Annotated in this window: 104 protein-coding genes and 2 tRNA genes (2 of these 106 cut by a window edge); 61 read left to right on the top strand and 45 right to left on the bottom strand. The window is 72.1% G+C overall.

Features of this window, described 5'->3' with window-relative positions:
* From ACN26Z_RS26720 to nudC, 7 genes are all read left to right on the top strand, one after another.
* Window positions 1-2,983, top strand: partial view of a PD-(D/E)XK nuclease family protein gene (locus ACN26Z_RS26720; protein WP_421463908.1) — the 3' portion only. It extends 647 nt beyond the left edge of the window; 2,983 of the gene's 3,630 nt are visible here — the last part of the coding sequence; its start codon lies beyond the left edge, outside the window; its stop codon occupies window positions 2,981-2,983.
* The gene (locus ACN26Z_RS26715; RefSeq protein WP_421463906.1) at window positions 2,980-6,336 is read left to right on the top strand and encodes an ATP-dependent helicase; all 3,357 of its coding nucleotides are present in this window, start codon (window positions 2,980-2,982) and stop codon (window positions 6,334-6,336) included. Before ACN26Z_RS26720 ends, ACN26Z_RS26715 begins: the two co-directional genes overlap by 4 nt.
* Window positions 6,337-6,567: 231 nt before the next feature.
* Complete coding sequence (locus ACN26Z_RS26710) at window positions 6,568-6,771, top strand: cold-shock protein (protein WP_013735772.1); 204 nt, start codon at window positions 6,568-6,570, stop codon at window positions 6,769-6,771.
* A 274-nt stretch (window positions 6,772-7,045) separates the two neighbouring features.
* Window positions 7,046-7,228 carry a hypothetical protein gene (locus ACN26Z_RS26705; RefSeq protein WP_093405125.1) on the top strand — a complete coding sequence of 61 codons (183 nt, stop codon included), beginning with the start codon at window positions 7,046-7,048 and terminating at the stop codon, window positions 7,226-7,228.
* A 102-nt stretch (window positions 7,229-7,330) separates the two neighbouring features.
* Complete coding sequence (locus ACN26Z_RS26700; protein ID WP_093405128.1) at window positions 7,331-8,644, top strand: M16 family metallopeptidase; 1,314 nt, start codon at window positions 7,331-7,333, stop codon at window positions 8,642-8,644.
* A 58-nt stretch (window positions 8,645-8,702) separates the two neighbouring features.
* On the top strand, window positions 8,703-10,037 hold the full coding sequence (locus ACN26Z_RS26695; RefSeq protein ID WP_421463903.1) for a M16 family metallopeptidase: 1,335 nt from the start codon (window positions 8,703-8,705) through the stop codon (window positions 10,035-10,037).
* A 106-nt stretch (window positions 10,038-10,143) separates the two neighbouring features.
* The gene (gene nudC, locus ACN26Z_RS26690; protein WP_421463901.1) at window positions 10,144-11,094 is read left to right on the top strand and encodes an NAD(+) diphosphatase; all 951 of its coding nucleotides are present in this window, start codon (window positions 10,144-10,146) and stop codon (window positions 11,092-11,094) included.
* A 137-nt stretch (window positions 11,095-11,231) separates the two neighbouring features.
* Here the strand turns inward: nudC and ACN26Z_RS26685 are convergent, their stop codons facing one another.
* The 3 genes from ACN26Z_RS26685 to ACN26Z_RS26675 form a co-directional block, all read right to left on the bottom strand.
* Window positions 11,232-11,504, bottom strand: a complete 273-nt coding sequence (locus ACN26Z_RS26685) for a hypothetical protein (protein WP_093405137.1) — start codon at window positions 11,502-11,504, stop codon at window positions 11,232-11,234.
* A 210-nt stretch (window positions 11,505-11,714) separates the two neighbouring features.
* Window positions 11,715-11,951 carry a DUF397 domain-containing protein gene (locus tag ACN26Z_RS26680; protein WP_093405140.1) on the bottom strand — a complete coding sequence of 79 codons (237 nt, stop codon included), beginning with the start codon at window positions 11,949-11,951 and terminating at the stop codon, window positions 11,715-11,717.
* Between the two features lie 68 nt (window positions 11,952-12,019).
* Window positions 12,020-13,000 carry a helix-turn-helix domain-containing protein gene (locus ACN26Z_RS26675; RefSeq protein WP_093405143.1) on the bottom strand — a complete coding sequence of 327 codons (981 nt, stop codon included), beginning with the start codon at window positions 12,998-13,000 and terminating at the stop codon, window positions 12,020-12,022.
* A 217-nt stretch (window positions 13,001-13,217) separates the two neighbouring features.
* On the opposite strand from ACN26Z_RS26675, the gene ACN26Z_RS26670 reads away from it, so the two are divergent.
* Entirely contained in the window at window positions 13,218-14,588 is a 1,371-nt protein-coding gene (locus tag ACN26Z_RS26670; protein WP_421463898.1) for an MFS transporter, read from the top strand.
* Between the two features lie 85 nt (window positions 14,589-14,673).
* Here ACN26Z_RS26670 and ACN26Z_RS26665 read toward each other — a convergent pair whose 3' ends face one another.
* Window positions 14,674-14,916, bottom strand: a complete 243-nt coding sequence (locus ACN26Z_RS26665) for a mycoredoxin (RefSeq protein ID WP_093405499.1) — start codon at window positions 14,914-14,916, stop codon at window positions 14,674-14,676.
* Between the two features lie 92 nt (window positions 14,917-15,008).
* Between ACN26Z_RS26665 and ACN26Z_RS26660 the strand changes: the two genes are divergently transcribed.
* From ACN26Z_RS26660 to ACN26Z_RS26650, 3 genes are all read left to right on the top strand, one after another.
* Window positions 15,009-17,162: an ATP-dependent DNA helicase UvrD2 gene (locus ACN26Z_RS26660; RefSeq protein WP_421463896.1), complete on the top strand. Its 2,154-nt coding sequence runs from the start codon at window positions 15,009-15,011 to the stop codon at window positions 17,160-17,162.
* A 139-nt stretch (window positions 17,163-17,301) separates the two neighbouring features.
* Window positions 17,302-17,586: a hypothetical protein gene (locus tag ACN26Z_RS26655; RefSeq protein WP_093405502.1), complete on the top strand. Its 285-nt coding sequence runs from the start codon at window positions 17,302-17,304 to the stop codon at window positions 17,584-17,586.
* 131 nt (window positions 17,587-17,717) lie between these two features.
* Window positions 17,718-18,083, top strand: a complete 366-nt coding sequence (locus ACN26Z_RS26650; RefSeq protein ID WP_093405152.1) for a WhiB family transcriptional regulator — start codon at window positions 17,718-17,720, stop codon at window positions 18,081-18,083.
* Between the two features lie 294 nt (window positions 18,084-18,377).
* Here ACN26Z_RS26650 and ACN26Z_RS26645 read toward each other — a convergent pair whose 3' ends face one another.
* From ACN26Z_RS26645 to ACN26Z_RS26635, 3 genes are all read right to left on the bottom strand, one after another.
* Window positions 18,378-19,706: an ABC1 kinase family protein gene (locus ACN26Z_RS26645; RefSeq protein ID WP_421463893.1), complete on the bottom strand. Its 1,329-nt coding sequence runs from the start codon at window positions 19,704-19,706 to the stop codon at window positions 18,378-18,380.
* A gap of 70 nt (window positions 19,707-19,776) precedes the next feature.
* A complete protein-coding gene (locus ACN26Z_RS26640) occupies window positions 19,777-20,823 on the bottom strand; it encodes a hypothetical protein (RefSeq protein ID WP_093405161.1) in 1,047 nt (348 codons plus the stop codon).
* 193 nt (window positions 20,824-21,016) lie between these two features.
* Window positions 21,017-21,184 carry a DUF5679 domain-containing protein gene (locus ACN26Z_RS26635; protein ID WP_012014940.1) on the bottom strand — a complete coding sequence of 56 codons (168 nt, stop codon included), beginning with the start codon at window positions 21,182-21,184 and terminating at the stop codon, window positions 21,017-21,019.
* Between the two features lie 536 nt (window positions 21,185-21,720).
* On the opposite strand from ACN26Z_RS26635, the gene ACN26Z_RS26630 reads away from it, so the two are divergent.
* Together ACN26Z_RS26630 and ACN26Z_RS26625 are read left to right on the top strand one after the other, a co-directional pair.
* Complete coding sequence (locus ACN26Z_RS26630) at window positions 21,721-22,242, top strand: M48 family metallopeptidase (RefSeq protein WP_093405162.1); 522 nt, start codon at window positions 21,721-21,723, stop codon at window positions 22,240-22,242.
* A gap of 41 nt (window positions 22,243-22,283) precedes the next feature.
* Complete coding sequence (locus ACN26Z_RS26625; protein ID WP_421463890.1) at window positions 22,284-22,967, top strand: hypothetical protein; 684 nt, start codon at window positions 22,284-22,286, stop codon at window positions 22,965-22,967.
* 33 nt (window positions 22,968-23,000) lie between these two features.
* On the opposite strand, the gene ACN26Z_RS26620 is transcribed toward ACN26Z_RS26625, so the two are convergent.
* Window positions 23,001-24,299, bottom strand: coding sequence for a zinc-dependent metalloprotease (locus tag ACN26Z_RS26620; RefSeq protein WP_421463888.1), 1,299 nt, complete (start codon window positions 24,297-24,299; stop codon window positions 23,001-23,003).
* Window positions 24,300-24,414: 115 nt separating this feature from the next.
* Between ACN26Z_RS26620 and ACN26Z_RS26615 the strand changes: the two genes are divergently transcribed.
* The 6 genes from ACN26Z_RS26615 (at window position 24,415) to ACN26Z_RS26590 (ending at window position 30,306) form a co-directional block, all read left to right on the top strand.
* Window positions 24,415-25,428, top strand: a complete 1,014-nt coding sequence (locus ACN26Z_RS26615; protein ID WP_093405169.1) for a YlbL family protein — start codon at window positions 24,415-24,417, stop codon at window positions 25,426-25,428.
* Window positions 25,429-25,529: 101 nt separating this feature from the next.
* Window positions 25,530-28,553 (top strand): UPF0182 family protein, encoded by a 3,024-nt coding sequence (locus ACN26Z_RS26610; protein ID WP_170863443.1) that lies wholly within the window; start codon window positions 25,530-25,532, stop codon window positions 28,551-28,553.
* Between the two features lie 182 nt (window positions 28,554-28,735).
* A tRNA-Met gene (locus tag ACN26Z_RS26605) sits at window positions 28,736-28,809 on the top strand.
* 149 nt (window positions 28,810-28,958) lie between these two features.
* Window positions 28,959-29,032 (top strand) — tRNA-Met (locus ACN26Z_RS26600).
* Between the two features lie 116 nt (window positions 29,033-29,148).
* Window positions 29,149-29,388 carry a hypothetical protein gene (locus ACN26Z_RS26595; protein ID WP_139233146.1) on the top strand — a complete coding sequence of 80 codons (240 nt, stop codon included), beginning with the start codon at window positions 29,149-29,151 and terminating at the stop codon, window positions 29,386-29,388.
* Window positions 29,389-29,475: 87 nt separating this feature from the next.
* The gene (locus ACN26Z_RS26590; RefSeq protein WP_421463885.1) at window positions 29,476-30,306 is read left to right on the top strand and encodes a phosphoribosylaminoimidazolesuccinocarboxamide synthase; all 831 of its coding nucleotides are present in this window, start codon (window positions 29,476-29,478) and stop codon (window positions 30,304-30,306) included.
* Window positions 30,307-30,343: 37 nt separating this feature from the next.
* Here the strand turns inward: ACN26Z_RS26590 and ACN26Z_RS26585 are convergent, their stop codons facing one another.
* Window positions 30,344-30,817 carry an ATP-binding protein gene (locus ACN26Z_RS26585; protein WP_421463883.1) on the bottom strand — a complete coding sequence of 158 codons (474 nt, stop codon included), beginning with the start codon at window positions 30,815-30,817 and terminating at the stop codon, window positions 30,344-30,346.
* A 116-nt stretch (window positions 30,818-30,933) separates the two neighbouring features.
* Between ACN26Z_RS26585 and macS the strand changes: the two genes are divergently transcribed.
* Window positions 30,934-32,058, top strand: coding sequence for a MacS family sensor histidine kinase (macS, locus tag ACN26Z_RS26580; RefSeq protein ID WP_421463881.1), 1,125 nt, complete (start codon window positions 30,934-30,936; stop codon window positions 32,056-32,058).
* Window positions 32,055-32,717 (top strand): response regulator, encoded by a 663-nt coding sequence (locus tag ACN26Z_RS26575; RefSeq protein ID WP_282236943.1) that lies wholly within the window; start codon window positions 32,055-32,057, stop codon window positions 32,715-32,717. Before macS ends, ACN26Z_RS26575 begins: the two co-directional genes overlap by 4 nt.
* On the opposite strand, the gene ACN26Z_RS26570 is transcribed toward ACN26Z_RS26575, so the two are convergent.
* Window positions 32,714-33,286 carry a DUF5709 domain-containing protein gene (locus ACN26Z_RS26570; RefSeq protein WP_093405184.1) on the bottom strand — a complete coding sequence of 191 codons (573 nt, stop codon included), beginning with the start codon at window positions 33,284-33,286 and terminating at the stop codon, window positions 32,714-32,716. The two genes, ACN26Z_RS26575 and ACN26Z_RS26570, sit on opposite strands and share 4 nt — an antisense overlap.
* A gap of 87 nt (window positions 33,287-33,373) precedes the next feature.
* Window positions 33,374-34,366, bottom strand: a complete 993-nt coding sequence (locus ACN26Z_RS26565) for an SDR family oxidoreductase (protein WP_282236944.1) — start codon at window positions 34,364-34,366, stop codon at window positions 33,374-33,376.
* A gap of 135 nt (window positions 34,367-34,501) precedes the next feature.
* Between ACN26Z_RS26565 and ACN26Z_RS26560 the strand changes: the two genes are divergently transcribed.
* Window positions 34,502-35,704 carry a glycosyltransferase gene (locus ACN26Z_RS26560; protein WP_421463878.1) on the top strand — a complete coding sequence of 401 codons (1,203 nt, stop codon included), beginning with the start codon at window positions 34,502-34,504 and terminating at the stop codon, window positions 35,702-35,704.
* Here the strand turns inward: ACN26Z_RS26560 and ACN26Z_RS26555 are convergent.
* The 4 genes from ACN26Z_RS26555 to aroA all read right to left on the bottom strand — a co-directional run bounded on the left by ACN26Z_RS26555 (window position 35,659) and on the right by aroA (window position 39,970).
* Window positions 35,659-36,603 (bottom strand): hypothetical protein, encoded by a 945-nt coding sequence (locus ACN26Z_RS26555; protein ID WP_282240697.1) that lies wholly within the window; start codon window positions 36,601-36,603, stop codon window positions 35,659-35,661. The genes ACN26Z_RS26560 and ACN26Z_RS26555 overlap by 46 nt on opposite strands.
* Before the next feature lie 49 nt (window positions 36,604-36,652).
* Window positions 36,653-37,465 (bottom strand): histidinol-phosphatase, encoded by an 813-nt coding sequence (hisN, locus tag ACN26Z_RS26550; RefSeq protein ID WP_421463876.1) that lies wholly within the window; start codon window positions 37,463-37,465, stop codon window positions 36,653-36,655.
* Window positions 37,466-37,574: 109 nt separating this feature from the next.
* Window positions 37,575-38,696, bottom strand: a complete 1,122-nt coding sequence (gene rsgA, locus ACN26Z_RS26545; RefSeq protein ID WP_421463874.1) for a ribosome small subunit-dependent GTPase A — start codon at window positions 38,694-38,696, stop codon at window positions 37,575-37,577.
* Complete coding sequence (aroA, locus tag ACN26Z_RS26540; protein ID WP_093405199.1) at window positions 38,666-39,970, bottom strand: 3-phosphoshikimate 1-carboxyvinyltransferase; 1,305 nt, start codon at window positions 39,968-39,970, stop codon at window positions 38,666-38,668. Before aroA ends, rsgA begins: the two co-directional genes overlap by 31 nt.
* 102 nt (window positions 39,971-40,072) lie before the next feature.
* Between aroA and ACN26Z_RS26535 the strand changes: the two genes are divergently transcribed.
* From ACN26Z_RS26535 to rsrA, 5 genes are all read left to right on the top strand, one after another.
* Window positions 40,073-40,783, top strand: coding sequence for an SOS response-associated peptidase (locus tag ACN26Z_RS26535; protein ID WP_282236948.1), 711 nt, complete (start codon window positions 40,073-40,075; stop codon window positions 40,781-40,783).
* A gap of 196 nt (window positions 40,784-40,979) precedes the next feature.
* A complete protein-coding gene (locus ACN26Z_RS26530) occupies window positions 40,980-41,372 on the top strand; it encodes a WhiB family transcriptional regulator (RefSeq protein ID WP_093405204.1) in 393 nt (130 codons plus the stop codon).
* 42 nt (window positions 41,373-41,414) lie between these two features.
* Window positions 41,415-42,026 (top strand): alpha/beta family hydrolase, encoded by a 612-nt coding sequence (locus ACN26Z_RS26525; RefSeq protein WP_421463871.1) that lies wholly within the window; start codon window positions 41,415-41,417, stop codon window positions 42,024-42,026.
* A 246-nt stretch (window positions 42,027-42,272) separates the two neighbouring features.
* Window positions 42,273-43,088: a sigma-70 family RNA polymerase sigma factor gene (locus ACN26Z_RS26520; RefSeq protein ID WP_170863445.1), complete on the top strand. Its 816-nt coding sequence runs from the start codon at window positions 42,273-42,275 to the stop codon at window positions 43,086-43,088.
* Window position 43,089: 1 nt separating this feature from the next.
* Complete coding sequence (gene rsrA / locus ACN26Z_RS26515) at window positions 43,090-43,377, top strand: mycothiol system anti-sigma-R factor (protein ID WP_093405211.1); 288 nt, start codon at window positions 43,090-43,092, stop codon at window positions 43,375-43,377.
* Between the two features lie 81 nt (window positions 43,378-43,458).
* Here rsrA and ACN26Z_RS26510 read toward each other — a convergent pair whose 3' ends face one another.
* Window positions 43,459-43,533: a 50S ribosomal protein bL37 gene (locus ACN26Z_RS26510; RefSeq protein ID WP_370461611.1), complete on the bottom strand. Its 75-nt coding sequence runs from the start codon at window positions 43,531-43,533 to the stop codon at window positions 43,459-43,461.
* Window positions 43,534-43,735: 202 nt separating this feature from the next.
* On the opposite strand from ACN26Z_RS26510, the gene ACN26Z_RS26505 reads away from it, so the two are divergent.
* Together ACN26Z_RS26505 and ACN26Z_RS26500 are read left to right on the top strand one after the other, a co-directional pair.
* The gene (locus tag ACN26Z_RS26505) at window positions 43,736-43,951 is read left to right on the top strand and encodes a biotin/lipoyl-binding carrier protein (RefSeq protein WP_093405215.1); all 216 of its coding nucleotides are present in this window, start codon (window positions 43,736-43,738) and stop codon (window positions 43,949-43,951) included.
* Window positions 43,948-44,466 (top strand): GNAT family N-acetyltransferase, encoded by a 519-nt coding sequence (locus tag ACN26Z_RS26500; RefSeq protein ID WP_421463868.1) that lies wholly within the window; start codon window positions 43,948-43,950, stop codon window positions 44,464-44,466. Before ACN26Z_RS26505 ends, ACN26Z_RS26500 begins: the two co-directional genes overlap by 4 nt.
* Window positions 44,467-44,472: 6 nt before the next feature.
* Here ACN26Z_RS26500 and ACN26Z_RS26495 read toward each other — a convergent pair whose 3' ends face one another.
* Window positions 44,473-45,090 carry a TetR/AcrR family transcriptional regulator gene (locus ACN26Z_RS26495; protein WP_421463866.1) on the bottom strand — a complete coding sequence of 206 codons (618 nt, stop codon included), beginning with the start codon at window positions 45,088-45,090 and terminating at the stop codon, window positions 44,473-44,475.
* Between the two features lie 114 nt (window positions 45,091-45,204).
* Here ACN26Z_RS26495 and ACN26Z_RS26490 point away from each other — a divergent pair, with 114 nt between their 5' ends.
* Complete coding sequence (locus tag ACN26Z_RS26490; protein ID WP_421463864.1) at window positions 45,205-46,791, top strand: MDR family MFS transporter; 1,587 nt, start codon at window positions 45,205-45,207, stop codon at window positions 46,789-46,791.
* Between the two features lie 15 nt (window positions 46,792-46,806).
* Here the strand turns inward: ACN26Z_RS26490 and ACN26Z_RS26485 are convergent, their stop codons facing one another.
* Entirely contained in the window at window positions 46,807-48,477 is a 1,671-nt protein-coding gene (locus tag ACN26Z_RS26485; RefSeq protein WP_282236952.1) for a tetratricopeptide repeat protein, read from the bottom strand.
* Between the two features lie 194 nt (window positions 48,478-48,671).
* Between ACN26Z_RS26485 and ACN26Z_RS26480 the strand changes: the two genes are divergently transcribed.
* Together ACN26Z_RS26480 and ACN26Z_RS26475 are read left to right on the top strand one after the other, a co-directional pair.
* Window positions 48,672-49,703 (top strand): SIS domain-containing protein, encoded by a 1,032-nt coding sequence (locus ACN26Z_RS26480; protein WP_421464729.1) that lies wholly within the window; start codon window positions 48,672-48,674, stop codon window positions 49,701-49,703.
* A gap of 25 nt (window positions 49,704-49,728) precedes the next feature.
* Window positions 49,729-51,279: a sensor histidine kinase gene (locus ACN26Z_RS26475; RefSeq protein ID WP_282236953.1), complete on the top strand. Its 1,551-nt coding sequence runs from the start codon at window positions 49,729-49,731 to the stop codon at window positions 51,277-51,279.
* Between the two features lie 33 nt (window positions 51,280-51,312).
* Here the strand turns inward: ACN26Z_RS26475 and ACN26Z_RS26470 are convergent, their stop codons facing one another.
* A complete protein-coding gene (locus ACN26Z_RS26470; RefSeq protein WP_421464728.1) occupies window positions 51,313-52,812 on the bottom strand; it encodes a glycosyltransferase family 39 protein in 1,500 nt (499 codons plus the stop codon).
* A gap of 389 nt (window positions 52,813-53,201) precedes the next feature.
* Between ACN26Z_RS26470 and ACN26Z_RS26465 the strand changes: the two genes are divergently transcribed.
* The 4 genes from ACN26Z_RS26465 to ACN26Z_RS26450 are packed head-to-tail and all read left to right on the top strand — an operon-like array spanning window position 53,202 to window position 56,582.
* Window positions 53,202-54,893 (top strand): nitrite/sulfite reductase, encoded by a 1,692-nt coding sequence (locus ACN26Z_RS26465; RefSeq protein WP_421463862.1) that lies wholly within the window; start codon window positions 53,202-53,204, stop codon window positions 54,891-54,893.
* A complete protein-coding gene (locus ACN26Z_RS26460) occupies window positions 54,890-55,051 on the top strand; it encodes a hypothetical protein (protein WP_396884715.1) in 162 nt (53 codons plus the stop codon). The genes ACN26Z_RS26465 and ACN26Z_RS26460 overlap by 4 nt, the downstream gene beginning before the upstream one ends.
* Complete coding sequence (locus ACN26Z_RS26455; protein WP_396884714.1) at window positions 55,048-55,812, top strand: phosphoadenylyl-sulfate reductase; 765 nt, start codon at window positions 55,048-55,050, stop codon at window positions 55,810-55,812. Before ACN26Z_RS26460 ends, ACN26Z_RS26455 begins: the two co-directional genes overlap by 4 nt.
* Entirely contained in the window at window positions 55,794-56,582 is a 789-nt protein-coding gene (locus ACN26Z_RS26450) for a sirohydrochlorin chelatase (protein WP_421463860.1), read from the top strand. Before ACN26Z_RS26455 ends, ACN26Z_RS26450 begins: the two co-directional genes overlap by 19 nt.
* A gap of 177 nt (window positions 56,583-56,759) precedes the next feature.
* On the opposite strand, the gene ACN26Z_RS26445 is transcribed toward ACN26Z_RS26450, so the two are convergent.
* A complete protein-coding gene (locus ACN26Z_RS26445) occupies window positions 56,760-57,017 on the bottom strand; it encodes a WhiB family transcriptional regulator (RefSeq protein WP_007072794.1) in 258 nt (85 codons plus the stop codon).
* Between the two features lie 444 nt (window positions 57,018-57,461).
* Complete coding sequence (locus tag ACN26Z_RS26440; RefSeq protein ID WP_421463858.1) at window positions 57,462-58,406, bottom strand: diacylglycerol/lipid kinase family protein; 945 nt, start codon at window positions 58,404-58,406, stop codon at window positions 57,462-57,464.
* A 42-nt stretch (window positions 58,407-58,448) separates the two neighbouring features.
* Between ACN26Z_RS26440 and ACN26Z_RS26435 the strand changes: the two genes are divergently transcribed.
* Complete coding sequence (locus ACN26Z_RS26435) at window positions 58,449-58,838, top strand: hypothetical protein (RefSeq protein ID WP_282236957.1); 390 nt, start codon at window positions 58,449-58,451, stop codon at window positions 58,836-58,838.
* Between the two features lie 18 nt (window positions 58,839-58,856).
* On the opposite strand, the gene ACN26Z_RS26430 is transcribed toward ACN26Z_RS26435, so the two are convergent.
* Together ACN26Z_RS26430 and sodN are read right to left on the bottom strand one after the other, a co-directional pair.
* On the bottom strand, window positions 58,857-59,264 hold the full coding sequence (locus ACN26Z_RS26430; protein ID WP_093405509.1) for an anti-sigma regulatory factor: 408 nt from the start codon (window positions 59,262-59,264) through the stop codon (window positions 58,857-58,859).
* Window positions 59,265-59,482: 218 nt separating this feature from the next.
* On the bottom strand, window positions 59,483-59,887 hold the full coding sequence (gene sodN, locus ACN26Z_RS26425; protein ID WP_093405250.1) for a superoxide dismutase, Ni: 405 nt from the start codon (window positions 59,885-59,887) through the stop codon (window positions 59,483-59,485).
* Between the two features lie 25 nt (window positions 59,888-59,912).
* Between sodN and ACN26Z_RS26420 the strand changes: the two genes are divergently transcribed.
* From ACN26Z_RS26420 to ACN26Z_RS26410, 3 genes are all read left to right on the top strand, one after another.
* Window positions 59,913-60,305: a S24/S26 family peptidase gene (locus tag ACN26Z_RS26420; RefSeq protein WP_093405253.1), complete on the top strand. Its 393-nt coding sequence runs from the start codon at window positions 59,913-59,915 to the stop codon at window positions 60,303-60,305.
* A 135-nt stretch (window positions 60,306-60,440) separates the two neighbouring features.
* Window positions 60,441-61,619: an NAD(P)-dependent malic enzyme gene (locus ACN26Z_RS26415; protein ID WP_421463855.1), complete on the top strand. Its 1,179-nt coding sequence runs from the start codon at window positions 60,441-60,443 to the stop codon at window positions 61,617-61,619.
* A 65-nt stretch (window positions 61,620-61,684) separates the two neighbouring features.
* Window positions 61,685-62,647 (top strand): zinc-binding dehydrogenase, encoded by a 963-nt coding sequence (locus ACN26Z_RS26410; protein ID WP_421463853.1) that lies wholly within the window; start codon window positions 61,685-61,687, stop codon window positions 62,645-62,647.
* Between the two features lie 109 nt (window positions 62,648-62,756).
* Here ACN26Z_RS26410 and ACN26Z_RS26405 read toward each other — a convergent pair whose 3' ends face one another.
* A complete protein-coding gene (locus ACN26Z_RS26405) occupies window positions 62,757-63,740 on the bottom strand; it encodes an alpha/beta hydrolase family protein (protein ID WP_421463851.1) in 984 nt (327 codons plus the stop codon).
* Window positions 63,741-63,824: 84 nt separating this feature from the next.
* Between ACN26Z_RS26405 and ACN26Z_RS26400 the strand changes: the two genes are divergently transcribed.
* Entirely contained in the window at window positions 63,825-63,992 is a 168-nt protein-coding gene (locus ACN26Z_RS26400; protein WP_421463849.1) for a hypothetical protein, read from the top strand.
* 11 nt (window positions 63,993-64,003) lie between these two features.
* Here the strand turns inward: ACN26Z_RS26400 and ACN26Z_RS26395 are convergent, their stop codons facing one another.
* The 7 genes from ACN26Z_RS26395 to ACN26Z_RS26365 form a co-directional block, all read right to left on the bottom strand.
* The gene (locus ACN26Z_RS26395) at window positions 64,004-65,122 is read right to left on the bottom strand and encodes an acetate/propionate family kinase (RefSeq protein ID WP_421463847.1); all 1,119 of its coding nucleotides are present in this window, start codon (window positions 65,120-65,122) and stop codon (window positions 64,004-64,006) included.
* The gene (gene pta, locus ACN26Z_RS26390; RefSeq protein ID WP_421463845.1) at window positions 65,119-67,203 is read right to left on the bottom strand and encodes a phosphate acetyltransferase; all 2,085 of its coding nucleotides are present in this window, start codon (window positions 67,201-67,203) and stop codon (window positions 65,119-65,121) included. The genes ACN26Z_RS26395 and pta overlap by 4 nt, the downstream gene beginning before the upstream one ends.
* Before the next feature lie 76 nt (window positions 67,204-67,279).
* A complete protein-coding gene (locus tag ACN26Z_RS26385; RefSeq protein ID WP_093405266.1) occupies window positions 67,280-67,459 on the bottom strand; it encodes a DUF6104 family protein in 180 nt (59 codons plus the stop codon).
* Window positions 67,460-67,545: 86 nt separating this feature from the next.
* On the bottom strand, window positions 67,546-71,337 hold the full coding sequence (locus ACN26Z_RS26380; protein WP_421463843.1) for a multifunctional oxoglutarate decarboxylase/oxoglutarate dehydrogenase thiamine pyrophosphate-binding subunit/dihydrolipoyllysine-residue succinyltransferase subunit: 3,792 nt from the start codon (window positions 71,335-71,337) through the stop codon (window positions 67,546-67,548).
* 273 nt (window positions 71,338-71,610) lie between these two features.
* Entirely contained in the window at window positions 71,611-72,426 is an 816-nt protein-coding gene (locus ACN26Z_RS26375) for an ABC transporter permease (protein ID WP_093405272.1), read from the bottom strand.
* Window positions 72,423-73,358, bottom strand: coding sequence for an ABC transporter ATP-binding protein (locus ACN26Z_RS26370; RefSeq protein WP_282236963.1), 936 nt, complete (start codon window positions 73,356-73,358; stop codon window positions 72,423-72,425). Before ACN26Z_RS26370 ends, ACN26Z_RS26375 begins: the two co-directional genes overlap by 4 nt.
* Window positions 73,359-73,507: 149 nt before the next feature.
* Window positions 73,508-74,155 carry a PaaI family thioesterase gene (locus ACN26Z_RS26365; RefSeq protein ID WP_282236964.1) on the bottom strand — a complete coding sequence of 216 codons (648 nt, stop codon included), beginning with the start codon at window positions 74,153-74,155 and terminating at the stop codon, window positions 73,508-73,510.
* Window positions 74,156-74,320: 165 nt separating this feature from the next.
* Between ACN26Z_RS26365 and ACN26Z_RS26360 the strand changes: the two genes are divergently transcribed.
* From ACN26Z_RS26360 to ACN26Z_RS26330, 7 genes are all read left to right on the top strand, one after another.
* Complete coding sequence (locus ACN26Z_RS26360) at window positions 74,321-75,085, top strand: GNAT family N-acetyltransferase (protein WP_421463840.1); 765 nt, start codon at window positions 74,321-74,323, stop codon at window positions 75,083-75,085.
* Window positions 75,082-76,047: a lysophospholipid acyltransferase family protein gene (locus ACN26Z_RS26355; RefSeq protein ID WP_282236966.1), complete on the top strand. Its 966-nt coding sequence runs from the start codon at window positions 75,082-75,084 to the stop codon at window positions 76,045-76,047. Before ACN26Z_RS26360 ends, ACN26Z_RS26355 begins: the two co-directional genes overlap by 4 nt.
* A 113-nt stretch (window positions 76,048-76,160) precedes the next feature.
* Window positions 76,161-76,862 (top strand): response regulator transcription factor, encoded by a 702-nt coding sequence (locus ACN26Z_RS26350; protein WP_093405284.1) that lies wholly within the window; start codon window positions 76,161-76,163, stop codon window positions 76,860-76,862.
* Window positions 76,859-78,409: a HAMP domain-containing sensor histidine kinase gene (locus ACN26Z_RS26345; RefSeq protein WP_421463837.1), complete on the top strand. Its 1,551-nt coding sequence runs from the start codon at window positions 76,859-76,861 to the stop codon at window positions 78,407-78,409. The genes ACN26Z_RS26350 and ACN26Z_RS26345 overlap by 4 nt, the downstream gene beginning before the upstream one ends.
* Window positions 78,410-78,474: 65 nt before the next feature.
* Window positions 78,475-80,028 (top strand): trypsin-like peptidase domain-containing protein, encoded by a 1,554-nt coding sequence (locus tag ACN26Z_RS26340; protein WP_421463835.1) that lies wholly within the window; start codon window positions 78,475-78,477, stop codon window positions 80,026-80,028.
* A 175-nt stretch (window positions 80,029-80,203) separates the two neighbouring features.
* Complete coding sequence (locus ACN26Z_RS26335) at window positions 80,204-80,875, top strand: BON domain-containing protein (RefSeq protein WP_093405292.1); 672 nt, start codon at window positions 80,204-80,206, stop codon at window positions 80,873-80,875.
* A 151-nt stretch (window positions 80,876-81,026) separates the two neighbouring features.
* Complete coding sequence (locus ACN26Z_RS26330) at window positions 81,027-82,088, top strand: glycosyltransferase family 4 protein (RefSeq protein WP_421464727.1); 1,062 nt, start codon at window positions 81,027-81,029, stop codon at window positions 82,086-82,088.
* 10 nt (window positions 82,089-82,098) lie between these two features.
* Here ACN26Z_RS26330 and ACN26Z_RS26325 read toward each other — a convergent pair whose 3' ends face one another.
* Window positions 82,099-83,799, bottom strand: coding sequence for a protein kinase domain-containing protein (locus ACN26Z_RS26325; RefSeq protein WP_421463832.1), 1,701 nt, complete (start codon window positions 83,797-83,799; stop codon window positions 82,099-82,101).
* Window positions 83,800-83,985: 186 nt separating this feature from the next.
* Here ACN26Z_RS26325 and ACN26Z_RS26320 point away from each other — a divergent pair, with 186 nt between their 5' ends.
* The 6 genes from ACN26Z_RS26320 to ACN26Z_RS26295 all read left to right on the top strand — a co-directional run bounded on the left by ACN26Z_RS26320 (window position 83,986) and on the right by ACN26Z_RS26295 (window position 91,566).
* A complete protein-coding gene (locus ACN26Z_RS26320; RefSeq protein ID WP_093405517.1) occupies window positions 83,986-84,816 on the top strand; it encodes a patatin-like phospholipase family protein in 831 nt (276 codons plus the stop codon).
* Window positions 84,816-85,832, top strand: coding sequence for a 1-acyl-sn-glycerol-3-phosphate acyltransferase (locus ACN26Z_RS26315; protein ID WP_421463830.1), 1,017 nt, complete (start codon window positions 84,816-84,818; stop codon window positions 85,830-85,832). Before ACN26Z_RS26320 ends, ACN26Z_RS26315 begins: the two co-directional genes overlap by 1 nt.
* Window positions 85,833-85,841: 9 nt before the next feature.
* The gene (cutA, locus tag ACN26Z_RS26310; RefSeq protein ID WP_093405300.1) at window positions 85,842-86,162 is read left to right on the top strand and encodes a divalent-cation tolerance protein CutA; all 321 of its coding nucleotides are present in this window, start codon (window positions 85,842-85,844) and stop codon (window positions 86,160-86,162) included.
* A 48-nt stretch (window positions 86,163-86,210) separates the two neighbouring features.
* Window positions 86,211-89,903, top strand: a complete 3,693-nt coding sequence (locus tag ACN26Z_RS26305; RefSeq protein ID WP_421463827.1) for an SCO7613 C-terminal domain-containing membrane protein — start codon at window positions 86,211-86,213, stop codon at window positions 89,901-89,903.
* Window positions 89,904-90,127: 224 nt separating this feature from the next.
* Window positions 90,128-90,421: a 4a-hydroxytetrahydrobiopterin dehydratase gene (locus tag ACN26Z_RS26300; protein WP_210941120.1), complete on the top strand. Its 294-nt coding sequence runs from the start codon at window positions 90,128-90,130 to the stop codon at window positions 90,419-90,421.
* Complete coding sequence (locus ACN26Z_RS26295; RefSeq protein WP_210941121.1) at window positions 90,418-91,566, top strand: FHA domain-containing protein; 1,149 nt, start codon at window positions 90,418-90,420, stop codon at window positions 91,564-91,566. Before ACN26Z_RS26300 ends, ACN26Z_RS26295 begins: the two co-directional genes overlap by 4 nt.
* Window positions 91,567-91,619: 53 nt before the next feature.
* On the opposite strand, the gene rocD is transcribed toward ACN26Z_RS26295, so the two are convergent.
* From rocD to ACN26Z_RS26275, 4 genes are all read right to left on the bottom strand, one after another.
* Window positions 91,620-92,834: an ornithine--oxo-acid transaminase gene (gene rocD / locus ACN26Z_RS26290; protein WP_421463825.1), complete on the bottom strand. Its 1,215-nt coding sequence runs from the start codon at window positions 92,832-92,834 to the stop codon at window positions 91,620-91,622.
* A complete protein-coding gene (ddaH, locus tag ACN26Z_RS26285) occupies window positions 92,831-93,646 on the bottom strand; it encodes a dimethylargininase (protein WP_282236974.1) in 816 nt (271 codons plus the stop codon). The genes rocD and ddaH overlap by 4 nt, the downstream gene beginning before the upstream one ends.
* A 369-nt stretch (window positions 93,647-94,015) precedes the next feature.
* On the bottom strand, window positions 94,016-94,870 hold the full coding sequence (locus tag ACN26Z_RS26280) for a thrombospondin (RefSeq protein WP_421463823.1): 855 nt from the start codon (window positions 94,868-94,870) through the stop codon (window positions 94,016-94,018).
* A 196-nt stretch (window positions 94,871-95,066) separates the two neighbouring features.
* Window positions 95,067-95,756: an SDR family NAD(P)-dependent oxidoreductase gene (locus tag ACN26Z_RS26275; protein ID WP_282236976.1), complete on the bottom strand. Its 690-nt coding sequence runs from the start codon at window positions 95,754-95,756 to the stop codon at window positions 95,067-95,069.
* A 217-nt stretch (window positions 95,757-95,973) separates the two neighbouring features.
* Between ACN26Z_RS26275 and ACN26Z_RS26270 the strand changes: the two genes are divergently transcribed.
* Complete coding sequence (locus ACN26Z_RS26270; protein WP_421463820.1) at window positions 95,974-96,780, top strand: Fpg/Nei family DNA glycosylase; 807 nt, start codon at window positions 95,974-95,976, stop codon at window positions 96,778-96,780.
* 76 nt (window positions 96,781-96,856) lie between these two features.
* Here the strand turns inward: ACN26Z_RS26270 and ACN26Z_RS26265 are convergent, their stop codons facing one another.
* The 4 genes from ACN26Z_RS26265 to ACN26Z_RS26250 form a co-directional block, all read right to left on the bottom strand.
* A complete protein-coding gene (locus tag ACN26Z_RS26265) occupies window positions 96,857-97,729 on the bottom strand; it encodes an aminoglycoside phosphotransferase family protein (RefSeq protein WP_421463818.1) in 873 nt (290 codons plus the stop codon).
* Window positions 97,730-97,771: 42 nt separating this feature from the next.
* Complete coding sequence (locus ACN26Z_RS26260) at window positions 97,772-99,196, bottom strand: WGR domain-containing protein (RefSeq protein ID WP_093405318.1); 1,425 nt, start codon at window positions 99,194-99,196, stop codon at window positions 97,772-97,774.
* A 90-nt stretch (window positions 99,197-99,286) separates the two neighbouring features.
* Entirely contained in the window at window positions 99,287-100,657 is a 1,371-nt protein-coding gene (locus ACN26Z_RS26255; RefSeq protein ID WP_093405320.1) for an FAD-dependent oxidoreductase, read from the bottom strand.
* A gap of 16 nt (window positions 100,658-100,673) precedes the next feature.
* Window positions 100,674-101,822 carry a carboxylate-amine ligase gene (locus tag ACN26Z_RS26250; protein ID WP_282236979.1) on the bottom strand — a complete coding sequence of 383 codons (1,149 nt, stop codon included), beginning with the start codon at window positions 101,820-101,822 and terminating at the stop codon, window positions 100,674-100,676.
* 212 nt (window positions 101,823-102,034) lie between these two features.
* On the opposite strand from ACN26Z_RS26250, the gene ACN26Z_RS26245 reads away from it, so the two are divergent.
* Window positions 102,035-103,459 carry a carbohydrate-binding protein gene (locus ACN26Z_RS26245; RefSeq protein ID WP_093405326.1) on the top strand — a complete coding sequence of 475 codons (1,425 nt, stop codon included), beginning with the start codon at window positions 102,035-102,037 and terminating at the stop codon, window positions 103,457-103,459.
* 150 nt (window positions 103,460-103,609) lie between these two features.
* Entirely contained in the window at window positions 103,610-105,001 is a 1,392-nt protein-coding gene (locus tag ACN26Z_RS26240; protein ID WP_421463815.1) for a chitinase, read from the top strand.
* 112 nt (window positions 105,002-105,113) lie between these two features.
* Here the strand turns inward: ACN26Z_RS26240 and ACN26Z_RS26235 are convergent, their stop codons facing one another.
* Both ACN26Z_RS26235 and ACN26Z_RS26230 read right to left on the bottom strand, forming a co-directional pair.
* Window positions 105,114-105,764 carry a DedA family protein gene (locus tag ACN26Z_RS26235; RefSeq protein ID WP_421463813.1) on the bottom strand — a complete coding sequence of 217 codons (651 nt, stop codon included), beginning with the start codon at window positions 105,762-105,764 and terminating at the stop codon, window positions 105,114-105,116.
* A gap of 77 nt (window positions 105,765-105,841) precedes the next feature.
* The gene (locus ACN26Z_RS26230) at window positions 105,842-106,432 is read right to left on the bottom strand and encodes a DUF1349 domain-containing protein (RefSeq protein ID WP_282236983.1); all 591 of its coding nucleotides are present in this window, start codon (window positions 106,430-106,432) and stop codon (window positions 105,842-105,844) included.
* 58 nt (window positions 106,433-106,490) lie between these two features.
* On the opposite strand from ACN26Z_RS26230, the gene ACN26Z_RS26225 reads away from it, so the two are divergent.
* Window positions 106,491-108,143: an alpha-amylase family protein gene (locus ACN26Z_RS26225; protein WP_421463810.1), complete on the top strand. Its 1,653-nt coding sequence runs from the start codon at window positions 106,491-106,493 to the stop codon at window positions 108,141-108,143.
* A 140-nt stretch (window positions 108,144-108,283) separates the two neighbouring features.
* Complete coding sequence (gene fabG / locus ACN26Z_RS26220; protein WP_282236985.1) at window positions 108,284-109,042, top strand: 3-oxoacyl-ACP reductase FabG; 759 nt, start codon at window positions 108,284-108,286, stop codon at window positions 109,040-109,042.
* 38 nt (window positions 109,043-109,080) lie between these two features.
* Here fabG and ACN26Z_RS26215 read toward each other — a convergent pair whose 3' ends face one another.
* Both ACN26Z_RS26215 and ACN26Z_RS26210 read right to left on the bottom strand, forming a co-directional pair.
* Entirely contained in the window at window positions 109,081-109,509 is a 429-nt protein-coding gene (locus ACN26Z_RS26215; RefSeq protein WP_421463809.1) for a hypothetical protein, read from the bottom strand.
* Window positions 109,502-109,900: a hypothetical protein gene (locus ACN26Z_RS26210; RefSeq protein ID WP_093405343.1), complete on the bottom strand. Its 399-nt coding sequence runs from the start codon at window positions 109,898-109,900 to the stop codon at window positions 109,502-109,504. Before ACN26Z_RS26210 ends, ACN26Z_RS26215 begins: the two co-directional genes overlap by 8 nt.
* Window positions 109,901-110,162: 262 nt before the next feature.
* Between ACN26Z_RS26210 and ACN26Z_RS26205 the strand changes: the two genes are divergently transcribed.
* Window positions 110,163-111,065, top strand: a complete 903-nt coding sequence (locus ACN26Z_RS26205) for a Gfo/Idh/MocA family protein (RefSeq protein WP_282236987.1) — start codon at window positions 110,163-110,165, stop codon at window positions 111,063-111,065.
* A 327-nt stretch (window positions 111,066-111,392) separates the two neighbouring features.
* Window positions 111,393-112,190 (top strand): ErmE/ErmH/ErmO/ErmR family 23S rRNA (adenine(2058)-N(6))-methyltransferase, encoded by a 798-nt coding sequence (erm, locus tag ACN26Z_RS26200; RefSeq protein WP_421463806.1) that lies wholly within the window; start codon window positions 111,393-111,395, stop codon window positions 112,188-112,190.
* Between the two features lie 4 nt (window positions 112,191-112,194).
* Here erm and ACN26Z_RS26195 read toward each other — a convergent pair whose 3' ends face one another.
* On the bottom strand, window positions 112,195-112,246 hold the 3' end of the coding sequence (locus ACN26Z_RS26195) for a DUF2795 domain-containing protein (protein WP_093405351.1). Its footprint extends 140 nt past the window's final position; the window shows 52 of its 192 coding nt (coding positions 141-192); the start codon falls outside the window, past its right edge — the gene reads right to left on this strand; the stop codon is at window positions 112,195-112,197.

The following is a 112,246-nucleotide window of genomic DNA, read 5'->3' as shown; positions in this document are numbered from 1 at the left end:
CGACGTCGTCGGTGCGGAGGCCGACGCGGAGGCCGACGCGGAGCCCGACGACGACCAGGTCGGTTGGCCGGCGGATCTGCGGCCGGCGCTGCGTACCCGGGCATTCGCCGCCCAGTTGCGCGACCTGCTGATGCGTGCCGCCGAGCGGGGGGTGGGCCCGGTCGAGCTGGCCCGGCTCGGTGAGCGGCTCGGCCGCGCCGACTGGCCGGCCGCCGCCCGGTTCCTCCGGCAGTACGTGGCCGTGCTGGCCCTGCGTGACGTGGCCAACCGCGGCTCGGTCGCCTACGACCCGGCGGAGCTGGTCCGGGCCGCCACCGGGATGCTGCGCGACGATCCGGAGCTGCTCGCCGCCGAGCGGCGCCGGCTGGCGCACGTCTACGTCGACGAGCTGGCCGACACCGACCCCGCGCAGCTGGAGCTGCTGGACACGGTGGCCGGCGGCGGCCTTTCCCTGGTCGCCTTCGCCGATCCCGACTCCTCCACGTACGCCTTCCGGGGAGCCGACCCGGGCGGAGTGACGAGCTTCCCCCACCGGTTCCGGACCGCCTCCGGCGCACCGGCCGCCCAGGTGCTGCTGACCACCAGCTACCGCGCGGGGGAGCGGCTGTTGGCCGCCACCACCCGGCTGGGCCGACGGCTGCGCGGGCCGGCCGCACACCGGCAGCTACGACCGCTGCCGGACACCCCACCGGGGACGGTGGAGGTACGCACGTTCTCCTCGACCACGAGTGAGGCGGCGTGGTTGGCGCACGCGTTACGGGAGGCACACCTGCTCGACGGCGTCCCGTGGGCGCGGATGGCGGTGCTGGTCCGCTCCACCGCCCGGCAGCTGCCCGGGCTGCGTCGGGCGCTGCACGCGGCCGGCGTGCCGACCGTGGTGCACGGTGAGGATCTTCCGCTGCACCTGCAACCGGCGGTCGCGCCGCTGCTGCTCCTGCTGCGCTGCGCGTTGGAGCCGGAGCGGCTCGACGAGGAGGCCGCGGTCGCGCTGCTGCACTCGCCGCTCGGTGGTGCCGACCCGCTGGCGGAGCGGCGCCTGCGGCAGGGCCTGCGTGCCCTCGCCCTGGCCCGGGGCGACCGGCGGCCCTCCGGAGAGTTGATCATCGAGGCGCTCCGTGACCCGGCCGAGCTGATCGGAGTCGAGCGGCGTTGGGCCGAGCCGGCGCAGACGGTGGCCGGGTTGCTGGCCGTCGCCCGGGAGGCGGCCGAACGGCCGGCCGCCACCGCGGAGGAGGTCCTCTGGGCCGTATGGCGGGCCAGTGGGCTGGCCGAGTTGTGGTCGGCCGCGCTGACCCGAGGCCCGACAGTGGCCGGCGAGGGTGATCTCGCCCGGCGTCGCCGGGCCGAGGCGGCCGACCGTGACCTGGACGCCGTACTTGTCCTCTTCGACGCCGCCGCCCGGTTCACCGATCGGCTGCCGGGCGCGCGTACCGAGGTCTTCCTCGACCACGTGCTCGGTCAGGAGCTGCCGGCCGACACGCTCGCACCGACCGCCGACCGGGGCGACGCCGTGCGGCTGCTCACCGCGCACGCGGCCAAGGGACTTGAGTGGGACCTGGTCGCGGTGGCCGGGGTGCAGGAGGGTGTCTGGCCGGATCTGCGGCTGCGCGGCAGCCTGCTCGGCTCGGAGCGCCTGGTCGACGTGCTTGCCGGCCGAGGCGACGGCGCGGCCGCGCTCGCCACCGTGGTCGGGCAGACCTCGGCGCTGCTCGACGAGGAGCGGCGGCTGTTCCACGTCGCGGTGAGCCGTGCTCGGCGGCGGTTGCTGGTCAGCGCGGTCGCCTCCGCGTCAGTGGGCGGCGACGACCACGAGGAGCAACCCAGCCGATTCCTCTACGAGCTGGGCCCCACCGACGATCCGGGTGGTGCCGGCGGTCCGCCGCGGCCCCAGCCGCCGGACGAGCCGCTCCCAGCCGGCACCCCGGCGGACGGCATCCCGGACGATGACGGCCCGGCGGGTACCACCGGGGACGGGCATTCCGCGCCGGCTCGGCTGCCGCTGAGTCGGCCGCCCCGGGCGCTCACACTGCCCGCGTTGGTGGCGGAGCTGCGTACCGCGGTCGCCGATCCGGCGGCACCGCTCGCCCGGCGGCGCGCGGCAGCGGCCGAACTGGCACGGTTGGCCGCCGCCGGGGTGTCCGGCGCGCATCCCGACGACTGGTGGGGGCTGCGCCCGCTCTCCGACGACCGGCCGATCGTCGACGACGGTGAGCCGGTCCGGGTGACCCCGTCCGGGATGGAGAGCGCGTTGCGGTGCAGCCTGCGCTGGCTGTTGGAACGGCACGGCGGCAGCGCACCGGCCAGCACCGCGCAGGGCGTCGGCAACCTGGTGCACGCGGCGGCGATGCTCGCCGAGGACGCCAGGGCCGACCGCGAGACGCTGCTGGAATACGTGGCCGCCCGCTTCGACGCGATCGAGCTGGCCGCGCGGTGGATGGTCGGTCCGGAGCAGACCCGCGCCGAGGAGATGGTCGACAAGCTGCTGCGCTGGCTGGCCGCCAACCCGCGCCGGCTGCTCGCCATCGAACAGGAGTTCGCGGTACGCCTCGACGATCCGCGCCGGCCGGTCGAGCTGACCGGCCGGGTCGACCGATTGGAGATCGACGCGGACGGCCGCTTGGTGGTGGTCGACCTGAAGACCGGCAAGTCCACCGCGGTCACCGAGCGCGAGGTGGCCGAACATCCCCAGCTGGGCGCGTACCAGGCGGCGGTGGAGGCTGGCGCGTTCGCCGAGTTCGGCGACGAGCCCGGTGGCGCGGCACTGGTGCAGCTCGGCACCGGCGCGAAGGATGCCCGCGAGCAGGCCCAGCCGCCGACCACCGACGGTCCGGAGGCCGGCTGGGCGACCGCGCTGGTGCGCCGTACCGCCGACACGATGGCCGCCTCGACCTTCGCGGCGGTCGCCAACTCGAAGTGTCGGGTCTGCCCGGTGCGCAGCAGCTGTCCGGTCTCCGGTCAGGGCCGGCAGGTGGTCGAGCCGTGACGCAGCCCACCCTGTTCGAGCCGGTCCCACCGGCACCCCGCGCGGCGGACGCCGGCCCCCGGTACACGCCTGTGGAACTGGCGAAGCTGCTCCGCCTGCCGGCGCCCACCCGGGAACAGGCGGCGATCATCGCCGCGCCGGTGGAGCCGCTGCTGGTGGTCGCCGGTGCGGGCTCGGGCAAGACCGAGACGATGGCCGCCCGGGTGGTGTGGTTGGTGGCCAATTCGTACGTCCGGCCGGAGCAGGTGCTCGGCCTCACCTTCACCCGCAAGGCCGCCGGTGAGCTGGCGCACCGGGTACGCGTCCGGCTCGACCAGCTGGTCCGCCGGTTGGGCCGCCGCGAGCGCAACCCGCTCGACGACCCCCTCGCCGGTGAGCCGACGGTGGCCACCTACCACTCGTACGCCGGGCGGATCGTCACCGAGCATGGTCTGCGCGCCGGCTACGAGCCCTCCACCCGGTTGCTGACCGAGGCGTCCCGCTGGCAGCTGGTCGACCTGATCGTGCGCAACTACGACGGGGACATGTCCGAGGTGGACCGGATGCCGAGCACCGTCACCGACGCGGTCCTCGCGCTCGCCGGTGAGCTGGACGAGCACCTGGTCGAGCCGGACGAGCTGGCCGCCTGGACCGGCCGGTTCTTCGCCGACGTGCAGTCACGTCCGGGGCGGATCTACGCCGGGGTACGCAAGGCCCTCGCTCTCCAGCAGGCCCGGCTGAAGCTGCTGCCGCTGGTGCGCGGGTACGCCCGCCGGAAGGACGATTTCGAGGCGATGGACTTCGCCGACCAGCTCGCTCGGGCGGCTCGGGTCGCCCGGGACCATCCCGGCGTCGGTGAGATCGAGCGTAGTCGCTACCGGGTGGTGCTGCTCGACGAGTACCAGGACACCAGCCATGCCCAGGTGGTGCTGCTCAGAGCGCTGTTCGGCGACGGCCATCCGGTGACCGCGGTGGGTGATCCCTGCCAGTCCATCTACGGCTGGCGGGGAGCCAGCGCCGGCACGCTCGACCGTTTCCCGACCGAGTTCGCCCGCATCGACGGCGGCGCGGCGCGGGTGCTCGGGCTGACCACCAGCTGGCGCAACCGACCGGAGATCCTGGCGGTGGCGAACGCGCTGGCCACGCCGCTACGCGCGGCCGGGGCGCGGGTGCCCGAGCTGCACGCCGCGCTCGCTGTCGACGAGCCGATTCCGCATCGCAGCCCGCGCGGGGCCGCCGCCGGCACGGTGCACTGCGCGCTGCTGTCGACCTACGCCGACGAGGCCGACTGGATCGCCGACAGCCTGCTGGCCGCCTGGCGTGGGGCGGCCGGCACATCGGGCGTGTCGCCCGAGCACATCCCGGTGACGCGACGCCCGACCACGGCGGTGCTGGTCCGGCTGCGCAGCCAGATCCCGGCGATCGCCGCCGCGCTGCGCGAGCGCGGCCTGCCGGTCGAGGTGGTCGGGCTCGGCGGTCTGCTGGACACCCCTGAGGTACGCGACGTGGTCTGCACGCTGCGGGTGCTGGCCGACCCGACCGACGGGGCGGCGTTGCTGCGTCTGCTGACCGGAGCACGGTGGCGGATCGGGCCGCGGGATCTGGTGGCGTTGCACCGTCGGGCCAGGGCCATCGCGGCGGCCCGCCGCCGGCTGGCTGACGACGGCGCTCCGGAGATCACCCCAGACCGCCTCGATGAGGCCACCCTCGTGGAGGCGCTTGCCGACCTGGGGCCGGCGCAGGCGTACTCGGCCGAGGGGTACGCGCGGCTGCGCGCGTACGCCCGGGAACTGGGCCTGCTCCGCTACCGGCTGGACCAGACCCTGCCGGAACTGATCGCGGACGTGGAGCGGACCACCGGGCTCGACGTGGAGGTGGCGGTGCGGGCGGGCCGCGACGGCGCCGGTGACGCCGGGCTGGCCCGGGGGCACCTGGACGCGTTGGGTGACGTGGCCGCCCGGTTCAGCGGGGAGTCGCCGGCCGCCACGCTCGCCGGGTTCCTGGCCTATCTCGCCGCCGCCGAGGATGAGGAGCGCGGTCTCGCGCCGGGCGAGGTCGAGGTGGTCGAGGGGGCGGTGCAGATTCTCACCGCACACGCCGCCAAGGGGCTGGAGTGGGACGTGGTGGCGGTGGCCGGGCTGAGTCGTGGCGTGTGGCCGGGGCCGGTCCGCAATTCTGACCATTGGCTCGGCGGCCTGGGCGTACTGCCGTTCCCGCTGCGCGGCGACACCGACGGGCTGCCCGAGTTGGCCCTGGCCGAGGCGGACGACCAGCGTGGCGTGGCCCGGGCGGTGGAGGACTTCACCGATGCCTGGCGGGCCCACGACGAGCGGGAGGAACGACGGCTGGCGTATGTGGCGGTGACCCGGCCCCGGCGGCTGCTGCTCTGCTCCGGCCACTGGTGGGGTGAGGGCACCAAACGGCCGCGCGGACCGTCGGCGCTGCTCCGCGAGGTGCACGACGCCTGCCTGGACGGCGGTGCCGGCCACCTGGTCGACGAGTGGGCGCCGGAACCCGCGCCGGACGCGGTGAACCCGACCACCGAGGTGGTGCTGCGGGCCGAGTGGCCCGCCGATCCACTCGGCCCTCGCCGTCCGGTGTTGGCCGAGGCGGCGGCGCTGGTCCGCCGTTTCCTGACCGACGGCGACGCCGGGGACCCGCCGGACGACGCGGTCGGGGAGGATCCGGACGTGGCCCGGTGGCGACGGGAGGCTGAGCTGCTGCTGGCCGAGCGGGCGGAGGTGAGCCGGCTCTCCGGCCCGATCGAGGTGTCGCTGCCCGAGCAGCTGTCGGTGACGCAACTTGTCGCGTTGCGCCGGGATCCGGCCGGGCTGGCCCGGGCACTGCGCCGCCCGATGCCGACCGAGCCCAACCCGTACGCTCGCCGGGGCACCGCGTTCCACGCCTGGCTGGAGCAGCGGTTCGGCGCGGACCGGTTGCTCGACACCGACGAGCTACCGGGGGCGGCGGACGCGGACGCGGCGCCGGACGAGGAGTTGGCCGAGCTCCAGCGGCGCTTTCTGGCGAGCGAGTGGGCCGACCGCACTCCGATCGAGGTGGAGGTGCCGTTCGCCACGGTGATCGGCGGTGTGGTGGTACGCGGCCGGATGGACGCCGTGTTCCGCCGGCCGGGCGACCGCTTCGACGTGGTCGACTGGAAGACCGGCGCGCGGCCGGAGGGCACCGCGGCCGAGGTGGCGGCGGTGCAGTTGGCGGTCTACCGGCTGGCCTGGGCGGAGCTGGCCGGTGTGCCGGTCGACCGGGTCGGTGCGGCGTTCCACTACGTGCGTGACGGGGAGACGGTCCGTCCGATGGACCTGCTCGACGTCGACGGGCTGACCGCGCTGATCAGCTCGGTTCCCGAGTCGACATGAAGCACTGGCGTGGTGCCGGATCCGTGGTAGGGTTCTCTCGTTGCAGTTTCGGTTACCAGCTCTGTTTGCGCCTGGCGGAATGTGGCCCCAGGCGCTCTTTGTTATGTCCGGACTTCTCCGGGCGGGGCGACCAGCAGCGACAGGCGTTCCGAGCAGGTTCGCTCGGGACATTCCTCTTTCAACTCCGCAACAGGTGCGGAGTTGACGTTCCGTCAAGGAGACGAAACAAGCATGGCTATTGGCACCGTCAAGTGGTTCAACGCTGACAAGGGCTTCGGCTTCATCACCCCGGACGGCGGCGGCGCGGACGTCTTCGCCCACTTCTCGGCGATCCAGTCCTCCGGCTACCGCAGCCTCGACGAGAACCAGCGGGTGGAGTTCGAGGTCGTGCAGGGCCAGAAGGGCCCGCAGGCGGAGAACATCCGTCCGCTCTGACCTCTCGGTCACCCGGCGTCGGCCGGGTCACCACCGTGCAATGCGCACCGGTGGTGGCCCGGCCGTCCCTGTTTCCAGCGCGGGCGCGAGGCCGGCATCCCCGGCCGGTCCTGGTCGGCGCGTCAGCCTGGCACCGAGCGGCACCGCAAAGCCTGAGTCGGCAATCAGCGTACCGACCGTCGGGTGGGCGACTGTCTTCCTGAACCGGCTCGGGAAGCCTGGCTGCGGGGGGAGGGGCCGGGGGGCTCCTGATCGGGTACGGGGGAGGAAGACCATGGTGGGCTCGGCAGCGCGTGAGCTGCTTCTGGTGATCGCGGTGGCGGCAGTCGGGCTGCTGCTGGCCACGGCCGTGACGTTCGCACCCTGGCCGGTCACACCGGGCGGGTCCGCTCCGTCCGGCCTGGTGGAGCTGCACCGACCGGCATCGACCGACCGTACGGGCACCGCGTCCGGCTGACGGGACGCGGTGCTCCGGTCGGGTCTTCGCGCAGACCCGACCGCGGTGCGCTTCCTCGCACGCCGGCACCGGCGGGCGCGCCGAGACGTTAGGGTCGGATCCGTGCCGACCCGCAGAGCGAGAATCCCAGCGACGAGGTATCCGGTCGAACGGTTCACCCTCGACAACGGCCTACGGGTCGTCCTGACCCCCGATCGCAGCGCCCCGGTCATCGGTGTGGCGGTCGTCTACGACGTCGGCATCCGCTCCGAGCCGGAGGGGCGCACCGGTTTCGCCCACCTCTTCGAGCACCTGATGTTCCAGGGCTCGGAGAACCTGGAGAAGCTGGCCCACTTCCGACATGTGCAGGGGGCCGGCGGCACCTTCAACGGCTCCACCCATCTGGACTACACCGACTACTTCGAGACCCTGCCGAGCAACGCCCTGGAGCGGGCGCTGTTCCTGGAGGCCGACCGGATGCGTGGCCCTCGGTTGACCGAGGAGAACCTGCGCAACCAGGTCGACGTGGTCAAGGAGGAGATCCGGGTCAACGTGCTCAACCGGCCGTACGGTGGGTTTCCCTGGTTGACCCTGCCCCCGGTGCTGTTCGACACCTTCCCCAACGCCCATGACGGGTACGGCTCCTTCGATGATCTGGAGTCGGCCACCGTCGCCGACGCCGCGGACTTCTTCCGGCACTACTACGCCAGCGGCAATGCGGTGCTCGCGGTCAGCGGGGACATCGACACCGCCGAGGCCGTCACGCTGATCGAGCGGCACTTCGGTGACGTACCGGCCCGTCCGGCACCCGACCGGCCGGACTTCGCCGAGCCGGACCTGACCGTCGAGCGGCGCACCGCGTACACCGACAAGTTGGCGCCGCTGCCGGCGGTGGCTTCGGCGTGGCGGGTACCCGACCCGATCGGCGACTTCGCCGCCTACCTGCCGTACGTGGTGCTGGCCGAGGTGCTCACCGACGGGGACGCGTCGCGGTTGGTGGAGCGGTTGGTGCGCCGGGACCGCGCGGTGACCAGCGTCGGCGGCTACCTGGGTTTCATGGGCGACCCGTTCGACGTACGCGATCCGACCGCGTTGCTGCTCCAGGCGCATCTGCCGCCCGGCGGCGACGTGGACAAGGTGCTGCGGACGCTGGACGAGGAACTGGACCGGCTCGCCCACGACGGGCTCGGCGACGGCGAACTCGCCCGTACCCAGGCCCGGATGGCCACCCACCTGCTGCGCGAGACCGATGCGGTGCTCGGCCGGGCGCTGGGAATGGCGGTGCTGGAGCAGCAGCGCGGCGAGCCGGGGTTGCTCGGTGAGCTACCGAGCCTGATCGGCGAGGTCACCGACGAGCAGGTCCGGGCTGCCGCGGCCACCCTGCGCCCGGAGCGCCGCGCCTCCGTCGAGGTCCTCCCCGGAGGTGGGTCTCGGTGAGTGCGAGGAGTGAGCCGGGTTTGCGAGCCCCGCAGTCACGAACGGAAGGTGGTGCACGATGACCGCGACCGCACCGCGACGACCGTTGCCGCCGCTGGGACCGACCCGCCGGCTCAAGCTGCCCCGGCAGGCCGAGCGCACGCTCGGCAACGGGCTCACCGTCATCGTGGTGCGCCGGCCGGCGGTCCCGTTGGTGGAGCTGCGGCTCTGGATGCCCTTCGGACGGGCTCACCTGGCCCGGGGTCACCTGCTCACGCAGACCCTGCTCGCCGGCACGGAGACGATGAGCAGCGTGCAGATCGCCGCCGAGTTGCAGAAGATCGGCGGCGGGCTCTCCGCCGGGCTCGACCCGGACCGGCTGATGATCTCCGGCACCGGCCTGGCCACCGGGCTGGACCGGATGCTGGAGATCCTCGCCGAGGTTCTCACCGGGGCGAACTACCCGGCCGGGTGGGTGGGCGTCGAGCGGAGTCGGCTAGTCGACGGCATCGAGGTCGCCCGGAGCCAGCCGGCGCACCTGGCCCGTACGGCACTGCTCCGGCGGATCTTCGACAGGCACCCGTACGCCGTGCAGACACCGGAGCCGGAGCAGGTCGCCGCGGTCCGCCCGGCGGCGTTGCGGTCGCTGCACGCCCAGCGGTTGCATCCGGCGGGTGCGGTGCTCGTACTGGTCGGGGATCTGCGTCCGGAACGGGCGTTGGACGCGGCGGAGAAGGCCCTCGGCGGCTGGAACGGTGCCGGGCACGCGGTCGAGGTGCCGCCCGCCCCGCCGCTGAAACCGGGTCCGCTGCTGCTTGTCGACCGACCCGGTTCGGTGCAGTCGTCGATGCGGGTGGCGTTGCCGGCGGTGCCGCGTACCCATCCCGACCACGCCGCCCTGCAACTGGCGAACTTGGTCTTCGGCGGTTACTTCTCCTCGCGTTGGGTGGAGAACATCCGGGAGGACAAGGGCTACACCTACGGCCCGCACTCGTTGATCGAGCACGCGGTGGCCGGCTCGGTGCTGGTGGCCGCCGCCGAGGTGGCCACCGAGGTGACGGCACCGGCGTTGTTGGAGACGAGTTACGAGCTGGGTCGGCTCGCCACCGTGCCGCCTGCGCCGGACGAGTTGGAACAGGCTCGGCAGTACGCACTCGGCACACTCCAGCTCGGCATCTCCACTCAGGCCGGGTTGGCTTCGCTGGTCAGCGCGTACGCCGGCAACGGGCTGCGGCTGGACTTCCTGGCCGAACACGCGGCCCGGCTGGCGAAGGTGGGTGTCGACGACGTCACCGAGGTGGCGGCTCGCTATCTCGCTCCGTCCCGAGCTGTCACGGTCGTGCTCGGCGACGCCGAGCGGGTCGCCGCGTCACTGGCCACGCTGGCCCAGGTCGAGACCGTTCCCGTCCCGTGACGAGCGTGCGTCGTCGTGGTCGCGCGACGGTGCCGCACACCGGCGTGCGTAGTCGTGGTCGCGCGACGGTGCCGCACACCGGCCGGCGTTCCGGTGGAGCGCCGTGGTGAGCGAATGCGGGAACAGCAGCCCGCCGCTGGCCCGTTCCACGCTGGACCGCGCGGCGCACCGGCGTACCGATCCGCAGTGGCTGGCCCAGGCGTGGGCCGGAGCGCGGGTGCTGGTGCTGGACGTCGAGGCGGGTGGGCGGGCCCTGGTGCGTACCGACACCGCCGTGCCGGAGCTGGTGCTGGTGGCTGCCGACGACCTGCCGCCGGCCCTCGCCGCCGGCGCGATGTTCCTCGGTGTCGAGCCGGACGGAGCGCCGGTCTTCTGTGTACACGGCACCCTGCCGGTGGTGCCGGAGACCCGGTCGGCCCAACTACGCACCATCGGGCACCTGCTCAGCGACCGGGACGCCGGACTGTTCACCACCGCGTTGGCCCTGACCAACTGGCACCTGCGGCATCTCTACCACCCGGTGACCGGTGAGCCGACCCGGGCGGACGAGGCCGGCTGGACCCGGGTGGACCCGACCGGCGAGCGGGTGTGGCCGCGGACCGACCCGGCGATGATCGTGCTCGTGCACGACGGGATCGACGGCGGCGAGGGCCGGTGCCTGCTCGGCAACAACGCCACCTGGCCCAGTACGAAGCACGGGCGACGGTTCTCCTGCCTGGCCGGCTATCTGGAGCCGGGGGAGTCGGCCGAGGCGGCGGTACTGCGCGAGGTCCGCGAGGAGGTCGGCGTCGAGGTTTCCGGCATCACGTACGCGGGCAGCCAGGCATGGCCGTTTCCCGGCTCGCTGATGCTCGGCTTCCTGGCCATCGCCGACCCGGGGTGCCCGCTGCGGCTGGATCCGGCTGAGATCGCCGAGGCGCGCTGGTTCTCCCGGCAGGAGATCGAGGCGGCGCTCGCCGGACGGACCGTCGAGGTGGGTGACACCCGGCTGCTGCTGCCACCACCCTCGTCGATCGCGCTGTTTCTGGTGCACCGCTGGCTCGACGGGGACTGCTGAGCGGCGATCTGGAGTGCGGCCCCGGTCCGTGACCGTCGTTGCCGCGGCGGTCACGGACCGGGGACACGGGCCGTCGTGGTCGGCTGGGTGAGGAACTCGGCGGGGGAGCCGGTCGACCACGACGGACGGGTGGTGGTTCAGGTGCCGGGCCAGCCGGGGGCGGCTCGTTGGTGGTGTGCGTCGTCCAGCGGCAGCACCTTGACCCGCTGCTTACCGGAGCGTACGGAGCCCACGGTGGCGATCGCGCGGGCCAGCAGCAGTGCGGCGTCGCGGTCGTCGGCGTGGACGACCTGGCGTCGTGGCTCGGGCCGGGCGGTCTCGTCCCGCAGCCGCTGGCCTCCGGCCCAGGCAGCGGTGATGTCGGCGTCGGCGGCGGCGCGAATGTCGGTGCGAACGATCAGGAACCGCATCTGGGTCTCCGGATGTGTCGCGACGGGTGGAACCGTGGAAGTTCCACGTCACTACCCCGCCATCGTACGCCCGGCGCTCGTCCCAGCAAGTGAAACGCGCCCAACGGTCCGCAGACCCGACCGATCATCCGATCCCTGCTCAACGTCGGTGCGGGACAGACGACGACGGGGCCGCCGGCTGAGCAGCCGGCGGCCCCGCAGGCGTACGCGCTAGTGGTTGTCGAACTGACCGTTTCTGGCACCGGAGATGAAGCCCTGCCATCCCGCCCGGCCGAACAGCAGCACCGGGCCGCCCCGGTCCTTGCTGTCGCGCAGCGCCACCGCGGCGGGACCGTCGGACAGCGGTGCGACCTCCACACAGTTGGAGGTCTGGCTGCGCGTACTGGTGCGCCAGGGCGCGCCCGCGAGTTGGGCGAGGACGGATGGTGTGTTGCGGAACTCGTTCATCGTTGCGCTCCTGAGGTGAACCGATGGAACGAGTGGCACCGCACGTCCCCACGGTGGGCCGGTGCTGGTCACCGTTCCGTCAGGCGCCCGGAGGAACTGCGGCGTTGGGCCGGCGCCGTTGCCGGACCACTCGCCACAGTGGGCGGGGTCGCCGCGACGGACAACCGTCCCGACGAGTCGATCAGCCAGGAGAGGGTGTCCGTTGCGGAGAGTGCCGCCGTGCATAGCCACTCGAACACCACTTTATAGCGATTTAGGGTGATTACCTCGGTCGACATGACGTCGGTGAAGCCACCTTCGATGGCGAGCGTCTCCGGATCGAGGGGGTCGGCGAACCGATAGACCGAGAACGCGGTCGGCGGGAGGTACCACTGGCCGATCGGAGTGTCCCGGGGAAGCACGTGCAGCGTGACGTTCGGCAGCATGGCCAGCTCGCAGAGCTGCGCCAACTGCTCATGGAGCACATCGGGTGGCCCGGCCCGGTGGCCGAGCGCGGACTCCTCCAGCACCGCGGTGTAGCGGGGTGGGTCGGTCTCCCGGGTCAGCGCCGACTGTCGCGCCAGTCGGGCCCTGATCTCCGTCTCGATCTCGTCCTCGGCCTCCGGGGCGCCGGCAGCCTGGTCGACCTGCCAGGCCGAAGAGATCCGCATCCGCGCGTACCCGCTGGTCTGCAACAGCCCCGGCACCAGCACCGGGTTGTACTCGGAGATCTCGGCGCAACCCGCCTCCAGCTCGGCGAAGCCGCGCTGCTGTTGCGTCATCGCCGGATAACGCTTCAGCCATCCACGCATGTCGCCGGCTTCGTGGGTGATGCCGAGCAGCTCCAGCCGGAGGGCGTCGTCGACGTGGTACAGGTCGAGCAGGTCCCGGACGTCGGCCGGATCGGGGCGGCTGCGGCCGTTCTCCAGGCGGGACAGTTTGGACGCGGACGCCCAGCCGACGCGTTCGATGACCTGGTCGCCGGTGAGTCCGGCGGCTTCGCGCAAGCGGCGCAGTTCGCCGCCGAGCCGGCGGCGGCGCAGGATCGGGCTGGGTGCGGCAGGAGGCACAGTGTCCTCTTTTCCGTCGACCGCCGCGGACGCGACGGTAACTGTATGAAATTCGCCCCCCACGGTCAGTATGGACGTCGCGACCGGCGCCGGAGGTACCGGCGGAGGGCGTGTCATCAGAAATACGCAGACCCGACAGCGACTCCGGTCGGCGCGATCCGCGTCGCCGGCTCCGCCGAAACCGCCCGCCGCACCGAGTCGCGCCACCGGAGGATCAATGCGCACCGTCCTGAGTCGCCCGGACTTCCGTCTGCTCTTCGGTGGGCTGTTGGCCAGCATGACCGCCGAGTCGATCCTCCTGCTGGCACTCGCTGTCTGGGTCAAGGACCTCACCGGATCGGACGGCCTCGCCGGTGCCACGATCTTCGTCATCCTCGCGCCACGCACGCTGGCGCCGCTGGTCGGGTGGTTCGTCGACCGGTATCCACGGCGCCCCTTCTTCGTGGCCACCAACCTCGCGACGGCGCTGCTGCTCACCCCCCTCTTCGCGGTCCGCGACGCGGGCGACATGTGGCTGATCTACGCGGTGGCCGCGCTGTACGGGTTGTCGAACCTGACCGTCGGGGCGGTGCTCAGCCGCCTGGTGCGGGAACTCGTGCCGCCGGACCTGCTCGGCGAGGCGAACGGGGCGTTGCAGACAGCACGGCAGGGACTGCGGTTGATCGGCCCGCTCGCCGGTGCCGGCCTCTACGTGACGCTCGGGGGTTGGCTGCTGGCCCTGGTCGGAATGCTCGGATTCCTGGTCGCGGCCGTGGTGGTCGGCGCGCCACGGGCGGTCGCGGTGCCCGGCACGTCGTCCGCGTCGCACACGCCGCCCATGTCATCCGCGTCAGGCAGGTCGTCCGCGCCGCACACCTCGTCCGTCGCGTCGGCCGGTGGCGCCGAGCACCGACCGCGCTGGCCGCAGGAACTGGCCGCCGGGCTCCGCCACCTCGCGGGCGAGCCGGCACTGCGGCGGGCGCTGCTCGGATACGGCCTCGGTTCGCTGGTGATGGGCTTCACCGAGTCGTTGATCTTCGCGTACGTGGACCGGGGGCTCGGGCGGGAACCCGCGTTCGTCGGCGTGCTCTTCACCGTGCAGGGCATCGGCGGCCTGGTGGGTGGGCTGCTCTCCGCAGCCGTGCTGCGGCGGGTCGGTGAGCTGGGTGCCCTGGCCGTCGGGGTGGCGCTGTTCGGACCTGCCGCGCTGATGTTGGCGTACCCGAATCTGTGGCTCGGCCTCGCCGCGGTACTGGTGGCGGGTCTGTCGCTGCCGTTGACCCTGGTCGGGCTGCACACCCTGATTCAACGACGGACACCGCCGGAACTGCTCGGCCGGGTAGCCGCCGCCGCCGAGGCGGCGGTCAGGTGCCCGCAGGCGTTCTCGATCGGCATGGGCGCGCTCGTCGTCGCCCTGCTCGACTACCGGCTGGTCTTCGCGTCGGTCGGTGTGGCGACCCTGCTCGCCGGCAACTACCTCTGGCGTGGCCGCCACCTGAGCCCACCATCCGAGCCGCCGGTACGGCCCTCGGTGCCCGCGCAACGCCGAGCACCCGAGGCCGAGGTCGGTGCCCGCGCTCGAACCCCCGACCCCCTCCGGCGCAGTTGACCATGAAATTGTTGCCCAGGTAGCTGGCTACCTGGGCAACAACCTCATGATCGACGCGGGAGAATGCGGAAGCGTTCTGGTGCGGTCAGGCGGCGATGCTCGCCAGGTGCTGCTTGACCTGGTTGATCGACGGGTTGGTCAGCGCGCTGCCGTCGGCGAAGCGCAGCGTGGGCACCGTCTGGTTACCGCCGTTCACCTGCATCACGAACGTGGCGGCCGCTGGATCCCGCTCGATGTCGACCACCTGGTAGGCGATCCCCTCCCGGTCGAGCTGCGACTTCAGCCGGTAGCAGTAGCCGCACCAGGGAGTGGAATACATCGTGAGCATGGTCAGATCCTCCAACGTCGCGCCCGGTGGCTTGCCGATCAAGCACAGGCTATCCGCTGCAACGTCCGGGGAAGCTGCGACAATTCCCCGCTGTGGTGGTTAACTCCGCGTCCGAACGCGTGCTCGCCGGGCTCGATCCGGAGCAACGCGCGGCGGTGACCGCCCCGGCCGGCCCGGTCTGCGTGCTCGCCGGTGCCGGTACCGGCAAGACCCGGGCCGTCACGTCCCGGATCGCGTACCGGGCACTGACCGGTGAGATATCGGCCCGGCATGTGCTCGCGGTCACCTTCACCGCTCGGGCCGCCGCGGAGCTGCGGCAGCGGCTCGCGGTGGCCGGCGTGGCCAGCGTGCAGGCACGCACCTTCCACGCCGCGGCGCTGCGCCAGGTGCGCTACTTCGCGCCTCGGCTGCTCGACGGCCGGGCCATGCCCGAGTTGCTGGACAGCAAGGTCCGGTTGGTCACGCTCGCCGCGGCGCAAGCCGGCCTACGGGCCGACCGGACTGCGGCCCGGGATCTCGCCGGTGAGATCGAATGGGCCAAGTCCTCCCTCGTCGAGCCGGGTGAGTACGTGGTGGCCGCCGCCAAGGCGCTGCGGGAGACGTCGCACGAGCCGGCGAAGGTGGCGGAGGTGTTCGCCGCGTACGAGAGGCTCAAGCGGACCGGCGGAGTGATCGACTTCGAGGACGTGCTACGTGCGGCGGTCTGGGGGATCGAGGAGCATCCGGACGTCGCCGAGCAGGTCCGCAACCAGTACCGGCACTTCGTCGTCGACGAGTACCAGGATGTCAACCCGTTGCAGCAGCGGCTGCTGGACGCCTGGCTCGGCGGACGGGACGACCTGACCGTGGTCGGGGACGCCTCACAGACCATCTACTCGTTCACCGGGGCCACCTCGGCCTACCTTGTCGACTTCCCGCGTCGGCATCGGGCGGCCACCGTGGTCCGGCTGGTCCGCGACTACCGGTCGACGCCGCAGGTGGTCGGGCTCGCCAACGCGGTCATCTCGCAGGCGCGGGGCACCGAGGCACGGCTGCGCCTGGAACTGGTCGGGCAGCAGCCGGCCGGCCCGGAGCCGGAGCGGCGGATCTTCACCGACGAGCCGGCCGAGGCCGCCGCGGTCGCCGCCCGCTGCCGGGCGATGATCGACGCCGGTACCTCGGCCCGCGAGATCGCTGTGCTGTTCCGCACCAACGCGCAGTCCGAGGCGTACGAGAAGGCGCTCGCCGAGGCCGGCGTGCCCTACCAGGTCCAGGGGGCGGAACGGTTCTTCGAACGCGCCGAGGTGCGCCAGGCGATGGTCGCGCTGCGGGCGGCGACCCGGTCGGTACCGGGTGAGACCCCGTTGCGGGCGGCGGTGGTCGAGGCGCTGGCCGGCGTGGGATGGGCACCGGATGCTCCGCCGCCGGGAGGTGCCGCCCGGGAGCGGTGGGAGGCGCTGGCCGCGCTGGTGCAGCTCGCCGAGGAGTACGCGGCCACGCCGGAGATCCTGCCGCTCGGCGTGGCCGCCGCGGTGGAGCGTCCGGTCACCCTGGCCAGTTTCACCGAGGAGCTGGCCCGGCGGGCGGCCCAGCAGCACGTGCCGACCGTGGACGGCGTGACGCTGGCCTCCCTGCACTCCGCGAAAGGGCTGGAGTGGGACGCCGTCTTCCTGGTCGGCCTGGCCGAGGGCACTCTGCCCACCACCTACGCGCGCACCACCGAGCAGGTCGAGGAGGAACGCCGACTGCTCTACGTCGGTATCACCCGGGCCCGGCAGTGGCTCTGGCTGTCGTACGCCTCGGCGCGCTCACCGGGCGGCCGGCCCCGACGAGCGAGTCGATTCCTGCCGCAACTTGCGCCCGCCGGTACGACGGAGCGGGTCGACGCGGGCCGACCGGGGCGGGCCCCGCAGCGGCGGGCCGCAACCCGGTTCGTGTCCTGTCGGATCTGCGGCACCACTCTGCTCGCCGGACCGGACCGCAAGCTGGGCCGGTGTGCCACCTGTCCCTCCGACATCGACGACGAGCTGCACGAACGGCTGCGCGAGTGGCGGTCCCGGGTGGCCGGGGCACAGAAGGTGCCCGCGTATGTGGTGTTCACCGACGCGACGCTTGTGGCGCTGGCCGAGCGGCGGCCGGGCCGGGCCGAGGAACTGGTCGCGATCGCCGGAATCGGGCCACGCAAACTGGGCCTCTACGGGGAGGCGGTGCTGGCGTTGGTGGGGGGCGCGACCGTCGACGAAATCTGCCCGCAGAAAACTTTCTGAATCCGACCGTTAATTCGTTTGCCCTCGCCCGGCCGGCCGGCATAGCCTCAGGGCACACCTCGGAAGGGGGCCCTGTTCGGGCTGCTCACGGGGTCTGTTTCCGGGTCGACCACGAGTGAACGTCAAGGAGGTGGCACCGATGGAGAGCTACATCTACCAGCGTCCGACGGCGCTGCCCGTTGCCGTCGCTCCGCTGTCGGCTGCCCTGACGACCGCCGCTCCGCTGACGGACGTCCGGGCCACCACCGTCGCTGCGCGACCGTGGGCTCCGCAGGTGCACCGGGCCGAGATTCAGGCCGAGCTGATCCTCGCACCGGTCACGAACGGGCTCCAGGGGAGCAGTGGCTTCACGGGCAAGGGCGTCGATGGCGTCAACAAGCGGATGGACGTCCGCGGTGTTCCACCTCGAGGTAGACCGGTCTGACCACAGACCACCGGCTCACCTCGAGGCCGCGGAACCCGCACACCGGGATCCGCGGCCTCAGTTTTTTGCACCGCCGAAGTACGTCGGAACCGCGATCCACGAGATCGCAGTGAGAGAGAGGTGACCGGGCGATGAGTCTGGCGTTGGCCCCGCTCGACGTGAGCGTCGAGGTGGAGGCGAACCTGCCCTGCCGGAAGTTCGACCCCGACCTGTGGTTCTCCGACTCGCCCACCGAGCTGGAACTGGCCAAGTCGCTCTGCGGGGACTGCCCGCTGCGCGTCGAGTGCCTGGCCGGTGCGGTGGAGCGGGCCGAGCCGTGGGGCGTCTGGGGTGGCGAGATCTTCGAGCGTGGCGCGGTCGTTCCGCGCAAGCGGCCCCGTGGCCGCCCGCGCAAGGAGGACGTCGCCCGTGACGCCGAGTTGCGGGTCGAGGCCGAGGCGCGGCTGGCGGCCAATGGGCTCGCCGCGTCGCGCAGCGCTGTCCGGCTGGCTGCCTGACATGTTCCCGATTCAGACCGACCCCGCCGGTGTCGCACCGGCCGAGAGAAAGCTGACCACCGTGCTGCACCTTCCGAACGGAGCCGAGATGTACCTACTCCACGAAGCGTTGTCGAGGGCTCGAATGCTCCGGCCTCAGGCCGGTCGCACCACCACGAGCACTGAGGCAACCCGATCCGCCCGTACCATCGCCATGACCGGCCGTGCCCGGTCAGCCCGCGAACTGGGCGTTCTGTAGGACGAACACGCTGACGGTGGGCGGGGACCTTCGGTCCCCGCCCACCGCGTCACCACTCAACCGACCGGAGCAAATCCCGGTAGCCAGCGTTCCAGGATGCCCCGGTAGGGGGCCTTGGCCTCCAGTTGGCACAGCACCCCGATCGATCCGAGCGTCACCCGGTGGATGAGCAGGTAGGACGGCGGCAGGTTGAGCTGTCGGCTGAGCTGATAGGCCGGGGAACGAGGGCTGGCCAGCCGGGTCGCTTCGGCGCGCAGCCAGGCCCGGGTGAACCGGAACTCGTCGGCGGCGATCGGCTCCAGCATCGGACGCAGGAATTCCAACAGGGCGCGCGCGTCGATCGGCTCCGCGCCACTGACGAAGCCCTCGGCCCGCAGCCCGGCCTCCACCCCGTCGGCGTCGCCGCGCAGGGCCAGCCCGGCGATGCGGCCGATCGGTTCCGGCGTACCCTCCGGCATCCGAGCCACCGCCCCGAAGTCGATCACGCCCAGCCGGCCGTCGGGCAGCAGCCGGAAGTTACCCGGATGCGGGTCGGCGTGCAGCAGCCCGGCCCGAGCCGGCGCGGAGAGATGGAGAGTGGCCATCAGACGGCCCGCCTCGTCGCGTTGCTCCTCGCTGCCGGACCGGATGATGTCGGCCAGCGGCGTGCCCTCGATCCACTCGGTCACCAGGACGCGGGACGAGGCGAAGCAGACCTCCGGCACGTAGATCTCCGGGTCGTCGGCGTATCCGGCGGCGAAGGCACGCTGTGACTCCGCCTCCAACTCGTAGTCCAGCTCCTCGGTGATCCTCTCCCGCAGCTCGGCCAGGAGGGGCTTGATGTCCAGCCCGGGCTGGATGGCCCGGAACATGGCTCCCAGCCGGGAGAGCTGCTTCAGGTCGGCGAGCAGGGCGTCACCGGCGCCGGGATACTGGATCTTCACGGCGACGCTCCGGCCGGAACCGTCCGGTAGCCGCCACACCGCCCGATGCACCTGCCCGATGCTTGCCGCCGCGGCCGGGGAATCGTCGAAGCTCACGAACCGGTCCCGCCAGGCCGGCCCCAGCTGCTCCGCCAGCACCTTGTGCACGCTGGCGGCGGGCAGCGGCGGCGCGGCCTCCTGGAGTTTCGTCAGCGCCTGCCGGTAGGGCGCGGCGATCTCCTCCGGAAGGGCGGCTTCGAACACCGACAGGGCCTGACCGAACTTCATCGCCCCGCCCTTGAGTTGGCCCAGGACGCTGAACAACTGCTCGGCCGTGCGTTGCTGGATCTCGGCGGAGATCACGTCGGAGGCGAGCCCGGTGACGCGCTTTCCCATGCCGAGGACGGTCCGTCCGGCGAAGCCGAGCGGCAGAGCGGCGAGCTTGGCGGTCCGGGACACGGCCCGGCGCGGGATGTCGGTCACTTGGTCATTGTTACCGACTCGGCTGGCCCGCTGCTGCCGTGCAGCCGCACCCGTGCTGCCGGTGCACCGGTCAGCCGCCGCATCGGCAGCGCGGGTGCGGCGGCCAGTAGCGTCGCCGGAGGCTACCGGGAGCCAGCACCTCGACCGATCCGCCGAGGGTCTCGGGTGTGCCGCCATCGAGTTGGCTCAACGCTTCGCCGACTGCGTATCCGGTCGCGGCCAGCAGGAGACTCACGGCACAGGCCGGGGCGGGCGGGGTGCTGGCGAGCTGGGCCGCGACCGTGGGCCAGCCGGGGTCCCGGTCGGCCCGGTGCAGGTCAAGACAGCTCAGGCAGGGGCCGACCGGTGGCCGTACCAGCGGGCCGACCGCCGGAATTCCCTCCCGGATGTCCACCAACAGGTGTGGTTGTCGCCGTTGGGCGTGACCGGCGGCCAGCAGCGCGGCCGGCCGGTCACAGCCGAGTTGCACGACCAGGTCGGGGCGGGGCCGACGCAGCGGGCCGGTACCGGTGCCGGGGGCGGCCCGCTGTACCGCGGCCCGGGCCGCGGCGTCGAGCGGACTGCCGATCTCGGTGGCGGCGATACCGGTGCCGACGAGATCGAGCGGACGAACCACCCCGGGCAGGTCGGGGTGGACGTGGCCGACGCCCGCCTGGGCCAGTGCCACCGCGATGGCGGGGCCGAGCGGACCGCCGCCGGTGACCGTCACCCGGGCGGCCAGGCGGCGCCGGAGTACCTGGGCGGGGGTCCCCGGCAACCGGGCGGTGGCCAGCGCCAGCGCGCCGGCCTCGGCGGCGAGCCGGGCCCGGCGCGGCCCGGTGAGGTCCCGGGGTAGAAGGGTGTGCGCTGGCACCACCAGACCGGCGGTGCGCAGGGCGTCGAGCAGCGCGCGAGCATGCTCCGGGCGGACTCCCGTGCCGGCCAGCACCTGCCGTTCGCTGCGGGTGCCGTCGAGCAGGTCGAGCAGCCGGGCCGCCCGGGGGTCGGCCACCTCGACTAGGACCGCCCGCTCCCGACCGAGCCCGAGCTGAAGGGTGTGCCGGTCGCGCCAGAGTCGGGTGAGCCCCGGCAGCAGGCGGGGGCGGGGGGAGGACGGTCGTTCGGCGGTCCGCGTCATGAGCACGAATAGTGACCGCGTCCAAGCTTTCCGTCGATCGTTGTCCACAGGTGGCCGGCCCTGGATCCAGGGCTGTCCACAGGCTTCGGCGAGTTATCCACAACCCGCGAGTACTACTGTCGGTGGTCCGACAGTCACCGCGCAGGCGAGCGGGGGGTGGTCGCAGGCCACCCCCCGCTCCAGTGCGCGTACGTCAGACCTTCGCCTTGCCCAGGATGCGGTTCACTGTTGTGCCACATACCGGACACTTGCCCTTGGCCATGTTCATGCCGGTCTTCGAGACCTCCACACGGCCTTCGAAGTCCCGCTTCTCCTTGCACTTGACGCAGTAACCGTTGTAGGTCTGGGCCTGGTCGGCCACGGTGTGCCCTCCTCGTGTCGTCCACCGGTCGATAACGACCCGGTGGGTCTCCCGGTGGCGGTCGCTCAGGGCGCCCGGCGCCGGTCCTGTCCGCTGGCCACCTACGTGACCACCGGTTGGCGGACCCTACCCAGGTGTGGGCGGTTCCATGTCAGCTGCGCATTGCCACTGTGAGCAAGGCGACGTCGAGAGTGTGCACGCCGAAATGGGTCAGATCAGTCAGTTTGCCGGGGACACGCCGACCAGCATCCCGCAATTGCGCTGGTGAGGGTGTCGAGCAGGGGTCCGACCCCCCGATTTGAGCTCCGCCGCGATGATCACTTACCGTGTTGGTCGGCCCGGGTGTGACACCTCGGCGGTCACCACGAAGGGTGACCGTGACGGCTGCCCCGGGTCCGGCAAAGAATTTTTTCGGGACTCCTGGCGACCAATCCCCATTTTCCGGACGCGTGTCGGGGGGTTGACTCTTGCGGACCCCTGGTCACAACGCATTAGCTTGCCAACGTGACAGCAAACCGAGGCTGCGCGGTCCACTGATGGCAGGGCCGCGGAAGCCGGTCGTCGAGGTACGGCGCAGCCAGCGTCGGCGACGCACGGTGTCCGCCTACCGCGACGGGGAGCGGGTCGTGGTCCTCATCCCCGACCAGTTCTCCCGGGCCGAGGAGAGCGAGTGGGTCGACCGGATGCTCGCCCGGCTGGCGGCCCGGGAGGGGCGCCTGGTCCGCTCCGACGCCGAACTGCTGGCCCGCGCCGGCCGGCTGATCAAGCTCTACCTCACCGAGTACGGCAACCAGGCCCTGCCGGCCAGCGTCCGGTGGGTGAGCAACCAGAATGGGCGGTGGGGCTCCTGCACCCCGGCGGACCGTTCGATCCGGCTGTCCCACCGGATCCAGGAGATGCCGGACTGGGTGATCGACTACGTGCTGCTGCACGAGCTGGTCCACCTCATCGTGGCCAGTCACAACGCGCAGTTCTGGGCCCTGGTAGGCAGGTACCCGAAGACTGAACGGGCGCGCGGCTATCTGGAGGGCGTGGCGGCCGTCGCCGGCGCCCCTTGACGGACCTCGGGGCCGCGGTACCGCAGCGGTAGGGTCGGTGAATGGCCCGACGTGTGGTGGTGGCGCTGCTCGCGCCGGTCGCCTGGACGCCGCCCGGTGTCGACCCGGTGGACTGGCGCAGCGCGCTCGCTGAGGATGTGGTTGACCTGCTCGCCATGCTCAACGAGGTGGACACCGCGGTCGCGGTCACGAGAGCCGACCGCTGGCTGGCCGACGCGGTGATCTGGCCCGGCACGACCGTGTACGAGGTGCCCGAGCCGAGCCCGAACGCGGTGTTCGCCGCCCTCACCGGTGCCCGCGGCCCGGCCGGAACGGATCCGTCGACCGGTGCTGGGCCGGCGGACGGGACCCCGGCGACGGTCGACAGCTACGAGCAGGTGGCGGTCGTCGCGGGCGATGCGCCCGACCTGCCCGGACTCACCGTCGGTAAGTTGCTGCGTCCGCTGACCAGCCGGCCGGTAGCGGTCGCCCCGGCCGAGGGCGGCCTGCCCGGGTTGCTCGGGGTGGCGGCCCGGCTACCCGTGCCGTCCTGGCTGCCACCGCTGGACATGGACGCCACGGTGCCCGCGGCCGTGCGGGCGGCGGCACCCCGTCCCGGCGACCTGGCGGTGACCCCCTCCTGGCACCGACTGCGCGGTCCGGCGGATCTGGCCCGGCTCGATCCGGCACTGGACGGGTGGGAGCACACCCGGTCGCTGCTGTCCGGGGCCGGCCGAAGCGGCTGATGTCGCCGCCTCGGCGCGGCCGTGCCCGGCCTTTCAGCTGCGGCCCTCGCCGCCCTCGGTGTCGTCGCGGCGCTCCGTCTCGCCCGGGGCCTTCTCCTCCGGGCCACCCGGGGCGGAGAAGTCGAAATTCTCCAACTCGGTCATCAGGTCCACGTCGGCCATGGCGAAGGCCACCGGGTCGGCGAAGTCGTCGTCGGAGGGAAGCAGGTCGGGGTGCCCCCACAGCGCGTCCCGGCCGGCGATCCCCCGGTGCTCGGTGAGCGCCGCCCAGAGCGCCGCCGCCTCGCGCAGCCGACGGGGCCGCAGCTCCAACCCGACCAGGGCCGCGAAGGTCTGCTCGGCCGGACCGCCGGCCGCCCGGCGGCGACGGAACGCCTCGCCCAGCGCCACGACGTTCGGCAGCCGGCCGTCGGCAGCCCCGTCGACCACGTGGCAGACCCAGCCCTCCACCAGAGCGAGCGCGGTTTCCAGCCGGGCCAGCGACGCCTTCTGCGTCGGGCTGTCCTCCGGTGTGAAGATGCCCTCCAGGGCGATCGCCTGCATCGACTCCGGGTCGGTCGGGTCGACCCGTCCCATCGCCTCCTCGATCGCCTCCCGATTCACCCGGATGCCGGCGGCGTACGTCTCGACGGCGTTGAGGACATGCCCCCGCAGCCACGGAACGTGCTCGAAGAGCCGCTGGTGCGCCGCCTCGCGCAGGGCCACGTAGAGGCGGACCTCGTCCTCGGGGAGTTCCAGCCCATCGCCGTACGCCTTGATGTTGGCGGGGATGAGCGCGGCCGTGCCGGCCGGTCCGAGCGGCAGACCGATGTCGCCGGCGGAGAGCACCTCCGCGGCGAGCGACCCGAGGGCCTGGCCGAGCTGGCCGCCGAAGAGCGCGCCACCGAGGGTGGCGACCATCGACTGCATCGGGCCGAGCTGGGCCCGGGCCTCCGGGGGGACCAGGTCGCCCATCGCGCCGACCATCCGGCTGGCCACCGGGTCGCACAGCTTGCGCCAGACGTCGAGCGTCTTGAAGATCCACTCGTTGCGGTTCCAGGACACCGTGTTGCGGATGCCCGAGGGCAGCGCGGAGGCCGGCTCCAGCCAGAGGTCGGCGATGCGCAGCGCCTCCTCCACCGCGTGACGCTCGTAGGGGGAGACCGCCGGGTCGCCCGCCGCGGCGAGCTGACTGGCCGCCACCTGACGAGCCAGGTCCCAGTTGACCGGCCCGCTGCCCGACGCGGAGAGCAGGTGCTGCAACTGCGACATGAACTGCTGCATCTGCGCAGGGTCGTTGGGGTCGGGCGGCTGCCCACCCGGTAGCGCGAAACCGAACGGAATATCAGGCACGACGTCTACGGTACGCGCGCCGGGCCAGGAGCCGCCGCCACCACGGTTCCGCTCAGGGCGAAGTCGTTCGTCGTGCCGACCGGGAGCCGCGACCGGGATCGGTACGCTCTGCCGCATGAGACGTCGCGGCCTGACCGTCCTGCTCGGTGCCCTGCTCACCGCACTGCTCAGCATCGGGGTGCTCGGCGCGCCCGTTCCGTACGTGGTGCTCGGACCCGGCCCGACCGTCGACACGCTGGGCCAGGAGGATGGCAAGGAGGTCATCCAGGTCACCGGCCGGGAAACCTCCACCTCCGCCGGCCAACTGCGGCTGACCACGGTGGGGGTGCAGCCCGGCGTCAAGCTCCGCTCGGCCATCCAGGGCTGGCTCTCCGACGAACAGGCTGTGGTGCCGCGGGAACTGGTCTACCCGCCGGGGGAGACCCAGGAAGAGGTGGAACAGCGCAACGCCGAGGACTTCCAGGTCTCGCAGACCAGCGCGGAGACCGCCGCGCTGCGGGAACTCGGCTACGAGGTGCAGGTCGTGGTCAAGACGGTCGCGGCCGACGGGCCGTCGGCCGCGGTGCTGCGCCCCGGCGACGTGGTGACGTCGGTAGACGGTGAGCCGGTGCCGTTCGCCTCCCGGCTGACCGAACTCATCCGGGCCAAGCCGGCCGGCACGGCCCTGCGGATCGGGTACACCCGGGACGGCGCCGCGCGAACCGACACCATCACCAGCCAGGAGCACGACGGTCGGCCCCGGATCGGGATCGAGATCGAGCAGCAGCAGCCCCACCCGTTCACCCTCTCCTTCGACCTGAAGGACATCGGTGGCCCCAGCGCGGGTCTGATGTTCGCCCTGGGCATCATCGACAAGCTGACCCCGGACGACCTGACCGGCGGTCGGATCATCGCCGGCACCGGCACCATCGACGACTCCGGGCAGGTAGGCCCGATCGGTGGCATCCCGCAGAAGTTGGTCGGAGCGAAACAGGCCGGCGCCACCGCGTTCCTGGTGCCGGCGGCCAACTGCGCCGAGGCGGTCCGTAACCGGCAGCCGGACCTGCCGTTGGTGAAGGTGGGCACGCTCGACGAGGCGTTGGACGCGATGGCGACGCTGCGTTCCGGGGGCGAGCCGGCGTACTGCTGAGCCGCGCGGCATGACCTTGCGCTCACGCTTTCAGGAACACCCCGTACTCTGGGTGCCTGGTCGGAGCCGATCATAACGAGCGTGCGGAGCCAACAGTGGTCATGCGTAGCAGCAGCCCCCTGCCGAGGATGAGCCGACGCGGACGCGTCACGATCGGGGTCCTGATCGGGGTGTTCGTGCTGTTCACCCTGCTCGGCTGGGGAGTGCAGGCCTGGACGGACTGGCTCTGGTTCTCCGAGGTCGACTACACCGAGGTCTTCCGGGGGGTGCTGGTCACCCGGCTGCTGCTCTTCCTGGCCGCGGGCCTGGCGATGGCGGCGATCGTCGGCGGCAATCTCTGGCTCGCGCAACGGCTACGCCCACGGATGCGACCCCACTCACCGGAACAGGCCACCCTGGAGCGGTACCGGATGCTGCTCGGCCCCCGACTGGGTCTGTGGATCACCGCGGCCGCCGCTGTCGTCGGCCTCTTCGCCGGACTGTCGGCGCAGAGCCGCTGGAACCAGTGGCTGCTCTTCCTGCACGGCGGCAACTTCGGTGTGGACGACCCGGAGTTCGGCGTCGATGTCGGCTTCTACGTCTTCCAGCTGCCGTTCTGGCGGTTCCTGCTGGGGCTCGGTTTCACCTCGGTGGTGCTGGCGCTGATCGGCGCGCTGGCCGTGCACTACCTGTTCGGCGGGGTACGCCTGCAGGGCGTCGGCGACCGGATGAGCAACGCCGCCCGGGCCCACCTGAGCACGCTGGTCGCGGTCTTCGTCCTACTCAAGGCCGTCGCGTACGTGCTGGACCGGCGAGCGATGCTGTTGGAGTACAACGACGGCGTGAACGTCTACGGCGCCGGTTACGCCGACATCAACGCCCTGCTGCCGGCCAAGGAGATCCTCGCCTACATCTCCGTGGTGGTCGCGATCGCGATCATCGTGTTCTCCAACGCCTGGATGCGCAACCTGGTCTGGCCGGGCATCTCGTTGGCCCTGCTCGGCGTCTCCGCGGTGGCGATCGGCGGCATCTACCCGTGGGCGGTGCAGACCTTCGAGGTCAAGCCCAGCGCCCGGGACAAGGAGGCGCCGTACATCCAGCGCAGCATCGACGCCACCCGCGCGTCGTTCGGGCTGGACATCACCCAGAGTTCGGCGTACTCGGCCAACAACCTGAACCCGCCGGAGAGCCTGGCCACCGACACGTCAGTGGTGCCGAATGTCCGGCTGCTCGATCCGCAGCTGGTGAGCGAGACCTACACCCAGCTCCAGCAGGTCCGTGGCTTCTACGACTTCGGTCCCAAGCTCGACATCGACAGGTACACGCTGAACGGCGCCACCCAGGACTACGTGGTCGGCGTACGTGAGATCAACTACGGCGAGCTGACCGCGCAGCAGAGCAACTGGATCAACCGGCACACCGTCTACACCCACGGCTACGGGGTGGTGGCCGCGCCCGCGAACCGGGTGGTCTGCGGTGGGCAGCCGTTCTTCGTCTCCGGTTCGCTCGGCGAGCGGTCGCAGGAGTCGTGCGCCGCGCCGACCGACCTGATTCCGGCGAGCCAGCCCCGGATCTACTTCGGCGAGCGGATGGCCACCGGTGACTACGCCATCGTCGGCAAGCCGAACGCGGACGCCAACCCGGCCGAGTTCGACCGCCCGGCGGGCGAGAGCGGCGAGGACGGTGAGGGACCCGAGTCGTACTACACCTACACCGGTTCCGGCGGCGTCGAGATCGGCTCGTTCACCCGTCGCCTGCTCTACGCCATCAAGGAGCAGGAGGCGAACTTCCTGCTCTCCGAGGCGGTCAACGACAACTCCAAGCTGCTCTACGTGCGTAACCCCCGGGACCGGGTGGAGAAGGTCGCGCCGTTCCTCACGCTTGACGGTGACCCCTACCCCGCCCTGGTCGACGGCCGGGTGCAGTGGATCGTCGACGGTTACACCACCGCCGCGACCTATCCGTACGCGGAACGGGTCAACCTCCAGCAGGAAACCACCGACGAGCTGACCGGCCGGGGCACCATCCAGCTGGCCCGGGAGAACGTCAACTACATCCGCAACTCGGTGAAGGCGACCGTCGACGCGTACGACGGCACTGTGGTTCTCTACGAGTTCGACGAGAACGACCCGGTGCTCAAGGCGTGGAACAAGGCGTTCGGCGGTGACCTGATCAAACCACGCGCCGAGATCCCGCCGGCGCTGGCCGACCACTTCCGGTACCCGGCCGACCTGTTCAAGGTGCAGCGCAACCTGCTGACCCGGTTCCACGTCACCAACCCCGGCGACTTCTACTCCGGCCAGGACTTCTGGCAGGTGCCGAACGTGCCGGACGCGCCGGACAGCGGGCAGAAGCAGCCGCCGTACTACCTCTACACGCAGTTCCCGGGCCAGGATGCGCCACGCTTCCAGCTCACCAGCGCGGTCACCCCCAACGGTCGGCAGAACCTGGCCGCACTGATCTCCGGTTCGTACCAGGACGGCAGGCCGACGTTGCAGGTGTTGGAGCTGCCGGACCAGACGGCGATCTCCGGTCCGGTGCAGGTGCACCAGCGGATGACAAACACCAACGCCACCATCCGGCAGCAGCTGAACCTGCTCTCCTCCAACCAGGCCCAGGTGCAGTACGGCAACCTGCTCTCGCTGCCCTTCGGCAACGGGATGCTGTACGTCGAGCCGGTCTACGTCAAGAGCAACCAGCAGGACGCGTATCCGCTGCTGCAGAAGGTGCTGATGTCGTACGGCGACGGGGGCTCCTACGTCGTCCTGGCGGACAACGTCGCCGACGGCATCAAGCAGCTGGTCGAGCAGGGCAAGCAGGCAGCCGCCGGTAACCCGCCGCCGCCGGCCGGAGGTGAGGAGCCACCGCCCGAGGGTGAGGAGCCACCTCCGTCGCCGACAGCCACTCCGTCGCCGAGCGACGCCCCGCCGCTCACCGGCGACCTCGGTGCGGCCGCCGAGCGGGTACGGGCCGCGATCACCGAGGTGCGTGCCGCCCAGGCATCCGGGGACTTCGAACGGTACGGTCGGGCGCTGGCCGCGCTGGACGAGGCGCTCACCGCCTTCCAGCAGGCTCAGCAGGCGGCGGGCACCAACGGCACGCCGAGCCCGCCAGCCCCTTCCGGTAGTCCCTCACCGACCGGCTGACCGACTCACACGGTGAAGCCCGCGGCTCGGCGTTCCTCGCCACTGCCGCGGGCTTCACCGTGTCTGAGCGGCGACTGAGCTGAGCGCCCACCGGAAATCGGCGGTGTGGCGGCGGTGGAACCGGGCGTTCCGTGGGTCGTTTTGCGGGCAGCGGGGGTGGTGCGCTACGGTGGATCTACCGACGCGGGGTGGAGCAGCTCGGTAGCTCGCTGGGCTCATAACCCAGAGGTCGCAGGTTCAAATCCTGTCCCCGCTACTGCGAGAAGAGGTCCCGGATTCGTCCGGGGCCTCTTTCGGTCATCCAGGGCAGGCGGTGGTCCAGCGGGGCGGCACCCCGACCCCCGGGCGTTACGGGTGGGGCTGGTGATGGAGCCCGTTACGGATGGGGTAGGCTGGTCCTACCGACGCGGGGTGGAGCAGCTCGGTAGCTCGCTGGGCTCATAACCCAGAGGTCGCAGGTTCAAATCCTGTCCCCGCTACTGCAATGAAGTGGCCCCGGATCCGTCCGGGGCCACTGTCGTTGTCCGGCTGTCCACGGCGTCGACCCGAGCGTGTTCGGCCGGCCGAGGTTGCGCGTCTCGGCGAGGATGGGCGCATGTCTTCCTTCGGTAGGTGGTGGGGGCGGCTCGGCACGCTCCTGGGTACGGTCGTGCTTACGGTTTTCGTTCCGGTCGCGGCGTGGGCGTCGACCGGCACCGGCGAACTGGTGGTGGAGGCGGCTCGACGGCGCGGGCGCGGTTTCGGCGTCTTCGGTTTCCTGAGTCTGCTCTGCTGCCTGGCGGTGGTGGCCGTGATCGTCCTGCTGGTGATCCGGATGACCCGCCGCCGGCGCTGACCAGCCGTACCGAGGCCGTGCGCGCCCTGGCGGTCGGGCGGTGGACCGCCAGCGGCGGTACGCCCGGCACATGGTCTACTTGTCCGCGTGGAACTTCTGCACTCGGGCAAGGTGAGGGATGTCTACGCCGAGGGCGATGACCTGATCCTGGTCGCCTCCGACCGCGTCTCCGTCTACGACGTGGTGCTGCCGACCCCGATTCCGGACAAGGGCAAGCTGCTCACCGCGTTGTCGCTGTGGTGGTTCGAGCAGCTGGCCGACCTGGTACCCAACCACGTCATCTCGGCCACCGACGTGCCGCCGGAGTTCGCCGGCCGGGCGATCCGCTGCCGCCGGCTCGAAATGGTTCCGGTCGAGTGCGTCGCCCGGGGTTTCCTCACCGGTGGCGGCATGAAGGAGTACGAGAACACCGGGAGTGTCTCCGGCGTCGAGCTGCCGCGCGGGCTGGTCGAGGCGTCCATCCTGCCGGAGCCGATCTTCACCCCGTCCACCAAGGCGCCGGCGGGCGAGCACGACGAGCCGATGACCTTCGCCGAGGTGGTCGACAAGGTTGGCGCGGAGACCGCCGACCGGCTGCGGCGGCTGACCATCGACGTGTACTGCCGGGGCGCCGAACTGGCGGCCGACCGGGGCATCCTGGTCGCCGACACCAAGATCGAGCTTGGTTGGGCGCCGGACGGCACCCTGGTCCTCGGCGACGAGCTGCTCACCCCGGACTCGTCCCGGTTCTGGCCAGCGGAGTCCTACCAGCCAGGGCGCGCCCAGTTCTCCTACGACAAGCAGTACGTACGGGACTGGGCGGCGCGTAGCGGCTGGGACAAGCGGAGCCCGGCTCCGGAGTTGCCCGCCGATGTGGTCGACGCCACTCGGGCCCGTTACGTGGACGTCTACGAGAAGCTGACCGGCGAGCGCTGGTAAGAGCGACCGGCAATAGGACTGGCGGGCCGGTCCGTCGCTATTCGCCGCTGCGGTGGCGGCCGACGTGCTGCTCGGCGGGGACGGTCGCGGTGATGATGCGTACCGTGGTGCCGGCCGACCCGGTCTCGACGTCCATCGCGTCGGTCAGCTCGCGGGCCAGCCAGAGGCCCCACCCGCCGGCCGTCTCCGGCGCGGGTCGGCTGCGGTTGTCGAGATTCTGGGTGCTGATGCCCGGACCGTGGTCGGCGACCTCGCACAACACCAGGCCGGGCTCTTCCCACAGCCGCAGCCAGCCCTGTCCGCCGCCGTGCCGCACCGCGTTGGTGATCAGCTCGTTGACGGCGAGCACGAAGTCGTCCAGCCGGTCGTCGCGCAGCCCGGCGGTGCGCGCGCAGGCGGCGACCGAGTGTCGGAGCTCGGTCACCTGGGCCTGGTCGAAGGCATCGGCGATCAGGAGGGCGTGTTCGATGGGCACCACCGTACGCGGTGGGGGAGATCCTGCGTTCGTCATGGCCCCGTCCCGACAGAGATCGCAGAGGTTTACGCGGCTTTTACCACCGTACGTCAGGGTTGGTCGAGGTGCATTGGCCGCAGGGGGCCCTGAGGGCCTGTGGCATCGTGGCGCACGTGCCTGCTGCCGGTGGTTTCGAGGTGCCGCTCTGGCGGGCCGTCGCGGTCTTCCGGGTGGCCTCCCTGGCGTACGTCTGTGTGGTGTTGATCCGCGACGCGGACCGCTACGCCCATCCCCTCGCCGCGACGGCGCTGGTGCTGTTCATGGCGTTCTGGACGGCCGTCACCGCGATCGGGTACGCGGATCCGGCGCGGCGTGGCTGGCCGCTGCTCCTGGCCGATCTGGGCGTGGTGGTGGCGATTCTGCTGGCCACCCCGTGGGTGATGGGCCGGTCGGCCCTCGACGCGGGGCTGCCGACCCTCCCGGTGGCCTGGCTGAGTGGGCCGGTGCTGGCCTGGGCCGTCTGCGGCGGGCGGCGGCGGGGCGCGGTCGCGGCGCTGGTGCTCGGCGCGACCGACCTGGCGACCAGGGGCATGGTCACCCCGAGCGCGTTCAACGGAGCGATCCTGATGCTGCTCGCCGGCGTGGTGGTCGGGCACGTCGCCCGGCTGACGGTGACCGCCGGGGAGCGGCTGCACCGGGCTGTCGAGTTGGAGGCCGCCACCCGGGAGCGGGAACGGCTGGCCCGCGACATCCACGACTCGGTGCTCCAGGTGCTCGCGCTGGTGCAGCGGCGGGGTGCCCACCTCGACGGGGAAGCCGGCGAACTGGCCCGGCTGGCCGGGGAGCAGGAGATGGCGTTGCGCTCGTTGATCTCCGGTGCCGGACCGCTTCCGGCGGGTGCCGCCGACGCACCGGTGGACCTGCGTACGCTGCTCGGCCGGCACGCTTCGGCCACCGTGTCGCTGTCCGCACCGGCGGGCCCGGTGCCGCTGCCCCCGGCGGTGGCCCGCGAACTGGCGGCGGCCGTCGCAGCGGCGCTCGACAACACGGTCCGGCACGGCGGCGGTCGAGCCTGGGTGCTGGTCGAGGACGAGGGGTCGGCGGTCACCGTGTCGATCCGGGACGAGGGGCCGGGTTTCCCGCCCGAGCGGCTGAACGAGGCGGCGGCCCAGGGACGGTTGGGTGTTGCCCAGGCCATCCGGGGGCGGCTGGCCGACCTGGGCGGTACCGCCCGGATCAGCTCGACACCGGGTGCCGGCACCGAGGTGGAACTCACCGTGCCGAGGAGGCAGTCATGAGCGGCGTACGCGTGATGGTCGTGGACGACCACCCGATGTGGCGGGAAGGGGTGGCTCGTGACCTGGCCGAGGCGGGCCACGAGGTGGTGGCCAGCTGCGGTGAGGGCCGCCAGGCGATCCGGGTGGTCGCCGCGGCCCGTCCCGACGTGGTGGTGCTCGACCTGCAACTGCCGGACATCTCCGGCGTCGAGGTGATCAACGGACTGCGGACGGCGCACCCCCCGGTGCGGATACTCATGCTCTCGGCCAGCGGTGAGCAGCAGGGCGTGCTCGACGCGGTGAAGGCCGGCGCTACCGGCTACCTGCTCAAATCCGCCGGGCTGGCGGAGTTTCTGGAGGCGGTGCGGCGCACCGCCGCGGGCGATCCGGTCTTCACACCCGGCCTGGCCGGACTGGTCCTCGGCGAGTACCGCCGACTGGCCGCCGGGGGTGATCACGCGGCGGCCGACACCCGGGACGCGGCACCCCGGCTCACCGACCGGGAAACCGAGGTGCTGCGTCTGGTGGCCAAGGGGATGTCGTACCGGCAGATCGCCGAGCGGCTCGGGCTGTCGCACCGTACGGTGCAGAACCACGTGCAGAACACGCTCGGCAAGCTCCAGTTGCACAACCGGGTGGAGCTGACCCGGTACGCGATCGAACGCGGCCTGGACGACTAGACCGAGTGCGGCGGCCGGGTCTCGTGCACGGCCAGTTCCTCGGCGCTGGCCCCGCCACCGGCGGCCCCCGCGTCGTACGCGATCGAATCGGTCTCCTGGTCGGTGTGCGCCCCTTCGTCCGGTTCGACCAGCCGGCCGACGGTGGCGTCCGCGCTGGTGCCCAACCGGTCGTGGTCGTAGAGGGAAACCGGGGACTTCGGGTCGGAGGTGGGGCCCGGATCGATCACGTCGGCGTCGAGCTGCGCCTGCGCCGCCTGCTCCCGGCTGTCCGCCTCGGCCGCGATGTCCGGGTCGACCGGTCCGGCCAGCGGGTCGTCGACCGGCAGCTCGAACCGTTCCCGGCCCAGCTTGTAGTCCAACGACTCGCCGTCGAGCTGTTCCTCGGCGGTGGTGCCGAACTCGTCGACCGCCACCGGCGTCCGGTCACCGGGCAGCTGAGCCGGTGCCGGGCCGTCCGCTTCCCGTCCGGTCAGCACGTCGTCCCCGGCCGTCGAATCGTCGTCGGCGGTGTCGGGCAGGCCGTCGGCCTCGGGATCGGACACGGGGGTCGGGTACTCGTCGTCGCGCATGACTGACCACTACCCGTTGCCCTCCCGCCGTAACCGGTCCAGGCGGGGCGGTTGGTCGGCCGGGGCCGTCACGCCGCCCGTCCGCGCTCAGCGGGCGATCCGGCGGGCCAGGGCGGCGACCGTGCCGACGGCGGTGCCGGCGGCGGCCAGCCCGAAAGCGGCGGAGATCCGGACCAGCTGGCGACGCCGGCCGTGCCAGCCGCCCTCCGCAGTCGCCGCGGCGTCGGCCCGGAAGACGTTACCGCTGGTGTCCGCGGTCGGTAGCGGCCCGAACTGGGTGTACCGCCCGTACCAGCCGAGGACCCTCTCGGCCAGCGCGGGCACCAGCCGCCACTGCATGCCGACCAGGCGGGCGGCCCCGCCGGCGTACGCCTCCCGGCGGGGCCGCTTCAGCAACCGGACGATCGTCTCCGCGACCACCTCCGGCGGATAGACCGGCGGCGGCGGCAGAACCTGACGGCCGCTGTGATTGGCGGCGTGCCGGAAGAACGGAGTGTCGATGGTGGCCGGCAGCACGGTGCAGATCGAGACGGCCCCCCGGCCGGTGACGCGCAGCTCCTGGCGGACCGTGTCGGACAGTCCCCGGACAGCGTGTTTGGCTGCGTTGTACGGAGACTGGTACGGCATCGCCACCTCGGCCAGCACCGAGGCGTTGTTGACCACGACGCCGCCACCGGCCGCGGTGAGGTGCGGCAGCGCGGCCCGGATCCCGTTCGCCGTGCCGAGCAGGTTGACGTCCAGTACCCGGCGGAACTCGGCCACCGGGATCTCGTCGAACAACCCGATGGTGCCGACCGCGGCGTTGTTGATCCAGGCATCGATCCGGCCGAACTCCGTCACCGCGGTCGCGGCGAGCCGTCGCATCGCGTCCGCGTCGGTCACGTCGGTGGGCACCACGAGGGTGCGACCGCCCAGCTCACGGCAGTGCCGGGCCACCTCCCGCAGGGCCGGCTCGGAGCGCGCGGCCAGCACCACGGTGCTGCCGTGACGGGCCAGGGCGTACGCGGTCGCGGTGCCGATGCCACTGGACGCGCCAGTGATGACGATGGTCGCGTCGGCCAGGTTTCGGGCGAGGGGCATTCCTCATCGGTACCCCGTGGTGTCCGGGTCATGCCGCCGAGCGTGCCCCGGATCTGCGAGGTTTCGGCTCGTCGGAGGCCGGTTAATGGGACGCTCTGACCGGAGACCACCGCCTCATCCGCATGGAGGTGACCCATGCGCGTCGGCCTTGTCTGTGCCCACGCCGCTGCGCCGCCGTCCGGCGACGGAACCGTCGTCGGCACCTACCAGCACATCGCACGGGTCGCGGCCGAACTGGCCGGGCGAGGTCACGACGTTCGGGTCTACACCCGTCGGGACGACCCCGAGGCGACGGAGACCGACATCGTGGACGGCTACCGCGTGGAGCGGGCACCGGTGGGCCCGGTCGCGCCGATCCCCACGGCCGAACTGGTGCCCTACGTGGCGGCGTTCGGTGAATGGCTGGCCGACCGGTGGTCCGCCGACTGGGCTCCCGAGGTGGTGCACGGCCACTACTGGATCGGGGGCCTGGCCGCCGCGCACGCCGTGCGGGAGACCGACATCCCGATGGTGCAGACGTTCCACTCGATCGGCATGGAACAGCTGCGTCACCTCGGCGCCCAGTACGACGGGCCGGGCACCCGCATTCCGCTGGAGCGGGCGCTGACCCGGGCGGTGGACATCGCGGTCGCCCAGTGCAACGACGAGGTCGACGAGTTGACCCGGATGGGCCTGCAACGCACGTCGGTCGCGATGGTTCCGACCGGGGTCGACACCGAGCGCTTCCACCCCGACGGCGAGGCCGCTCCGCGTGAGCAGCGTCCCCGGATACTTTCGGTGGGCGGGCTCGGGCGCGGCCACGGCCAGGAGGACCTGATCAGAGCGATGCGCCTGGTCGGTGACGCGGAGCTGGTGATCGCCGGTGGGCCACCGACGGACCGACTGGCAAACCACGCCGAGGCCCGTCGGCTGCGGGAACTGGCCGATCGGGTCGGGGTCGGTGAGCAGGTGCACCTGGTCGGCGCGGTGCCGCACGAGCAGATGGCCACCTGGTACCGCTCGGCCGACGTGGTGGCCTGCACTCCGCACTACTCGTCGGCGGGGCGGGTGTCGCTGGAGGCGATGGCCTGTGGCGTCCCGGTGGTGGGCTACGCCATGGGTGGCATCGCCGACGCCGTGGTCGACGAGGTGACCGGCAAGCTGGTGCCACCGGGTGACGTACGGACCCTGGGGATGACGCTACGTAGGCTGCTCGCCGACAACGCCGGCCGCTTCGCGTACGGGCACGCCGCGGTCGACCGGGTGCGGTGCAGCTACACCTGGGAACGCACGGCAAGTGCGCTGGAACGGCTCTACGAGCGGGTGGTGGGCCGACGCAGGCCGGTCGAGGCGGCCTGAGGCAACGGATCAGCGATGACGCCGGCCGGGCCTGCGACACGGGCCGCGGGCGGCGTCACGAGCGGCGGCGGAACACCCACCACCGCCCGGGTGACAGCATGCTGATGCTGCGGCTCCGCGTACCGGGTGAGCCCGACGACCGCGGCGAGGGTGACCAGGAACCCGATTCCGGCGAGCCACTCCCGGCCCGGCCAGATCTTGTCGTTGAGCAGCAGCAACCCGACGATGGCGGCGGGCACGGCGCCGGCCGCGTCCATGGCGGCCACCGCGGCCGTGGTGGAACCGCGCTGCATCGCCAGTCCGAGCAGCAGCTGGCCGACCACGGAATGGCCGACGAGCAGGTAGAGCAGCGGGTCACCGAGGAACGCGTCCCAGCTCGACGCGGAGGCCAGCGGTCGGGCCGCCACCGCGGCGGCGGAGAAGGCCAGCCCGGCCAGTGAGCCGAGCGCCACCGACCCCGGCGCGCCGTGCAACCGGACCGCGAAGATGCCCAGCACCGCGATCACTGCCAGGGCCACCAGCAGGGCGAGCATGCCGGCGGTGCCGAGGGCCTTCGACGGCGCCGGCCGCGCGGCGAGGACCAGCGCGGTGATTCCGGCGAAGAGCAGCACCAGCAGCGCGACCTCGGCCACCGGCAGCCGCCACTTCAGCAGGACCACGCCGAGCAGGGCGGTGACGCCGAGCCCGGCGGCCACGCTCGCTTGCACCAGGAACAGCGGCAGGTCACGCCGGGACAGGAAGGCCAGGACGAACCCGGCGACCTGGCAAGCCAGCCCGACCAGATAGGTGCGGTGTCCGGCCAGGCGCAGCAGCAACCCGGGATCGAAGGTGTGATGCACGGTGGTGCGGGCGGCGGCGACCGACTGCAACAGGTTGGCGACGCCGTACGCGACGATCATCGCCGCCAGGAAACACCAACCGGAGGTAGCCACCTGGCGAGGATAGAGGTTACCGGGCGTCAATGCGCGGCGGGCTACCGAGCCGGTGAAGGATGTCGGGATGCAGCGCGCCGTTGCTGGCCAGAGTGCTGTTGTCGCCGCCTGCCGGGGCCGGACGGCCGGCCAGATCGGTGATCGTGCCGCCTGCTTCGGTCACGATGGGTACCAGCGCGGCCACGTCCCAGAGGGACAACTCGGGCTCGATCATCACGTCCAGCGCGCCCTCGGCCAACAGCATGTAACCGTAGAAGTCGCCGTAGGCCCGGCTGCGCCAGGTGTCCCGCATCAGTTGCAGCACCGCGTCGAGCCGGCCGGCCTTCTCCCAGCCGTCCAGCGAGGAGTAGCAGAGGCTGGCGTCGGCCAACCGGGTCACCCCGGAAACCCGGATGGGCGTTCCGTGGGCGGCGTCCGGGCCCGCGTACGCCCCGGTGCCCTGCGCCGCCCACCAGCGGCGCCCAAGGGCCGGCGCGGAGACCAGCCCGGCGACCGGGCGGCCGTCCTCCACCAGGGCGATCAGCGTGGCCCAGATCGGTACGCCCCGGACGAAGTTCTTGGTGCCGTCGATCGGGTCCACCACCCACTGGCGGGTGCCGGCGGCGGGTGTCGCGCCGTACTCCTCGCCGAGCAGCCCGTCGTCGGGCCGGTGCTCGGCCAGCAGGGCCCGGATCTCCCGTTCCACGGCGGTGTCCGCGTCGGAGACCGGGGTCAGGTCGGGCTTCGATTCGACCCGCAGGTCCAGGGCGCGGAACCGGGCCGTCGACAGGGCGTCGGCGGCGTCGGCGAGCCGGTGGGCGAGGGTCAGGTCAGCGGCGTACCCGGTCATGCGGGACACGGTAGCGACGCCGCCACCGGCACATGGCCGGGGGCCGGCGACGCCCACGTCGGTGGCGCTACCGTCAGCACCGCGACGTCGGCGGGTCGTCCCGCCAGGGTCACTCCGGGCGCCCGTGCGGGTCGGGCTCGGTCCGGGATTCGGTCTCCCCGGCCCGGGAGGCCAGCAACCGGCGGTACGAGGCCAACCGGCGCGGGTCGGCCCGCCCTGCCGCCACCCAGGCGTCGAGTGCGCAGTCGGCCTCGTCGGCGGTGTGTGGGCAGTTCGCCGGGCAGTCGGCGGTGGCTTCGACCAGATCCGGAAAGCCGTGCAGCAGGCTCTCCGCCGAGACGTGGGCGAGCCCGAAGCTGCGTACCCCCGGGGTGTCCACGATCCAGCCCGGATCCTGCTGCGCGTCGGGTGGCGCGGGCAGCCGCAGTGCCACCGCGCTGGTCGAGGTGTGCCGCCCCCGGCCGATCGCGCTGACCGTGCCGACCGCCCGTTCGGCCTCCGGCACCAGTCGGTTGACAAGCGTCGACTTGCCCACCCCGGAGTGACCGACGAGCACCGAGACCCGGCCGGTCAGCAGGCTGCGCAGCGCGTCCAGCGGGGAGTCCGGCCGGATGAGCAGGTACGGCAGTTCGAGTTCGGTGTAGTAGTCGAGCACCTTTTCCGGCCCGGCCAGGTCCGCCTTGGTCAGGCAGAGCAGCGGTTCGATGTCCGCGTCGTACGCGGCGACCAGGCAGCGGTCGATGAAGCCGGTACGCGGCGGCGGGTCGGCCAGCGCGCTGACGATGACGAGCTGGTCGGCGTTGGCGACGACGACCCGTTCCAGCCGCCCCTCGGCGGTGCTGGCGTCGTCCTCGGCGGTGCGCCGCAGCACGGACCGGCGTGCTTCGATCCGCACGATGCGGGCCAGCGCACCGGACGAACCGGAGGTGTCGCCGACCAGCCCGACCCGGTCGCCGACCACGACGGACTTACGGCCCAGCTCGCGGGCCCGCATCGCAGTGACGGTGGGGTCGTCCGGCCCGGCACCGGGCAGGACGCAGGTGTACCGTCCGCGATCGACCGCGATGACGAAACCGTCCTTGGCGTCGGCGTGCCGGGGCCGGGTCCGGGTACGCGGGCGGGAGGACCTGCCGGGCCGGACCCGGACGTCGTCCTCGTCGTACTCCCGCCGCCTGGTCGCCAGGGCCGCCCTTCTTCCGCTCAGCTCTTGCCGGTCACCAGTGCCGACCATAGTGCCGGGAACTCGGGCATGGTCTTCGAGGTGCACGACACGTCGTCCAACTCGACGCCCGGCACCACCAGCCCGGCCACCGCCGCCGCGTGTGCCATCCGGTGATCATGGTAGGTGCGGAACACGCCACCGTGCAGCGGCCGGGGCCGGATCTCCAAGCCGTCGGCCGACTCGGTGATGTCCGCGCCGAGCCCGGTGAACTCCCGGTTCAGCGCGGCCAGCCGGTCCGTCTCGTGGCCCCGGATGTGACTGACTCCGGTGAACACCGAGGGCGAGTCGGCGAGCATGGCCAGCGCGGTCAGCGCCGGGGTCAGTTCGCTGACGTCGGACAGGTTGGCGTGCAACCCCTTCACCGGGCCGGTGCCGCGCACCGTCAACCCCTCGGTGGTGAGCGCGACCTCCGCCCCCATCTGCTGCAACAGTGAGCGCAGTCGCTCCACCGGCTGGGCGCTGCCCCGCGCCGGCCAGCCGCGCAGGGTCACCTCGCCGCCGGTGACCAGGGCGGCGGCGAAGAACGGCACCGCACCGGAGAGATCCGGCTCGATCTCCCAGCTGCGACCGGTAAGCGGCCCGGGCTCGACCGCCCAGACGTCGGGGGTGCTGTCGTCGACCGCGGCGCCGGCGGCGCGCAGCATCTGCACGGTCATCCGCAGGTGCGGTGCGGAGGGCACCGGCGGCCCGACGTGCCGGACCACCAGCCCCCGGTCGAAGCGTGGGGCGGCGAGCAGCAGACCGGAGACCAGCTGGCTGGAGGCCGAGGCGTCGATCACGACCTCGCCGCCGGTCACCCGACCGGTGCCCAGCACCACCAGTGGCAGGCTGCCCGAGGCGGGGGTGTCGACGCGTACGCCGAGCGAGCGCAGCGCCTCGATCAGCGGGCCGAGCGGGCGGGTGCGGGCGGACGGGTCACCGTCGAGGGTGACCTGCCCGTCGGCCAGCCCCGCCACCGGTGGCACGAAGCGCATGATCGTGCCGGCGAGCCCCACGTCGACCTGGGCCGGGCCGAACAACCGGTGCGGCCGGACCAGCCAGCGGTCGTCGTCGGCGATCGAGACGTGGGCACCCATCGCCCGCAGCGCGGCGGCCATCAGCTCGGTGTCCCGGGCCCGCAACGGCAGGGACAGGGTCGAGGGCCCGGCGGCCAACGCGCTCAGCACCAGAGCCCGGTTGGTCATCGACTTGGAGCCGGGCAGGCGCAGCGACGCCGACACCGGGTCACTGGCCGTCGGTGCGGTCCACGGCTGTAGCGGCCGGGTCGCGGTCACATTCCCCACAGGTACATTCTGCCGTGCCGTGGCCCGGTGGCCGCTACGGTCACCGGCCACTCCCGGGGAACGGGACAGCCGCTCTGCGTGCCGCGCGCTAGCGTGAGCGACATGTGCGGTAGGTACGCCACGACCCGGAGCGCCGGTGACCTGAGCGGCCTGTTCGAGGCCGTCGACGAGACCGGCGACGGGCTGGTCGCCGACCACAACGTGGCGCCCACCGACCGGGTGCCGCTGGTCCGGGTCAGCGCCGAGGGGCACCGGGCGCTCTCGCTGGGCCGCTGGGGTCTGGTGCCACCGTGGTCCCGCTCGCCGGCCGGTGCGGCCCGCATGATCAACGCGCGTGCCGAGACGGTCGCCACCAGCCGGGCCTACGCTCCGGCCTTTGCCCGCCGTCGGTGCCTGATTCCCGCGGACGGCTGGTACGAGTGGGTGCGGCTGGCCGGCGGCACGAAGCAGCCGTACTACATGACCCCACGCGACGGCTCGGTGCTCGCCTTCGCCGGCATCTGGTCGCGCTGGGACGGCCCGGACGCGACGCTGCTGACCTTCAGCGTGCTGACCACCGCGGCGCTCGGCGAACTGGCCGAGGTGCATGACCGGATGCCCCTGCTGCTGCCACCCGAGCGCTGGGCGACCTGGCTGGGCGGTGGTGAGGACCGGGCCGAGTTGCTCGTACCGCCGCCGGTGGACTGGCTGGCCCGGTTGGAGGTGCGGCCGGTGGGGCGGGCCGTGGGCGATGTGCGCAACGACGGTCCGGGGCTGACCGCCCGGGTGCCGCTGACCCGTCCCGCCGAGTCGACGGAGACGACGCTCTTCTGATCCCGCCCGGCACATTGTCGGGAGTGATTTGCTGCGGTTGCGGGTGAAAGGTGACGCGCACGTTCTGCCAACTTCCCGGCGAAGTCTTGTACCCGTGCGCGCAAATGCGATACAACACAGCGCCGGTGGTGGGTGTCGTTCGCGTTGGGTGAACGATCTCCATCGATATTGCTGGTCCCACGGGGGAGGTGGGTGGATGACACGGGCGCGTATGCCCCGTCCGCACGAGGTGGCCGCCGCGCGACGTGATCCGCGACTGTTGCGGGCGTTGCGTGAGCGGCGACAGGACGAAGCCTGGCGTACCAGAGGCACCTGTCAGAGCGTCGACCCGGAAACGTTCTTTCCGGCGCCGAACGAGCCGGCCGACGCGGCGGTGGCCCTGTGCCGCAGCTGCGACGTGCAGGGCTCCTGCCTGGCGTGGGCGCTGGAGGTCGGCGACTGCCACGGTGTCTGGGGTGGCACCACCCCGCGGGAACGGCGGGCGATGCTGGTCGCCTGGCGCAGCGAGGTGCAACCCGATCCAGATGCCGCCGGTGAGCCGGGTCCGCCGGTACGCGACCGGCTGCTCACCCTGGTGCCGTTGAGCTGACCGACGGGGCCCGGGCCAGGTCGAAAAGGGTTCAATGGGACGGTGCCCGACAACGTCCTCGAAACCCCGCGCGGCCCCGCTCGGGTAGACACCGATCAGCCGTCCGGCCCGCCCCGAGCCCTGCTGGTGCTGGGGCACGGGGCCGGCGGCGGCGTCGACGCCCCGGATCTGATCGCCCTGCGCGACGCGGCGGTGACCACCGGGCTGGTCGTGGTGCGGGTGACCCAGCCGTACCGGGTCGCCGGTCGCCGTGCGCCGGCCCCGGCCGGGCACCTCGACGAGGCCTGGTCCGTCGTGTTGACGGTGCTGCGGCAGCGGCATCCGGGCGTACCGCTGGTGGTCGGTGGCCGCTCCAGCGGCGCCCGGGTGGCCTGCCGGACGGCGACCGCGGTGGGCGCTGCCGGGGTGGTGGCACTCGCCTTCCCGCTGCATCCGCCCGGTCGACCGGAGCGGAGCCGGGCAGGTGAGCTGGTGACCGGTGTGCCGACCCTGGTGGTGAACGGGGACCGGGATCCGTTCGGTGTGCCGGAGCCGGGCCCGGGGATACGGGTCACGGTCCGGCCCGGGGAGCGGCACGACCTGCGGGGCGACCCGGTCGGTACGGCCGCACTGGTGCTGGACTGGCTGCGCGAGCACGGCTGGGCCGCAGCCTGAGGGCAGGCGGGTCGCCGCCGGGCACCGTGCCCCGGGTGCCGTGTCCGCCGGCCGCGCCGCTTCGTTGCACCCGATGGTGTCCCAGCGCCCGTCCGGGCGGCGACACCGGGCTCCCAGGCCCTTCCTGGTCCCAGCCACGGTCGCACCGCCGGGGCGGGGACCAGGAACGCCCGGGCCGAGCCGGAATGTCCCGCCCCACGGCGGGTGTTGAACACCTCGGACAACCACTGTGCGAGGGGGTGACCGGTGCCGACCGAGATCCGGAGCCGGGAACACGACGAGCGGGAGGCACGGCAGCTCAGGCAGCTGCTGGCCGGCCCGAAGTGGCCGGCGGCGGTGCCACCGGCCGAGGTGGCGACGGGCACACCCGTCGGAACCGAATCTTCCGGGAGGTCGGTGCGCGTATCCTCGGCGGGGAAGCATCCAACCCGAGGGGATGTGCGGTTGACCACGGAGAAGACGGACGAGCGCAGGGCCCGGTTCGAACGGGACGCGATGCCATTCGTCGATCAGCTGTACGCGGCCGGCCTGCGGATGACGCGTAACCCGGCGGATGCCGAGGATCTGGTCCAGGAGACCTACCTGAAGGCATATGCCGCCTTCCACCAGTTCGAGCAGGGCACGAACCTGAAGGCCTGGCTCTACCGGATCCTGACCAACACCTACATCAACTCGTACCGCAAGCGGCAGCGCCAACCGGTGCAGGCGCCCACCGACGAGATCACCGACTGGCAGCTGGCCGAGGCGGAGTCGCACACCTCCAGCGGGCTGCGGTCCGCCGAGACCGAGGCGTTGGACCGGCTGCCGGACAGCGACATCAAGGAGGCCCTCCAGCAACTGCCGGAGGAGTTCCGGCTGGCGGTCTATCTCACCGATGTCGAGGGCTTCTCCTACAAGGAGGTCGCCGACATCATGGGCACGCCGATCGGCACCGTGATGTCGCGGTTGCACCGTGGGCGTCGTAATCTGCGCAAGCTGCTTGAGGGGTACGCCGCGGAGCGGGGTTTCTCCGCGGCCCAGCCGGCCCGGAGCTCGACCGCCGCCACCGGCCGGGAGGTGTGACGTGAGCTGTGGAGATCCGCACGAGACGGACTGCCGTGAGGTGCTCGCCGAGGTCTACCTCTACCTCGACCTGGAGTGCGCGGAGGAACGACGGACGCTGATCCGGCACCATCTCGACGAGTGTGGTCCCTGCCTGCGCGAGTACGGCATCGAGCAGGAGGTCAAGGCGCTGGTGGCCCGCTGCTGCGGCAACGAGTCCGCGCCGGATGAACTGCGCGAACGACTGCGGGTACGGATCAGCGAACTCGTCGTCTTCGAGACCAGCGAGTCGCGCGAACTGGCCGACTGACAAGCGCCGGTGCCCGGGTCGATTCCGACCCGGGCACCGCTGTGTCCGTCGTCCGATCGCGGCGGGCAGCCGCCCGCCGGCTCAGGAGTTGGGGCGCTTGCCGTGGTTCGCGGCGCTCTTCTTGCGGGCCTTCTTCTTACGGGCCTTCTTCGCCATGGTGACCTCCTCGTGATGGCCGGATCAGGCAGGGTACGAAACCCCGTCAGCGAGGCGCTGGCGCCCGTGCCGGCGTCGGATCCCGACCCGTTGATGCTAGTGCCGGCGGTGCGGGTGGGCTGCTCCCGGGGCCGCACCGCGCCCACCCGCCGCCCGCTCATGATTGGATACGTCGCAGGAGCCGCGAGGAAGGGGCCGGGAGATGGCCGAGGAGATCCGCGCCGAGATGGTGGCGAACGTCTGGAAGGTCGTCGCATCGGCCGGGGACACCGTGTCCGAGGGGGACACCCTGGTGATCCTGGAGTCGATGAAGATGGAGATCCCGGTGATCGCCGAGTCCGACGGTGTCGTGCAGCAGCTCGCGGTGAACGAGGGCGACGTGGTGCAGGACGGTGACCTGATCGCGGTGATCGGTTGAGCGACCCGCTGATCCGCCTGATCGAGCCGGCCGATTTCGCTGCGGTCGCCCGGCTCACCGTCGCCGCGTACGAGGCGGACGGGCAGCTCAAGGGGGAGACCGGCTACGCCGACGTGCTGGCCGACGTGTCCGTCCGGGCGGAGCACGGTGACGTGCTGGTGGCCGTGGAGCCGGTGACCGGGCACCTGCTCGGCTCGGTCACCTTCGTGCTGCCCGGCAGCCGGTACGCCGAGATGTGCGGCCCGGGGGAGGCGGAGTTCCGGATGCTGGCGGTGGACCCGAGCGCGCAGGGACGGGGCGCCGGCGGCGCGCTGGTGGAGGCGTGCGTGGCACGGGCGATCGAGCTGGGCTGCACCGCGGTGACCATCTGCGTACGCGAGGGCCTTGCCGAGCCGGCCCACCGGCTCTACCGCAGGCGTGGCTTCGTCCGCCAGCCCGAGCGGGACTGGAGCCCCTTCCCCGGCGTGAACCTGCTAGCCCTCCGACTCCCCCTGAGGTCGGCGACAGACTCATAGATCAACTTAGCTGCTGACCTCATGGTCGACGTGGGGGTGGGTGGGGGTTGGTGGGTTGGGGGGTGCGGTGATTGCGGCGAGTAGTTCGTCGGCGACCTCCAGGGCCACTCGCTTGCGCTCGGCGTCGGTGATGTCCGGCGTGCGTACGGCGAACCAGCTGCTGTGCACGGCGAACAGGGCCAGCACGGCACGGAGTTGGGCGCCGGGGGAGTCGTCGCCCTGGCAGAGAGCGGTGGCCAACCGGAACATCCGGCCGCGCAGCTCCCGGCCGGCGGAGAGGCTCTTCAACGCGGTCTGGTTCTGCTCGAAGAACCGCATCACCGAGGGCTGCTCGCCACTGAACGTGGCGTCGGCGTACCGCTCGATGACGGCCTGTCGGGTGGCCAGCGTGGCCGGCTGGGTCTCGGCCCAGGCGATCAGGGCGTCCATCCGCTCCAGCCGGTCCTCCACCACGCTGGTGACGATCTCGTCCTTGCTCTTGAAGTGGTAGTAGAGCGCCGCCTTGGTCACCCCGAGCCGCTCGGCCACCTCACGCAGGGACGTGGCCTCGTAGCCCTGCTCCGTGAAGAGCTCCAGCGCCACGGCCTTGATCCGCTCCCGGGTGCCGCCTGTGCTCTGACTCACCCGTACCTGCCAATCCGGTTGACCGTCGTTCCCTGTCCAACTTACCGTCCGGCTAGTAAGGTGACTAGCCGGGCGGCAAGTAAGTGCGCCGCATCTCGGGGGGAGAGCTTACCGATGGCCCAGCAGAACCAGGCTGCCGTGCGACCCAATGTCCGGGTCGTGCTTTTCGGCCTGATGATCGCCATGATGCTGGCGATGCTCGACAACATGATCGTCAGCACCGCGCTACCGCGCATCGTGGGCGAGTTCGGCGGGCTCAACCACTTCACCTGGGTGGTGACCGCGTACGTGCTGGGGACCACCGTCTCCACCCCGATTTGGGGCAAGCTCGGTGACCTGTACGGCCGCAAGTCGGTGTTCCTCACCGCTGTGGTGATCTTTCTCGTCGGCTCCGCGCTGTGCGGCATGGCCGGCTCGGGCTTCCTCGGCGGTCCCGACGACGGCATGGTCCAGTTGATCGCCTTCCGGGCTGTCCAGGGTCTGGGTGCCGGTGGCCTGATGGTGGGCGTCATGGCGATCATCGGCGACCTGGTGCCGCCCCGTGAGCGTGGCCGCTACCAGGGCATGATCGCCGGGATCATGGCGATCGCTATGGTCGCCGGCCCGCTGGTCGGCGGCTTCATCACCGATCACCTCTCCTGGCGCTGGGCGTTCTACGTCAACCTGCCGCTGGGCGGGGTGGCGCTGGTGCTGCTGATCGCCACCATGCACCTGCCCAAGTACCGCACCGAGCACCGCATCGACTGGCTCGGCGCCGCCCTGCTGTCGGTCGGTATCACCGGGATCGTGTTGATCACCACGTGGGGCGGCAACGAGTACGCCTGGGCCTCCCCGCAGATCCTCGGTCTCGCCGTACTGGCCGTCGCGGCGCTCGTGGTGTTCGGGTTCGTCGAGCGTCGGGTCCCCGAGCCGATCCTGCCGCTGCGGCTCTTCGCCAACCGGAACTTCGCCCTCATCTCGGTGATCGGCTTCCTGCTCGGCTTCGCGATGTTCGGCGCGATGAACTTCCTGCCGCTCTACCAGCAGACCGTGCAGGGCGCGTCGGCCACCAACTCCGGCCTGCTGCTGCTGCCGTTGATGTTCGGCATGCTGCTGGTGTCGCTGGTCGTCGGCCGGGCGATCACCCGGACCGGCCGGTACCGGATCTTCCCGATCGTCGGCGGCGGGGTGATGACCGTCGGGCTCGCCCTGCTGAGCCTGCTCGACGTGGACACCAGCAAGTTCCAGTCGTCGCTCTACATGCTCGTGCTCGGTGCCGGCATGGGCTTCCTCATGCAGACCTCCATGCTGATCGCGCAGAACAGCGTCGCCCAGAAGGACCTGGGGGCGGCGAGCGGGGCGGCCACCTTCTTCCGGTCCATCGGCGGGTCCTTCGGTATCTCGTTGTTCGGTGCCATCTTCGCCAGCCGGCTGGCCGGCTCGGCGGCCGGCGGCGCGTTCAGCGGCGGCGGTGAGGCCGGCGCGGCGATGAACATCGAACAACTGCGGGAACTGCCGGCGCAGGCCCGCGAGCTGGTGCTCGGTGGGCTCGCCGACGCGATCTCGCACGTGTTCCTCTGGGCGGTGCTCTTCGCCGTCGTGGTACCGGTGCTGGCCTGGTTCATCCGGGAGATCCCGTTGCGCACGAGCAACGAGCCGGAGCCGGACAGCAGCGGCCAGGAGCAGGCCGAGGCCGACCTGGCCCGGTCACCGGCCGTCTGAGGTCCCCCAGGCAGCTCAGGGCGTGCCGCGCGGGCGTGTCCGCCACGGGGGCAGGAGACGACGCAGCAGGGTACGCAGCGCGCCGCGACGCTGGCCGGTGCTCACCCCGGCCAGCGTCCGCGCGGTGGCGGTGGTCTCCGGGTCGAGGTCCGGCGTGGCCAACGCCAGGTGTGCCAGGGAGGCCGTGTTGGGCAACTGATGGCGCCGGGCCGCCGCCAGCCGCTCGGCGACCAGTTCGGCCACGTCCCGGCGGACCGACGGATCGACCCAGGCGGCGGTGACCAGGGCGAACAGGGCCGCCTCGGCGACCTCTGGCACGTCGCGCGCCAACTCCACAAGTACCCGCCGCCGGGTCGAATCCGCCCACGGCTCGTCGGTGCGGTGGTGCAGCAGACCGAGGCAGGTCCAGACCTGCACGCAGCGCAACCACAGCGCCGGGTCCTGGCCGGAGAGCACCCGCCCCAGCGCGGTCTGCGGGGTCTCCGGTGGATGGGCCAGCAGGCCGAGCAGGTCGGCCAGATCGAGCGTGGCCAGGCCGACGGCCGCGTCGTAGGCCGCCGGCGGATGCGGCCAGGCCGGGTGGGCGAGTTCACGTAGGCGGCGGGCGGCCTCCGCCGACGGCGGAGGTGGCGTGGGGCGCGCCGCCGGCTGCGATCCGTCGTTCCCGGTGCCGGGTTGCCCGCTCATCCCGCCGGCCGGCGCAGCCGGCGTCAGCTGACCCAGCCAGGGGCGGCCGCGACAGCATTCGGCCAGGTCGCCGTGCTCGTGCGAGTCGTCCGGATGGTCGCGGGTGAAGTCCGCCAGCGCCACCAGGTGACGCACCGCGCCGTCGCGTTGGAAGCGCAGGCGGTGCGCGGTGTGCACCGCGCAGTCGAAGGACGGGTTGCGGGCCAGGGCACGCTCGATCCAGCCCAGCGCCTCCTCCAGCCGGCCGTGGTCGGCCAGGGTGCCGGCGATGTCGGCGTACACCGCCAGGTCGTCCGGGTCGTGCTCGACAGCGCGGCGGAGCGCGGCAAGCGCCTCCCGGGTCCGGCCGGCGCTGCGCAGCGCGTACCCGAGCCACACCTCGCCCATCTTCGACGGTGCCGCGCGTACGCCCCGGCTGGCCCAGCGGACCGCGAGCGGAACCTCCTCCACCCGCCGGGCGAGCGCGGACGCCGTGCCCAGCAGCAGGGCATGCTCCGGGTGGACGGTGATCGCGTTGCGGGCGAGCGTGAGGTACGGCGTGAGAGCGCTCCGGTTCGGTGGCGGAACCGGATCGGGAATGGCGGCGCAGACCTGCATAAGTACCCGGGCCGCCTGCTCGGGTCCGAGACGCTCGGCCAACTCGGGCGAGGTGACCCAGGGGACCCCGGCCCAGTCCGCGCCGGGTGCGTGCGCGGTGGCGGCGACCAGCAGATCAAGACCGTCGGCCGGGCGACCGGCCGCGGCGAGCAGGTGCGCCCGGGCGACCACGGCACCGACGAAGGTGTGGTGCTGCAACGGGAACAGGTCGATCCCGCCGTCGCCGCTGGCGGCCGCCAGCCGGGCGAGGGTCTCGTGCACCTCGGGCAGCGTCGGTGCCCGGGCCAGCGCCGCCGCGACGTGGTCGGCGGCATGCGTCAGCTCGCCGGAATCCAGGGCCCGCCGGGCCAGGATCAGCTCCTCCGTCGCCGGCAGCGCCCGGTCGTCCGTTCCCTCGGCCACGTGATCCTCTCGCTCGTCGGTACCGGTTGCGCGGTGAGGTCGGGTCAGCGTAGGTGACGAGATCCAGTTTTGGTGATCCACTGCGCACTTCTGCTCGTTTGATTGCTCAGACTGGCGCAAAGGTGCAAGACTGAGCAGCAATCGCGCGGATATCGCGCAGGGGAGGAGTTTCCGTGACGCGCCCAGGTAGCGGCATGGCCGCCGACATCGACGAGCAGCCGGCCGGTTACGAGCGTCTGCTCTCCACCGAGCACGCCACCGCCATCGCCCGGGTGGCCGCGGCCGTCGCCGAGCGCCGACCCCGACACGTGGTCTTCACCGCCCGAGGCACCTCGGACCACGCCGCGCTGTACGGCGCCTACCTCAGCGAGATCCGCCTCGGCCTGCCGGCCGGCCTGGCCTCGCCGAGCGCGATCACCCTCTTCGGCGCCCGGCCCGACCTCTCCGAGGCCCTGGTCGTGGGGGTCAGCCAGAGCGGCGGATCCCCCGACCTGACGGAGGTGCTCCGGGCCGCCCGCGACTCCGGTGCGCTCACCCTCGCCGTCACCAACGCACCGGATTCCCAGTTGGCGACGACCGCAGAACTCTCCGTGGACATCGCGGCAGGACACGAGCGGGCGGTCGCCGCCACCAAGACCTACACGGCCGAACTGCTCGCCCTGCTGATGCTTGTGGAGGGAATCCGGGCCGGCGACGGCGCGCTGCCCGCCGAGGAGCGCCGGGCCCTGGCCGACCTGCCCGAACTGGCCGCCCGCACCCTCACCGACCCCATCGCGGCTCAGCTCGCGCCGCGCTACCGCTTCGCTGCCCAGATCGTCACCACCGGCCGGGGGTACGCGTATCCGACCGCCCGGGAAGCGGCGCTGAAGCTGATGGAGACCTCCTACCTGCCGGCGCTGGCCTTCTCCGGCGCGGACCTGCTGCACGGGCCGCTGGCCATGACCGACCCGGACGTGCCGGTGCTGGCGGTGGTCGGCTCGGGGCCGGGCGGGCGGTCGATGGGCGAGGTGCTGCCCCGGCTCGGTGAGCGCCGCGCCGACGTCGTGGTGGTCGGCTCCGCCGAGATCGACGGCGCCACCCGCCTCGCCGTGCCCGAGGTCGACGAGCGATACGCCCCGCTGCTGGACATCCTGCCGTTGCAGCGGCTGGCGCTGGCGCTCGCCCTGACCCGGGGCGAGGATCCGGACGCACCGCGCGGGTTGAAGAAGGTCACCGCGACGATGTGATGGTCGGCGTGGCACGCTGGTCGGCGTGTCAACGCTGCGTGATCTCGCCGAGGAGCACACCCGCCTACGTCGGGTCGACATCGACCACCTGCACCGCATCGCCGGTGACTGGCAGTTGCTGTCCGACCTCTCCTTCGCCGACCTGCTGCTCTGGGTTCCGGTGGACGGCGAGGGCAGCTTCCTCTGCGTGGCCCAGGTCCGCCCGACCACCGCGCCCACCGCGTACCAGGACGACCAGGTGGGGCGGATCGTCGGCGGCCCGGAGGTGGCGCACCTGGAGGTCGCCTACCGGCAGGGGCGCATCTGGCGGGAGGGCGACCCGGTCTGGTACGGCGACGTGCCCGCCCGGCACGAGGCGATCCCGGTCCGACTGCGCACGGGCGACGGCGAATCCGGCGAGGTGATCGCCGTGGTGGGCCGGGACACGAACCTCTCCACCGCGCGCACGCCAAGCCAGTTGGAGTTGAACTACCTGACCACCGCCGACGACCTGGCCCAGATGATCGCCGACGGCACCTTCCCGCCGCCCCGGCACCCGGGCGAGACCACCTCGGCGCCGCGGGTCGGTGACGGGCTGGTGCGGCTGGACGCCGGTGGCAAGGTCACCTACGCCAGCCCCAACGCACAGTCGGCGTACCGCCGCCTGGGGCATGCCTCGCTCCTGGTCGGTGAGGATCTCGCGGCGCTGCACCGGCGGCTGGCCGGTGATCCCCTGGACGGCACGGAGGCCGCGAACGGCATCCTCGCCGCGTTGCGCGGCGAGGCGCCGCCGCGGCGGGAGATCGACGCGCGCGGGGCGACCATGCTCACCCGGGCCCTGCCGCTGATGCCCGCCGGTGTGCCGATCGGCGCGCTGGTGCTGGTCCGCGACATCACCGAGGTACGCCGACGCGACCGCGCGTTGATCACCAAGGACGCCACCATCCGGGAGATCCACCACCGGGTGAAGAACAACCTCCAGACGGTGGCGGCGCTGCTGCGGCTACAGGCCCGCCGGGTGTCCATGCCGGAGGCGCGGGTGGCCCTGGAGGAGTCGGTACGCCGGGTGGCGTCGATCGCGCTGGTGCACGAGACGCTCGCCATGTCCAGCGACGAGGCGGTGGAGTTCGACGGGATCGTCGACCGGGTGGCCAACGCGGCGACCGAGGTGGCGGCGACCGAGGTGAGCGTCGCGATGCGCCGTACGGGCACCTTCGGCGTGCTCCCGGCCGAGATCGCCACCTCACTGGTGATGGTGCTCAACGAGCTGTTGCTCAACGCCGTCGAACACGGCTTCCCGCCGGCCGGTGACGACGCCCCGGTGACAGTCGGCCCGCCGAAGCCCGAGGTGGTGGTCTCGGCGCACCGGCTCCGCCGGATGCTGCATGTCACTGTCGCGGACAACGGCCGGGGCCTGCCGGCGGGATTCGAAGCCGAGGGCGGTGCGAAGCTCGGGTTGCAGATCGTCCGGGCGCTGGTCACCGGGGAGCTGCGCGGCACCATCGAGCTGCGCCCCGGCGCCGACGGCGGCACCGAGGCGTTTCTGGCCCTTCCGCTGGCGGCGCGCAGCGCCCCCGAAGGCCGCAGCGGCGGGTGACCCGTTCCGCCCACACCGCTCCGGCCAATCCGGTCAACCGCGCCGGGTGAGCAGGGCGAGGGTGACACCGGCACGCGGCCACACCTGGCTCAGCGTGAAGCGCTCGCGTAGCGCGTCCCCCTTGGCGCCGGGCACGGCGGCGAGGGGATCGGATCGCCGCCCGGCCAACACCAGCCAGACCCGGTCGACTCCGGCCAGGCACTCCGCCGGGCGGTCGCATTCGGCAGCCCACAGGTCACCTCGGCGTTCCTGCCCCTCGGCCAGCAACGCGTCCCGTGGGATTCGACCGCCCAGGTGATAGCGCAGGCCGAGGTCGAGAAAGAGCCAGCTGTCCCGGGGCGAGTAGACCACCGCGTCGCCGGGACGCCGGCCCGCCGCGATGATCTCGGCCGTGGCCCGGTAGTCCACCGTTGCGGTGCGCGGCCACTCGTGGGTACGGCGCAGGGCCGCCTGCTCGGGCAGGCCGAGCAGGCCGGTCAGCACCACCACCGCCAGCGCGGCGGGTAGCCGGGCGGAGGCGAGTGCCGCGCCGGCCAGCAGGCAACCGAATGGCACCACGAAGACCAGGTAGCGGGGCACCCACAGGGGAACGGCCAACCCGGCCAGGAACAGCAGCAGCACCGGTGCCAGGACGCAACTCAGCGGCAGCAGTGCCCGACGGCCGGCCCGGGCCGTGCCGAGCGCGGCGAGCCCGATCAGCACACCGCCGACCACGCCGCTCTGCGCCACCCCACTTGCCAGCGCCGCCAGGTCCCCAGGGCGGGCGGCGTCCACCCAGTCGAGCTGCCGTCCCCGCTGTCCGCTGGCCACCAGGGCCAGCGGCACCACCGCCATCGCCACCGGCGCCAGGGCGGCCAACCAGTACCCGATCACCTGGCCTGTCGACTCGCGCTGCCCACCGCCGCTCGACCCGCCGGCCCGGCTCTCGAAGTCGGCGCCAGCGGCGGGACCGGCCCGGGCGGTCCTGGTCAGCACGGCGACCGCGTGGGCGGCGAGCAGGGTGAGCGCCACCAGGTGAGTGAGCCCGAGCGCGGTGGTCGCCGCCGCGTAGCCGATCAGGTGCCGTCGGGTGGGGCGTTGCAGCCCGGCGACCAGCAGCAGCGTGCTCAGCACGGCGAGTGCGCTGGCCAGGGCGTACGGCCGCGCCTCCTGCCCGTACCGGGAGGTGCCGGGCAGCACCGCGAACAGCAGGCCGGCGAGGGTGCCGACCCGGGCGTCCCACAGTCGGTGCCCGAGTACGGCGGTCAGGCCGGCGGTCGCGGCCATGGCCAGGGCTGAGGGCAGGCGCAGTGCGGCCACCGAGTCACCGGCCGCAGCCAACCAGGCGTGCATGAACAGGTAGTAGGGGCCGGTGGCGGCGTCGATGGTGCCGGCCAGCCGGAACAGGCCGCCCAGTTCTCTGGTGGCGGCGCTCCAGGTAGCCAACTCGTCGCGCCACGGCTGGGCGGCGTCCAGCCCCACCAGCGTGGCCAGCAGGGTGACCGTCGCCGGTGCCAGCCATACCGGTACCGAGCGCAGCCGCCCTCCGCTCAGCCGGACGCCGATCCCGGCCGCCGGAATCGACCTATCGGACAAATGCCCCACGTCGCGAGCCTGCCACACGGTGACGCTCGGGGGAGCCGGCAGCGACCGCCCGTGATGTGGGATCACGCACGTCACCATTGGCCGCCCCGCCCGAGGTGTGGCAGCATGACGTCCATGACTGCCGCTGTCGTCCGCCGCTTCGTGGCTCGCCGCCACGTCGATTACGGCCGCGTACGCAGCGCCATCTGTCCGGCTCACTGACGACGCCCGACCATCCCTGCCTCGGGCACGCAGCGCGCCGGCCGTGCAGAGACATCGCTGTCCACGGTCCCTCCGGGAACCGGTCGTCGCGCCCGCCCAGCCCCACCGAGGCGCAGCAGACAACGGAGGACGCCGCGATGGCAGTCAGCGAGATTCCGGCCCGCCCGCCGCGGGCGCCCCGGCGCCCCCGTGGTGAGGGCCAGTGGGCGCTCGGGCACCGAGAGCCCCTCAACCCCAATGAGCGGATCAAGAAGGACGACGACCCGCTCAACGTCCGGGCCCGCATCGAGAACATCTACGCCCACCGCGGGTTCGCCTCCATCGACCCGCAGGACCTGCGCGGCCGGTTCCGGTGGTGGGGCCTGTACACCCAGCGGAAGGCGGGCATCGACGGCGGGCGTACCGCCGTGCTGGAGCCGCACGAGCTTGAAGACGAGTACTTCATGCTGCGGGTACGCGTCGACGGCGGCCAGCTCGACCTGACCCAGTTGCGGACGATCGCCGAGATCTCCCGGGAGTTCGCCCGGGACACCGCGGACATCACCGACCGGCAGAACATCCAGTACCACTGGATCCGGGTCGAGGACATGCCGGAGATCTGGCGGCGGCTGGAGTCGGTCGGGTTGCAGACCACCGAGGCGTGCGGCGACTGTCCCCGGATCGTGCTGGGCAGCCCGGTGGCCGGGGTCGCCGAGGCCGAGCGGATCGACCCCACCCCGGCCATCGACGAGATCGTCAAGCGGTACGTCGGCGACAAGCAGTTCTCCAACCTGCCGCGCAAGTTCAAGTCGTCGATCTCCTGGCTGGTGGACACCCCGTACGAGGCGAACGACATCGCCTTCCTCGGTGTCGATCACCCGGAACACGGCCCGGGCTTCGACCTCTGGGTCGGCGGGGGCCTGTCCACCAACCCGATGCTGGCCCAGCGGCTCGGCACCTGGGTACCGCTGTCCGAGGTACCCGACGTCTGGGCTGGCGTGGTGGGCATTTTCCGCGACTACGGCTACCGCCGGCTGCGTCACCGGGCCCGACTGAAGTTCCTGGTCGCCGACTGGGGGGTGGCGAAGTTCCGGGAGGTGCTGGAGAAGGAGTACCTCGGGCGGACGCTGCTCGACGGCCCCGCCCCGGCACTGCCGGAGCGGCCGATCGACCACATCGGCGTACACCGCCAGCGTGACGGCCGCAACTACGTCGGCGCCGCCCCGGTGGTCGGGCGGGTCTCCGGGAGCCAGCTCGCCCAACTCGCGGACGTCGTCGAGGCGCACGGCAGCGAGCGGGTACGACTCACCCCGTACCAGAAGCTGCTGGTGCTCGACGTGCCGCCGGAGCGGACGGAGTCGCTGGTCGCGGGCCTGCGCGAGATCGGCCTGGAGGCCCAGCCGTCGGCCTGGCGGCGCGGCACCATGGCCTGCACCGGCATCGAGTACTGCAAGCTCGCCATCGTCGAGACCAAGGCGCGCGGCGAGGAACTGGTGGCCCGGCTGGAGCAGCGACTACGCGACTTCGACGCGGACATCTCCATCCACATCAACGGCTGCCCCAACGCCTGCGCCCGCACCCAGGTGGCGGACATCGGCCTCAAGGGGCAGCTGGTGACCGGGCCGGACGGCCGTCAGGTGGAGGGCTTCCAGGTGCATCTCGGCGGCGGGCTCGGCATGGCCGAGGGGCGTACCGCCGGATTCGGGCGCAAGCTGCGTGGCCTGAAGACGACCGCCGAGGAGCTGCCCGGGTACGTCGAGCGGCTGGCCGTTCGCTACCTGGCCGGCCGGACCGAGGGTGAGACGTTCGCCAACTGGGTGATTCGGGTCGACGAGGAGGAACTGCGATGAGTGGTGAGACTCGTTCCGTGCCGCTGTACTGCCCGTACTGCGGCGAGGAGGATCTGCGGCCGAGTGAGACCGGGCACGGCGCATGGGAGTGCCACGCCTGCGCGCGGGTCTTCACGGTCAGGTTCAGCGGCCTGCTCTCCCAGGCGGTGAACCGGTGAGCGCCCTGGTCTCCGCCGCCGGTCTGGGCCTGGTCGGCACCACCGCCGTGGCCACCGCCGATCCGTCCCGACGCGACCCGGACGAGCTGCGGACGCTTGCCGAACGGGCCGGGCGGGAACTGGAAGGCGCGCCCGCGTCGGAGATCGCGCGGTGGGCGGCGGAGACCTTCGGGGAGCGGTTCTGCGTGACCAGCTCGATGGCCGACGCCGTCCTCGCCCACCTGGTCTCCCGGGTGGCGCCCGGGGTGGACGTGGTCTTTCTCGACACCGGGCTGCACTTCCCGGAGACCCTCGCCGTCCGCGACGAGGTGGCCCGCACCCTCCCGGTGAACGTCCGATCCATCCGGCCGCGACTCACCGTGGGTCAACAGGACGGTGAGTACGGACCGCGGCTGTTCAACAGGTCTCCGGACGAATGCTGCCAGCTGCGCAAGGTGGAGCCGCTGGAGCGGGCGCTTACCGACTATGACGCGTGGGCCGCCGGCCTGCGTCGCGACGAGTCGCCGACCCGCGCAAACACGCCGGTGGTCACCTTCGACGCGCGTCGGGGCAAGGTGAAGGTCAACCCGATCGCGGCCTGGACGCAGGCGGACGTCGACGCGTACATCGCCCGGTGGAACGTCCCGGTCAACGAGCTGTTCCGGCGCGGGTACGGCTCGATCGGTTGCTGGCCGTGCACCCGGCGGACCGGAGCCGGTGAGGACGCCCGGGCCGGTCGCTGGGCGATGTTCGAGAAGACCGAGTGCGGGCTGCACGTCTGACCGGAGGCGTCGGCCCGACCGGCGAGCACCGGTCGGGTGACGATCCGTTGCTGCTGGTCGCCCACGGCAGTCGCGATCCCCGGGCGGCCGAGGCGACCAGGGCTCTGGCCCGGGCGGTCGCCGCCGCCCGCCCCGGTACGCCGGTGCTGCCGAGTTGGCTCGACCACACCGAGCCCGGTCCGACCGAGGCGCTGCGCGGGCTGGTTGCGGCCGGGTACTCCCGGGCGGTGCTGGTGCCGCTGCTGCTGACCGCCGCCTATCACCGTCGGGTCGACATCCCGGCGGCGGTGGCGGCGGCCCAACGATCCGGCCCGCCGATCCAGGTGCGGGTCACCGACGTGCTCGGGCCGGTGCGGGGCGAGGTGGACCCGGCGCTGCTGGCCGGGCTGCGGCGGCGGCTCGGCGAGTCGCGGCCGGGTCGGTGCGACGCCGTGGTGCTGGCCGCTGCGGGCACCCGTGACGCCGCGGCACGGGGGTCCGTCGGGCGGGTGGCCGCCGCACTGGGCGCGGCCCTGGACGTGCCGACCCGGGTGTCGTACGCCTCGGCGGCACCGCCGGATGCCGGTGCGGCGGTGACCCGACTGCGGGCGGCCGGCGCACGACGGGTGGCCGTGGCGGCCTACTTCCTGGCCCCCGGGCTGTTTCACGACGCGGTGACGGCGGCTGCCCGGGATGCCGGCGCGGTCGCGGTGGCATCCCCGCTGACCGACGTACCGGATCTGGTGGACCTGATACTCCGCCGGGTAACCACTACGTCGACGCACACCTGACTCTCCGTACCGACGAAAGAGCACGTCACATCAGCCGGGTTGCGACGGCAATATCTGCGGAGTCGGCATTTGTCGGCGACGTTGCGGGGGGCATGAACGGTGGTTCAGGGCGGACAGCAGAACGCCCCGGCGGGCTGAGCCGGCCAGGGCGTTTCGCTTCGTACGTGTGTGTGGTGGTCAGGCGGAGTGAGCGCGCAGCACCCGGAGGCCGCCGCGACGCTTGACGGCGCGCCGCTCCTCCTCGCTCATCCCGCCCCAGACGCCAGCGTCCTGACCGGATTCCAGCGCCCACTGCAGGCACTGGTCGGTCACGGAGCAGCGCCGGCAGACGGCCTTGGCCTGCTCGACCTGCAGGAGAGCCGGACCGGACGTCCCAATCGGGAAGAACAGCTCCGGGTCCTCGTCGCGGCAGACAGCATGGTGACGCCAGTCCATGGCGGCAACACTCCTCATTCTGGATGGGTGGCAGATGTTGCTTGTTGGTGCTTTTCCTATATGCATCCGCATTGCCGATGGTGACGGTTCGCGTCCGTCATTTCGGCAGTGCGTGAGCAGGCTGTTAACCCCGGGGGGCTGCTGGAAAAGCTCACCTTGCCGAGCATGTCCAGGCAATGTCCCGGTAACTCAAGTTCGCTTGTGAATACTTTCACGAACTCACGCGATGTCAAGGGTGGCGCTCGGAAAAACTCCGGACGGTGAGCAAGCCCACAACCCATTTGTCCGGGTTCCGGATCTCTCCGGCTACCCGTCGTATCACAGTCGAGGATCAATATAGTACAGTCCGCCGCGCATTGCTGACATTTCCGGCATCCGTCCCGGGTGTCGCAGTCGTCGCGCGGGGGATGTCGCCGACTGCCTCACCCCGGTGGTACCGGAGACCTAACAGATTACTCTGAGTGCGGCGGGAACGCTTGTGAATCTGACTTTTTCCCGCTCGCCAAGATAGTCGCCGTCGAGCTGAAATGCCTGAGGACGGCTCGCGACCAGCGTGAACTCGGCCACGTCGTGCAGCCGCAGCACCTTGCGACCGTGCGGATCGGGCGTCGGAGAGAAGAATTGCGTCACGGTGCGTGTCGTACTGGCGACGCCGAGCTGGCGCAGGGCCAGTACGTCGAGGCCCAGGTCGAACGACGCGGCCGGATTCGGGTTGACCTCCCGGTCCCCGACGTACGTCCACGGGGCGGTGTTCTGCACGATGATCGTGGCCAGCTCGCCCTCGGTCGTCTCGCCCGGCCGTTCCAACTGAATGGCCGGGTGTCGTCGCTCGTTGCCCAGCATTAACTGCGCGGTGAACGCCCGAAAGTAGAGCGAGGGGGAGGAGACCCGGCCCCGGCGGCGAGCTTCCTCGACCCGGTGGATCACCGACGCGTCGAGCCCGAAGCCGGCGCAGAAGGTGAAGTAGCGATCGTCGGCCCGGCCGAGGCCGATCGTGCGGCGTCGGCCCAGCCGCAGTCCCTCCATGATCATGCTGGCGCCCTCCGGCCATTCCCGGGGCAGGCCGAGCGCACGGGCGAAGACGTTCGTCGAGCCGCCGGGCACGGTGGCCAGGGCCGGCAGCCGGTCGGCGGTCGGTTCCGCACCACCCGCGGTGGTCGCCGTCATCAGCCCGTTGACCACCTCGTTCACCGTGCCGTCGCCACCTAGGGTGACCACTGCGTCGACACCCTCCTCGGCGGCCTCCCGGGCCAGCGTGGTGGCGTGGCCGCGCTGGCGGGTGTAGCGCACGGAGAGGTCGACCTCACTGCGCAGCGCTCGGACGAGCACGTCACGCGCGCGCTCACTGGTGGTGGTGGCCTTCGGATTGACCAGCAGGACGGCCCGCATGGGCGGCACTGTACTCCGCGCCGTCACCGGTATCGTGACCGCGTGACCATCGACTCCGACCCGACGCCCGTCACGCTCCGTTGGGCGGTCCGGCTGCTGCGCGGTGAGGCGGTCGCCGTCGGGCTGGTCGCCGCCTGGCTGATCTTCGCGGATCTGACCGCCGCCACCACCCATCTGACGTCGGCGCTGCTGGTGACGGCCTTCGCCGTCGGTGCTGCGGTCGCCCTCTGGGCGCTGGGCGGTGCCCTGCTCCGACGGCGGGCCGGTGCCCGCGCGCCGGCCATCGTGCTTCAGCTCATGCTGCTGCCGATCGGCTGGTTCATGATCCAGGGCGGGCTCGGCTGGCTCGGCGTGCCACTTATCACGCTCGGCGTCGGGGTGACCTGGCTGCTGGTGAGCCCGCCGACCACCCGCGCCCTGGGCTTCGAGTGAGCTGACCCGGGGGCCCGGTCACCAGCCGGAGGCGCGTCGGGTGAGCAGCGAGATGGTCGCCCGGCCGTCGCTCGCCCGTGCCCCCGCCGAGGTGGTCAGCGCGGTGAGCACCTTCCAGGCGAACGACGACTCCGCCGGCAGCCGGGCGCCCGGCATCGTCGGCACGGTCACCTCGACGGTCAGTGCGTCCTCGGTGACCGCGAAGCGGCAGTCCAGTTCGGCGTCCGCGGCGGCGATGGCGAGCAGCATCGCGCACGCCTCGTCGACCGCGATGCGCAGATCCTCGATCTCGTCCAGGGCGAACTGGAGCCGTGCCGCGAGACCGGCGGTGGCGGTGCGGAGAACGCTCAGATATCCGCCGTCCGCGGGCACGGTGAGGTGCACGATGTCGTCATCGGTCGTCGGCTGGCCGGTCAGTTGAGTCACCACTCATCCCCCCGGTCGGGGACTCTACCCGCTCGGGCCGCCACGCGGTTGACGACGGTCAGTGCGGCGGCCCGGCGGCGCGGCGGCGCGGCCGGACCGCACGGCATCGCCCGGACGGGATCCGAGGGCCACAACGCGTCGGCGGTCGGCGCGTCCACGACGGGACACGCCGACCGCCGACGCGATGAACCAGGTTCAGGTGCCGTACGCGGGCGACCTCACGCCTGCTTGGTCTCCCAGAAGATCTTGGAAATCTCGTCGATCTTCTGAAGCAGCTCGTCCGCCTTGGTCGGATCGGTGGCGCCCTTGGCGCCGGCGGCACCGGCCAGCTTGGTGGCCTCGTTGAACAGCTGGTGCAGGTGCGGGTACTTCTCGAAGTGCGGAGGCTTGAAGTAGTCGGTCCACAGCACCCAGAGGTGGTGCTTGACCAGCTCGGCCCGTTGCTCCTTGATCAGGATGGCCCTGGTGCGGAACTCCGGGTCGGTGTTGGCCTGGTACTTCTCGCAGATCATTTTCACCGACTCGGCCTCGATGCGGGCCTGCGCGGGGTCGTAGACGCCGCAGGGCAGGTCGCAGTGGGCGCTGGCGCTCACGCGGGGCGCAAGGATGCGTGGAAGTCGCATCGGGATCCTCCATGGGAAGTTTGCGATGATCCAAGACGACATTACTCCTGGACGGTGGTCCCCGAGGGGGCTGGAGGTGAAACCCGTGCCCGCCACCCGGCTGCGGTGGCCGCTGTCGGCCGTGCTGGTGACCGGACCCTCCATGGCACCCACGCTGCGTCACGGTGACGCGGTGCTGGTGCGCCGGGGCGGCCGGGCCACCCGGCCCGGTGACGTGGTGATTGCGGTTTTCCGCACTCGACCGGACCTGCTGGTGGTCAAACGGGCCGTCCGACCCGTCGATGGCGGCTGGTGGCTGTCCGGTGACAACGGCCTGGTCACCGACGACTCCCGCAGCTACGGCGTGGCGGACGTGCAGGGCCGGGTGGTGGCCCGGTACTGGCCCCGGCCCGGCCGGGTGCCGCCAAGACCGTTATGAACCTGCTCACATACTGGACCCCTGAGCCTGACTATGCTCGGAAGTGCCCGGGTGACCCCCCGCACCGCCGCCGCTCGCTCGCCTCACCGTGCGCCCGACCGGCCGGCCCAGTTGCTCGATCTTTCTGGAGTCACCATGTCTTCGTCCACCGTGGACCCTGCTGATCCCGTCTTCCAACTGCACCGGGGCGGCAAGATGGCCGTCGTCTCGACCGTGCCGCTGACCAGCCGGGACGATCTCTCTCTCGCGTACACCCCGGGTGTGGCCCGGGTCTGCGAGGCGATCGCCGCCGACCCGTCCCTCGCCCACGACTACACCTGGGCCTCGCGCGCAGTCGCGGTCGTCACCGACGGCTCGGCCGTACTCGGTCTCGGCAACATCGGCCCGAGCGCCGCGCTGCCGGTGATGGAGGGCAAGGCCGTGCTGTTCAAGCAGTTCGGCGGGGTCGACGCGGTACCGGTCTGCCTGGCCACCCAGGACGTCGACGAGATCGTCGCGGTGGTCACCGCGCTCGCGCCGTCGTTCGGTGGCATCAACCTGGAGGACATCAGCGCGCCGCGGTGCTTCGAGGTGGAGCGGCGGCTCGACGAGGCGTTGGACATCCCCGTCTTCCACGACGACCAGCACGGCACCGCGATCGTCGTGCTGGCCGCGTTGCGCAACGCGGCGACGCTGCTCAACCGCAAGCTCGGGGATCTGCGGGTGGCCGTCAGCGGTGCGGGAGCGGCCGGCGTGGCGGTGACCAGGATGCTGGTGGCCGGCGGCGTGGACCCGGAGCGAGTCGTGGTCTGCGACTCCCAGGGCATCATCTGTCGGCAGCGCGCCGGACTCACCGGGACGAAGGCCGAACTCGCCGAGCTGACCAACGCCGACGGCCGGCAGGGCGACGTCGCCGAGGCGCTGCGCGACGCCGACGTGCTGATCGGGGTCTCCGGCGGGCGGATCCCCGAACGTGCGGTCGCCGGCATGGCCCCGGGCGGCATCGTGTTCGCGCTGGCCAACCCCACCCCCGAGGTGGACCCGGAGGTGGCGGCCCGACACGTCGCGGTGGTCGCCACCGGCCGCAGTGACTACCCGAATCAGATCAACAACGTGTTGGCCTTCCCGGGCGTTTTCCGAGGTGCGCTCGACGCCCGAGCCACCCGGATCACCGACGCCATGAAGGTCGCCGCGGCCGACGCGATCGCCTCGGTGGTGGCCGAGACGCTCACGCCCGAGGCCATCGTGCCCTCGCCGCTCGACCCGCGGGTGGCACCGGCGGTGGCCGACGCGGTCGCCGAGGCGGCCCGCCGGGACGGCGTGGCCCGCGCCTGAGTGTCACGAAGGGCCCTGTCCAGGCGTGGACAGGGCCCTTCTTAACGGGCGCTCAGCTTGTTACGGTGCGGATCATGCGTGCCGCCTTCGCCTCCCGTTTCGACGACGCCGACCCGCTCGCCGCGCTCACCGTCGGTGATCAGCCCGAGCCGAGCCTGCCCGACGAGGACTGGGTGACGCTGCGCGTCACGGCCAGTTCGCTGAACCACCACGACCTGTGGTCGCTACGCGGCGTCGGGCTCCGTGCCGAACAACTGCCGATGATCCTCGGCTGCGACGCGGCCGGCGTGGACCCCGACGGTAACGAGGTGGTCGTCTACCCCGTCGTACCGACGCCCGGCGACCCGCGCGGAATGTCCATCCTCTCCGAGCACTTCCCCGGGACGCTGGCGGAGCGGGTGGCCGTACCCAGGTCGAACCTGCTGCCGCTGCCGGCGGGGCTGGCGGCGGCCGACGCCGCGTGCCTGCCGACGGCCTGGCTGACGGCCTGGCGGATGCTCACCACCAAGGGCCGGGTCGCCGACGCCGACGCCGTCCTGGTCCAGGGCGCCGGGGGTGGCGTGGCCACCGCGGCCGTCGCGCTGGCCGTCGCGCTCGGCAAGCGGGTGTACGCGACCAGCCGCGACGCCGCCAAGCGCGAGCGCATCGCCGAGTTGGGCGCGACCGCCGTGGAACCGGGCGCGCGGCTGCCCGAGCGGGTCGACCTGGTGATCGAGACGGTCGGTGCGGCGACCTTCGACCACTCGTTGAAGTCGGCCGCCCTGGGTGCCCGGATCGTGGTCTCCGGCGCCACCGCCGGCCACGAGCCGACTGTCAACCTGCGCCGGGTCTTCGCCATGCAGCTGGAAATCCTGGGTACCTCGATGGGCACGCCTGACGAACTGGCCGCCCTGCTGACGTTCTGCGCCGAGCGGGAAGTGCGTCCGGTGATCGACAGCGTGGTGCCGTTCAGCCGCGTCGGCGACGCCTTCGCACGGCTGCACTCAGGTGACGTCTTCGGCAAGGTGGTCGTCGACCACACCGCCTGATCCGTCCCCGGACCGACCGGATCGCGCACTTTCCCTGATGGTGGGGGCTGCCCGGCCGCTGAGGCAGCAACATCCCCGATGGTGCGGCGTGGATCCGGCGGTGTGCGGGTTACAGGTTGTTGTCGAGGGTGGCGACGTCGTCGCGGGAGGCGGCGGTGGGGATGCGCTCCTTGGCTTCGGCGTCGCCGTAGAGCGTCCAACGCAGGAACTCGGTGGTGGTGTCGGCGACCACCCGCAGCGCTGCCCCCTCGCCGCGGAGCAGGGCACGGCCATGGTCGCCGTCGGGCAGGCTCAGCATCGCCTTCGGCCACGGCACCTTGTCGTACACGGCCTTGCCGGCGGCGTACTGCACCACCTCGTCAGCCTGGCCGTGCACGAACAGCTGCGGCGCGGCGGCACCGGCGAACGCGGTGCCCACCCCGAGGGCGGTGCCGGCGAAGACGATTCCGGCGGCCAGCCGCTCGTCGCGGCCGGCGGTGAACAGCCCGATAGTGGTCACCGCACCCGCGGAGTGGCCGGCGGCGGCCACCCGGTCGGTGGCCAGCCGCCCGCGAAGGGGATCACCGTCCCGGGTGTCGAGGGCGAGCAACCGGGTCAGCGCGTACGACACGTCGGCCGGCTGGTTGAGCACATCGAGCACATTTGGGTCGCCGCCACCACGGGAGGTCTTCGGGAAGGTCGGCGCGGCCACCACGAAACCGGCCGAGGCCCACCTGGTCAGCAGCGACTCGTAGTCGTCGGGACGGCCACCCAGGCCGTGGCTGAACATGATCACGGGGAACTTCCCGTCCGCGGCGTCGACACCGCTGGCCGGCTGCCCACCGGCCCGGCCGGCCGCCGGGTACCAGACGGTCACCGGCAGTGGTCGGTCGCCGTCGCGGTTCAGCTTCAGCTGTCGTACGCCGAGCGCGAAGGTGCCCTCCGGGGCGTTGCCGGCGGGGACCGCCGGGGAGACCGAGGGCGCGACGGAGACAGTGGCCTGCGGAGTGGCGGCATCCGCCCGCTCGGTGGGCTCACGGTCGGTGGAACAGCCTGCCAGGGTGCTGGCGAGGAGAGCGGAGGCGGCCAGAGCGGAGGCGGCACGACGCGACATGGCTCCGATTGTGCCCGCACCGTCGGCGGCGCGTACGGGCGCACCGGGCACGCCGGCTGGACAGGTTTCGCTAAGGTTCCCGGCATGGCTGAGAACTACACCGACCCGAGCGGCAACACCGAGGCGTTCCGTGCCTTCGTCGACACGGAGGCCGCTCCGGCGGAGGCCACGTCGCGTACTGGTCTGATCATCGGGGCGGCCGTGGTCGCCGCGGTGCTGCTCGCCCTCGCCACCTGGCTCGCCTTCGGCTGACCGGGCCGGCGTCAGTCGCCGCCCCTGACCACGGCCCGGGCGGCGCGGGCGATCTCCCGCTCCTCGTCGGTACCGATGACGCAGACGGCCACCTCCGCGCCGTCCGGCGAGATGATCCGGTCGCCGCTGCCCGCGTTGCGGTCCGGGTCGACCGTGATGCCGAGCCGGTCCAGCCCGGCCAGCGCCGCCGCGCGCACCGGCGCCGCGTGCTCGCCGACCCCGGCGGTGAAGGTGACCGCATCCACCCGGCCGAGCAGCGCGTAGTACGCCCCCACATAGCCGGTTATCCGGCGGCAGTAGACGTCGAAGGCGAGCGCTGCGGCCGGGTCGCCGGCTGCCCGCTGGGCGAGCAGCTCGCGCATGTCGTTGACCCCGCTCAGCCCGAGCAGGCCGCTGCGATGGTTGAGCAGGTCATCGATCTCGTCGACGCCCAGTCCGCCCTCGCGCCGCAGGTGGAACACGATCGTCGGATCGAGGTCGCCACTGCGGGTGCCCATCACCAGCCCCTCCAACGGCGACATGCCCATCGACGTGGCGACGCTTCGTCCGCCGGCCACCGCACAGGCGCTGGCGCCGTTGCCCAGGTGCAGTGTGATCGTGTTGATCTCCTCGTACCGGCGGTCCAGCAGTTCCGCCGTGCGCCGGGACACGTACGCGTGGGAGGTGCCGTGGAAGCCGTACCGCCGGATTCCGTACCGCTGCGCGACCTCGCGGTCTATCGCGTACGTGGCGGCGGAGTCGGGCAGCGTGTGGTGGAACGCGGTGTCGAAGACGGCGACCTGCGGCACCTCGGGCAGGGCCTGGCGGGCCACCTCGATGCCGGCGAGGTTCGCCGGGTTGTGCAGGGGCGCCAGCGGCACCAGGTCGGTGATGGCGGCCAGCACCTCGTCGTCGACAAGCGTCGGTGCGGTGAACCGCTGGCCGCCGTGCACCACCCGGTGCCCGACGGCGGCGAGGCCGGTCAGGTCCAGCCCGTCCAGGATCTGGCGGATCGCGCCGGTGTGGTCGCTCGGCCCACCGCCGGGCTCACCGATCCGCTCGACGGTGCCCTTGTCCAGCACCCGGTCGCCGTCGTACAGCCGGTACTTGATCGACGAAGATCCGCTGTTGAGCACCAGCACCTTGCTCACGGGTGCACCTCGGCGAGCGCGGCGGCCTGGATGGCGGTGATCGCCACGGTGTTGACGATGTCCGGCACGGTGGCCCCCCGGGAGAGATCGTTGACCGGCCGGCGCAGGCCCTGCATGACCGGCCCGACGGCCACCGCTCCGGCGGAGCGCTGCACCGCCTTGTACGTGTTGTTGCCGGTGTTCAGGTCCGGGAAGATGAAGACCGTCGCGCGGCCGGCGACCGCGCTGCCGGGCAGCTTGGTGGCGGCGACGGCCGGGTCGATGGCCGCGTCGTACTGGATCGGGCCCTCGACGGCCAGTTCGGGTCGGCGTTGCCGGACCAGCGCGGTGGCCGCCGCGACCTTCTCCACGTCCTCGCCCGCGCCCGAACTCCCGGTCGAGTAGGACAGCATCGCCACCCGGGGTTCGATGCCGAACCGGGCCGCGGTGTCCGCCGAGGAGATGGCGATGTCGGCGAGCTGGGCGGCATCCGGATCGCGGTTGACCGCGCAGTCGCCGTAGACCAGCACCCGGTCGGCGAGCAGCATGAAGAAGACGCTGGAGGCGACGGAGACCTCCGGCAGGGTCTTGACGATCTCGAAGGCCGGCCGGATGGTCGCCGCCGTGGTGTGCGTGGCACCGGAGACCATGCCGTCGGCGTGGCCCGCCCACACCATCATGGTGCCGAAGTAGTTGGGTTGGGCGACGATGTCGTGCGCCAACTCGGCGGTGACCCCCCGGTGCGCGCGCAACTTCGCGTACGCCTCGGCGAACTCGTCGCGCCAAGGGCTGCTCGCCGGGTCGACCACCCGGGCCTCGCCGATGTCCACCCCCAGTTCCCGGGCCCGCCGGGCAACCTCCTCCGGCCGGCCGAGCAGGGTCAGATCGGCCACTCCCCGGCGCAACAGGATCTCGGTGGCGCGCAGGATCCGCTCCTCGGTCCCCTCCGGCAGCACCAGGTGCCGCCGCCGGGTCCGGGCCCGGTCTATCAGGTCGTACTCGAACATCAACGGGGTGACCCGGGCGGACCGGCTGACCCGTAGCCGGCCGGCCAACTCGACGGTGTCGACATGCGCCTCGAAGGCACCGAGCGCGGCCTCCACCTTTCGGGGGTTCCCGGCGCTGGGCCGACCCTCGATCCGGCTCGACGCGGCCACCGTGTGGTAGCTGTCACTGGTCACCGACAGCACCGCGAGCCGGGCGTTCAGCGCCTCCACCAGACGCATCGCCCGCGAATCGGGCGGCACGCCGAGGGTGAGCACCAACCCGGCCAGCGACACCTGGCCGGCGACGTGTGCGGCGCTTGCCGCCACCAGCAGATCGTCCCGGTCACCCGGCATGATCAGCAGCGCGCCCTCGGTCAGGTGTTCCAGCAGGGTCGGCACGTGGGCCGCACCGACGACGTAGTCGAGCACGTCGCGGGCGAGCGCGGTCTCGTCACCGGCCAGCAGCGTGGCGCCCAGCGCCCCCGCCACCTCCGCCACCGTCGGCGCGGAGACGCTCGGCACCTCCGGGATGGCGTACGCGGGGACCGGCAGCCGGGGCAGCGCCATCGCCCCGGGGACCCGGTTGGCCAGCACCGCGAGCACGGTCGCGCCGAGGTCCGCGAGGTCGTGGTACGCGCCCCGGGCGGCGGCGGCGATCGCCGCCGGCTGCTGCCCGTAGCCGTCCACCACCGGCACCACGACGCTGCCGAACTCCGTGGCCATCCGGGCGTTGAAGGCCAGCTCGCGCGGGCCGGCGGTGTCACCGGCGGCGGCGAAGTCACTGCCGACCACGACCATCGCCGCGAACCGTCGCTCCACGTCCCGGTAGCGCTCGACGATCCGGGAAATCAACTCCTCCCGACGACCGTCGGCGACCAGGGCGGTGGCCTCGGCGTACGTGGTGCCGTTCAGGTCTGCCACCGGTAGCCCCACCCGGTAACGCTCGCTGAGCAGGGTGAGGATCGGATCGGGGCGATCCTGCGCGACCAGCGGACGGAACACGCCGATCCCGCCGACCTGCCGGGACAACAACTCGGCGAGGCCGAGGGCGATCGTCGACTTCCCCCCGCCCGAGCCGACACTGGTCAGGTACACGCTGCGGGCCACGGCACTCACGCTACAAGATCAGGGTTGTTCCCGCGTGGGTCCTCGGACCTGCCCACCCGGGCCAGCCGGGGTGGCCGCCCGGCGATCAGTCGTCGTCTTCGTCGTCGAGCCGGGCCAGCCAGGTGGCGAACCGTTCGATCGGCACCTCGAACTCCGGGTTCACGTCGACGAAGTCACGCAGCCGGGCGGCCAGCCACTCCAGGCTGACCTGCTCGTCGCCGCGCCGCTCGACCAGTTCCTCGATGCCCCGGTCGGTGAAGTACATGGTCCTACTCGCTTCCTCACCGGAACCCGGTGAAGCCGGCCGGTCCCGCCCCACCGTAGGGCGGGACGGGACCGGGTCAGTTCTCGTCAGGGGCGGGGAAGTGCCGCCTCGATCAACGCGTTCTGCTCGACCTCGTGCATCTTCGCCGAGCCGACGGCCGGCGCCGCGGCGGCCGGACGGGAGATGCGGCGCAGCCGGACACCGTCGAGGTGCTCCAGCAGGTTGAGCGCGACGAACGACCAGGCACCCTGGTTGGCCGGCTCCTCCTGTACCCAGGCGAAGTCCTCCGCGTTCGGGAACTGCGCGAGCGCGGCCCGGATCTCCTCCACCGGCATCGGGTAGAGCTGCTCCAGCCGGATGATCGCCGTGTTGCTGATGCCGCGCTCCTGCCGGGCCTGGAACAGGTCGTAGTAGACCTTGCCCGAGCAGAGCAGCACCCGCTTGACCCGCTCGGGGTTGCCGGCCGCCGGGTCGGCCAGCACCGGGGAGAAGGTGCCGGTGGTGAAGTCCTCCACCGACGAGACGCAGAGCTTGTGCCGCAGCAGCGACTTCGGTGTGAACACCACGAGCGGCTTGCGCTTGGGCGAGAGGGCCTGGCGGCGTAGCAGGTGGAAGTAGTTCGCCGGGGTGGTCGGGTTCGCCACCCGCATGTTGTCCTCGGCACAGAGCTGGAGGAAGCGCTCCGGGCGGCCGGAGGTGTGGTCCGGCCCCTGGCCCTCGTGGCCGTGCGGCAGCAGCAGGGTCACCGCGGACCGCTGGCCCCACTTCACCTCACCTGAGGAGATGAACTCGTCGATCACCGACTGGGAGCCGTTGACGAAGTCACCGAACTGCGCCTCCCAGCAGACCAGCGCGTCGAGGTTCTCCACCGAGTAGCCGTACTCGAAGCCCATCGCCGCGTACTCGCTCAACAGCGAGTCGTGCACGAAGAGTCGGGACCGCTCGCCGTCGGCGGTGAGCGACTGCAGCGGCAGGTAGTCGTCGCCGGTCTCCGCGTCGACGATCGAGGCGTGCCGCTGCACGAAGGTGCCGCGACGCGAGTCCTGCCCGGCGAGCCGGACGGTGACCCCGTCGTGCAGCAGCGCACCGAAAGCGATGATCTCGCCGAAGCCCCAGTCGATGTTGCCCTCGACGGCCATCCGGGCCCGCCGGTCGAGCAGCTGCCGGATCCGCTTGTGCGGGGTGAAGCCGTCCGGCAGGTTGACGTGTGCCTCACCGATGGCCTTGATGACCGACGCCTCGGTCGCCGTCTCCACCTGCGGCTCGGGCTCGTCCTGCCGGGGCGGGCGGCTCAGCTGACGTGGCGTGCTGGCCGCGTCGCGGGTGGCCTTGAAGACCCGCTCAAGCTGTGCCTGGTAGTCGCGCAGCAGCTCTTCGGCGTCTTCCAGGGTGATGTCACCCCGCCCGATCAGCTCCTCGGTGTAGAGCTTGCGGACCGAGCGCTTCGAGTCGATGATCCGGTACATCTGGGGGTTGGACATCGAGGGGTCATCGCCCTCGTTGTGCCCGCGCCGCCGGTAGCAGACCAGGTCGATGACGACGTCCTTGTTGAACGCCTGGCGGTACTCGAAGGCGAGCCGGGCGACCCGGACCACGGCCTCCGGGTCGTCGCCGTTGACGTGGAAGATCGGGGCCTGGATCATCCGGGCCACGTCGGTGCTGTAGAGGCTGGAGCGGCTGTACTCCGGGGCGGTGGTGAAGCCGACCTGGTTGTTGACCACCACGTGCACCGTCCCACCGGTGCGGTAACCACGCAGCTGGGAGAGGTTGAGCGTTTCGGCCACCACGCCCTGGCCGGCGAAGGCCGCGTCACCGTGCACCGCCAGCGGCAGCACGGTGTAGCCCTCCAGCTTGAGGTCGATGCGGTCCTGCTTGGCCCGGACGATCCCCTCCAGCACCGGGTCGACGGCCTCCAGGTGCGACGGGTTCGCCACCACCGAGACCTTCACCGCGTGGTCGCCGTCGGGGGTGGTGAACTTGCCGTTCTGGCCCAGGTGGTACTTCACGTCGCCGGAGCCCTGGGTGGAGCGTGGGTCCAGGTGCCCCTCGAACTCGGAGAAGATCTTCTCGTACGGCTTGCCGACGATGTTGGCCAGCACGTTGAGCCGACCCCGGTGGGCCATGCCGATGACAACCTCGTCCAGGTCGCCCTCGGCGGCGGCCTCCAGCACCTCACCGAGCAGCGGGATGAGCGACTCACCGCCCTCCAGCGAGAAGCGCTTCTGGCCGACGTACTTGGTCTGGAGGAAGGTCTCGAAGGCCTCGGCCGCGTTGAGCCGGTTGAGCACGTGCTTCTGCTCGCCGGCCGGCGGCTTCTCGTACTTGCGCTCGACCCGCTCCTGGATCCAGCGGCGCTCGGCCGGGTCCTGGATGTGCATGTACTCGATGCCGACCCGGCGGCAGTACGAGTCGCGCAGGACGCCGAGGATCTCCCGCAGCTTCATCCGCTGCCGGCCGGCGAAGCCGTTCACCGGGAAGGTGCGGTCCAGGTCCCACAGGGTCAGCCCGTGCTGGAGGACGTCCAGATCCGGGTGCTTGCGGATCTTGAACTCCAGCGGGTCGGTGTCAGCCATCAGGTGGCCACGAACCCGGTAGGAGTGGATCAGCTCGTGGACCCGGGCGGTCTTGTTGATCTGCCCCTCGCTGTCGACCGCGACGTCGCGCATCCAGCGCACCGGCTCGTACGGGATCCGCAGCGAGGTGAAGATCTGGTCGTAGAAGCCGTGCTCGCCGAGCATCAGCTCGTGCATGACCTTGAGGAACTCGCCGGACTGCGCGCCCTGGATGATCCGGTGGTCGTACGTGCTGGTCAGCGTGATGACCTTGCTGACCGCCAGCTCGGCCAGGGTGGCCTCGCTCATGCCCTGGTACGGCGCCGGGTACTCCATGGCACCGACCCCGATGATCGCGCTCTGGCCCTGCATCAGTCGCGGCATGGAGTGCACCGTGCCGATGCCGCCGGGGTTGGTCAGCGAGATCGTGGTGCCGGAGTAGTCCTCCATGGTCAGCTCGTTGCGCCGGGCGCGCCGGACGACGTCCTCGTACGCCTGCCAGAACTGCCGGAAGTCCATCTGCTCGCAGGCCTTGATGGAGGGGACCACCAGGTTACGGCTGCCGTCCGGCTTGGTCAGGTCGATGGCGATGCCCAGGTTGACGTGCTCGGGGCGGACCATCACCGGCTTGCCGTCGACCTCGGCGAAGGAGTTGTTCATCTCGGGGTGGGCGACGAGCGCCCGCACCAGGGCGTAGCCGATCAGGTGGGTGAAGCTGACCTTGCCGCCGCGGCCCCGGGCGAGGTGGTTGTTGATCACGATGCGGTTGTCGACCAGGAGCTTGGCCGGCACGGCTCGGACACTCGTCGCGGTCGGTACGGCCAGCGACGCATCCATGTTCTGGACGATCTTGGCGGCTACTCCGCGCAGCGGGGTGGTCTGTGGCCCGTTGGCGGTGGGCGCGGTCCGGGTCGGCTGGCTCTTCGCCGGCTCGGCCTTGGCCGGCTTCGCGGTGGTCGGCTTCGCGGCGGGCGCCGGCTTCGACGCGGCGGCTGCCGGCTTCGACGTCGCCGCCGTGGTACCGCGTTCCGCCTTGCCCGCCGGCTCGGCCTTCGCCGCCGGTTCGCTCTTCGCCGCCGGTTCGCTCTTCGTCGCCGGTTCGGTCCTGGCCGGGGTGGCGTCCGTGGTCGCGGCGGTGGTGGCCGGCCGCCCGTCACCGGTGCCCGCTGTGCTCTGGCCGGGACGGTAGTCGGCGAAGAAATCGTGCCAGGCCGGGTCGACGCTGCTGGGATCGGCGAGATAGCGCTGGTACATCTCCTCGACGATCCACTCGTTCGGGCCGAAACCCGCCAGTGGGTTCTCCTGCGAAGTCTGCTGGGTCGACACGGCCGGTAATCGCCTCTTTCACGCGGGTTTGTGTGTCACGCGGTGTCCGATGCGCCGGGACGGACGCAGAGGACGGTTCCAGGCTACGCCGTAGCGAACCCCGGGGCATTTCCGCCTCCGTCGCGTGGTCGGATTCACAGAAGATGCCAGAAGTTTGGTAAGCGCTGCGTATTCCCTTGATCGCTGCTATGGCCGACGGGCCCGGTGCGCCGGCTGTCGACCGGTGCACCGGGCCCGTCGGGGCGGAGGCGACCCGAGTCGGTCGCCCGGGTGTCAGGAGACGTCGCGGCGCCGGGTGATGAGGATTCCGACCACGCCGCTGACCACGGCGTACCCCACCAGCACGAGCGCGCCGACCCACCAGGCGGGCAGCATCTCGTTCTCGCCTGGCGTGATCATCACCTGGGAGGCGGCGGCCGGCCAGACCACCTGCCACTTGATCACGGCCATGTTGTCCAGCACGTTGGCCAGCAGCAGGAAGAGCAGGCCCACCACCTGGGTTCCGATCAGGTAGAGCACCGAGGCGGTGATCACCGCGCCCAACTGATTGGTGATCAGCGTGCCGATGCCCACGCCGAGCACCGTCCAGATCGCGTACGCCATCAGGTTGAGCAGCAGGGCCCGTTGCACCTCCCACTCGCCGAGCAGTGTGCCGTAGTCGTTAAGCGACAGGAACGTCGCACCGGCGGCGAGGTCGATGATCGTGGTGACCAGCCAGAACGCGAAGCCGAGCAGGCTGGCCGCGATGAGCTTGCTGACGATCACCGAGGTGCGTCGCGGGGTGGCCAGGAACGTCGTGGTCGCGGTCTGGTGGAAGAACTCGTTGGTGACCATGAGAATGCCGATGAGCATCACGAACATCAGCCCCAGGTACTGCCCCGAGGTGTAGAGGTTCGCCGCCTGAGCGGGCGCGGAGGCGGCGTCGCCGGTGTAGCCGAACTCCTCCCCGCCGCCGCTGAGCGTCTCGCTGGCCAGCCACGCGTTGAAGGCGAAGGCCAGGGCGATCGACAGGAACGCCCCGATGGCCAGCCACCACCAGGTGCTGGTCGTACGGATCTTGAGAAGTTCGGAGCGGACAAGGTTGCTCATCGGATGCCCGCCTTTCCGGCCGTCAGCTCCAGGAACACGCGTTCCAGGTCGGGTCGTTCAGTGGTCAGCTCATGCAGTTCCACCCCGGCCGCCAGGGCCGCCCGGCCCACCGTCGGGGCGTCGACCCCGCCGATCAGGAGCGCGCCCTGCCCGTCGCTCTCCACCGTGGCCGGCCCGTCCTTCAGCGCGGCGGTGAGCGCGTCGGCCTGCGGAGTGCGGACCCGGACCCGGACGCCCTGCGCCATGGAACCGATCACCTGCTCCACCGGCCCCTGCCGGACCAACTGCCCGGCCGCGATGATCACCACGTCGTCGGCCAGCAACTGCATCTCGGAGAGCAGGTGGCTGGAGACGAGCACCGTGCGGCCCTCGGTGGCCAGGCCCTTGAGGAACCCGCGCATCCACCGGATGCCCTCCGGGTCCAACCCGTTGGCCGGCTCGTCGAGGATCAGCACCCGCGGGTCGCCGAGCATCGCGGCGGCGATGCCGAGCCGCTGCTTCATGCCCAGCGAGTAGCCCTTGAACTTGCGCTTGGCGGCCGGCGTCAGCCCGACCAGCTCCAACGCCTGGTCGGCCCGCTCCCGCGGCAGCCCGGCGGCGGCGCAGATCACCCGCAGGTGGTTGATGCCGGTGCGGCCCTTGTGCGCGCTGGACGCCTCCAGGACCGCGCCGACGTGCCGCAGCGGGTCGGCCAGTTCGGGGTACCGCTGGCCACCGATGGTCGCCCCGCCGGCAGTCGGGGTGACCAGATTCAGCAGCATGCGCAGGGTGGTGGTCTTACCCGCACCGTTCGGGCCGAGGAAGCCGGTGACCCGACCCGGTTCGACCGTGAAGGACAGGTTGTTGACCGCGAGCACGTTGCGGTACCGCTTGGTCAGACCGGAAACCACGATCTGTGCGTCGTTGGTGGGGCTTGGTCGCCCGTCGGTCATCGTTCTCCTCCCGTGGCGGCGCCGGGGTGCGCCGTTGCACAGCGTGACGTTAATGGTCAAACAATTCAATCGGACTCGTTCGGGAAATCGTGGTCCGCCTCAGGCAGGAGCCGTCTCATCCCCAGGTACGAGCCGATGGGCAGGCGTCTCTACACGGCGATCCAGGTTGCCCGGGCGTGGCCGAGTAGCTGGCCGTCCGGGGCGTAGAGGCTGGTGTGCACGAACGCCTTGCGGCCTTCGGTGCCGATCAACGTACCGGTCACCACGCACTCGTCGCCCGGACGGGGCAGCGCGTCGATCCGGGCCGCGATCCGGCCGAGCACGTACGGGCGGCCGGCGCCGATCACCGCCCAGCCGCCGGGGCAGTCCAGGGCCGCCCAGACCGTGGCGAGGACGACCTGCCGGGGCGCCCGCACCGGCGCGGCCGTCCGGCCGTCCGGCAGCCGACCCGGAAAGATCCGCAGGCCGTCGGCGCGTTCCGGGCCACAGACGTAGCAGCCGGGAAACGGGTGCTCCACCAGCCCCGGGTACGCCGCCGAGGCGGCCCGGGCGGTCGCCAGGTCCACCGGCGGGACGGCCTCGCCGAGATCGCCGGCCGGGCGCAGCTGCGCGATCACCTCGCCGGCCGGGTCGCGCACCTGCGCGTCCACAAGCGTCAACGGGGTGTCCAGCGGCGGCGGTCGGCGCAGGGTCACCTCGACCGGACCGTCCCCGCCGTACGCGGCGGCGAAGACCCCGGCGCTCCAACCGCCGTTGCCTGAGCCGGACGGTCCGTTGAAGCGCCCCTCGATGATCATCAAGCCCCTCCGCCCACCCGGCATCGTCGCCGAGACACCGGCAGCCTCGCACGCCGCTGCTGACGGCTGCGGTGGCGGGTCAGCCACCGGTCGCCGACCGGCGTTCACCGGATCGACATCGCCGGCCACCATGGCCGGCAACCGACCGGGCGCTACACAGAGGGCATGGCCGTTCTGCCAGCCGCGGGCGTCGCACTGACGACCAGCGGCTACACCCTCTCGATCGCCGACAATCCCAGCCAGGTCGAGGCCGCGCAACGCCTGCGTCATCAGGTGTTCGCCGGCGAGTTGGGCGCCACCGTGTCCGCCGACGCGGCCGGCCTCGACCGCGACGTCTTCGACAGTTACTGCGATCACCTGGTGGTGCGCCAGGAGAGCAGCGGTGAGGTGGTCGGCACCTACCGGTTGCTCCCGCCGGGGCGCACCAACCGCCGCTACGCCGAGGGCGAGTTCGACCTGACCGCGCTCGACCCGTTGCGTACCCAGCTGGTCGAGGCCGGCCGCTCGTGCGTGCACCCCGCGCACCGCAGCGGAGCGGTGATCAACTTGATGTGGGCTGGCATCGCCCGCTACCTGCACCTGCGCGGGCTGCGCTGGCTCGGCGGGTGTGCCTCCGTACCGGTGGCCGACGGTGGCCTCGCCGCCGCCGAGGTCTGGGCCCAGGCGCGGGCTAAGCACCTGTCACCGCCGCCGCTGCGGGTCCGGCCGCTGCGACCCTGGTTCGCCGAACCGGGCGTGCCGACCGAGACCGTCGCCGGATCGGCCCGGCTGGTCCCGCCGCTGCTGCGCGGGTACCTGCGGCTCGGCGCCCAGGTCTGCGGGGAGCCGGCGTACGACCCGGACTTCGGGGTGGCCGACTTCTACGTGCTGCTCTCCATGGATCGGATCAACCCGCGTTACCTGCGGCACTTCCTCGGCGGGCAGCCGTGAACACGCTGTGGCGGCCCAGTTCCGGCTGCGGTCCGGACTGCCTGCCCGGCCCCGGCGATGCTCCCGCCATCTCGGCGGTCCGGCAGTTGGGTCGCGCCGCCGGCCTGCTCGGCCTGCTCGGGCTCGGCGTCGGGCTGGCGGCCCTGCTTCCGGCGCTGCCGACTCGGGAACGTCAGGCCGCGCTGCGCGGCTGGGCCCGATCCACCGCCCGCGCCTGCGGCGTACGCCTCGAAGTGCGCGGTCGGCTGCCTCGGCGGCGGGCCCTGCTGGTCGCCAACCACGTCTCCTGGTGGGACGTCCTGGCGCTGCTCGCGGTCGCGCCCGCCCGGCTGGTGGCCAAGCAGGAGGTACGGCGGTGGCCGCTGATCGGTCTGCTCGCCCGCGCGGGCGGCACCGTCTTCGTGGACCGTTCTCGCCCTCGTGGGCTGCCCGCGACGGTGGGTCGGGTCGCCTCGGCGCTGCGGGCGGGCCGCTCGGTCGCGGTGTTCCCGGAGGGCACCACCTGGTGCGGTGCGGCAGCCGGCTGCCGTCCGCCGACCGGTTTCCGGCCGGCGATGTTCCAGGCCGCGATCGACGCCGGAGCGCCCGTCGTGCCACTGCGGATCGGCTACCGCTGCGGGGTGACCGGTGAGACCACCACGGCACCGGCCTTCGTGGGCGACGAGACCCTGCTGCGGTCGGTGCGGCGGATGCTCGCCGTCCGGAGCCTGACGGTCTGCGTCGACATCGCCGCGCCGCTGCATCCGGGACGGTCCGCCGACCGGCGGGCGCTGGCTCGGGTCGCCGAGTCGGCGGTGCATCTCGTACCGTCGACGCCAGTCGCGCAGCCGACGTCGGTGGTTGCCGTGCCCGGGCAGCCGGCGCGGCCCGCAGCGACAGCGCTGCCGGGACCGACCCGTTCTCCGGCCGCGGCATCCCCCGCCGGGGTGGCGGGCGAGCGGGAGCTGCCGCTGGCCGCCTGACCGTCGGTGCCGGGTGACCCGGTGGCTGGAGCAGCGGGCCGATCCTGTCGCTCACAGGTTTTTTCCAGGGTCCGCCCAGCAGAGGCGCAGTGTCTGCGCGGATGATGGGCGGCATGGCCGCTACCCAGACCGAGGCGCGACTGCTCGTCGTCGAGGACGATCCCAACATCCTCGAACTGCTCTCCGCGAGCCTGCGCTTTGCGGGATTCGACGTGGCCACCGCCACCAGCGGCAGCGCCGCGCTCAGCGCGGCTCGGGATCATCGTCCCGACCTCGTGGTGCTCGACGTGATGCTGCCGGACCTCGACGGGTTCGAGGTGATCCGGATGATGCGCGAGGGCGGCACGCGTACCCCGGTGGTCTTCCTCACCGCCCGCGACGCGACCGACGACAAGATCCGTGGGCTCACCCTGGGCGGCGACGACTACGTGACCAAGCCGTTCAGCCTGGAGGAGCTGACCGCCCGCATCCGGGCGGTGCTGCGCCGCACCAGCACCGGCGATCAGGCACCCGCCCGGCTCACCTTCGCTGACCTGGAGTTGGACGAGGAGACCCACGAGGTGTACCGGGCCGGTCAGCGGGTGCAGCTCTCGCCTACCGAGTTCAAACTGCTGCGTTACCTGATGCTCAACGCCAACCGGGTGCTGTCGAAGGCGCAGATCCTCGACCACGTGTGGAACTACGACTTCCGGGGCGATGACAACATCGTCGAGTCGTACATCTCGTACCTGCGTCGCAAGGTCGACACGACCGATCCCCGGCTGATCCACACCCTGCGTGGCGTCGGGTACGTCCTGCGCAAGCCGGCGGCGTGAACGCCCTCCAGCAGGGCAAGCTCCGGCTCCGCGCGGTACCGCTGCGGGTCAAGCTGGTCGCGGCCGTGCTGACCCTGGTCGCCGCCGCGCTGCTGGTGATCGCCTCGCTGACCACGATCTTCCTCCGTAGCTACCTGGTCGACCAGGTGGACGCGGAACTGACGACCTCGGCCAACAACCTCGAAGCGGTGGCCGGCGCCGAGCGGTTCGGCACCGACCTGCCCACCGACTACCTGGTGGTCTTCACCGACAGCCGGACCGGCGCCGTCTCCTGGGTCTACTTCGACACCAAGCGGTTCGACATCAACGACCTGCCGCCCTGGCCGGAGAACGCCGCCGGCTTCGAGCAGGCGGCCGGGAAGCCGTTCCCCGCCCGGGCCCGGGCCAGCGACATGCGCTGGCGAGTGCTGTACACCGAACTGCCCAACGGTCAGTGGACGGCGATCGCGCAGCACCTGACCGACGTGGACCAGGCGGTCAAACGGCTCATCTGGATCGACCTGCTGGTCGGTGGGGCGGTGCTGGTGCTGCTCGCCTCGATCGGGGCAGCGATCGTCCGGACCAGCCTCAAGCCGTTGGTGGAGATCGAACGTACCGCCGCCGCCATCGCCGGCGGAGACCTGAGCCGACGGGTGCCCGACCCGGAGGACGGTCAGCCCTGCCCGACCTCGGAGCTGGGGCGGCTCTCCCGGGCCCTGAACGCGATGCTCAGTCAGATCGAGATGGCCTTCACCGCCCGGGCGGCGTCGGAGTCCGCCGCCCGGGCCGCCGAGGTGGCCGCCCGGGAGGCCGCCGAGGGGGCCCGAGCCTCCGAAGCCCGGGCCCGCCGCTCCGAGGAACGAATGCGCCAGTTCGTGGCGGACGCCTCACACGAGCTGCGTACCCCGCTGACCACCATCCGCGGCTTCGCTGAGCTGTACCGCCAGGGTGCGGCCCGCGCACCGGAACAGACCTCCGACCTGCTGCGCCGCATCGAGGACGAGGCGGCCCGGATGGGTCTGCTGGTGGAGGATCTGCTGCTGCTGGCTCGGCTGGATCGCGAACGACCGCTCTCGCTCGCCCCGGTGGAGCTGCCGGTGCTGGCCGCCGACGCGGTGGCGGCGGCCCGGGCGATGGCACCGGACCGGCGGATCGAGCTGGAGATCGAGCCCGGCTCCGGGCCGCTTGTGGTACGCGGCGACGACGCCCGGCTGCGGCAGGTGATCGGCAACCTGATGACCAACGCGGTGCGGCACACCCCGCCCGGTGCGGCGGTCACGTTGCGGCTGCGCGCCGAACCCGGCAACCTGGCGGTGATCGAGGTGGTCGACACCGGGCCGGGGCTCACCGCCGAGCAGGCGGAGCGGGTCTTCGAGCGCTTCTACCGGGTGGACGCCTCGCGTACCCGCCGGACCGACGGCAACACCGGCACCGGTCTCGGCCTCGCCATCGTGGCCGCGCTGGTGACCGTGCACCAGGGCACGGTCGAGGTGACCGAGACGCCGGGTGGCGGTGCCACCTTCCGGGTACGGCTGCCGCTCGCACCGGACACCGACATCGATGACTAGTGATTTTCAGCCAATCCTCAGTTCAGCCCAAGGCGGGACGCAGAGCGATGGGAGAAGGTAGGGGCATGACCGAGTACGAGTCCGACCCGCGCCGGCCGGCCCCTACCGACGCCGAGCCGTCGCATCCCGAGCTGTCCCGCGCCGAGTACGCGCGGTCCGACTCCCCGTCCCCCGCCCGTCCCGACGCCGACCCGACGGTCGAGGCGCCGACCGTACCGGTCCGGGCCGTCGACCCGTCACCGGCCGGCCCGGACGCCGCGCCGAGCCAGCCGGCCCCGGCCCCCGCCGGCTCGACCCCGGCGGCACAGCCGGTCTCCGGTCAGCCCAGTTGGGCGCCGACCGGCGGCCACCACCACCAGCATCCGTACCAGCCGGGTGCCCGCTACCCCACAAACCCGTGGTATCCCGGCCAGCCCGCCTGGAGCGGCGCCCAGCCGACCGGGCCGGGTGCGGCCCAGTCCGGGTATCCCGGGCAGGCCGCCGGCACGCCGGGTGGCTACCCGGGGCAGCCCGGAACTCCGGGCGGGTACCCGGGGCAGCCGGCCACGTGGGCACCCACTCCGTCCAGCGGGCCCCGCCTCGGCAAGATCGCCAAGCTTGCCGGAGCCGGCGTGGCGGTGTTCGCATTGATGCTGGGCAGCGGCGTCGCCGGTGGGGCGCTCACCCTGGCGCTGAGCGGCGGCGGCGGGGTGACCCGCACCTACAGCGCCGCGCCTGTGATCGACGGCGCCGACCTGCCGCGCATCGCCGCGTCGGTGCAGGACAGCGTCGTGTCAATCAGCACCGGCAGTGGTGAGGGCTCCGGCGTGGTGCTCAGTGCCGACGGCTACCTGCTGACCAACAACCACGTGATCGCCGGGGGCGGCGACACGGTCCGGGTCTTCTTCGCGGACGGCACCAGCACCCAGGCCGAGGTCGTCGGCACCGACCCGAAGACCGACCTCGCGGTGCTGAAGGCGAACGGGCTGACCGACCTCCAACCGGCCACCCTCGGCGACAGTGACGCCATGCAGGTCGGTGACCAGGTGCTCGCACTGGGCAGCCCGCTCGGTCTGCAGGGCTCGGTCACCGCTGGGATCCTCAGCGCCCGGGACCGCACCATCCAGGCCGGTGGCGGCCAGCAACTCCCGGGTCAGGCGGTCAGCTCGATCTCGGGGCTGTTGCAGACCGACGCCCCGATCAACCCCGGCAACTCAGGTGGCGCACTTGTCAACACCCGCGGCGAGGTGATCGGCATCAACACCGCGATCGCCACCGCGGGACAGGGCAGCACCGGAAACATCGGCGTGGGCTTCGCCATCCCGAGCAACAAGGCCAAGGACGTCGCGGAGAAGCTCCAGCGTGGCGAGAAGGTAAGCCACCCGTCGCTGGGGGTCAGCGTGAACGCGGCACCCGACGGCGGCGCGCTGATCGGCGCGGTGAACCCGGGCAGCGCGGCCGAGCGGGCGGGATTGCAACAGGGTGACGTGATCACCCGGTTCGGCGACAAGGTGATCAACGACTCCAACGATCTGGTGGCCGCCGTCCAGGCCGGCAAGGTCGGTGACCAGGTCGAGGTGACGTACCAGCGAAATGGCGCCGAGGCGACGGCAACCGTGACGCTCGCCGAAGCGTCCTAACGAACAGGACCTGCTTCCTCCCTCCGGGGCGGCGGGTGGCGTGGCCAAGGGGGTTGGCCATGGCACCCGCCGCCCTTTTTCCGTCTCCGGGCCGGTTCACCCCGACCGGGTGAGCCCGGCTCACCCCGTCGGCCGGCAGCCTCGGGGGACACGACCCGAGGTGGATGGGGGTGCCATGACCGCGACGACGGCGACCCGCAGCGACGACCGGATCCAGCGCGACGTGCTCGACGAACTCGCCTGGGACGCGCAGGTGCGTTCGACCGACATCGGGGTGAGCGTGCGCGACGGGGTGGTTTCGCTCACCGGCGGCGTGGACAGCGCCGCCCGCCGGTGGGCGGCGGTGCGCGGGGCCCAACGGGTACGCGGGGTGCGGGCGGTCGCCGACGACATAGAGGTACGCCCCACCGGCCCGGTCGACATCACCGACGGCGACCTGGCGATCGCGGCCAGCCGGGCACTGGAGTGGAACAGCTTCGTGCCGGCCGAGCGGCTGGACCTCACCGTCGCCGACGGTTGGCTGATGCTGCGAGGTGCGGTCGAGTTCGGTTGGCAGCGGCGTACCGCCGAGCGGGAGCTGCGCCGGCTGCGGGGCGTACGCGGTGTCACCAACCTGGTCGAGGTGCAGCCCGCCGCCCCGGCCGACAGCGACCGGGTCCGCACCGACGTGCAACGGGCCCTGCTGCGGGGGATCGGCACGGAACGGGTGACCGTCCAGGTGCGCGGCGACACGGTGACCCTGAGCGGAGTGGTGCGGTCCTGGTGGGAGCGGGATCAGGCGGAGCGGATCGCGTGGTCGGCCGAGGGTGTGTGCATGGTACGGGACCAACTGCTGGTAGGTGGCTGAATCGGTGACCCGGCGACCCGGTTTGTCCCTGCCGGGACCGGGAAGACGCTCGATCCCAGCACGGCAGCCGATCGGGGCCGACGCCTCCGGACAGCGACGGGGAGGGCACGTGGCCGACAACCTTGCGCGTGAGCAGCGATTGCGGATCGCCATGGTCGTGCCGCCCTGGCTGTCGGTACCGCCGCCCGGCTACGGCGGACTGGAACAGGTGGTGGCCGGCCTGGTCGACGCCCTGGTCACCCGGGGGCACGCGGTGACGTTGATGGGTGCCGGTGCGGTGCACGGCACCGCCGCCGATTTCCTCGCCACCCTCGACGAGTTGCAGTTCGACCGCCTCGGGGAGGCGTTGCCCGAACTGGCCCACCTGGCCCGGGTCAACCATCTGCTCAGTGCGGCCGACTTCGACATCGTGCACGACCACAGCACGATCGGCCCGCTGGTGGCGGGCCGGCGGGAGGTACCCACGGTGGCAACCGTGCACGGCAACCCGGTGGGCGAGTACGGCACGGTACTCAGCAACACCGACCGGGGGGTGGGCCTGGTGGCGATCTCACACACCCAGCGGGGATTGAATCCGCACCTGCCCTGGGTCGGCACCGTGCACAACGCGATGAGCCTCGACGACTTTCCGCGCAAGGACGCCCCCAGCCAGGGGCCGGTGTTGTGGCTCGCCCGGTTCAGCCCCGACAAGGGGCCGGAGCTGGCCATCCGCGCCTGCCGGGCGGCGGGTCTGCCGCTGGTGCTGGCCGGGAAGTGCAACGAGCCTGCCGAGCGGCGCTACTACGACGAGGTGATCCGGCCGATGCTCGGGCCGGACGTCACGGTGATGCTCGACGCCGACCGGAAGGCCGTGCTGCGGCTGTTGGTCGAGGCGCGCTGCCTGGTCATGCCGATTCAGTGGGAGGAGCCCTTCGGCATCGTGATGCTGGAGGCGATGGCCACCGGGACGCCCGTGGTGGCGCTGAACCGGGGAGCGGTGCCGGAACTTGTCCGCCCCGGGGTGAGCGGGCTGATCTGTCAACGGCCGGACGAGCTGCCGGCGGCGCTGCGCCAAGCCGCCGACCTCGACCCGAAGGACTGCGTGGCACACGTGGCCCGGACCTTCTCCACGGAACGGATGGCCGTCGGCTACGAGGACGTGTACCGCCGCTTCCTCGCCGCCGCGACCCCGCGTGCCGCGGTGCGTGAGCCGGCCCGGATCACCCCGACCTGACCTGTCGCTCTCAGACCTGTGCGGCACCGAGCGCGGTGATCGCCGCGTCCAACTGCTGTGCGTACGCCGGGCTCAGCCCGTTCTCGCGCAGTCGGATGGAGACCTTCTCCCGGAGCCGGGCGACGCCCGGCCCCAGCTCGCCCTCGCCGCCGGTCACCGCCCGGGTGAGGTTGCGCAGCTCGTTGCGCAGGTCGATGCCGACGTCGTCGCGGATGCCACCGTCGGCGAGACCGGCACCGATCACCTCGTCCAGGCGGTTCGCGGCCTCAACGAGGCTGTCGCCACCCGGTGGTGGGTTCGACGCGCCCGTCGTCGCCGCTGGCGGGGACGCGGTGCTCGACGGTGCGGAGGTCGGCGGCACGCTGGCGGTGACCTCCGGCGGGGCCGGCTCGGACGTCGCCGTCGGCCCGGTCGTGGGTAGTACGGCGGGCGGTCCGGCGTCATCGTCCGGCAGCAGCGCCGGCACCGCCAGCGCCGCAGCGATCAGCGTGACCACGGCCGCCGTGACGAGCAGCGGGCGTCGAAGTCGCCGTCCCGGTGGCGGGTCGTCCCCGGTCACCGGTGCTGGGCGCGGCAGCCGCCGTCCCCGCCCCGGGTCGGCCCCGGAGACCGGTACGGAGCCGGCATCGTCGACCACCCCGGTGCCGGTCTGCGCGTCGCGCCCATCCGGATGTCCGGCGGCGCCGTCGGCGACGCCACCGGAAGGGGCGACCGAGGTGCCCGCCAGCGCGCCGGAGACGGCCCCGGTGAGGGCGGGCTGCAAAGCGGTGGGGCCGGTGGTCGGCGGGACCCAGGCAGGCGCCGGGGCGACGTCGGTCCGCCCCATCGCGGGCAGCGTGACGGTGGGCGCAAGCATCGTGTTGGCCTGCGGATCGGCGGGCAGCATCTGGTCCCGCAGCACGGTCGCCACCTGCCGGGCGGTGGGACGGTCGGCGGGATCCCGCGACAGGCAGCGCAGACAGATCTCGGCCACCGTGGCCGGTAGCCCCGGCACCCCGGCCAGCGACGGCGGTGGGCGCTCGGCGAGCGCGACGGTGAGTTCATCCCAGGTGTCCGCCGGGTACGGGACCCGGCCGGTCAGGGTCTCGTGCAGCAGCACCCCGAGCGAGTAGACGTCGGTCGCTGGTTGGGCCGGAGCACCGTCGAGCCGTTCCGGCGCCACGTACGCGGGGGTGCCGAAGGTGGCGCCGTCCTCGTCGTCGTCAGGGGCGCCGATCCGGGTGGCGATGCCGAAGTCGAGCACCTTCGCACCGACCTGCGTCATCATCACGTTGGCCGTGGTGATGTCCCGGTGCACGATGCCGAGCCGGTGGGCAGCGGCCAGCGCGTCGGCGACCTGGGCGCCGATCTCCACCGCCTGCGGCCACGGCAGTGGCCCCTCGGTGAGCCGGAACTCCAGTTCCTCGCCGGCGAGCAGCTCCATCACCACGAACGAGGTGATGGCGCCGTCCGGCGACACCGTCTCGCCGTAGTCGTGCACCGAGGTGACGTTCGGGTGCACCAGCTGTGCGGCGGCTCGGGCCTCCTCGCGGACCATGTCGCGGAACCTGGCGTCGGCGGCAAGTGACGGGGCGAGCACCTTCAGTGCGACCACCCGGTCGAGTACCTCGTCGTGGGCCCGCCAGATCACCGACATGCCGCCGGAGCCGATCTGGTCGATCAGCCGGTACCTGGTGGCCAGCAACCGGCCGGGCTGCAGTGCTGGCTTCACGGATTGCACCTGCCCTCATATGTGGGAGCGGTATCAGGTTGCGCGAATGTTGCCCCCCTGTCAACGGGCCTCGATGGACATGGGACGGGTCGAGATGACCGGCGGGCGTCGTCGCGCGGCGGTGGTCCCCGGCGCAGGGGCGTACGGGACGGGACCGTCGGGACCGGCCGTGCCAGGATGAACGGCATGGCGCGGGGACCGGTGGCTTTCGTGCTCGGCGGCGGGGGCGTCCTGGGCGCGGTCGAGGTAGGCATGTTGCGCGCCCTGTTCCGGGCCGGAATCCGACCCGACCTGGTGCTCGGCACCTCCATCGGCGCGGTAAACGGCGCCCTGGTGGCCGCCGACCCGTCCGAGGCGGTGACCGACCGGCTGGTACGGCTCTGGGCTTCCCCGGAGGCCAGCGAGGTGTACGGCGACTCGGTCGCCCGGCAGCTGCGGCGCTTCGCCGCCCGTACCCATCTGCACTCGCCCCGCCCGTTGCGGAAGCTGCTGGAGAACGAACTCGGCGCCCAGACCACCTTCGCCGATCTGAAGATTCCGTTCCGGTGCTGCGCGGCCAACATCGAGCGGGCCGCCGAGCACTGGTTCGTCAGCGGACCGGTGGTGCCGGCGGTCCTCGCCTCCGCCTCGGTGCCGGGGCTGCTGCCGCCGGCCCGCATCGGCGACCAGCACTATGTGGACGGCGGGATCGTTAACTCCATCCCGATCGGCGAGGCGGTCGCGGCCGGCGCCGGGCGAATCTTCGTACTTCAGGTGGGCCGGATCGAGCGGGCGCTGGCACCGCCCCGGCGGCCCTGGGAGATCGCCCAGGTCGCGTTCGAGATCGCCCGCCGGCACCGGTTCGCCCGGGAGATGGCCGCCCTGCCCGACGGGGTGGAGGTGCACGTCCTGCCGACCGGCGGGCTGGAACCGCGCGACGACACTCCGTGGGCGTACCGGGACATGGCGGCGGTGGGCCGGCGGATCAGCCGGGCGTACTCGGCCTCCCGGCACTACCTGGCGAACCTGGAACGTTGATGCCGTTACCGCCGCGTTGGCTGCGCCGACTGCTGCTGGCACCCGGTGTGGTGCTGCTGGCGATCCTGCTGGTGACCACGGTGCCGCTGTGGGCCCTGCTTGCCCTCGCCATGTCCCCGTTCGTCCCCGGGCACCTGCGTCCGCTGCGACTGCTCTGGCTCGGCTGTTTCTACCTGGTCTGGGACGCGGCGGCGCTGCTCAGCCTCTTCGGGCTCTGGGTCGGCTCCGGGTTCGGCTGGCGGGTGCGGGCACCGGCCTTCCAGCGGGCCCACTACGTGCTTGCCGGCTGGTTCCTGCGGGTGTTCTTCTGGCAGGCCCGGTGGATGCTGCGGCTGCGCATCGACGTGGTCGGTACCGACCCGGACACCGCGCTGCCGGGCCGGCCGGAACTGGTGCTGTGTCGGCACGCCGGTCCGGGGGACTCGTTCATCCTGATCCACGCGTTGGTGAACTGGTTCCAGCGCGAGCCACGGATCGTCCTGAAGGACACCCTCCAGTGGGACCCGGCGATCGACGTGCTGCTCAACCGGCTGCCGAGCCGGTTCATCGCGCCGGGTCGCGACGGCCGGGGCTCGCTTACCGAGCAGGTCGGGCATCTCGCCACCGGTCTGGACGACGACGACGCCTTCGTGATCTTCCCCGAGGGCAGCAACTTCACCCCGAAACGCCGGCTGCGGGCCATCGCGCGGTTGCGGGACCGGGGGCATGAGCGGATGGCGCTGAAGGCGGAGGCGATGCGGCATGTGCTCGCCCCACAGCCGGGCGGACTGCTGGCGGCACTGGACGCGGCACCTGACGCCGGGGTGATCTTCGTGGCCCACACCGGCCTGGATCGCATGCTCACCGTGACCGACGTGTGGCGGGAGCTGCCGATGGACAAGCGGCTGGTGATGCGGTTCTGGTCGGTGCCGCCGGAGGAGGTGCCGACCGGCCGGCAGGAGCGCATCGACTGGCTCTACGAATGGTGGAGTCGGATAGACGAGTGGATCGCGGCCAACCGCGACGACGCGACGTAGGGTGCGCAGGTGGAGCAGATCAGCGTGGTGACGACGGTGGTCGACGCGCGGTCGGTCGCCGATCTGCTGGCTGCCGCCGCGGTGGCCGGGCGATTGGCGGCCTGCGCGCAGGTGGGCGGCCAGGTGGACAGCACGTACTGGTGGCGGTCGGGGGTGGAGACCAGCACCGAGTGGTCGGTGCAATTCAAGACCGCACCCGACCGGGTCGATGCGTTGGTCGAGCAGTTACGGGCCAGCCATCCCTACGAGGTGCCGGAGATTCTGGTCACCCGGGTGGACTGCGGCCATCCCGGGTACGCCGCCTGGGTCTTCGAGCACACCCGCTCCTGAGTACGCGCACTCTGGTGCCGACGGCGCTCCGCCGTCGAGGATGACGGCGTGGACAACGCCTACCCCTGCCCGGCCTGCGGAGGCCCGGCGAACCTGAACTCCGGCTGCACCGGCTGCGGCCGGCCGCCGCATCCGGCCGCCGCCGAGGTGATCCGGCTCGACCGGGAGATCGCCGCGCTGGGCGGTGAGGTGCAGCGGGCCCGTCAGGCGTACGAGGGGTTGGTCGGGCGGCTGGACACGGTGCGGCGACGGCGGGACGAACTGGCCGCTGCGGTCCGGGCCGAGTTCCCGATGCCCACCGCACCGCCGAACCATCGCGCCGCACCGGCCGTCGGCGGGCATCCGGCGCCCGCTCCGGTGCCGATCGGTGGCCGGCCCGCTTCCGTCCCGGTTCGTCCGGGTGGCGCGGAGACGTCGACGCGGACCGTGCAGGGTCTGCTCTTCGTCCTGGGTGGACTGCTGCTCGGAACGGCGGCCACGGTCTTCACCGCAGTGGCCTGGGCGTCGGTCGGGGTGGCTGGTCGGGCAGCGATCCTGCTGGCGTTCACCGTGCTGCTGCTGGCGGTGCCGCTGATCGCACGTCGGCGGGGGCTGCGCGGCACCGCCGAGACCTTCGCCGCCGTCGGGCTGCTGCTGGTACTGCTCGACGGGTACGCCGCCTGGTCGGTCGACCTGTTCGGCGTGACCGCCTGGCCGGGCAGCCGGTACGCCGCCCTGGTCGTGGCGATCAGCGCGGCGGTGACTGTCGGTTACGCCCGGTTCAGCCGCCTGGCCGTGCCGTGGTTCGCCGCGCTGCTGGTCGTTCAGCCGCTGTTGCCGCTGCTGGCCGCCGAGGTCCGACCGGAGCCGGCCGGCTGGGCGGTGGTCTTCGTCGGGGTGGCGCTGGTCGACCTGGCGATGGTGGGGGCGCTGCGGCGGCGGGCCGGTGTCGTCGCGGACGAGGGGGCCGCGACGACACCGGCGGTACGGCTGGCCGGGACGCTCCTGGCCTGGGCGTGGTTCGCCGGTTGGCTGCTGCTCGCCGCAGGCTGCGCACTGGTGCCCCTGCTTGTCGGTCGGGCGGCTGGGGTACCGGTGCTGGCTGGCGGACCGATGCTGCTGGTGGCGCTCACCGCCTTCGGCGCGGCGTTGCTGGCCGGTGGCGGGTCGGCACGAGCGCTGGCGGCCGGTGCGCTGGTGCCGGTGCTGGCAGCGGCGATTCTCCGCCCGGTGGTGGAGTGGCGCGCCTCGGTGTGGCTGTTCGTGGCAGCGTTGGTCGCAGCCGGGCTGGCCGGCGCGGTACGGCTGCTCCCGTCCGGCTGGCGGGCCGGCCCGCGCGCGGGGGCGTTGCTGGTGGCCGGCGCTGGCGGGCTGCTGGCGGCGCTGGCGGGACTGCTGCTGGCCGGTGCCGCCGTGAGCCGGTCGTTGCCGCCGTGGCGGGGAGCCACGGCGGGCCCGTTGTTCGCCTGGGGTTGGCAACTGCCGGTGGCGACGGCGCTGACGTCGGTGGCGGTGGCAGTGCTGCTGCCCCGGGCGAAGCGGTCGGCGGTGCTGGTGGCCGGTCTCGCCGCGACTGCGTTCGCCGTGCCGGTGGCCTGGGCCGCGCCGTGGCCGGCGGTGGTCGCGATCGACCTTGCGGTCGGGGTGGTGTTGCTGGTCGCGGCGGTGGCCCGCCCGACGCTACCCACCGTTGCGGTGCTGACCTCGGCCTCGGCCGGCGCGGCACTGCTCGGGCACGGGCTGCTGGTCGGGCTGGCCGACCCGATCGGTGCCGGTGCCGCCTGCGGGGTGGTCCTGGCTGTCGGGCTCGGCGTGGCGGTCGCCGGCCGAGGCGGCGACCCGGTGCGGCGGACGGTGGCCGGTTGCGGGCTGGCTGCCGCGGTGTTGGTGGTGCCGGCGGGGGCGGCGATCACGCTGATCGGCGTCGGTGCCCCGCCGTGGTGGCAGGCCCGGGGCGCGCTGGCCGCCGTCGCGCTGCCGGCGGTGGCGCTGCTCGCGCTGCGTCGATCCTGGCCCGAACTGGCCGGGTACGCCGCGACCGGGATCGCCGTGGTGGGAGTGCTGACCGGGCTGTCGCCCCTGGTCGTGCCGGGTGCCGAGCGGGTGGCGGTGTACGCGTCGGTGGCGGCCTCGCTGGTGGCGCTCGCTGGATTCCGGGCCCGCCCGGTGGGGCTGTTGCCGGTGGCCGGGCTGGGCCTGGCCATGGTGGCGGTGCTGGCGGCCGTGCCGGTGGTGGTGACCGCCCTGCTGACGCCGTACGGGCCGCCACCCGCCCCATGGTCCGGCGTTCCGGCGACTCGCCTGTCACCGGACGCGCTACCGGTCGGCCTGGCACTGGTGCTGCTGTCCTTGGCGGCGGCCCTGTTCACCTGGCCGACCACCCGCACCGCCGCTGCGGGTTCCTCCGCTGTGGGGGACGGCGCTGGTACCGGCCCCGTCGGTGGTTCTGCTGGCACCGACAGCGCCGGTGGTGACCCGGCCGGTAGTGGCCGGGCTGGCGGTGGCCGGGCTCGCGGCAACGGTATCGATGGCTGGCAGGTCGCCGGAGCGATGCTGCCCTTCGTGGCCGCCGCCGGGCCGGTGCTGCTGGTCGCCGCCGCCGTGCCCTGGCCGGTGGTGCCGGCCGCAGCTCTGCTGGGTGGCGTGGTTCTGCTGCTGACCGTTACGCTGCGGCACCCGGGCGGGCCGTTCGTCGGAGTGGCCATGCCGGTCGGTCTGGTGCTGGCGGCGGCCGGGCTGCTCAACCTCCAGGCGACCCGGGCCGGCACCCTGGGCGGACTGGGCCTGTTGGTGGTGTCGGCGACGGCTGTCGGCGTGGGCGGGCGTCACCTCGCGGTACGCGTGCTCGGGTGGCTGGTCGCGGTGGCCGCGGCGACCGGGTTCGCGTTGACTGCCCCGCTGGCTGGCGGGCAGCCGCCTCACGTGGCGGCGTTCGCGGTGCTCGGCGTCGCCGTGGTCAGCCTCGCGCTCGCCACGACGCTCCCGTCGAGCCGATGGGACCGGCCGGGATCGCTGCCTCCGCAGCCGGGCGCCACGTCCGGGGCGGCGGTGGCCACCTGGACGGCTTCGGCGGTGTCCGCCCGGCCCGCCCAGGGTGCGCTGGTGGGTCGGGTGCTGGACGCCGCCGCACAGGCGGTGGCGCTGCTCGCGCTGCTGCTCACCCTTGGGGCACTCCGGCATGCCGCGACGATCTGCGTGTTGTGGGGCGTCGCGATGGGCGTCCGGCTGTTGCGTCGGGACGAGTCGATCGAGCGGCGCCGGGTCTTCGCCGGCATCGGCGGGGGCAGCGAACTGCTGGCCGTCTGGCTGCTGTTGGCGGCCGGCGGAGTCAGCGTGCTGGAGGCGTACACGGTGCCGCTGGCCGCGGCGGCGCTGGGGGCTGGTGCGGTGGGGCTGGGTACCCGGCCTGGGCTGAACAGTTGGCTTGCGCTCGGCCCGGGCCTGGCCGCCCTGCTGCTGCCCAGCCTGACCGTCGTGCTGTTCGGCACCGACCCGCACCCGTGGCGACGGCTGCTGATCGGCACCGCCGCACTCGCCGTGACGCTGTTCGGCGCGGTCCGCCGCTGGCAGGCACCGGTGCTGCTCGGTGCCGGCACACTGGCCTTGCTGGCCCTGTACGAGTTGGTGCGCAGCTGGGACCTGCTGCCCCGGTGGGCGTTCCTGGCTGCCGCCGGGCTGGCTCTGATCGGCCTGGCGACCACCTACGAGCGCCGTCGCCGGGACCTGCTCCGACTGCGATCCGCCGTCGGCCGCATGAGCTGACGCCCGGCCCACGACCACCCTTCGGGACCACCGTCGCCCCAACACCGCCGGCAACGCCGAGGCCGCGGGCGTGCTGGGGAAGTGGACGCTCCCCGGACAGGCGACAACATCGGGGATTCTGCTGTAACAGGCAGCGGTGGAGGCGACCACATCCCTGATGGTGTCGCCTCCGATGAGGCGTCGCTGGTGGCGGTGGTGCCGGCCGACACCGGTAGGGTCTGGCCATGGCAGAGGTGCTCACCGCCGAGGCGGTGCGAGACGAGCTGGGTGGGCTGGCGGGCTGGTCGGGAGACCCCGCCGGGATCACCCGAACCGTGGAGCTGGCCAGCTTCCCGGACGCCATCGCAGTGGTCGACCGGGTCGCCGTCGCGGCAGAGGAACTGGACCACCACCCCGACATCGACATCCGGTGGCGCACGGTGGCCTTCCGATGCGTGACCCACTCGGTCGGCGGGGTCACCATGCGTGACATCCGGCTGGCGCGCCGGATCGACGAGATCGTGGAAGGTGCCCGATGAGGTTCGAGATCAGCAAGGTGCTGGACGCCATCGAGGGGCGGGTCTGCACCGACCCGCAACTGGCTCGCGCGGTGCTCGACCTGGCCGAAATCATCCGCTACCAGGATCTCGACGGCGGGCGGCCGGCGAGTTCACTGCGCCTCGGCATGGTCATCGACGCGCTGGCGCGCAGCCTTGAGGAGGACAGCGTCCCGGTCTACGCGGTGGTGCACCGGGGGATGCTCTCCGACGCCGACCTCACCTCCAACGAGCGGATGGTGGTGCGCAGATGGGCCGACGACGGCCTGGTGGAGGTGCTCGACAACCCGGGTGACCGGATGCTGGAGGTGGCCGACCTGCTCGGCCTGCCGGTGCTCAGCCGGGTCCGCTTCGACGGCCTGCGGGGACGGTTCCCCTGGCTGGTGGAGCAGCCGGGCCGGGTCCTCGCCCCGGTGCCGGGTGCTGGCGGTCCGGTCTTCATCGCCCACGTCGGCGGTGGTCACACGCCGGTCACCGGTCCGCCCTCACCGGCCGGTGCCAAGCTGCTCTCCCGCGAGTGGCGCTGCCCGGAGTCCGGCTGCACCCTGTTCGGCGGCGCCGGTGGCGGGGGAGCCTTCGCCGACCTGGCCCGGATCGACCGGGCACCGACCGGGCAGCCGCCACCGTCGCTGCGCAACGGCGTGCCCACCTGCCCCCGACACGGCGCGCGGCTGCGTGACGCCGGGCCCCGGCCACGTAGCGAGGTCCTCGCCATCCGGGTCGGTGGCCTGATCCGTCGTCGCTTCGTACTCACCGAGGAACAGCCGGTGGTGATCGGCCGGGCGCCGGAGGGCTCCGGCGGCATCATGCTCGGCCAGTGGCTCAACGACGAGGCACGGCGCTGGATCAGCCGTAACCACCTACGGCTGGAGTTGCGCGGCGGTGACGTCGTCGCCACCGACGTCAGCACCAACGGCTCCGGCGTACGGCCGGGCGGATCCCTCACGGAGGCGGACCGGATCCCGCTGGCCCCGCAGCAGTCCCGGGTGCTCGGCACCGGTGACATGGTGGAGCTGTACCCGGGGGTGCAGGTCGGCCGCCCGAACGAGTTCCCGGCGGGAGCGCCGTACAACCCGGACTCGGTGATGTCCGAGGCCCCGACGATGGCGATGCGCCTGCCGCGCTGAACGCCGGTGGGCGTCGGGACCGGGTCCCGACGCCCACCGGAGGGTACGACCGCTCAGCCGGCCAGGACTGCGGCCACCTGCGCCACCGCGTGGTCGATCTCCTCCTCGTTGATCACCAGCGGCGGGGCCAGTCGGATGGTCGAGCCGTGCGTGTCCTTGGCCAGCACACCCCGCTCCATCAGCCGCTCGCAGGCTTCCCGGCCGCTCATCAGGGCCGGGTCGATGTCCAGGCCGGCCCAGAGACCCCGGCCTCGTACCGCGACCAGACCCTTGCCGATCAGGCCGCGCAGGCCGGCTTGCAGCCGCTCGCCCAGTGCGGCGGAGCGGCGCTGGAACTCTCCGGTCGCCAGCAGCCGGACCACCTCGGTCGCCACGGCGCAGGCGAGGGGGTTCCCGCCGAAGGTGGAGCCGTGCTGTCCGGGCTGGAGTACGCCGAGCACGTCGGTGTCGGCGGCCACCGCGGAAACCGGCACGATGCCGCCGCCGAGCGCCTTGCCCAGCAGGTACATGTCCGGCACGACGCCCTCGTGCTCACAAGCGAAGGTGGTGCCGGTGCGGCCCAGGCCGGACTGGATCTCGTCGGCGATGAACAGCACGTTGCGTTCGGTGCAGAGCAGCCGTACCCCGTGCAGGTAGCCCTCGGGTGGCACCACCACGCCCTGCTCGCCCTGGATCGGCTCCAGCAGCACGGCGACGGTGTGCTCGTCGATCGCCTCGGTCAGGGCGGCCAGGTCGCCGTAGGGGACGATCCGGAAACCGGGGGTGTACGGCCCGAAGTCGGCCCGGGCGTCGGAGTCGGTGGAGAAGCTGACGATTGTGGTCGTACGCCCGTGGAAGTTGCCCTCCGCGACCACGATGTTGGCCTGGCCGGCCGGTACCCCCTTGACCTGGTAGCCCCACTTGCGGGCCACCTTGATGCCGGTCTCGACCGCCTCGGCCCCGGTGTTCATCGGCAGCACCAGGTCCTTGCCGCACAGCGCCGCCAGCTCCCGGCAGAAGTCGGCGAACTGGTCGTGGAGGAACGCCCGGCTGGTCAGCGTCAGCTTGTCGAGCTGGGCGTGCGCGGCGGCGATCAGCGTCGGGTGCCGGTGGCCGAAGTTCAGCGCCGAGTAGCCGGCCAGGCAGTCGAGGTAACGCTTGCCGTCCACGTCGGTCACCCAGGCGCCCTCGGCGGAGGAGATCACCACCGGCAACGGGTGGTAGTTGTGCGCGGTGTGGCGCTCCGCGTCCTGCACCGCGGCCGGGGTCCGCAGCATGTCCTCGATCATCGGTTCGCCTTTCCCTGACGGAGTCGCAACGTGCAGCACTTCGGGCCACCGCCGGCCCGACGCAGCTCGGACAGGTCGACGCCGATCGTCTCGTAGCCCCGGTCGCGCAACTTGGCGGCCAGACCGGTGGCCTGCTCGGGCAGCACCACGTGCCGGCCGTCGCTGACCGCGTTGAGCCCGAGCACCTCCGCGTCGGCCATGGTGGCGTGCACCGCGTCCGGGAAGAGCCGGCGCAGCACGGCCTGACTGCCGGGCGAGAACGCCTCCGGCAGGTACGCCACGGTCCGCTCGTCGAGCACGCTCAGCGCGGTGTCGAGGTGGTAGAAGCGCGGGTCGACCAGCTGCATGGTGATCACCGGGTAGCCGAAGACCTCCTGGAGCTGGGCGTGCGAGGCGTGCGCGGTGCGGAAACCGGTGCCGGCGAGCAGGTGGTCCCCGGCCAGCAGGACGTCGCCCTCACCCTCGTTGACGTGCTTCGGGTCGTACATCTCGAAGCCGGCGGCCTCGAACCAGGCGCGGTACGCGGGCGCCTCGTCGGCGCGCTGCGGGTCGCGGAACTGCACGGCCATCGCCTTGCCGTCGATCACGGTGCCGCCGTTGGCGGCGAAGACCATGTCGGGCAGGCCCGGCACCGGCGCGATCTCCTCGACGGTGTGGCCCAGATCCAGGTAGACCTGGCGCAACCGCTCCCACTGCCGCACTGCGAGGTCGGCATCGACCGGTGCGGTCGGATCCATCCACGGGTTGATCGCGTAGTCGACGGCGAAGTACGTCGGCCGGCACATCAGAAAGCGCTGGCGGGTGGCGTCCATCGTCATTGTCCTGCTCCAAGCCTCGGGCGCGCCCGGCCACCGTCGGCCCACGGGCTGGCGCCGTGGTTCAACGGTATGCGGGCTCGACCAGCCGGATCCACCGCGAACCCTTGCATTGGGCGGCAGATCATTGCGTATGGCACCCGGTTGGAGCAGATTCGTTGCGTGCGGCTCCCGGCCCGGCTCGCGGGTTGAGGGTCGCCAGGCAGCCGTCCGGGGACGACCGCCCCAGACATACGTCAGGGGCGGCGAACCGCCGCCCCTGACGAGCATGTGCGCCCGGCTGGTGAACCACCAGATCTGATCGGGCTACGGTCGGTTCCGCACCGACCGGCACCGGTGAACCACCGGCGGGCCGAAAAGTGCCCGTTACAGGCGGTCGACAAACTGTGAATCAAGCCACTCGCGGAAGCGGACCACGACATCTCCGTCGGTGGACGGCCAGTCGTACTGGCCGGTCATCGCCAGCACGCCGAGGACCACCGCGCCGAGGCCGAAGGCGATGCCCAGCAGCGCGTCGGACTTGCCGGCGATGTGGCGCCGACGGGTGGCCATCAGACCGAGCACGGCGAGCACCGCTCCGACCGCGCCCAGCGCGATGCCGTACCCGGCGAGGGCGCCGGTGAGCACGAACAGGATGCCGCCGACGCCGACGATCAGGCCGAGCGTGGCCAGCAGACTGGCCCGGGGCCGTGGCCCGACCGGTGCCGGCGGTACGTCCCGGCCGGTTGCGCCGTCGGGGGTCCGGTCGTCGTCGACCCTGCCGTCCCGCTCGACGGTGCCGACGCTCCGGTCCCGGTCGACGTGGCGATCCGCGTCGCCGGCCCGATCCCCGTCGGCGGTGCGGTCGCGGTCTGTGGTGCGGTCGGTGGTGTGGAGGCCATCGACGGGCCGGTCCCGGCCGCTGGCGCGGTCACCGTCGAGAGTGCGGTCCACGCCGGTGACGCGGTGGCCGTCGACGGTCTCGGTGGTGGCGGCACGAGCGCGGCGGGAACCGTGAACCGTGGATCGGGCGGTGGCGGCACGTTCCTTGGCGGCGCGGTCCGTGGCGGGCTGGCCGGCGACCGGGTCCGCAGCGGTTCGGCGGGTGGTGCTGCCGTCGGTGCGACCCTCGACGCCGGACCGCTCGTCGGGGCGGGTGTCGGTGGCGACCGTCCCGGTCCTGCTGTCGTCGGCTGCCGGCGGCGCCGGTTCCTCCCGGCGCAACAGCGAAGAAAATTTCATGGGTTCACCTCCTGATCGATGCGTGGATGGCGGCATCAGCCCCGTATCGCCAACCACGCCACAACACCCAGCAGGTACCCAACCCCCACCCACCCGACACCCCACCCCGCCCGCTCCACACCGCACCCCTCGTCGATCAGGCAGTTGTGGCAGGCGACGGCGAGGGCTGCGGCGGGGGCGGGGTGGGGGTGGGGTGTTAGCGGGGGCGGATCAGGGGGGCCAGGGTGGCGGTGAGGAGGGCCAGGCGGCGGGGCCGGGAGACCCGGACGGGACGCTTGCGGACGCAGCGTACGAGGATCTCCACGGCGTCATCGACCGGAATCATCAGCGGTCGGAACGAGCCCTTGGCCATCTTGGTGTCGACGAATCCGAATCGCACGGTGGTCACGTGCACGCCGTGCCGGCGCAGCGCCGCCGACAAACCCGTCAGGTACGACGACACTCCGGCCTTCGAGCCGGCGTAGCCGGGCGCCTCGCCGGAGACCAGCCGGTCGGCGAGACTGGAGATCCCGATCAGGTGCCCGTCGCCGGTGGCCAGCATTCTCGGCACCACCACGGCAGTGGTCCGTACCGCGCCCATCAGGTTGACCTCGAAGGTGCGCGTCTGCGCGTCCAGGTCGGCCGGATCGAAAGGTTCGCCGATGCCGGCGGCGTAGACGCACAGGTCCACCCCGCCGAGCTCGTCGATCGCCTTGCCCAGCACGTCCGGATAGTCCGGCGCGGTGACATCGACGGTGTGGTGGGCGTACGTGGGGACGATGATGGCGTTGTCCCGTCGCGACAGCCCGGTGACCCGCCAACCGTCGGCGAGCAGTCTGCGGGTGAACGCCAGCCCGATGCCGTCGCTGTTGCCGACCACCACCGCACGGCGTATCCGATCCGTCATGACCCCGCCCCCATCGAGTCGACGTGGTGCCCGCCGTGCCGGCGGCCCGATCGGCAATTGAACCAGACGCCGAGGGCGATCCCTTACCGTCGAGTAGCAGCGTTTCCCGGGGACGGGCGACCGGTTCGGGGCGCTTGGCACGCCCCTGCCGGCCGTCACGACCTGGCAAGGCCGGGTCCGACCGCTGCTCACCGGCGCGCTGGCTACGCTTGGCGTCGTGCCAGAGGGACACACCATTCATCGCCTGGCGGCCCGGCACGCCGAGCTGTTCGTGGGGGACAAGGTGCTCGCCGCCAGCCCGCAGGGGCGCTTCGCCGACGGTGCCGCCCGGATCTCCGGCACGGTGCTGGAGGCCACCGAGGCGTACGGCAAGCACCTGCTGCACCACTACGCCGGTGAGTTCGCGCTGCACGTGCACCTCGGCCTCTACGGAAAGGTCACCGACGGCGATGGTGAACCGCCGGAGCCGGTGGGGCAGATCCGCCTACGGCTGACCAGCGACCGGCACTGGCTCGACCTGCGTGGGCCGACCGCCTGCGAACTGCTCAGCCCGCCCGAGGTGGCCGCGCTGCGGGCTCGACTCGGACCGGATCCGCTGCGCGCCGACGCCGATCCGGAGCGGGCGTACGCGCGGATCTCGCGCAGCGTGACGCCACTGGCGGCGCTGTTGCTGGACCAGACGGTGGTGGCCGGCACAGGTCTGATCTTCGTGACGGAGGCGTTGTTTCGCGCCGGTCTGTCGCCGCGGCTGCCCGGCCGGGAGTTGACCCCGGCCGGTTGGCAGGTGCTCTGGGCAGACCTGGTCGAGCTGATGACGCTCGCGGTCACCACCGGTCGGATCGACACCGTCCGCGCCGCGCACCTGCCCGAGGCGATGGGTCGGCCGGCCCGAGTCGACCGGCACGGGGGAGAGGTCTACGTCTACCGCCGCCCCGGCCAACCCTGCCACGTCTGCCGCACCCCGATCAGCCGAGGCACCATCACCGCCCGCAACCTCTACTGGTGCCCCACCTGCCAGTCCTGACCCGACCGGCGTGGATCTTGGTCTGGAACGGCCCTTCAGGGGGCCGTGCTCGACCAAGATCTGACCGAGACGCGGATCAGTCGAGGAGCCAGCGGACCACCTCGACGTGGTCGGGGAAGACCCGGTCACCGTCGATGCTCCAGGCCGTCGTCTGACCGATCGTCCAGCCCAGCACCCGGTCGCGGTCCAGCCCCAGCTCGGCGCTGAGCCGGTCCAGGCGGTGGCGGACGGCCGCCCGGGAGTGGCCCAGCTCGGTGCCGCGCACCATCGGCACCACCGAGAACTCCCGCTCGCCGACCAGCGGTTTCGGGTCGATCACCAGCCACGGCTCGCGTTCGGCGCGCAGCACGTTGGCGGCATGCAGGTCCTGGTTGACCAGGACCTGCACACCCTGGCTGCCGGTGAGCCCGCCGAGCAGGTCGAGCGCGGCGTCGACCAGCCGCCGCTCGAACGGCCGCCCGGCCCGCTCCCACTTCACCGGCAGCCGGGACACCCAACCGGCGGCGGCCTCCGCCAACGACGTGAACGGCTGACCGGCCGGTACCCAGAGGCGGGGGAGCAGCGCCACCACCGCGTCGAGCGCCGCGTCGAGCGGTAACGCGTGCAGCGGGGTCCCGGGATTGCAACGCTCCACCAGCAGTGCCCGCAGGTCGGGGTCGTGGCCGAGCAGCCGGACGGCACCGTCGCCCTCCCAACGCCGCAGCGCGGTCGCCTCGTGCTCGCTCTCCGCGTCGGGGAACTGCAACTTGAGCACCGCACGGGTGCCGTCCGGCAGTTCGGCCGGCAAGGCCAGGGAGGCGCAGGCGTACCCGAAGGGCGGCCCGAGCCGCAGCGACCAGCGCCGGGCGCAGGTGGCCAGCCGGCCCGGCAACTCGGCCAACCACTCCGGGCCACCCGGCACGTCGCGAAGCCAGGCCAAGCCGTCGGGGAGTCGCAGCGCGCCGGTCACCGGCTCATGGTGGCCGAGGCCGAGCAGCGGCCACAACCGTGATCAGCGGAGCCGGCGGATGTCACCGTACGCCCGGTAGAAGCCGCCACGGCCGGACTCCCGGACCTCGGTGACCAGGTAGCGGGCGCCCGGCTGGCGGATGCCCTTGGGGAACTGCACCGACCAGTTCCGGTGGTAGCCGGCGGACAGCACGTGCACCCGCAGCCGACCGCCCTGCTCGACGCACTCGACGATCACCCCGTCACCGGCGTCGCCGACGACCTCGACCTCGGTGACGGCGGCTGGTTCGGGCAGCCGGGCCGGGGCCTTCACGTCGACCACGTCGGGCACGTTGCCCGCCTCCGCCGCCCGGATCGCGGGCTCGCTGGCGTCGATGCAGGCCAGGTGGCCGCTGGTGGTCACCACGTAGAGGCGTTCGTCGTGGTACTGCATGGAGTAGGCCGATCCGCAGCCGGTGCCGAGCTTCCACAGCCGGGTGCCGTCGGCGGCGAAGCAGTAGATCGACGACTGGCTGTCACCGGCGAAGACGTAACGACCGTCGGCGGCGGTGGCGCAGGAGAAGACCGGCGCATCGGCGCGGTAGGTGCGCAGTGCCGAACCGCCGTCCTTGCCGAGGCGTACCACCTCGCGGGTGGCGGTGCCGGCGAACACGGCGTCGCGTTCCTGCCAGCCGAAGAGCACCGAGCCGGTGCGGGTGTGCCACAACTCCCGCCCGGTGCGCCAGTCGTAGCCGCTGACCCCCGTCGAGTCGCCGTGGTAGACGGCGTCGGCGTCGCAGCGCACCATCCAGGCCGACCGGCCGCGCCCGGCCCGTCGCCAGAGGAACTCGTCCTCGTGGTCGATGGCGGCGACCCCGCCGTCGGCGTCGGAGACACCCAGCACGCCGTCGTGGATGTCGAGCCAGTAGATGTCGATGTCGGGAACAATCGCGTACGCCACCCGGGGGATCTTGCCGGAGAGGTCGTAGACGTTGCCGTCGTCGCAGCCGGCGTAGATCCAGGCGTCGTCGGCGACGATGCACTTGACCCCGTCGGGAAGCCGGACCTGGTCCAGCACGCGGGCGTCGTGATCGAGGGTGGTGATCACACCGCGCTCGTTGCCCACCATGCAGGTGCGCCCGTCGACGAAGATGCCGAAGGCCGGTGCGCCGGAGTCGTACCGCCAGAGGACCGGGGCGGTGCGGGCGGTCGAGCGGGTGCTGACGATCTGCCGCCGAGAGACTGCCCGCTTCTGGCGTACGCCGCGGACCGCCGGAGCGTACCCCTTGCGGATCTTCTCGCCGATCTTCTTCGCCGCGGCGGCGCGGGCCCGCGCGTTGTCGGGATAGCCGGTGGTCTTCACCTGACCCTGGTCGCCGATCCGCCCGAAGCGCACGGTCATCGTGGCGTCGTCGACCATCACCTCGTAGAACTTGTGCGCGGCACCGTCCATTTCGGACAGTTCGAGGTAGGTCGTCTCCTGCGACATGGGAATTCCTCCGAGGGGTTGGCGTCGGCCCTGACCGGGCGGCGCGCCTACGCTAACCCGCGGCACCGACAGAAACCGGCCCCGGAGCCGTCAGCCGGCGAGCGCGTCCACGGCCTTGCGGGCGGCGACCAGCACCGGATCCCAGACCGGGGCGTACGGCGGGGCGTAGCCGAGGTCGAGCGCGGTCATGTCGTCCACCGTCATCTTGTTCCACAGCGCCACGGCGAGGGTGTCGATCCGCTTCGCCGCCTCGGACCAGCCGACGATCTGGGCGCCGAGCAGTCGCCCGCTCGGCCGCTCGGCGATCAGCTTCACCGTCATCTGCCGGGCGCCGGGGTAGTAGCCGGCGCGGTTCGTCGACTCGGCGATCACCGAGACGAACTCGAAGCCGGACGCCCGGGCCTCGCGCTCCCGCAGGCCGGTGCGTCCCACCTCCAGCTCGCACACCTTGGTGACCGCGGTGCCGATCACGCCGGCGAAGGTGGCGTACCCGCCGCCGATGTTGATGCCGGCGACCCGGCCCTGCTTGTTGGCGTGGGTGCCGAGCGGTACGTGCACCGGCATGCCGCTGACCTTGTGCAGGGTCTCCACGCAGTCCCCGGCGGCCCACACCCCGGGCACCCCGGACACCCGCATCTGACGGTCCACCCGGATGCCGCCGGTCGGCCCGAGCGGCAGGCCGGCGGCGGCGGCCAGCTCGGTGTTGGGGCGTACGCCGAGACCGAGGACCACCAGGTCGGCCGGGATCGGCCCGTCGTCGGTGACCACCTCGCTGACCCGGCCGTCGCGCTCCGCCAGGCCGGTCACCCGTACGCCGGTGCGGATGTCCACGCCCAGCCCGCGCATCGCCTCGGTGACCAGTCGGGCCATGTCGGGGTCGACTGTCGACATCGGCTGCTCGTCGCGCTCGACCAGGGTGACCGACAGGCCGCGGCGGACCAGTGCCTCGGCCATCTCGACGCCGATGTAGCCGCCGCCGACCACCACCGCCCGCCGGGGCCGCGGCTCGGTCTCCAGCCAACCGCGCAGCGCCGAACCGTCGTCGAGGGTCTGCACCCCGAACACCCCGGCGGCGTCGGTGTGCGCCCAGGCTGGCTTCTTCGGCACCGCTCCGGCGGCGTACATCAGGGTGTCGAACGGTTCCCGGACCTCACCGCCGCCGTCCAGGTCCCGGGCGACCACCTCGCGGCGGACCAGGTCGATCTCGACCACCTCGTGCCGGATCCGTACGTCGATGGCGTAGTCCTCGCGGTGCACCTTCGGCGACCGGGCCACCAGTTGCTCCCGGTCGGTGACCAGGCCGCTGATCCAGTACGGGATCCCACAGGCCGAGTACGAGGTGAAGTGCCCCCGTTCGAACACGACGATCTCCAGGTCGTCCACGCCCCGACGACGGCGCGCCTGGGCGGCGGCCGACATGCCGGCGGCGTCCCCGCCGACGACGATCAACCGTTCCGCCACGCCATCACCTCTCTCGTCAGGCCGGGTCCTCGCCCCGGGTCTGGCGTGCCACGTCCTCCACCACATCCTCCAACCGTCCGGTCCGGGCGTACACCGAACGCTGCCGTGCGGCCCCGCTGCCGTGCCGGCGCAGCCCCTCCAGCAGGCCGGTCACCTCGGCCAGGTCGCCGTGTCGGTCGAGGGCCGGACCGAGGCGTCCGACGAGCTGGTGCAGCAGATCCCAGGCCGGCCGCAGCTCACCGCTGTGCGGGTCGACCGCCTCTCCCTCCAACCCGTCGTGGGCAGCCCGCCAGTGCGCGCCGACCAGCAGGTGATGGTCGGTCGGCAGCGGTGGCCGCCCGGCCGCGATGTCGTCGAGCGCGGTCGCCACCAGCCCACGGACCAGTGCGGCGATCAGGACCGCGTCGTCGACGGTCGGGCAGACGTCACCGATGCGTAGCTCCACCGTCGGGTACTTGGCCGACAGCCGGGCGTACCAGTAGAGCATCCCCTCGTCGAGCATCACGCCGCTGGCGATTAGCTGACGGATCAGTCGTTGGTAGTGCTCGTGGTTGACCAGGTAGGGCGTCGGCGCGACCGAGGGCCAGCGTTCCCACTCGATCGATCGCCAACTGGCGTAGCCGGTGTCCTCCCCGCCTGAGAACGGCGAATTGGCGGTGACCGCGTGCAGGATCGGCAGCCACGGCCGCACATGGTTGAGCACCTGTACGCCCGTGTCCGGGTCCGGCACTCCGACGTGGACATGCATGCCGTTGTTGCCCGGCCCGGGCACCAGCAGCCGGAACCGGGCGATCATCCGGTCGAAGCGGGGCTTGTCGACCACCGGGGGGACCGGCCCGTCGATCGGCCCGGTGCCGATCGCGAGCAACCGGGCGCCGGCCCGCTCGGCGGCGTCGGCCAGCGCGGCGCGGAGCAGGCTGAGCGAGTGCCGGATCGAGCGGAGTTCCAATCCGGGTGGGCTGCCGATCTCGATCTGACTGGTCTGGAACTCCCGCTCGACCTGTCCCCGCAACTCGGCGGGGACCTCCTCCAGCACCGCCTCGACGGCGGGCGTCGCGGCCCCGGTCTCCGGGTCGACGAGTAGGAACTCCTCCTCGACACCCACGGTGAGCAGGTCGGTTGCCTCGACCGGGGGACGCGGGGCGGTTGCCACCTGCCTGACCATCGCTACCACCGTCCACTTCCTCCCGGGCGGTCCCTCCGCACCGGGTCGGCCGGCAATTACCCCCTGTGGTGGCACCGGGAAACTCCGCCCGGGTGTGGCGGGGGTGTGCGCGATCCTCGGGTCGCCCGGATCGATCGATATTGACAACTGCGCGGGAGGAACGTACAACTCCTGAGAGAGCGCTCTCTCCCGTCCCCGCAGAGAGGCACGTCATGACAACTGCCCCGGCGGCACCCGCCGCCCCGCCTGCGCGACGCCGGCTGCCGCTGGCGTTGACCCTGCTCACCGCCGTCGCCACCGTCGTGGCCGGACTCGGCACGACCGCGGACGCCGCCGTGCCGCCGCCCCCGTCGGGCTGGAACCTGGTGTGGAGCGACGACTTCACCGGCGCCGCCGGCACCCTCCCGTCCGCCGGCAACTGGATCATCGACACCGGCACCAGCTACCCGGGTGGCCCACCCAACTGGGGCACCGGCGAGATCCAGACGTACACGAACAGCACCGCCAACGTCAGCCACGACGGCGCTGGCAACCTGCGGATCACCCCGCTGCGCGACAGCGCCGGCCGCTGGACCTCGGCGCGCATCGAGACCGTCCGCAGCAACTTCAAGGCCCCGGCCGGCGGGATCCTGGCCATCGAGGGCCGCATCCAGATGCCCAACGTGACAGGCGCCGCCGCGTCGGGATACTGGCCGGCGTTCTGGGCGCTCGGTTCGCCCTACCGGGGCAACTACCAGAACTGGCCGGGCATCGGCGAGTTCGATGTGATGGAGAACGTCAACGGGCTCAACTCGGTCTGGGGCGTGCTGCACTGCGGCGTCGCGCCGGGCGGCCCGTGCGACGAGTTCAACGGCATCGGCGCCTCCCGGGCCTGCCCCGGCAGCACCTGCCAGTCGGCCTTCCACACCTACCGCTTCGAGTGGGACGCCTCGGTCAGCCCGCAGCAGCTGCGCTGGTACGTCGACGGGCAGCTCTACCACACGGTCAGCCAGAGCCGGGTCGGTGAGCCGTACTGGTCGCAGATGACCAGCCACGCCGGTTACTTCCTGCTGCTGAACGTGGCGATGGGCGGGGCCTTCCCGAACGGGGTCGCCGGCAGCGCCACGCCGACCTCGGCCACCGTGCCCGGCCGGCCGATGCTTGTCGACTACGTCGCGGTCTACAGCCGGGGTGGGGGCAGCAACCCGCCGCCCACCACGCCACCGCCGACCACCCCGCCGCCGGGCGGGACGCGGGACGCGTACGCGACCATCCAGGCCGAGTCCTTCAACGCCCAGAACGGCGTGATCGTCGAGGCGTGTTCCGAGGGCGGGCAGAACATCGGGGCACTGCGCAACGGCGACTGGGTCCGTTTCGACAACGTGGAGTTCGGCTCCGGCGGGCCACGTGACTTCGTGGCCCGGGTCGCCTCCGGCGCGGGGGCCGGCGTCAGTGGCCTGGTGGAGGTCCGGGTGGACAGCCCGACCAGCGCACCCATCGGCAGCTTCGCCATCGCCAACACCGGTGGCTGGCAGAGCTGGCGGTCGGTGCCGGGCAACGTCTCCGGAGTGACCGGGCGACGGACCGTCTACCTCACCTTCACCAGCGGGCAGCCCAACGACTTCGTGAATGTCAACTGGTTCCACTTCCGCCGCTGAGGCGTGACGACACGGCCCCCTGGCATCGCCTCCGGCGGACAGGGGGCCGTGTCGATTCACCCGGGGCCGGCCCTGGACAGAAACAGTTAACAGTCTTAATAATAGGCGCCAGGTTGACGTCCATGGATTTCGTCCGGGCTGGAGGGGCACATGAAACGGTCCAGAACGCTGGTGCTGGCGGTGATCGGCGCGCTGGCCGCCGCGATCGGGGCGGTCGGGCTGGCGCCAGCCGCGTACGCCGCCGGAGTCACCGCGAGCTTCGTCAAGACGTCCGACTGGGGCTCGGGCTGGGAGGGGAAGTACACCATCACCAACGGGGGCGGCACCACGGTCAACGGCTGGAGTCTCGCCTTCGACCTGCCCGCCGGTACCACGGTCGGCACCTACTGGGACGCGCTGCTGACCTCCAGCGGCCAGCGGTACACCTTCACCAACCGCTCCTGGAACGGCACCATCGCACCCGGTGCCTCGGTCTCCTTCGGCTTCCTCGGCAGCGGTTCCGGCGTACCGGCGAACTGCCAGCTCAACGGCGCGGCCTGCGCCGGCGGCACCACGCCGACCACGCCGCCACCCACCACGCCGCCACCCACCACGCCGCCACCCACCACGCCGCCACCGACGACCCCGCCGCCGCCGGTCGGCGGGCTGCCGAAACACATCCTGACCGGCTACTGGCACAACTTCGACAACCCGGCCGTCGAGCTGCGGCTGCGTGACGTACCCACCGAGTACGACCTGGTGGCGGTCGCCTTCGCCGACGCGACCGGCACGCCCGGCGCGGTCGGCTTCGCCATCGACCCCGGCCTGTCCGCCGCGCTCGGCGGGTACACCGACGCCGACTTCGCCGCCGACGTGCGGACCCTCCAGAGTCGCGGCAAGAAGGTGATCATCTCGGTGGGTGGCGAGACCGGCCGGGTCGTGGTCGACAGCTCGGCGTCCGCGGCGGCCTTCGCCGACAGCGTGTACGCCCTGATCCAGCGTTACGGCTTCGACGGCGTCGACATCGACCTGGAGAACGGGTTGAACCCGACGTACATGGCGCAGGCGCTGCGGTCACTGCGGGCGAAGGTGGGCAGCGGGCTGATCATCGCGATGGCGCCGCAGACCATCGACATGCAGAACCCGGCGGGCAGCTACTTCAAGCTGGCGTTGGACATCAAGGACATCCTGACCGTGGTGAACACCCAGTTCTACAACTCCGGGGCGATGCTCGGCTGCGACAACAACGCCGCGTACGCCCAGGGGACGGTCAACTTCATCGTCGCGCTGGCCTGTATCCAGTTGGAGGCGGGGCTGCGGCCAGACCAGGTCGGGCTCGGCCTGCCGGCCGGTCCCGGCGCGGCCGGTGGCGGCATCGTCCAACCCAGTGTGGTCAACGCCGCGTTGGACTGCCTGACCCGGGGCACCAACTGCGGCAGCTTCCGCCCGCCGCGCACCTACCCCGGCCTGCGTGGCGCGATGACCTGGTCCATCAACTGGGACATCACCAACAACAACACCTTCGCCCGCACCGTCTCCCCCCACCTCCGCACCCTCCCCTGACGCTCAAGATCCGGGCAACTTCCCTGATGCTGCTGTCTCAGGCTCGGCTGAGGCAGCACCATCCCCGAAGTTGCCCGGATCTTGGGTTCGAAGCAGGGGGGCGGCGGGCTGGTCAGGGGGTGTGGGTGGGGGTGCGGCGGCGGAGTTTCTTGATCACCCAGGTGGCGACCATGAGGATGATCAAGGTGAGGATCCCGTAGTCGAACCAGGAGCTGTAGCGGTCGATCTGCTGCCAGCGGGAGCCGAGCGCGTAGCCGAGACCGATGAAGATCCCGTTCCAGATACCGCTGCCCAGCGTGGTGAGCGTGACGAACTCGACAAGCGGCATCCGGTTCGCCCCGGCCGGCACCGACACCAGGCTGCGCACCACTGGCGCCATCCGGCCGAAGAACACCGCCCAGCGGCCGTACCGCTCGAACCACCGGTCGGCCTTTTCCAGGTCGTCCATGTCGACCAGGGGTAACCGGTCGAGCCACCGTTTGAGGCGGTCCTCGCCGACCACCGCGCCGACCCAGTAGAGGAACAGCGCGCCGAGCACTGAGCCGACCGTGGCCGCGACGGTCACCAAGACCACGTTGAACCGACCCTCGCCAGCCAGGTACCCGGCCATCGCCAGGACGATCTCGCTGGGAATGGGCGGGATGATGCTCTCCAGGGCCACCAGCAGGGCCACCCCCACCTCCCCGCCCGCCTCGATCACCCCGGCGATCCAGCCGGTCAGCCCGCCGACCTGAGCGGGGTCGACGTCCTGGGCGAGCGCCATGATGAAGCCTTTCGCGGGTCGGGCGTAAAGGGGACCCTTACCCCCCGAAACCGCCCCGCACACCGGGTCCGGACAGGTCACTCCTGCGGGTGCAGCTCCTCGTCGGCCGGGCCGTGGCGCCATCCGGTGAACCGCACGAGCAGCCCGCCCCGGCTGGGCGAGCAGCAGTACGGACCGGCCGACGCCACCGCGTCGGGAGCCAACGGGGCAAGCCGGACCAGCCGCCACGGCTCACCGGCGACCCGGGCGCGTACGGTCAGCGCGTCACCGGCGCGGCTGACGCGTACGCTCACCTCCCGACCCGCCCAGTCCGGAACCGGTGCCACGGACCAGTCGGAGACGTCGCGGGTCACCACCGCGCCCACCTGGGGCTGGCCGTCGCTGACCTCCACGCCGGCCTTCACCCAGTTCCGGTCGTCCACCCGGACCAGCACGCCGGCCTGGTCGAACTGCCCGGTCCAGGCCAGCCGGAAGTCGACCTCCACGGCGGTACCGGCCGGGAACGGCGCGAGCAGGGCCGGGGCATCGTCGTGCACGAAGCCGTAACTGGTGTGTCGCCACAGGTCGCTGCCCCGGCCCGGTTCGACGCTCAGCGTGCCGTCCGGTTCCTCGGTCACCCGGACCGGTCGGCCGTGCCAGTCGCCGCCCGACCATTCGATGCTCCGCATCCCGGCACCGTACCGAGTCGGGTTTGCCGACGTCCCGACTGGGAGAAGGTACCGGGGCATGTCTGACAGGTGGTATTCGGAGGCGGTCGTCTACTGCCTCGACATCGACACGTACGCGGACTCCGACGGTGACGGGGTCGGTGACATCCGGGGTCTGATCGGCCGGCTGGACTACCTCGCCCGGCTCGGGGTGACCTGCCTCTGGCTGCACCCCATCCATCCGTCGCCCAACGACGACGACGGCTACGACGTGACCGACTTCTACAACGTCGACCCACGGTTCGGCACCCTGGGCGACTTCGCCGAGCTGCTGCACCAGGCCAGCAACCGGGGGATCCGGGTGATCATCGACCTGGTGGTGAACCACACCTCCGACCAGCACCCGTGGTTCCAGTCCGCACGCTCCTCGCCGGACTCGCCGTACCGCGACTGGTACGTCTGGTCGGAGCAGGAGCCGACCGACCGGTACCAGGGCATGGTCTTCCCCGGCGAACAGCATGAGACCTGGACCCACGACCGGACCGCGAAGGCCTGGTACTACCACCGCTTCTACAAGTTCCAGCCGGACCTCAACACCAGGAACCCGGCGGTACGCGCCGAGATCAAGAAGATCATGTCGTTCTGGATCCAACTCGGCGTCGCCGGATTCCGGATGGACGCGGTGCCGTTCATCATCGAACGCACTGAGCCCGGAGACCCGAACCCGGAACTGGACTTCGAATTCCTCACCGAGCTGCGCCAGCACGTGCAGTGGCGGCGCGGCGACGCGGTCCTGCTGGCCGAGGCGAACGTCGAGCCCGACCACCTTCCCGCATTCTTCGGTGACAGCGGCGGCTCGGCGAACCGGGTCCACATGCTCTTCGACTTCATGCTCAACGGCCGGCTGATGCTGGCTCTGGCCCGGCAGGACCCGGAACCGGTGATCGAGGCGCTGCGGGACACCCCGGCGCTGCCCGAGGGCGGGCAGTGGGCGACGTTCCTGCGCAACCACGACGAGATCGACCTGTCCCGGCTCACCGCCGAACAGCGCAACGAGGTGTACGCGCAGTTCGGCCCCGAGGAACACATGCGCATCTACGACCGGGGCATCCGTCGCCGGTTGGCACCGATGCTCGGCAACGACCGCCGGCGCATCGAGTTGGCGTACTCCCTGCAGTTCGCCCTGCGCGGCACGCCGGTGCTGCGCTACGGCGAGGAGATCGGCATGGGAGAGGATCTGTCGCTGGACGGGCGGGAAGCGATCCGTACCCCGATGCAGTGGTCGAACCAGCCCAACGCCGGCTTCTCCACAGCGGAGCCGGAGAAGCTCGTCCGCCCGGTCATCGACAAGGGTGAGTTCGGGTACGAGAAGGTCAACGTCACCCTCCAGCGGCGGGATCGCACCTCGCTGCTGGCCTGGTTCGAGCGGATGATCCGTACGCTGCGGGAGGCACCGGAGATCGGCTCCGGCTCCACCACGCACATCGACGTGCCGATGCCGCCGGGGGTGCTGGCGCACCGGGCCGACGGGCCGACGGGGACGATGGTCTTCCTGCACAACCTCGGCACCACCGACGCCGAGGTGGATCTCAGCCAGCTTCAGCCCGAGGCGGACCTGCCCATCGACGTGCTTGCCGACCGCAACTACGACGACGTCGGCAAGCTCGACAAACTGCAACTTTCCGGGCACGGCTACCGCTGGATCCGGCTCTGTCGATCCTGGTCGCACTGAGCGGCAGGCCGGGCCGACCCGTCGGGGGCCGGTGACCTCCGGGCCGGCGTGCCCGGTCCGGAGGTCGGGATCGACGGGGGTCAAGCCGCCCCGGCGTGGGTTAGGCTCCTGCCGTCGAGCCAAGTTACCGGGAGGTAGGCATGTCGGAGGGGCAGCGGGTCGCGATCGTGACCGGGGCGGCACGGGGAATCGGCGCGGCCACCGCCAGGCGGTTGGCCGCCGACGGACTGGCCGTGGCGGTGGTCGACATTGAGGAGTCGGCGACCAAGGAGACCGTGGACGCGATCGTGGCGGCCGGCGGCCGGGCACTCGGCGTCGGTGCGGACGTGGCGGACCGGGCCCAGGTGGAGGCTGCCGTGGAACGGGTGGCCGCCGAGCTGGGTGCGCCGACCGTACTGGTCAACAACGCCGGCGTGCTCCGCGACAACCTGCTGTTCAAGATGACCGACGCCGACTGGGACACCGTCCTCGGCGTACACCTGCGCGGGGCGTTCCTGTTCAGCCAGGCCACGCAGAAGCACATGGTCGAGGCGCGCTGGGGCCGCATCGTCAACCTCTCCAGCACGTCCGCGTTGGGCAACCGGGGCCAGGCCAACTACTCGGCGGCCAAGGCCGGCCTGCAGGGTTTCACCAAGACCCTCGCCATCGAGCTGGGCCCGTTCGGGGTGACCGCCAACGCGGTCGCGCCCGGATTCATCGTCACCGACATGACCGCGGCCACCGCCGCCCGGATGAAGGTGGACTTCGAGGCGATGCAGAAGCACGCCGAGGCGGAGATCCCGGTCCGCCGGGTGGGCCGGCCCGACGACGTGGCGCACACCATCTCGTTCCTGACCAGCGAGGGAGCGTCCTTCGTGTCCGGCCAGGTCATCTACGTCGCCGGCGGACCCCGGGACTGAACGGCCTCGTCAACCGGCCCCTTCCTGGACACCGAGTGTCAGGAAGGGGCCGGTGCCGTCCGGCTGCGGGTGTGCCGGAGCCAGACGAGGCCGAGGATCGGCAGCACCAGGGGAATGTAGCCGTAGCCGCTGCCGAAACCGGACCAGACCGTCTCGTCGGGGAAGAGGTGCGGGCGGGCCAGACTGAAGGTGCCGACCCCGACGACGCCGACCAGTTCCAGCGCGCAGCAGGCCAGGGCGATCCGGCGGCCCGCGTGACCGGCCCGCGCCAGACCGGCCGCGGCCACGATGTAGACCACCGCGGCGAGCGCGGAGAGCAGGTACGCCAGCGGCGCCTCGTCGAACCTGGTGACGATCTGGAGGGTGGCGCGGCTGCTGGCGGCGATGGCGAAGAGCAGGTACACAGCGATCAACAACCGGCCCGGGCCGGAGTTGGTCCGGGGTCGGGCGGGGCTCGGTTCAGCCACCGAGCACCTGCCAGGTCTGCTGGAGCCGGACCACCACCACCGGCGTCACCAGGCACACCGCGCACACGATCGCCGACCCCCAGCGGGTCGGTTCCATCCGGGCCAGCACCGCCGCCAGCGGCGGCAGGCAGACCAGCGTGACCAGGTAACCGAAGAACGAGCCGGGTTCGCCAGGTCGCTCGCCGCCGGCCAGCGCCACGGCGGTCACCAGCACCAGCCCGAGCAGCAGCAGCTCCAGCACGGCCAGCCCGATCAACTGCATCCGGTCCGGCGGCCGGTGGCGCAACGCGGCCACCAGCGCCCAGACGGCGACCAGCAGCGACAGCACGATGGCGGCGACGGCCAACGCCCCGTCGGCCGGAGATCCGGTGGTGGTCGCGGCGGTGGTCACCTGGGTCGTCCGGTGCTCGTTCCGATCACCGGCCCACTCTACTAACCCCCGTAGTAAGAGCGACCGCCGAGAGGGCCGGCCAGACACCCGCCCGTCCTGGTCGGCCGGCCGAGCCCTCACCGTCGCCTGCCCGGCCTGCGGCAGCGCCGCGCCGGTCGGGCCGTGGCACGGCGGGGACGCCGGGCACGGGGGACCGCGGGGGACTAGCGTGATCAGTGTCGCGGGTCAGCTGTGGCCAGGCGAATACAGCGGAGGTACGGGGATGCGGTTCGGGTTGTTCGGCACCGGGCACTGGGCGGCGGAGACGCACGCGGCGGCACTGGAGGCGCACCCGAGGGCGGAGCTGGTCGGCGTGTGGGGGCGTAACCCCGACAAGGCCGCTGCGCTGGCCACCCGCTACGGGGTACCGGCCTTCGAGGAGGTCGACTCGCTGATCGAGGCGTGCGACGCGGTGGCCGTCGCGCTGCCGCCCGACGTCCAGGCGGACATCGCCGTCCGGGCCGCCAACGCCGGTCGGCACCTGCTGCTGGACAAGCCGCTCGCGTTGAGCGTCGCCGACGCCGACCGCGTGGTCGAGGCGGCCACCGGGACGGGTGTGGCGTCTGTGGTCTTCTTCACCGGCCGATACCAACCGGACGTCGCCGGCTTCATCGCCGCGACCGCCGCAGCCGGAGGCTGGCACACCGCAAACGTGATCCGGTTCGCCTCGATCTTCCAGCCCGGCAGCCCGTACGGGCAGTCGCCGTGGCGTCGGGAGCACGGCGCGCTGTGGGACATCGGCCCACACGCGTTGGCCGTCCTGCTGCCGGTGCTCGGCCGGGTGACCCGGGTGGCCGCCACCGACGGTCCCGGTGGCCTGGTGCACCTGCTGCTCAGCCATGCCGACGGTGCCACCAGCACGGTCTCGTTGACCCTTGACGCACCACCCCGCTCGGTCGCCGCGGAGTTCGTCTTCTACGGCGAGAGCGGCATCGAGCGGCTCCCCAACGGTGGCGCGAGCTCGGCGACGGCGTTCGGGGTGGCGATCGATCAGTTGCTGGCCGAGGTCGACGCCGGCACCCGTGACCATCGCTGCGACGTGCGTTTCGGCCGCGAGGTGGTGGCGGTCCTCGCCGCCGCCGAGACCGCCCGTGCGCAGGGCACCGTGATCGACGTGCCGGCCTGAGCGTGGGCCGGAAATCGGTCGCCACCGGCCGGGAGGGTCGGTAGGGTCGCCGACATGTGCGTGCACGCCCTGATCAACGCGGTCGCCACGTCGGCCGCGTTCGGGCCGCTGCTGGTGGCCCGCCCGCGCGTCCGGCGTCCGGCCCTGGCCGGCGCGACCCGCGACTGACGCCTCTCCCGCGTACGTCTCCGGCACCGTCTTGCATCGCGGTGCCGTTCTCCCGCGCCATCTCACCAGGGCCGTCCGAGTCCCGATCGCTCGGACAGGCCCCGTCGACGGTCGCCTGTCCGCTCTCGTCGCCACCCGGCGACAGACAAGGACGACGCCATGGCGCCCCGCCGTACCCGCACGACCGGACGCGACCGGTCCCGTCGCGTACTCTCCCAGAATTTCCTCGCCGACCCGGCCGCCGTCGCGCGGTTCATCGACGCCGCCCGCCCCGACCCGCACGGTCTGGTGCTGGAGGTGGGTGCCGGGCGGGGTCAGCTGACCCGCCCGCTGGCCGCGCGCTGCGGCCGACTGACGGCGTACGAGGTGGATCCCGTCGCCGGAACGGAACTGGCCCGGGTCTGCGCGACTTTGCCGAACGTCACCTGTCGCCAGGCGGACTTCCTCGCCGTCGCGGCACCCGTGGAGGAGTTCGCCGTGGTCGGCAACATCCCGTGGTCGCTGACCGCAGCCGTGGTGCGGTGGTGCCTGGCCGCCCCGATGCTGTGCACGGCCACCCTGCTCACCCAGCTGGAATACGCCCGGCGGCGGGCCGGTGACTACGGCCGATGGAGCCGGCTGACGGTGCTGAGCTGGCCGGAGTTCGACTGGCGGTTCGCCGGGCGGGTGCCGCGGACCGCGTTCCGCCCGGTGCCCCGGGTCGACGCGGGCATCCTGCGCATCGCGCGCCGGACGCAGCCGTTGCTGCCGCCGCGGGCGCTGCCGGCGTACCGGCGGATGGTCGAGCTGGGGTTCGGCGGGGTCGGCGGCTCGCTCGCGGCCTCGCTGGCCCGCGAGTATCCGCGGGCCCGGCTGACGGCGGCGTTGCGCGCCAGCCGGCTCGACCCGGACCTCCCGGTCGGGCAGGTCTGGCCGGAGCAGTGGCTGGTGCTGTACCGCCTGCTGCACGCCCGCTGAGCCGTCAGGGCAGTGTGCCCAGCGCCTCGGTCAACTCGGTGGGCGAGCTGAACTGG

It is taken from the genome of Verrucosispora sp. WMMD703 (assembly GCF_049178935.1).
GTDB lineage: Bacteria > Actinomycetota > Actinomycetes > Mycobacteriales > Micromonosporaceae > Micromonospora > Micromonospora sediminimaris.
Note: the sequence above shows the minus strand (reverse complement) of the source record. Positions and strands in the feature narration are given on the sequence as shown.

Excerpts from the sequence above, each read along its gene's own strand:
- ACN26Z_RS26365 (WP_282236964.1), bottom strand. The coding sequence starts at position 74,155 with ATGATCATCGAGGGGCGCTTCAACGGACCGTCCGGCTCAGGCAACGGC.
- ACN26Z_RS26465 (WP_421463862.1), top strand. The coding sequence starts at position 53,202 with ATGGCAGTCAGCGAGATTCCGGCCCGCCCGCCGCGGGCGCCCCGGCGC.
- ACN26Z_RS26650 (WP_093405152.1), top strand. The coding sequence starts at position 17,718 with ATGAGTCTGGCGTTGGCCCCGCTCGACGTGAGCGTCGAGGTGGAGGCG.
- ACN26Z_RS26705 (WP_093405125.1), top strand. The coding sequence starts at position 7,046 with ATGGTGGGCTCGGCAGCGCGTGAGCTGCTTCTGGTGATCGCGGTGGCG.
- ACN26Z_RS26340 (WP_421463835.1), top strand. The coding sequence starts at position 78,475 with ATGACCGAGTACGAGTCCGACCCGCGCCGGCCGGCCCCTACCGACGCC.
- ACN26Z_RS26440 (WP_421463858.1), bottom strand. The coding sequence starts at position 58,406 with ATGCGGGCCGTCCTGCTGGTCAATCCGAAGGCCACCACCACCAGTGAG.
- ACN26Z_RS26235 (WP_421463813.1), bottom strand. The coding sequence starts at position 105,764 with ATGGCGCTCGCCCAGGACGTCGACCCCGCTCAGGTCGGCGGGCTGACC.
- ACN26Z_RS26610 (WP_170863443.1), top strand. The coding sequence starts at position 25,530 with ATGCGTAGCAGCAGCCCCCTGCCGAGGATGAGCCGACGCGGACGCGTC.
- ACN26Z_RS26570 (WP_093405184.1), bottom strand. The coding sequence starts at position 33,286 with ATGCGCGACGACGAGTACCCGACCCCCGTGTCCGATCCCGAGGCCGAC.
- ACN26Z_RS26300 (WP_210941120.1), top strand. The coding sequence starts at position 90,128 with ATGGCAGAGGTGCTCACCGCCGAGGCGGTGCGAGACGAGCTGGGTGGG.
- ACN26Z_RS26250 (WP_282236979.1), bottom strand. The coding sequence starts at position 101,822 with ATGGTCAGGCAGGTGGCAACCGCCCCGCGTCCCCCGGTCGAGGCAACC.
- ddaH (WP_282236974.1), bottom strand. The coding sequence starts at position 93,646 with ATGGACGCCACCCGCCAGCGCTTTCTGATGTGCCGGCCGACGTACTTC.
- ACN26Z_RS26405 (WP_421463851.1), bottom strand. The coding sequence starts at position 63,740 with ATGTCGCGTCGTGCCGCCTCCGCTCTGGCCGCCTCCGCTCTCCTCGCC.
- ACN26Z_RS26385 (WP_093405266.1), bottom strand. The coding sequence starts at position 67,459 with ATGTACTTCACCGACCGGGGCATCGAGGAACTGGTCGAGCGGCGCGGC.
- fabG (WP_282236985.1), top strand. The coding sequence starts at position 108,284 with ATGTCGGAGGGGCAGCGGGTCGCGATCGTGACCGGGGCGGCACGGGGA.
- ACN26Z_RS26445 (WP_007072794.1), bottom strand. The coding sequence starts at position 57,017 with ATGGACTGGCGTCACCATGCTGTCTGCCGCGACGAGGACCCGGAGCTG.
- rsgA (WP_421463874.1), bottom strand. The coding sequence starts at position 38,696 with ATGGTCGGCACTGGTGACCGGCAAGAGCTGAGCGGAAGAAGGGCGGCC.
- ACN26Z_RS26575 (WP_282236943.1), top strand. The coding sequence starts at position 32,055 with ATGAGCGGCGTACGCGTGATGGTCGTGGACGACCACCCGATGTGGCGG.
- ACN26Z_RS26480 (WP_421464729.1), top strand. The coding sequence starts at position 48,672 with ATGGCCGCCGACATCGACGAGCAGCCGGCCGGTTACGAGCGTCTGCTC.
- ACN26Z_RS26585 (WP_421463883.1), bottom strand. The coding sequence starts at position 30,817 with ATGACGAACGCAGGATCTCCCCCACCGCGTACGGTGGTGCCCATCGAA.
- ACN26Z_RS26315 (WP_421463830.1), top strand. The coding sequence starts at position 84,816 with ATGCCGTTACCGCCGCGTTGGCTGCGCCGACTGCTGCTGGCACCCGGT.
- ACN26Z_RS26505 (WP_093405215.1), top strand. The coding sequence starts at position 43,736 with ATGGCCGAGGAGATCCGCGCCGAGATGGTGGCGAACGTCTGGAAGGTC.
- sodN (WP_093405250.1), bottom strand. The coding sequence starts at position 59,887 with ATGCGACTTCCACGCATCCTTGCGCCCCGCGTGAGCGCCAGCGCCCAC.
- ACN26Z_RS26710 (WP_013735772.1), top strand. The coding sequence starts at position 6,568 with ATGGCTATTGGCACCGTCAAGTGGTTCAACGCTGACAAGGGCTTCGGC.
- ACN26Z_RS26245 (WP_093405326.1), top strand. The coding sequence starts at position 102,035 with ATGACAACTGCCCCGGCGGCACCCGCCGCCCCGCCTGCGCGACGCCGG.
- ACN26Z_RS26655 (WP_093405502.1), top strand. The coding sequence starts at position 17,302 with ATGGAGAGCTACATCTACCAGCGTCCGACGGCGCTGCCCGTTGCCGTC.
- ACN26Z_RS26240 (WP_421463815.1), top strand. The coding sequence starts at position 103,610 with ATGAAACGGTCCAGAACGCTGGTGCTGGCGGTGATCGGCGCGCTGGCC.
- hisN (WP_421463876.1), bottom strand. The coding sequence starts at position 37,465 with ATGACCGGGTACGCCGCTGACCTGACCCTCGCCCACCGGCTCGCCGAC.
- ACN26Z_RS26530 (WP_093405204.1), top strand. The coding sequence starts at position 40,980 with ATGACACGGGCGCGTATGCCCCGTCCGCACGAGGTGGCCGCCGCGCGA.
- ACN26Z_RS26680 (WP_093405140.1), bottom strand. The coding sequence starts at position 11,951 with ATGAACGAGTTCCGCAACACACCATCCGTCCTCGCCCAACTCGCGGGC.
- ACN26Z_RS26275 (WP_282236976.1), bottom strand. The coding sequence starts at position 95,756 with ATGACGGATCGGATACGCCGTGCGGTGGTGGTCGGCAACAGCGACGGC.
- ACN26Z_RS26295 (WP_210941121.1), top strand. The coding sequence starts at position 90,418 with ATGAGGTTCGAGATCAGCAAGGTGCTGGACGCCATCGAGGGGCGGGTC.
- ACN26Z_RS26330 (WP_421464727.1), top strand. The coding sequence starts at position 81,027 with ATGGTCGTGCCGCCCTGGCTGTCGGTACCGCCGCCCGGCTACGGCGGA.
- ACN26Z_RS26535 (WP_282236948.1), top strand. The coding sequence starts at position 40,073 with ATGTGCGGTAGGTACGCCACGACCCGGAGCGCCGGTGACCTGAGCGGC.
- rocD (WP_421463825.1), bottom strand. The coding sequence starts at position 92,834 with ATGATCGAGGACATGCTGCGGACCCCGGCCGCGGTGCAGGACGCGGAG.
- ACN26Z_RS26595 (WP_139233146.1), top strand. The coding sequence starts at position 29,149 with ATGTCTTCCTTCGGTAGGTGGTGGGGGCGGCTCGGCACGCTCCTGGGT.
- ACN26Z_RS26260 (WP_093405318.1), bottom strand. The coding sequence starts at position 99,196 with ATGTCGCAGGAGACGACCTACCTCGAACTGTCCGAAATGGACGGTGCC.
- ACN26Z_RS26685 (WP_093405137.1), bottom strand. The coding sequence starts at position 11,504 with ATGCGGTTCCTGATCGTTCGCACCGACATTCGCGCCGCCGCCGACGCC.
- ACN26Z_RS26625 (WP_421463890.1), top strand. The coding sequence starts at position 22,284 with ATGGCCCGACGTGTGGTGGTGGCGCTGCTCGCGCCGGTCGCCTGGACG.
- ACN26Z_RS26565 (WP_282236944.1), bottom strand. The coding sequence starts at position 34,366 with ATGCCCCTCGCCCGAAACCTGGCCGACGCGACCATCGTCATCACTGGC.
- ACN26Z_RS26615 (WP_093405169.1), top strand. The coding sequence starts at position 24,415 with ATGAGACGTCGCGGCCTGACCGTCCTGCTCGGTGCCCTGCTCACCGCA.
- ACN26Z_RS26555 (WP_282240697.1), bottom strand. The coding sequence starts at position 36,603 with ATGATCGTCGCGTACGGCGTCGCCAACCTGTTGCAGTCGGTCGCCGCC.
- ACN26Z_RS26230 (WP_282236983.1), bottom strand. The coding sequence starts at position 106,432 with ATGCGGAGCATCGAATGGTCGGGCGGCGACTGGCACGGCCGACCGGTC.
- ACN26Z_RS26560 (WP_421463878.1), top strand. The coding sequence starts at position 34,502 with ATGCGCGTCGGCCTTGTCTGTGCCCACGCCGCTGCGCCGCCGTCCGGC.
- ACN26Z_RS26460 (WP_396884715.1), top strand. The coding sequence starts at position 54,890 with ATGAGTGGTGAGACTCGTTCCGTGCCGCTGTACTGCCCGTACTGCGGC.
- ACN26Z_RS26420 (WP_093405253.1), top strand. The coding sequence starts at position 59,913 with ATGATCCAAGACGACATTACTCCTGGACGGTGGTCCCCGAGGGGGCTG.
- ACN26Z_RS26375 (WP_093405272.1), bottom strand. The coding sequence starts at position 72,426 with ATGAGCAACCTTGTCCGCTCCGAACTTCTCAAGATCCGTACGACCAGC.
- ACN26Z_RS26320 (WP_093405517.1), top strand. The coding sequence starts at position 83,986 with ATGGCGCGGGGACCGGTGGCTTTCGTGCTCGGCGGCGGGGGCGTCCTG.
- ACN26Z_RS26205 (WP_282236987.1), top strand. The coding sequence starts at position 110,163 with ATGCGGTTCGGGTTGTTCGGCACCGGGCACTGGGCGGCGGAGACGCAC.
- ACN26Z_RS26360 (WP_421463840.1), top strand. The coding sequence starts at position 74,321 with ATGGCCGTTCTGCCAGCCGCGGGCGTCGCACTGACGACCAGCGGCTAC.
- ACN26Z_RS26665 (WP_093405499.1), bottom strand. The coding sequence starts at position 14,916 with ATGCTCACGATGTATTCCACTCCCTGGTGCGGCTACTGCTACCGGCTG.
- ACN26Z_RS26335 (WP_093405292.1), top strand. The coding sequence starts at position 80,204 with ATGACCGCGACGACGGCGACCCGCAGCGACGACCGGATCCAGCGCGAC.
- ACN26Z_RS26370 (WP_282236963.1), bottom strand. The coding sequence starts at position 73,358 with ATGACCGACGGGCGACCAAGCCCCACCAACGACGCACAGATCGTGGTT.
- ACN26Z_RS26280 (WP_421463823.1), bottom strand. The coding sequence starts at position 94,870 with ATGAAATTTTCTTCGCTGTTGCGCCGGGAGGAACCGGCGCCGCCGGCA.
- ACN26Z_RS26640 (WP_093405161.1), bottom strand. The coding sequence starts at position 20,823 with ATGACGCGGACCGCCGAACGACCGTCCTCCCCCCGCCCCCGCCTGCTG.
- erm (WP_421463806.1), top strand. The coding sequence starts at position 111,393 with ATGGCGCCCCGCCGTACCCGCACGACCGGACGCGACCGGTCCCGTCGC.
- ACN26Z_RS26670 (WP_421463898.1), top strand. The coding sequence starts at position 13,218 with ATGCGCACCGTCCTGAGTCGCCCGGACTTCCGTCTGCTCTTCGGTGGG.
- ACN26Z_RS26400 (WP_421463849.1), top strand. The coding sequence starts at position 63,825 with ATGGCTGAGAACTACACCGACCCGAGCGGCAACACCGAGGCGTTCCGT.
- ACN26Z_RS26225 (WP_421463810.1), top strand. The coding sequence starts at position 106,491 with ATGTCTGACAGGTGGTATTCGGAGGCGGTCGTCTACTGCCTCGACATC.
- ACN26Z_RS26695 (WP_421463903.1), top strand. The coding sequence starts at position 8,703 with ATGACCGCGACCGCACCGCGACGACCGTTGCCGCCGCTGGGACCGACC.
- ACN26Z_RS26415 (WP_421463855.1), top strand. The coding sequence starts at position 60,441 with ATGTCTTCGTCCACCGTGGACCCTGCTGATCCCGTCTTCCAACTGCAC.
- ACN26Z_RS26490 (WP_421463864.1), top strand. The coding sequence starts at position 45,205 with ATGGCCCAGCAGAACCAGGCTGCCGTGCGACCCAATGTCCGGGTCGTG.
- ACN26Z_RS26350 (WP_093405284.1), top strand. The coding sequence starts at position 76,161 with ATGGCCGCTACCCAGACCGAGGCGCGACTGCTCGTCGTCGAGGACGAT.
- ACN26Z_RS26630 (WP_093405162.1), top strand. The coding sequence starts at position 21,721 with ATGGCAGGGCCGCGGAAGCCGGTCGTCGAGGTACGGCGCAGCCAGCGT.